This is a genomic window from Streptomyces sp. NPDC029139 (assembly GCF_055564335.1).
Window position 1 is genome coordinate 85,685 of sequence record NZ_JBVHWN010000002.1, and the last position, 110,985, is coordinate 196,669.

General features: G+C 72.1%; 102 protein-coding genes (1 of these 102 running past the window's edge). 41 read left to right on the plus strand and 61 right to left on the minus strand.

What is annotated here, in order from left to right:
• Positions 1-127: 127 nt before the first annotated feature.
• Positions 128-1,183: an aminotransferase class V-fold PLP-dependent enzyme gene (locus tag ACZ4VW_RS04510; protein WP_467958346.1), complete on the minus strand. Its 1,056-nt coding sequence runs from the start codon at positions 1,181-1,183 to the stop codon at positions 128-130.
• Positions 1,184-1,264: 81 nt separating this feature from the next.
• On the minus strand, positions 1,265-1,978 hold the full coding sequence (locus ACZ4VW_RS04515; protein WP_467958348.1) for a DsbA family oxidoreductase: 714 nt from the start codon (positions 1,976-1,978) through the stop codon (positions 1,265-1,267).
• Between the two features lie 311 nt (positions 1,979-2,289).
• On the opposite strand from ACZ4VW_RS04515, the gene helR reads away from it, so the two are divergent.
• Positions 2,290-4,452 carry an RNA polymerase recycling motor ATPase HelR gene (gene helR / locus ACZ4VW_RS04520; RefSeq protein ID WP_467959551.1) on the plus strand — a complete coding sequence of 721 codons (2,163 nt, stop codon included), beginning with the start codon at positions 2,290-2,292 and terminating at the stop codon, positions 4,450-4,452.
• On the opposite strand, the gene ACZ4VW_RS04525 is transcribed toward helR, so the two are convergent.
• Positions 4,439-5,386, minus strand: coding sequence for an AraC family transcriptional regulator (locus tag ACZ4VW_RS04525; RefSeq protein WP_467958350.1), 948 nt, complete (start codon positions 5,384-5,386; stop codon positions 4,439-4,441). The genes helR and ACZ4VW_RS04525 overlap by 14 nt on opposite strands.
• Before the next feature lie 86 nt (positions 5,387-5,472).
• Between ACZ4VW_RS04525 and ACZ4VW_RS04530 the strand changes: the two genes are divergently transcribed.
• Positions 5,473-6,495 (plus strand): zinc-dependent alcohol dehydrogenase family protein, encoded by a 1,023-nt coding sequence (locus tag ACZ4VW_RS04530; protein ID WP_467958352.1) that lies wholly within the window; start codon positions 5,473-5,475, stop codon positions 6,493-6,495.
• Between the two features lie 62 nt (positions 6,496-6,557).
• Here the strand turns inward: ACZ4VW_RS04530 and ACZ4VW_RS04535 are convergent, their stop codons facing one another.
• Positions 6,558-8,054: an aldehyde dehydrogenase (NADP(+)) gene (locus ACZ4VW_RS04535; RefSeq protein WP_467958354.1), complete on the minus strand. Its 1,497-nt coding sequence runs from the start codon at positions 8,052-8,054 to the stop codon at positions 6,558-6,560.
• A 118-nt stretch (positions 8,055-8,172) separates the two neighbouring features.
• Between ACZ4VW_RS04535 and ACZ4VW_RS04540 the strand changes: the two genes are divergently transcribed.
• Positions 8,173-8,943, plus strand: coding sequence for an IclR family transcriptional regulator (locus ACZ4VW_RS04540; RefSeq protein ID WP_215072285.1), 771 nt, complete (start codon positions 8,173-8,175; stop codon positions 8,941-8,943).
• 107 nt (positions 8,944-9,050) lie between these two features.
• Here the strand turns inward: ACZ4VW_RS04540 and ACZ4VW_RS04545 are convergent, their stop codons facing one another.
• On the minus strand, positions 9,051-9,548 hold the full coding sequence (locus ACZ4VW_RS04545; protein WP_467958357.1) for a cupin domain-containing protein: 498 nt from the start codon (positions 9,546-9,548) through the stop codon (positions 9,051-9,053).
• 162 nt (positions 9,549-9,710) lie between these two features.
• Between ACZ4VW_RS04545 and ACZ4VW_RS04550 the strand changes: the two genes are divergently transcribed.
• The 4 genes from ACZ4VW_RS04550 (at position 9,711) to ACZ4VW_RS04565 (ending at position 14,261) form a co-directional block, all read left to right on the plus strand.
• Entirely contained in the window at positions 9,711-10,757 is a 1,047-nt protein-coding gene (locus tag ACZ4VW_RS04550; RefSeq protein WP_467958359.1) for a hypothetical protein, read from the plus strand.
• The gene (locus ACZ4VW_RS04555; RefSeq protein WP_467958361.1) at positions 10,754-12,049 is read left to right on the plus strand and encodes a sensor histidine kinase; all 1,296 of its coding nucleotides are present in this window, start codon (positions 10,754-10,756) and stop codon (positions 12,047-12,049) included. The genes ACZ4VW_RS04550 and ACZ4VW_RS04555 overlap by 4 nt, the downstream gene beginning before the upstream one ends.
• A complete protein-coding gene (locus ACZ4VW_RS04560; protein ID WP_467959553.1) occupies positions 12,049-12,696 on the plus strand; it encodes a response regulator transcription factor in 648 nt (215 codons plus the stop codon). The genes ACZ4VW_RS04555 and ACZ4VW_RS04560 overlap by 1 nt, the downstream gene beginning before the upstream one ends.
• 116 nt (positions 12,697-12,812) lie before the next feature.
• The gene (locus ACZ4VW_RS04565) at positions 12,813-14,261 is read left to right on the plus strand and encodes a peptidoglycan D,D-transpeptidase FtsI family protein (protein WP_467958363.1); all 1,449 of its coding nucleotides are present in this window, start codon (positions 12,813-12,815) and stop codon (positions 14,259-14,261) included.
• A gap of 55 nt (positions 14,262-14,316) precedes the next feature.
• Here ACZ4VW_RS04565 and ACZ4VW_RS04570 read toward each other — a convergent pair whose 3' ends face one another.
• The gene (locus tag ACZ4VW_RS04570) at positions 14,317-14,877 is read right to left on the minus strand and encodes a GNAT family N-acetyltransferase (RefSeq protein WP_467958364.1); all 561 of its coding nucleotides are present in this window, start codon (positions 14,875-14,877) and stop codon (positions 14,317-14,319) included.
• 68 nt (positions 14,878-14,945) lie between these two features.
• On the opposite strand from ACZ4VW_RS04570, the gene ACZ4VW_RS04575 reads away from it, so the two are divergent.
• The 3 genes from ACZ4VW_RS04575 to ACZ4VW_RS04585 all read left to right on the plus strand — a co-directional run bounded on the left by ACZ4VW_RS04575 (position 14,946) and on the right by ACZ4VW_RS04585 (position 17,713).
• Positions 14,946-15,335 carry a hypothetical protein gene (locus ACZ4VW_RS04575; RefSeq protein ID WP_467959555.1) on the plus strand — a complete coding sequence of 130 codons (390 nt, stop codon included), beginning with the start codon at positions 14,946-14,948 and terminating at the stop codon, positions 15,333-15,335.
• Positions 15,332-16,027 (plus strand): hypothetical protein, encoded by a 696-nt coding sequence (locus tag ACZ4VW_RS04580; protein WP_467958366.1) that lies wholly within the window; start codon positions 15,332-15,334, stop codon positions 16,025-16,027. The genes ACZ4VW_RS04575 and ACZ4VW_RS04580 overlap by 4 nt, the downstream gene beginning before the upstream one ends.
• Before the next feature lie 459 nt (positions 16,028-16,486).
• Positions 16,487-17,713 (plus strand): MFS transporter, encoded by a 1,227-nt coding sequence (locus ACZ4VW_RS04585; RefSeq protein ID WP_467958368.1) that lies wholly within the window; start codon positions 16,487-16,489, stop codon positions 17,711-17,713.
• 94 nt (positions 17,714-17,807) lie between these two features.
• Here ACZ4VW_RS04585 and ACZ4VW_RS04590 read toward each other — a convergent pair whose 3' ends face one another.
• Both ACZ4VW_RS04590 and ACZ4VW_RS04595 read right to left on the minus strand, forming a co-directional pair.
• On the minus strand, positions 17,808-18,938 hold the full coding sequence (locus tag ACZ4VW_RS04590; protein WP_467958370.1) for a hypothetical protein: 1,131 nt from the start codon (positions 18,936-18,938) through the stop codon (positions 17,808-17,810).
• Entirely contained in the window at positions 18,935-19,897 is a 963-nt protein-coding gene (locus ACZ4VW_RS04595; protein ID WP_467958372.1) for a 5-dehydro-4-deoxyglucarate dehydratase, read from the minus strand. The genes ACZ4VW_RS04590 and ACZ4VW_RS04595 overlap by 4 nt, the downstream gene beginning before the upstream one ends.
• Positions 19,898-20,091: 194 nt before the next feature.
• Here ACZ4VW_RS04595 and ACZ4VW_RS04600 point away from each other — a divergent pair, with 194 nt between their 5' ends.
• The 5 genes from ACZ4VW_RS04600 to ACZ4VW_RS04620 all read left to right on the plus strand — a co-directional run bounded on the left by ACZ4VW_RS04600 (position 20,092) and on the right by ACZ4VW_RS04620 (position 23,323).
• The gene (locus ACZ4VW_RS04600; RefSeq protein WP_467958374.1) at positions 20,092-20,901 is read left to right on the plus strand and encodes an NAD-dependent epimerase/dehydratase family protein; all 810 of its coding nucleotides are present in this window, start codon (positions 20,092-20,094) and stop codon (positions 20,899-20,901) included.
• A 74-nt stretch (positions 20,902-20,975) separates the two neighbouring features.
• Positions 20,976-21,473 carry a DUF2975 domain-containing protein gene (locus ACZ4VW_RS04605; protein ID WP_467958376.1) on the plus strand — a complete coding sequence of 166 codons (498 nt, stop codon included), beginning with the start codon at positions 20,976-20,978 and terminating at the stop codon, positions 21,471-21,473.
• Positions 21,473-21,694 (plus strand): helix-turn-helix domain-containing protein, encoded by a 222-nt coding sequence (locus ACZ4VW_RS04610; protein ID WP_467958378.1) that lies wholly within the window; start codon positions 21,473-21,475, stop codon positions 21,692-21,694. The genes ACZ4VW_RS04605 and ACZ4VW_RS04610 overlap by 1 nt, the downstream gene beginning before the upstream one ends.
• 132 nt (positions 21,695-21,826) lie before the next feature.
• Complete coding sequence (locus tag ACZ4VW_RS04615; RefSeq protein ID WP_467958380.1) at positions 21,827-22,057, plus strand: hypothetical protein; 231 nt, start codon at positions 21,827-21,829, stop codon at positions 22,055-22,057.
• 45 nt (positions 22,058-22,102) lie between these two features.
• Positions 22,103-23,323 (plus strand): TerD family protein, encoded by a 1,221-nt coding sequence (locus tag ACZ4VW_RS04620; RefSeq protein ID WP_467958382.1) that lies wholly within the window; start codon positions 22,103-22,105, stop codon positions 23,321-23,323.
• A gap of 52 nt (positions 23,324-23,375) precedes the next feature.
• Here the strand turns inward: ACZ4VW_RS04620 and ACZ4VW_RS04625 are convergent, their stop codons facing one another.
• Positions 23,376-24,950 carry a TROVE domain-containing protein gene (locus ACZ4VW_RS04625; protein ID WP_467958384.1) on the minus strand — a complete coding sequence of 525 codons (1,575 nt, stop codon included), beginning with the start codon at positions 24,948-24,950 and terminating at the stop codon, positions 23,376-23,378.
• A 354-nt stretch (positions 24,951-25,304) separates the two neighbouring features.
• Positions 25,305-26,723 (minus strand): alkaline phosphatase PhoX, encoded by a 1,419-nt coding sequence (locus ACZ4VW_RS04630; RefSeq protein WP_467958386.1) that lies wholly within the window; start codon positions 26,721-26,723, stop codon positions 25,305-25,307.
• A gap of 90 nt (positions 26,724-26,813) precedes the next feature.
• Here ACZ4VW_RS04630 and ACZ4VW_RS04635 point away from each other — a divergent pair, with 90 nt between their 5' ends.
• Entirely contained in the window at positions 26,814-27,581 is a 768-nt protein-coding gene (locus ACZ4VW_RS04635; RefSeq protein ID WP_467958388.1) for an SDR family NAD(P)-dependent oxidoreductase, read from the plus strand.
• A gap of 80 nt (positions 27,582-27,661) precedes the next feature.
• Here the strand turns inward: ACZ4VW_RS04635 and ACZ4VW_RS04640 are convergent, their stop codons facing one another.
• Positions 27,662-29,119, minus strand: coding sequence for a hypothetical protein (locus tag ACZ4VW_RS04640; protein WP_467958390.1), 1,458 nt, complete (start codon positions 29,117-29,119; stop codon positions 27,662-27,664).
• Between the two features lie 194 nt (positions 29,120-29,313).
• Between ACZ4VW_RS04640 and ACZ4VW_RS04645 the strand changes: the two genes are divergently transcribed.
• The 3 genes from ACZ4VW_RS04645 to dapA all read left to right on the plus strand — a co-directional run bounded on the left by ACZ4VW_RS04645 (position 29,314) and on the right by dapA (position 32,848).
• Complete coding sequence (locus ACZ4VW_RS04645) at positions 29,314-31,161, plus strand: endonuclease/exonuclease/phosphatase family protein (protein ID WP_467958392.1); 1,848 nt, start codon at positions 29,314-29,316, stop codon at positions 31,159-31,161.
• A gap of 123 nt (positions 31,162-31,284) precedes the next feature.
• The gene (locus tag ACZ4VW_RS04650; RefSeq protein WP_467958394.1) at positions 31,285-31,728 is read left to right on the plus strand and encodes a GNAT family N-acetyltransferase; all 444 of its coding nucleotides are present in this window, start codon (positions 31,285-31,287) and stop codon (positions 31,726-31,728) included.
• 241 nt (positions 31,729-31,969) lie between these two features.
• Positions 31,970-32,848, plus strand: a complete 879-nt coding sequence (dapA, locus tag ACZ4VW_RS04655; protein WP_467958396.1) for a 4-hydroxy-tetrahydrodipicolinate synthase — start codon at positions 31,970-31,972, stop codon at positions 32,846-32,848.
• Here the strand turns inward: dapA and ACZ4VW_RS04660 are convergent.
• From ACZ4VW_RS04660 to ACZ4VW_RS04675, 4 genes are all read right to left on the minus strand, one after another.
• Positions 32,833-33,051 (minus strand): hypothetical protein, encoded by a 219-nt coding sequence (locus ACZ4VW_RS04660; RefSeq protein ID WP_467958398.1) that lies wholly within the window; start codon positions 33,049-33,051, stop codon positions 32,833-32,835. The two genes, dapA and ACZ4VW_RS04660, sit on opposite strands and share 16 nt — an antisense overlap.
• 74 nt (positions 33,052-33,125) lie before the next feature.
• A complete protein-coding gene (gene dapD / locus ACZ4VW_RS04665) occupies positions 33,126-34,109 on the minus strand; it encodes a 2,3,4,5-tetrahydropyridine-2,6-dicarboxylate N-succinyltransferase (protein ID WP_467958400.1) in 984 nt (327 codons plus the stop codon).
• Positions 34,110-34,152: 43 nt separating this feature from the next.
• Entirely contained in the window at positions 34,153-34,773 is a 621-nt protein-coding gene (locus ACZ4VW_RS04670) for a TetR/AcrR family transcriptional regulator (RefSeq protein ID WP_467958402.1), read from the minus strand.
• A complete protein-coding gene (locus ACZ4VW_RS04675; protein ID WP_467958404.1) occupies positions 34,773-35,093 on the minus strand; it encodes a DMT family transporter in 321 nt (106 codons plus the stop codon). The genes ACZ4VW_RS04670 and ACZ4VW_RS04675 overlap by 1 nt, the downstream gene beginning before the upstream one ends.
• A 63-nt stretch (positions 35,094-35,156) precedes the next feature.
• Here ACZ4VW_RS04675 and ACZ4VW_RS04680 point away from each other — a divergent pair, with 63 nt between their 5' ends.
• Positions 35,157-36,242: a DUF7847 domain-containing protein gene (locus tag ACZ4VW_RS04680; RefSeq protein ID WP_467958406.1), complete on the plus strand. Its 1,086-nt coding sequence runs from the start codon at positions 35,157-35,159 to the stop codon at positions 36,240-36,242.
• Here the strand turns inward: ACZ4VW_RS04680 and ACZ4VW_RS04685 are convergent.
• The 10 genes from ACZ4VW_RS04685 to ACZ4VW_RS04730 form a co-directional block, all read right to left on the minus strand.
• Positions 36,232-36,597 (minus strand): VOC family protein, encoded by a 366-nt coding sequence (locus ACZ4VW_RS04685; RefSeq protein WP_467958408.1) that lies wholly within the window; start codon positions 36,595-36,597, stop codon positions 36,232-36,234. The genes ACZ4VW_RS04680 and ACZ4VW_RS04685 overlap by 11 nt on opposite strands.
• 48 nt (positions 36,598-36,645) lie before the next feature.
• Complete coding sequence (locus ACZ4VW_RS04690; RefSeq protein WP_046907888.1) at positions 36,646-36,984, minus strand: metal-sulfur cluster assembly factor; 339 nt, start codon at positions 36,982-36,984, stop codon at positions 36,646-36,648.
• Positions 36,981-37,442 carry a Fe-S cluster assembly sulfur transfer protein SufU gene (gene sufU, locus ACZ4VW_RS04695; protein ID WP_467958411.1) on the minus strand — a complete coding sequence of 154 codons (462 nt, stop codon included), beginning with the start codon at positions 37,440-37,442 and terminating at the stop codon, positions 36,981-36,983. Before sufU ends, ACZ4VW_RS04690 begins: the two co-directional genes overlap by 4 nt.
• 8 nt (positions 37,443-37,450) lie before the next feature.
• Positions 37,451-38,719, minus strand: a complete 1,269-nt coding sequence (locus ACZ4VW_RS04700; RefSeq protein WP_467958413.1) for a cysteine desulfurase — start codon at positions 38,717-38,719, stop codon at positions 37,451-37,453.
• A complete protein-coding gene (gene sufC / locus ACZ4VW_RS04705) occupies positions 38,716-39,483 on the minus strand; it encodes a Fe-S cluster assembly ATPase SufC (protein WP_467958415.1) in 768 nt (255 codons plus the stop codon). Before sufC ends, ACZ4VW_RS04700 begins: the two co-directional genes overlap by 4 nt.
• 7 nt (positions 39,484-39,490) lie before the next feature.
• Positions 39,491-39,808: a bifunctional 3-phenylpropionate/cinnamic acid dioxygenase ferredoxin subunit gene (locus ACZ4VW_RS04710; RefSeq protein WP_467958417.1), complete on the minus strand. Its 318-nt coding sequence runs from the start codon at positions 39,806-39,808 to the stop codon at positions 39,491-39,493.
• A complete protein-coding gene (gene sufD / locus ACZ4VW_RS04715) occupies positions 39,808-40,989 on the minus strand; it encodes a Fe-S cluster assembly protein SufD (protein ID WP_467958419.1) in 1,182 nt (393 codons plus the stop codon). Before sufD ends, ACZ4VW_RS04710 begins: the two co-directional genes overlap by 1 nt.
• A gap of 108 nt (positions 40,990-41,097) precedes the next feature.
• Positions 41,098-42,513, minus strand: a complete 1,416-nt coding sequence (gene sufB / locus ACZ4VW_RS04720; protein ID WP_158986169.1) for a Fe-S cluster assembly protein SufB — start codon at positions 42,511-42,513, stop codon at positions 41,098-41,100.
• A complete protein-coding gene (locus ACZ4VW_RS04725) occupies positions 42,510-43,238 on the minus strand; it encodes a helix-turn-helix transcriptional regulator (protein WP_467958422.1) in 729 nt (242 codons plus the stop codon). The genes sufB and ACZ4VW_RS04725 overlap by 4 nt, the downstream gene beginning before the upstream one ends.
• A 103-nt stretch (positions 43,239-43,341) precedes the next feature.
• Positions 43,342-44,115, minus strand: a complete 774-nt coding sequence (locus tag ACZ4VW_RS04730; RefSeq protein WP_467958424.1) for a DUF72 domain-containing protein — start codon at positions 44,113-44,115, stop codon at positions 43,342-43,344.
• A gap of 110 nt (positions 44,116-44,225) precedes the next feature.
• Between ACZ4VW_RS04730 and ACZ4VW_RS04735 the strand changes: the two genes are divergently transcribed.
• The 3 genes from ACZ4VW_RS04735 (at position 44,226) to ACZ4VW_RS04745 (ending at position 46,969) form a co-directional block, all read left to right on the plus strand.
• A complete protein-coding gene (locus ACZ4VW_RS04735) occupies positions 44,226-45,161 on the plus strand; it encodes an ABC transporter ATP-binding protein (protein ID WP_467958426.1) in 936 nt (311 codons plus the stop codon).
• On the plus strand, positions 45,158-45,925 hold the full coding sequence (locus ACZ4VW_RS04740; protein WP_467958428.1) for an ABC transporter permease: 768 nt from the start codon (positions 45,158-45,160) through the stop codon (positions 45,923-45,925). Before ACZ4VW_RS04735 ends, ACZ4VW_RS04740 begins: the two co-directional genes overlap by 4 nt.
• 84 nt (positions 45,926-46,009) lie before the next feature.
• Entirely contained in the window at positions 46,010-46,969 is a 960-nt protein-coding gene (locus ACZ4VW_RS04745) for a COX15/CtaA family protein (protein WP_467958431.1), read from the plus strand.
• A 39-nt stretch (positions 46,970-47,008) separates the two neighbouring features.
• Here ACZ4VW_RS04745 and ACZ4VW_RS04750 read toward each other — a convergent pair whose 3' ends face one another.
• From ACZ4VW_RS04750 to ACZ4VW_RS04760, 3 genes are all read right to left on the minus strand, one after another.
• Positions 47,009-48,100: an amidohydrolase family protein gene (locus ACZ4VW_RS04750; RefSeq protein ID WP_467958433.1), complete on the minus strand. Its 1,092-nt coding sequence runs from the start codon at positions 48,098-48,100 to the stop codon at positions 47,009-47,011.
• Between the two features lie 74 nt (positions 48,101-48,174).
• Positions 48,175-48,507, minus strand: coding sequence for a hypothetical protein (locus ACZ4VW_RS04755; protein WP_467958435.1), 333 nt, complete (start codon positions 48,505-48,507; stop codon positions 48,175-48,177).
• 115 nt (positions 48,508-48,622) lie between these two features.
• Complete coding sequence (locus ACZ4VW_RS04760) at positions 48,623-49,570, minus strand: heme o synthase (protein ID WP_355111365.1); 948 nt, start codon at positions 49,568-49,570, stop codon at positions 48,623-48,625.
• 316 nt (positions 49,571-49,886) lie between these two features.
• Between ACZ4VW_RS04760 and tkt the strand changes: the two genes are divergently transcribed.
• Genes tkt through pgl form a run of 5 tightly spaced genes read left to right on the plus strand, consistent with a single transcriptional unit; the run spans position 49,887 to position 56,497 of the window.
• Complete coding sequence (gene tkt / locus ACZ4VW_RS04765) at positions 49,887-51,974, plus strand: transketolase (RefSeq protein ID WP_467958437.1); 2,088 nt, start codon at positions 49,887-49,889, stop codon at positions 51,972-51,974.
• 32 nt (positions 51,975-52,006) lie between these two features.
• Positions 52,007-53,125: a transaldolase gene (tal, locus tag ACZ4VW_RS04770; protein ID WP_467958439.1), complete on the plus strand. Its 1,119-nt coding sequence runs from the start codon at positions 52,007-52,009 to the stop codon at positions 53,123-53,125.
• A gap of 5 nt (positions 53,126-53,130) precedes the next feature.
• Positions 53,131-54,663, plus strand: coding sequence for a glucose-6-phosphate dehydrogenase (gene zwf, locus ACZ4VW_RS04775; RefSeq protein ID WP_467958441.1), 1,533 nt, complete (start codon positions 53,131-53,133; stop codon positions 54,661-54,663).
• Complete coding sequence (gene opcA, locus ACZ4VW_RS04780; RefSeq protein ID WP_467958443.1) at positions 54,660-55,718, plus strand: glucose-6-phosphate dehydrogenase assembly protein OpcA; 1,059 nt, start codon at positions 54,660-54,662, stop codon at positions 55,716-55,718. The genes zwf and opcA overlap by 4 nt, the downstream gene beginning before the upstream one ends.
• Entirely contained in the window at positions 55,715-56,497 is a 783-nt protein-coding gene (gene pgl / locus ACZ4VW_RS04785) for a 6-phosphogluconolactonase (RefSeq protein ID WP_467958445.1), read from the plus strand. Before opcA ends, pgl begins: the two co-directional genes overlap by 4 nt.
• Positions 56,498-56,519: 22 nt before the next feature.
• Here the strand turns inward: pgl and ACZ4VW_RS04790 are convergent, their stop codons facing one another.
• The 15 genes from ACZ4VW_RS04790 to ACZ4VW_RS04860 form a co-directional block, all read right to left on the minus strand.
• On the minus strand, positions 56,520-58,082 hold the full coding sequence (locus tag ACZ4VW_RS04790) for a PH domain-containing protein (RefSeq protein ID WP_467958447.1): 1,563 nt from the start codon (positions 58,080-58,082) through the stop codon (positions 56,520-56,522).
• A complete protein-coding gene (locus tag ACZ4VW_RS04795; RefSeq protein ID WP_467958449.1) occupies positions 58,079-58,591 on the minus strand; it encodes a PH domain-containing protein in 513 nt (170 codons plus the stop codon). The genes ACZ4VW_RS04790 and ACZ4VW_RS04795 overlap by 4 nt, the downstream gene beginning before the upstream one ends.
• A 6-nt stretch (positions 58,592-58,597) precedes the next feature.
• Positions 58,598-60,259 (minus strand): glucose-6-phosphate isomerase, encoded by a 1,662-nt coding sequence (gene pgi, locus ACZ4VW_RS04800; protein ID WP_467958451.1) that lies wholly within the window; start codon positions 60,257-60,259, stop codon positions 58,598-58,600.
• 305 nt (positions 60,260-60,564) lie between these two features.
• Entirely contained in the window at positions 60,565-60,900 is a 336-nt protein-coding gene (locus tag ACZ4VW_RS04805; protein ID WP_003976875.1) for an RNA polymerase-binding protein RbpA, read from the minus strand.
• A gap of 77 nt (positions 60,901-60,977) precedes the next feature.
• A complete protein-coding gene (gene secG, locus ACZ4VW_RS04810) occupies positions 60,978-61,208 on the minus strand; it encodes a preprotein translocase subunit SecG (RefSeq protein WP_467958453.1) in 231 nt (76 codons plus the stop codon).
• A 112-nt stretch (positions 61,209-61,320) separates the two neighbouring features.
• Positions 61,321-62,097 (minus strand): triose-phosphate isomerase, encoded by a 777-nt coding sequence (tpiA, locus tag ACZ4VW_RS04815; RefSeq protein WP_467958455.1) that lies wholly within the window; start codon positions 62,095-62,097, stop codon positions 61,321-61,323.
• A gap of 6 nt (positions 62,098-62,103) precedes the next feature.
• Positions 62,104-63,315 (minus strand): phosphoglycerate kinase, encoded by a 1,212-nt coding sequence (locus ACZ4VW_RS04820; RefSeq protein ID WP_467958456.1) that lies wholly within the window; start codon positions 63,313-63,315, stop codon positions 62,104-62,106.
• Between the two features lie 109 nt (positions 63,316-63,424).
• On the minus strand, positions 63,425-64,435 hold the full coding sequence (gene gap / locus ACZ4VW_RS04825; protein WP_355111344.1) for a type I glyceraldehyde-3-phosphate dehydrogenase: 1,011 nt from the start codon (positions 64,433-64,435) through the stop codon (positions 63,425-63,427).
• 222 nt (positions 64,436-64,657) lie between these two features.
• The gene (locus tag ACZ4VW_RS04830; RefSeq protein WP_467958458.1) at positions 64,658-67,615 is read right to left on the minus strand and encodes a M14 family metallopeptidase; all 2,958 of its coding nucleotides are present in this window, start codon (positions 67,613-67,615) and stop codon (positions 64,658-64,660) included.
• 150 nt (positions 67,616-67,765) lie between these two features.
• A complete protein-coding gene (gene whiA, locus ACZ4VW_RS04835) occupies positions 67,766-68,755 on the minus strand; it encodes a DNA-binding protein WhiA (RefSeq protein WP_467958459.1) in 990 nt (329 codons plus the stop codon).
• The gene (locus tag ACZ4VW_RS04840; RefSeq protein ID WP_467958461.1) at positions 68,746-69,798 is read right to left on the minus strand and encodes a gluconeogenesis factor YvcK family protein; all 1,053 of its coding nucleotides are present in this window, start codon (positions 69,796-69,798) and stop codon (positions 68,746-68,748) included. The genes whiA and ACZ4VW_RS04840 overlap by 10 nt, the downstream gene beginning before the upstream one ends.
• Complete coding sequence (rapZ, locus tag ACZ4VW_RS04845) at positions 69,795-70,769, minus strand: RNase adapter RapZ (protein ID WP_467958463.1); 975 nt, start codon at positions 70,767-70,769, stop codon at positions 69,795-69,797. The genes ACZ4VW_RS04840 and rapZ overlap by 4 nt, the downstream gene beginning before the upstream one ends.
• A complete protein-coding gene (uvrC, locus tag ACZ4VW_RS04850) occupies positions 70,766-72,886 on the minus strand; it encodes an excinuclease ABC subunit UvrC (RefSeq protein WP_467958465.1) in 2,121 nt (706 codons plus the stop codon). The genes rapZ and uvrC overlap by 4 nt, the downstream gene beginning before the upstream one ends.
• Positions 72,887-73,076: 190 nt before the next feature.
• Complete coding sequence (locus tag ACZ4VW_RS04855) at positions 73,077-73,892, minus strand: hypothetical protein (RefSeq protein WP_467959557.1); 816 nt, start codon at positions 73,890-73,892, stop codon at positions 73,077-73,079.
• 5 nt (positions 73,893-73,897) lie between these two features.
• Positions 73,898-74,485 carry a papain-like cysteine protease family protein gene (locus ACZ4VW_RS04860; protein WP_467958467.1) on the minus strand — a complete coding sequence of 196 codons (588 nt, stop codon included), beginning with the start codon at positions 74,483-74,485 and terminating at the stop codon, positions 73,898-73,900.
• A gap of 237 nt (positions 74,486-74,722) precedes the next feature.
• On the opposite strand from ACZ4VW_RS04860, the gene ACZ4VW_RS04865 reads away from it, so the two are divergent.
• Positions 74,723-75,652: a hypothetical protein gene (locus ACZ4VW_RS04865; protein WP_467958469.1), complete on the plus strand. Its 930-nt coding sequence runs from the start codon at positions 74,723-74,725 to the stop codon at positions 75,650-75,652.
• A gap of 161 nt (positions 75,653-75,813) precedes the next feature.
• On the opposite strand, the gene ACZ4VW_RS04870 is transcribed toward ACZ4VW_RS04865, so the two are convergent.
• The gene (locus tag ACZ4VW_RS04870) at positions 75,814-76,239 is read right to left on the minus strand and encodes a Rieske (2Fe-2S) protein (protein WP_467958471.1); all 426 of its coding nucleotides are present in this window, start codon (positions 76,237-76,239) and stop codon (positions 75,814-75,816) included.
• Positions 76,240-76,355: 116 nt separating this feature from the next.
• Here ACZ4VW_RS04870 and ACZ4VW_RS04875 point away from each other — a divergent pair, with 116 nt between their 5' ends.
• On the plus strand, positions 76,356-77,264 hold the full coding sequence (locus tag ACZ4VW_RS04875) for a carbohydrate kinase family protein (RefSeq protein ID WP_467958473.1): 909 nt from the start codon (positions 76,356-76,358) through the stop codon (positions 77,262-77,264).
• 107 nt (positions 77,265-77,371) lie between these two features.
• On the opposite strand, the gene uvrA is transcribed toward ACZ4VW_RS04875, so the two are convergent.
• Entirely contained in the window at positions 77,372-80,356 is a 2,985-nt protein-coding gene (uvrA, locus tag ACZ4VW_RS04880; RefSeq protein ID WP_467958475.1) for an excinuclease ABC subunit UvrA, read from the minus strand.
• A gap of 198 nt (positions 80,357-80,554) precedes the next feature.
• Here uvrA and ACZ4VW_RS04885 point away from each other — a divergent pair, with 198 nt between their 5' ends.
• From ACZ4VW_RS04885 to ACZ4VW_RS04895, 3 genes are all read left to right on the plus strand, one after another.
• Positions 80,555-81,256, plus strand: coding sequence for a maleylpyruvate isomerase family mycothiol-dependent enzyme (locus tag ACZ4VW_RS04885; RefSeq protein WP_467958477.1), 702 nt, complete (start codon positions 80,555-80,557; stop codon positions 81,254-81,256).
• 9 nt (positions 81,257-81,265) lie between these two features.
• Complete coding sequence (locus ACZ4VW_RS04890; protein WP_467958479.1) at positions 81,266-81,922, plus strand: MBL fold metallo-hydrolase; 657 nt, start codon at positions 81,266-81,268, stop codon at positions 81,920-81,922.
• 331 nt (positions 81,923-82,253) lie between these two features.
• A complete protein-coding gene (locus ACZ4VW_RS04895; protein ID WP_467959559.1) occupies positions 82,254-83,549 on the plus strand; it encodes an MFS transporter in 1,296 nt (431 codons plus the stop codon).
• 108 nt (positions 83,550-83,657) lie between these two features.
• Here the strand turns inward: ACZ4VW_RS04895 and ACZ4VW_RS04900 are convergent, their stop codons facing one another.
• From ACZ4VW_RS04900 to ACZ4VW_RS04920, 5 genes are all read right to left on the minus strand, one after another.
• Positions 83,658-84,683, minus strand: coding sequence for a TerC/Alx family metal homeostasis membrane protein (locus tag ACZ4VW_RS04900; protein WP_467958481.1), 1,026 nt, complete (start codon positions 84,681-84,683; stop codon positions 83,658-83,660).
• Between the two features lie 232 nt (positions 84,684-84,915).
• A complete protein-coding gene (locus ACZ4VW_RS04905) occupies positions 84,916-86,889 on the minus strand; it encodes a TerD family protein (protein ID WP_467958483.1) in 1,974 nt (657 codons plus the stop codon).
• Between the two features lie 152 nt (positions 86,890-87,041).
• Positions 87,042-87,620, minus strand: coding sequence for a TerD family protein (locus tag ACZ4VW_RS04910; protein WP_467958485.1), 579 nt, complete (start codon positions 87,618-87,620; stop codon positions 87,042-87,044).
• A gap of 151 nt (positions 87,621-87,771) precedes the next feature.
• Complete coding sequence (gene uvrB, locus ACZ4VW_RS04915; protein ID WP_467958486.1) at positions 87,772-89,907, minus strand: excinuclease ABC subunit UvrB; 2,136 nt, start codon at positions 89,905-89,907, stop codon at positions 87,772-87,774.
• Positions 89,908-89,978: 71 nt separating this feature from the next.
• Positions 89,979-90,884: an MHYT domain-containing protein gene (locus ACZ4VW_RS04920; RefSeq protein ID WP_467958488.1), complete on the minus strand. Its 906-nt coding sequence runs from the start codon at positions 90,882-90,884 to the stop codon at positions 89,979-89,981.
• Between the two features lie 233 nt (positions 90,885-91,117).
• Between ACZ4VW_RS04920 and ACZ4VW_RS04925 the strand changes: the two genes are divergently transcribed.
• Both ACZ4VW_RS04925 and ACZ4VW_RS04930 read left to right on the plus strand, forming a co-directional pair.
• The gene (locus ACZ4VW_RS04925; RefSeq protein ID WP_467958490.1) at positions 91,118-91,651 is read left to right on the plus strand and encodes a methylated-DNA--[protein]-cysteine S-methyltransferase; all 534 of its coding nucleotides are present in this window, start codon (positions 91,118-91,120) and stop codon (positions 91,649-91,651) included.
• Positions 91,652-91,728: 77 nt separating this feature from the next.
• A complete protein-coding gene (locus tag ACZ4VW_RS04930) occupies positions 91,729-93,021 on the plus strand; it encodes an MFS transporter (protein ID WP_467958492.1) in 1,293 nt (430 codons plus the stop codon).
• Between the two features lie 101 nt (positions 93,022-93,122).
• Here ACZ4VW_RS04930 and ACZ4VW_RS04935 read toward each other — a convergent pair whose 3' ends face one another.
• The 4 genes from ACZ4VW_RS04935 to ACZ4VW_RS04950 all read right to left on the minus strand — a co-directional run bounded on the left by ACZ4VW_RS04935 (position 93,123) and on the right by ACZ4VW_RS04950 (position 97,279).
• On the minus strand, positions 93,123-94,085 hold the full coding sequence (locus ACZ4VW_RS04935) for a TolB-like translocation protein (protein ID WP_467958494.1): 963 nt from the start codon (positions 94,083-94,085) through the stop codon (positions 93,123-93,125).
• Positions 94,082-95,380, minus strand: coding sequence for an MFS transporter (locus ACZ4VW_RS04940; RefSeq protein WP_467958496.1), 1,299 nt, complete (start codon positions 95,378-95,380; stop codon positions 94,082-94,084). The genes ACZ4VW_RS04935 and ACZ4VW_RS04940 overlap by 4 nt, the downstream gene beginning before the upstream one ends.
• Entirely contained in the window at positions 95,380-96,711 is a 1,332-nt protein-coding gene (locus ACZ4VW_RS04945) for a discoidin domain-containing protein (protein ID WP_467958498.1), read from the minus strand. The genes ACZ4VW_RS04940 and ACZ4VW_RS04945 overlap by 1 nt, the downstream gene beginning before the upstream one ends.
• A gap of 211 nt (positions 96,712-96,922) precedes the next feature.
• Positions 96,923-97,279, minus strand: coding sequence for a cupin domain-containing protein (locus ACZ4VW_RS04950; RefSeq protein ID WP_467958500.1), 357 nt, complete (start codon positions 97,277-97,279; stop codon positions 96,923-96,925).
• A 548-nt stretch (positions 97,280-97,827) separates the two neighbouring features.
• On the opposite strand from ACZ4VW_RS04950, the gene ACZ4VW_RS04955 reads away from it, so the two are divergent.
• Genes ACZ4VW_RS04955 through ACZ4VW_RS04970 form a run of 4 tightly spaced genes read left to right on the plus strand, consistent with a single transcriptional unit; the run spans position 97,828 to position 101,710 of the window.
• The gene (locus tag ACZ4VW_RS04955; RefSeq protein ID WP_467958502.1) at positions 97,828-98,670 is read left to right on the plus strand and encodes a hypothetical protein; all 843 of its coding nucleotides are present in this window, start codon (positions 97,828-97,830) and stop codon (positions 98,668-98,670) included.
• The gene (locus ACZ4VW_RS04960) at positions 98,654-99,808 is read left to right on the plus strand and encodes a hypothetical protein (RefSeq protein WP_467958504.1); all 1,155 of its coding nucleotides are present in this window, start codon (positions 98,654-98,656) and stop codon (positions 99,806-99,808) included. The genes ACZ4VW_RS04955 and ACZ4VW_RS04960 overlap by 17 nt, the downstream gene beginning before the upstream one ends.
• Positions 99,809-99,857: 49 nt before the next feature.
• Positions 99,858-100,772, plus strand: a complete 915-nt coding sequence (locus ACZ4VW_RS04965; protein WP_467958506.1) for a pseudouridine-5'-phosphate glycosidase — start codon at positions 99,858-99,860, stop codon at positions 100,770-100,772.
• Complete coding sequence (locus ACZ4VW_RS04970) at positions 100,769-101,710, plus strand: carbohydrate kinase family protein (protein WP_467958508.1); 942 nt, start codon at positions 100,769-100,771, stop codon at positions 101,708-101,710. Before ACZ4VW_RS04965 ends, ACZ4VW_RS04970 begins: the two co-directional genes overlap by 4 nt.
• A 326-nt stretch (positions 101,711-102,036) precedes the next feature.
• Here ACZ4VW_RS04970 and ACZ4VW_RS04975 read toward each other — a convergent pair whose 3' ends face one another.
• The 3 genes from ACZ4VW_RS04975 to ACZ4VW_RS04985 all read right to left on the minus strand — a co-directional run bounded on the left by ACZ4VW_RS04975 (position 102,037) and on the right by ACZ4VW_RS04985 (position 103,972).
• The gene (locus ACZ4VW_RS04975) at positions 102,037-102,675 is read right to left on the minus strand and encodes a nucleoside/nucleotide kinase family protein (protein ID WP_467958510.1); all 639 of its coding nucleotides are present in this window, start codon (positions 102,673-102,675) and stop codon (positions 102,037-102,039) included.
• A gap of 41 nt (positions 102,676-102,716) precedes the next feature.
• Complete coding sequence (locus ACZ4VW_RS04980; protein ID WP_467959561.1) at positions 102,717-103,121, minus strand: cupin domain-containing protein; 405 nt, start codon at positions 103,119-103,121, stop codon at positions 102,717-102,719.
• Between the two features lie 197 nt (positions 103,122-103,318).
• Positions 103,319-103,972, minus strand: a complete 654-nt coding sequence (locus ACZ4VW_RS04985; protein WP_467958512.1) for a winged helix-turn-helix transcriptional regulator — start codon at positions 103,970-103,972, stop codon at positions 103,319-103,321.
• Between the two features lie 84 nt (positions 103,973-104,056).
• Between ACZ4VW_RS04985 and ACZ4VW_RS04990 the strand changes: the two genes are divergently transcribed.
• Entirely contained in the window at positions 104,057-105,268 is a 1,212-nt protein-coding gene (locus ACZ4VW_RS04990; protein WP_467958514.1) for a pyridoxal phosphate-dependent aminotransferase, read from the plus strand.
• A gap of 361 nt (positions 105,269-105,629) precedes the next feature.
• Here the strand turns inward: ACZ4VW_RS04990 and ACZ4VW_RS04995 are convergent, their stop codons facing one another.
• Entirely contained in the window at positions 105,630-106,364 is a 735-nt protein-coding gene (locus ACZ4VW_RS04995; protein WP_467958516.1) for a DUF7873 family protein, read from the minus strand.
• A 106-nt stretch (positions 106,365-106,470) separates the two neighbouring features.
• Here ACZ4VW_RS04995 and ACZ4VW_RS05000 point away from each other — a divergent pair, with 106 nt between their 5' ends.
• Entirely contained in the window at positions 106,471-107,130 is a 660-nt protein-coding gene (locus ACZ4VW_RS05000) for a DUF2293 domain-containing protein (RefSeq protein WP_467958518.1), read from the plus strand.
• A 15-nt stretch (positions 107,131-107,145) separates the two neighbouring features.
• Here the strand turns inward: ACZ4VW_RS05000 and ACZ4VW_RS05005 are convergent, their stop codons facing one another.
• From ACZ4VW_RS05005 to ACZ4VW_RS05015, 3 genes are all read right to left on the minus strand, one after another.
• Positions 107,146-107,934 (minus strand): chaplin, encoded by a 789-nt coding sequence (locus ACZ4VW_RS05005; RefSeq protein ID WP_467958520.1) that lies wholly within the window; start codon positions 107,932-107,934, stop codon positions 107,146-107,148.
• A 285-nt stretch (positions 107,935-108,219) separates the two neighbouring features.
• Positions 108,220-109,494, minus strand: a complete 1,275-nt coding sequence (locus tag ACZ4VW_RS05010; protein WP_467958522.1) for an SWIM zinc finger family protein — start codon at positions 109,492-109,494, stop codon at positions 108,220-108,222.
• Positions 109,491-110,985 carry the 3' portion of a DEAD/DEAH box helicase gene (locus ACZ4VW_RS05015; RefSeq protein WP_467958524.1) on the minus strand. 1,406 nt of this gene lie beyond the right edge of the window, so the window shows 1,495 of its 2,901 coding nt (coding positions 1,407-2,901); its start codon lies off the right edge, out of view; it ends in the stop codon at positions 109,491-109,493. Before ACZ4VW_RS05015 ends, ACZ4VW_RS05010 begins: the two co-directional genes overlap by 4 nt.

A 110,985-nucleotide genomic window follows, 5' to 3' on the forward strand; every position in this document is an offset into this window, starting at 1 on the left:
GGGGTTGGGGGCGTGGTGGGGGGGGGGGTTGGGGGGGTGTTGGGTGGCGTTCCCCCCCCCCCCCCCCCCCCCCCCCCCCCCCCCCCCCCCCCCCCCCACCGGCCGGGACGTGAGGCCCCCGGAGCCGTCAGCCGGCCAGGACCTCCAGGGCGCGGTCCACGTCCGCCGCGCTGTTGTAGAGGTGGAAGGACGCCCGCAGGTTGCCCGCGCGGGCGGACAGCACCACGCCGGCCTCGCGCAGTGCGGCCTGACGGTCGCCGAGACCCGGCACGCCGACGACTCCGGAGACGTCCCGCACCGGCTCGTGCCCCAGGTCGGCGACGCCCGCCCGGAAGCGCGCCGCGAGGGCCTTGTTGTGGGCCTCGATCCGCTCGATGCCGATCTCCTCGAGGAGCGTCAGCGAGCGGGCGGCCCCGTGGTACGACAGGAAGGCCGGCGGCTCGTCGAACCGCCGTGCCGAGCGGGCCAGTTCGCGCACGGGTCCGTAGCTGTTGACCCACAGCTCCTCGCCCGTCACCCAGCCGGCGTGGATCGGGACCAGGGAGTCCTGCGCCTCCTCGGTGACGGTGAGGAAGGACGCCCCGCGCGGGCAGAGCAGGAACTTGTAGCCGCCGGCCACGGTGTAGTCCCACTCCCCCGCCCGCAGCGGCAGCCAACCCGCCGACTGCGTGGCGTCGAGGAGCGTGCGGGCGCCGTGCGCGGCGGCGGCGTCCCGTACCGCCGGGAAGTCGGCCGTCCGGCCGTCGGCGGACTGCACGGCGGAGAAGGCGACGAGGGCGGTCTCCGGGCCGATGGACTCCGCGAGCCGCTCCAGCGGGACGAAGCGTGTCTTGAGATCGCCGCGGACCGTGAACGGTGTGATGACGGAGCTGAAGTCACCCTCGGGGAAAAGGATCTCGGAACCCGCCGGCATCGACTGCGCGATCATCCCGACGTGCACGGAGACCGAGCTGCCGACGGCGACCCGGTCCGGGTGGACGGACATGAGCCGGGCGTAGGTGGCGCGGGCCTCGTCGACGGTCTCGAAGCTGCCCGCGCCCTCCGGCCGCCCGTCGGCGGTCTCCTCGGCGAGGAGGGTGATCGCCTCGATCGTGCGGCGCGGCAGCAGGGCGCAGGCGGAGGTGTTCAGATACGTCTGCTTCGGCGCGAACTCGGCGCCGCCGAGGGGGTCCATGGCATCCATGGCCCCAGCCTGGGCTCCCCCCGACCGCACGTCAACGACGCATGATCGACGGGACCGGTCCACGGGAGCCCGGAAGGACGCTCACGCCCGGGGCGGTTCCGGGACCTCGCACCCGTCGGCGTCGCAGGCGGCCGCGTCCCCGCCGACCGGCTGCAGTGCCCGGCCCTGCCACGCCTGCTCCAGCGCCTGGGTGAAGACCTCGGCGGGCTGCCCTCCGGAGATGCCGTAGCGGCGGTCGAGAACGAAGAACGGCACGCCGTTCGCGCCGAGTTCGGCGGCCTCGCGCTCGTCCGCCCGTACCGCCTCGGCGTACGCGTTCTTGTCGGCGAGGACGGAGCGGACCTCGGTCTCGTCCAGGCCGGCCTCGACGCCGAGCCGCACCAGGGTCTCGGCGTCGAAGACGGAGCGCTCCTCGGCGAAGTTGGCGCGGTAGGCGAGGTCGAGCAGTTCGTTCTGGCGGCCGCGGTCCTTGGCCAGGTGGAGAAGGCGGTGGATGTCGAAGGTGTTGCCGTGGTCGCGGCCCTCGGTGCGGTAACCGAGGCCCTCGGAGTGCGCGTTGGAGGCGACGTGGGCCTCCATCGCGCGGGCCTCCTCCAGCGTCCGGCCGTACTTCTTCGCCAGCATGTCGATCACGGGAGCCGTGTCGCCCTTGGGCCGGTTCGGGTCGAGCTCGAAGGAACGGTGCACCACCTCGATCTCGTCGCGGTGGGCGAAGGCCGCGAGCCCCTTCTCGAAGCGGGCCTTGCCGATGTAGCACCAGGGGCAGGCGATGTCGCTCCAGATCTCGACGCGCATGTTCTCTGCTTCTCTCCGGGGTCGTGGGATCTACCGTGGCCGCAACGCGGCGGGGTGCCCGATTCATTCCGTACGGGGCCGCGGTGTGAGGCGGAGCACGAGGGGTGCCGGAGGAGACGCGGAACGGGGTGCCGGAGGAGACGCGGCACGGGGGCGCCGGGGGGGCAAAAAAGAAGGGCAAAGGAGCGTCCGCTTCCCTTGCCACTCTTAACTTATAGCGCACCGGGGGGCTTGCGGCAAGGCCCCCGTGGTGCCGCAGAATCACTGGCCTCACGCCAGAACCCCGGACATCGGAGATCCACCACGTGCATGTGAACGACCTGCCCACCAGCGCGTTCGACCTCCCGGACCGGCTCTCCGCCAAGTCCGACCCCACTCTGATCGGCCGCGACGAGCAGCACTTCGCGGCCGTCGCGGAGAGCCTCGAGCAGACGATCGCCGAACTGTCCGGCCGCCTCGACGCCCTGCGCAGGGCGCCCGGCGGTCTCGGCCGGGAGGCGATGGAGCGCGACGTGGAGATCCACCGGCTCACCGGTCGGCTGCGTACCCTGCGCCGCTTCGGTCTGGACCTGTGCCTCGGGCACGTCGTGCACGCGGACGACCCGGAGCCCGTGTACATCGGGCGGCTCGGCCTCACCGACAGCACGGGGCGTCGGCTGCTGCTCGACTGGCGTTCCCCCGCGGCCGAGCCGTTCTTCGCGGCGACCCACGCCCACCCGATGGGCCTGGCGAGCCGCCGCCGGTACCGCTGGACCCGCGGCCGGATCAGCGACTACTGGGACGAGGTGTTCACCGCCGACGGGCTGGAGCGGCACGCCGCGCTCGACGACCAGTCCGCGTTCATCGCGAGCCTGGGCGGCAACCGCTCGGAGCGGATGCGTGACGTCCTCTCCACCATCCAGGCCGACCAGGACGCCATCATCCGGGCGGGATCCCGCGGCGCGCTCGTCGTCGACGGCGGCCCGGGTACGGGAAAGACCGTCGTCGCCCTGCACCGCTCCGCCTACCTCCTGCACTCCGACCCCCGCCTCGGTCACCGTCGGGGCGGCGTCCTCTTCGTCGGTCCGCACCGGCCGTACCTCGACTACGTCGCCGACGTGCTGCCGAGCCTCGGGGAGGAGGGCGTGCAGACCTGCCTCCTGCGGGACCTGGTCGCCGAGGGGGCCGAGGCGGTGGTCGAGAGCGACCCGGACGTGGCCCGGCTGAAGTCCTCCGTGGGCATGGTGCGGGCGATCGAGAAGGCGGTCGCGTTCTACGAGACGCCGCCCACCGAGGCGATGACGGTCACGACCCCGTGGACCGATGTCCGGCTGAGCGCCGGCGACTGGGCCGAGGCGTTCAAGGCGCCGGAGCCGGGTACGCCGCACAACGAGGCGCGCGAGCAGATCCGGGAGGAACTGTTCACGATCGTGCGGGACCAGCACGACGAGGACGTCCCCGAGGACCAGCTCCGGAGGGTGCTGCTGCGGGACGAGGAGCTGAACGGCGCCCTGAACGGCGCGTGGCCGCTGCTCGAGGCGGCCGACCTCGTCGGGGACCTGTGGTCCGTGCCCGCCTACCTGCGGATGTGCGCCCCCTGGCTGAGCCCCGAGGAGGTACGGAAGCTGCGGCGCTCGGACGCCCGGGCGTGGACGGTCTCCGACCTGCCGCTCCTGGACGCGGCCCGGCAGCGGCTCGGCGATCCGGAGGCGTCCTCGCGCAGGCGGCGGCGCGACGCCTCCGTCGCCGCGGAGCGCGCGCGGATGGCCGACGTCATCGCCGACGTGCTCGCGGCGGATGCCGACGGTGAGGGGGCGGTGACGATGCTGCGCGGGCGGGACCTCCAGGACAGCCTGATCGACGAGAGCGCGCTGCCCGGTGCCGAGCCGGATCTGCTCGCCGGACCGTTCGCGCACATCGTGGTGGACGAGGCCCAGGAGCTGACCGACGCGGAGTGGCAGATGCTGCTGCTGCGCTGCCCGTCCCGGAGCTTCACCATCGTCGGGGACCGTGCGCAGGCCCGGCAGGGGTTCACGGAGTCGTGGCGGGAGCGGCTGGAGCGGATCGGGCTCGACCGGATCGAGATGGCCGCGCTGAGCATCAACTACCGCACGCCGGACGAGGTCATGGCGGAGGCCGAGCCGGTCATCCGGGCCGCGCTCCCGGACGCCAACGTGCCGACGTCCGTCCGCAGCAGCGGCATCCCGGTCGTCCACGGGGCGGTCGCGGATCTGGACGCGATCCTCGGGGACTGGCTCGCCGAGCACGACGACGGGATCGCCTGCGTCATCGGCAGCGGCGGCACCGGCGCCGGCCGGGAGCGGGAGACGGACCGCGTCCGGTCGCTGACTCCGGGGCTGTCGAAGGGGCTGGAGTTCGATCTGGTCGTCCTCGTCGACCCCGAGTCGTTCGGTGAGGGGATCGAGGGAGCGGTCGACCGGTATGTCGCGATGACCCGGGCGACCCAGCGGCTCGTCGTTCTCACGAGCTCCTGACCTCGGCCGCAGGGGCGGGGCCGGCGCCCCTGCGGTACCGCCCCGGCGCCATGCCGTACTCCCGCTTGAACGCCTTGGCGAAGGCGAACTCCGAGGTGTAGCCCATGCGTTGGGCCACCGCGCGCAGAGGCGCGTCGTCCGCGCGGAGCAGCCGGCCCGCCGTGGTCATGCGCCACCACGTCAGGTACGCCAGGGGCGGCCGGCCCACCAGCGCGGTGAACCGGCGGGCGAAGGCCGCGCGGGAGAGGCCGCCCTCCGCCCCCAGCTCCTCCACCGTCCAGGCCCGGGCCGGGTCCGCGTGGATGGCGCGGAGGGCCGCGGTGACGGCCGGGTCGCTCAGGGCCGCGGACCAGCCGGACGTGCGGTCGGGGCGCTCGGTCAGCCACCAGGTGCGCAGCATCAGCACGAGGAGGGTGTCGAGGAGGGCGGGCACGAGCGCGTCCGATCCCGGTTGCGGGTCGGCGAGTTCGGCGCCGAGCAGGTCGACGCCGGCGCGCAGCCGGGTGGGGGCGCCGGCCCGGGCGGGGATGTGCACGTACGGCGGCAGCTCGGTGAAGAGGGGGTGGGCCCGCGCCCTGCTCACCTGGTACGCCCCGCACACCAGCAGGGTCTCGTCGGGGCGGGCGGGGCCGCGGGCCGGCGGGGTGGGCCAGGATCCGTCGGGGGTCCGCACGGCGTCGACGAGCGGGACGTCGGGGTGGGCGGCGAGCCCGTGGCCGCTGCCGTGCGCCAGCAGCACCACGTCCCCGGGGCGCAGTTCGACGGGTCCTCCGTCGCCCGGCGGGATGAGCCAGGCCGTGCCCTGGACCAGCCCGTGGAACCCGGCCCCCTCGCCCGGCGGGAAGCGAAGGCCCCACGCGCCGGAGTCGACCGTCCGGGAGGAGTGCGGTCGTCCGGTGCGCATCGCCATGACGGCATCACTCAGTACGTCCATGGCCGCACGGTACCGCGAGACGACCGGACATGGGCGGGAGGTCCTGGGACATGGAACGTCTCGGGGCCGCTGCCTACGGTCGAGACATGACACATCGACAGATGAACGCACAGGTGAATCGGCAGACGACACGCGCGGTGCTGTTCCACGCACTCGGAGGCCCCGAGGTGCTGACCGTGGAGGAGGTTCCGCTTCCCGCGCCCGGCCCCGGCGAGGTGCTCTTCCGGGTCGAGGCGATCGGTCTCAACCGGGCCGAGGCGCTGTTCCGCGCGGGGACCTACTACTACCCGGCCACGCTTCCCGGCTCCCGGCTCGGGTACGAGGCGGCGGGGGTGGTGGAGGCGGTCGGCGCGGGTGTCACCGCGTACGCCGTCGGGGATCCCGTCATGGCGGCCGCCAACTTCGACTTCGGGGTGCACGGCGTGTACGCGGAACGCGTGGTGCTGCCGGAGGAGTACGTGGTGCCCCGGCCCGAGGGCGTGGACGCGACGACCGCGGCCGCCTCGTGGCTGACGTACTCGACCGCGTACGGCGGCATGGTGGAGGCGGGCGGGCTGCGGCCCGGCGACCCCGTGGTGATCACGGGGGCGTCCAGCGGTGTCGGGACGGCCGCGATCCAGGTGGCTCTGAGGGTCGGCGCGGTGCCGATCGCCACGACGCGCGGCGAGGAGAAGCGGCGGCGACTGCTCGACCTGGGCGCGGCGCGGGTGATCGTCACCGACGACGAGGACCTGGTGAAGGAGGTGAGGCGGTTCACCGGCGGGCTCGGCGCGCGGGTGGCCTTCGACGCCGTGGGCGGCCCGGGCTTCGCCGAGCTGGGCGGCGCGCTGGAGACGGGGGGCACGGCGGTGCTGTACGGCTGGCTGGACCACCGTCCGGCGGCCGTGCCGATGAACTGGCCGCTCACCGTGCGCGGGTACGCCAACGGCGCGGTGGTGGGCACGGCGGACGGACGGCGGCGGATGGCCGGGTTCATCGGTTCCGGTCTGCGGGACGGCTCGCTGGCGCCGGTGATCGCCGAGACCTTCGAGGGTCTGGAGCGGATCACCGACGCCCACCGGTTGATGGAGTCCAACGCGCACACCGGGAAGATCGTGGTGCGGGTGTGAGCCTCCGGGGGTGTCCTGTCGATCAGCCCGGCACGATCGGCGAGGCACCCCCTGGTGCCGGGTCAGCGGCGGGGCAGGCCCAGCGGGTTGTCGTCCCGGAGCTCCGGGGGGAGCAGGTGGCCGGGCGTCGACTGGTAGGTGACCGGGCGCAGCCAGCGCTCGATCGCGGTGGCGCCGACCGAGGTGGAGGTGGAGGTGGTGGCCGGGTAGGGCCCGCCGTGGTGCTGGGCGCCGGCCACCGCCACGCCGGTCGGCCAGCCGTTGACGAGTACGCGTCCTGCCAGCGGGGTCAGCTCGGCGAGCAGGGAGGCCGCGTCGGGGTCCTCCTGCGCCATCTGAAGGGTGGCGGTGAGGTTGCCGGGGAGCCGGGAGAGGACGGCGCTGATCTGCTCCCGGGAGTCGTAGCGGGCGACGACGGTCACCGGGCCGAAGCACTCCTCCAGGAGCACGTCGTGCCCGCCCTCGTCGAGCAGGGCGTCCGCGTCCACGGTGAGGAAGCCCGCGTTGACGGTGTGCGGCCCGCCGGGGCCGGGCTTGACCGGCGCGGTGACGCCGGGGAGTTCGGCGCGCTCGGCGGTGCCGGTGAGGAACGAGCCCAGCATCCGGTGGTCGAGCATCACGCCGGGTTCGCTCTCGCTGACGGCGTCCGTCACGGCGGACACGAAGCGGTCGCCCGGCTCGCCCGTGGGCGCCAGCACGAAGCCGGGCTTGGTGCAGAACTGGCCCTGGCCCATGGTCATGGAGGCCGCGAGCCCCGCCCCGAGCTCGCCGGCCCGCTCCTGCGCGGCCGCTTCGGTGATCACGACCGGGTTGAGGGAGCCGAGTTCGCCGTGGAAGGGGATGGGGACGGGGCGGGCCGCCGCCGCGTCGAAGAGCGCCCGCCCGCCCCGGACGGAACCGGTGAAGCCGGCCGCCGCGATCAGCGGGTGCCGGACGAGCTCGACGCCCGCGTCGAAGCCGTGGATCAGGACGACCACGTCCTCGGGGAGCCCGGCCTTGACCGCGGCGCGGCGCAGCAGGGAGGCGCAGAGTTCGGAGGTGGCCGGGTGGTCGGGGTGGGCCTTGACCACGACGGGGCAGCCCGCCGCGAGCGCGCTGGCGGTGTCTCCGCCGGGGACGGAGAAGGCGAGCGGGAAGTTGCTGGCCGCGTAGACGGCGACGACGCCGAGCGGGATCTTCCAGCGGCGCAGGTCGGGCCTGGGCGGGACGGTCGTGGGGTCGGGCAGGTCGATCCGGATGTCGAGGAAGGAGCCCTCGTCGACCACGTCGGCGAAGGACCGCAACTGGGCGGTGGTGCGCGCGAGTTCTCCCGTCAGCCGGACCGGCCCGAGGGCGGTCTCGGCGTCGGCCGCCTCGACGACGTGCGCACCGGCCTCGTCCAGGAGGTCGGCCGCGGTACGGAGCAGGGCGGCCCGCGCCGTACGGTCGGCGAGCGCCTCGCGGGTCGCGGCCGCGGCGCGGACGGCGCGGTCGACCTCCTCGGCTGTGGCCTCCACCGCAACCTGTTCCCGCGGCTTCCCCGTCCGGGGGTCCACACTCCACACTGGTTCCGCTGCCACGGCCACGCCCCTCTTCACGCTCTGTTCGCTATTCTGAACAGGGTTCCTGTAGATGAACAGGACTCTATTGACGGGCGTGCCCTCTCCACAAGAGGCACCGACGAGAGGGGCGAGGGCCATGTCGACTGCCGACACGGGCGGGGCGCAGGTCAAGTCCGCTGTACGCACGGTGGAACTGCTCGAGTACTTCGCCGGGCGCCCCGGGATGCACTCGCTCGCCGCCGTCCAGGAGGCGGTGGGCTACCCCAAGTCCAGTCTGTACATGCTGCTGCGCACCCTGGTCGAGCTGGGCTGGGTGGAGACGGACGCGACGGGCACGCGGTACGGCATCGGGGTGCGGGCCCTGCTGGTCGGCACCTCGTACATCGACGGGGACGAGGTCGTGGCGGCCGCCCGGCCGACCCTGGACCGGCTCTCCGACGACACCACGGAGACCATCCACCTGGCGCGGCTCGACGGGACCAACGTGGTCTATCTGGCGACCCGTCAGTCCCAGCACTATCTGCGGCCGTTCACCCGGGTCGGACGCCGGCTGCCCGCGCACTCGACCTCGCTCGGCAAGGCGTTGCTGGCCACCCACAGCGACGAGCAGGTCCGCAAGCTGCTCCCGGAGACGCTGCCGGCGCTGACCGAACACACCCTCACCGACCGCGAGAAGCTCATCGAGGAGCTGCACCTCATCCGCGAGCAGGGGTACGCGGTGGACCGCGAGGAGAACACGCTCGGGCTGCGCTGCTTCGGCATCGCGATCCCCTACCGGACCCCGGCGCGGGACGCGATCAGCTGCTCGGTGCCGGTCGCGCGGCTCACCCCGGGACACGAGCAGATGATCAAGGACGCCCTCTTCGACGCCCGCGACCGGCTGACCCTGGCGACCCGCCGCCTCTGAGAGACCGGCAGCCGCCGCCTCCGCGTCGGGCACCTGGCGCCACCGTGCCCCCGGCGCGCGGCGCTCGGCGCTCGGCGCTCGGCGCTCGGCGCTCGGCCGCGATCCGCTCAGCGGCGGTCCGCCAGGGCGCGCTGCCACACCGGGCTGTCGACGTAGTGGTTGTCGTACCGCTCGGAGGACTCCTTGATCTCCTCGAAGCTCGCCTCGCCGCGCATCACGCGGCCGAGCAGCCGCAGGTAATCGAACCGGGCCATGCCCGGCGTGAAGACGAACAGGACGTCGGCCTCGGCGCCCGGCGCAGCGGCGAAGGCATGGGGGGTGTGCGGCGGCACGAGCAGGAAGTCTCCCTGCTCCAGGACGGTGAGCTCCTCGCCCAGGAGCACCTGGAGCGAGCCGCCGAGCACGTAGAACATCTCCGACGCCCTGGTGTGGAAATGGGCCGGGGCGCCGACGGCACCCTTCGCGAAGGTCGAACGGTAGGTGGTGAGCTGCCCGCCGGTGGTGTCGGAGTCGGCGAGGAGCGTCATCACGCTGCTCGGGTCGGCGGTGGTCTCGGCGGTGGCGGCGCGGGTGAGGAGCGGGGCGAAGGGCTGCGTCGTGTTCATGAAGATCACTTTATGGCGGGTGGTGACCCGGCGAAGGGTGCATTCACGGCCGGAAAAGATGGGTCAATCCGGGGAGGCTGAGGGCTGTCTCCCCCGTGCGGCGGAGACGGTCCGCCGGTGGGAACGACGTGGCGGGAGGGGCCCGCACGGGAGCGTGGGGCCATGAAGCCGACCGCTCCTGCCGATCCCCCTCCCGCGCCGCTCCCCGACCCCGCGCCGCTTCCCGACCCCGCGCCGCTTCCCGACCCCGCGCCGTCCGGGCGGCCCGGTCCCGCCCGCCGGGTCCTGCGCGCCGTCGCCGTCGTGGCCTGCCTCCCCTACATCGTGCTCAAGACCGTCTGGGTCGCGGGCGGCGAGATCGGCATCCCGGCCGGCAGCGTGCTCCTGGAGAACCGCACGACGGTGGCGACCGCCAACGTGGTCTCCCTCGTCGCGGACGTCCTGGTCGTGGTCCTGGCCCTGCTCCTCACCCAGCCCTGGGGGCTGCGGGTGCGGGCCTGGCTGCTCGCCCTCCCGATGTGGGGCGCGACGGGGCTGCTCGCCCCGATCATGGTCGGCTTCCCGGCGCAGCTCGCCGTCTCGCTCCTCCGCGGCCCCGACCCGGAGGCCCCGCCCCGCGAACCGTTCCTGGACGAGTGGGTCTTCGGCGTCGTCTACGGCGGATTCATCGCCCAGGGCCTCGCGCTCGGCACCCTCTTCGTCCTCTACACCCGTGACCGCTGGGGCCACCTCTGGCGCGGCACCCTCGGCGAACTCCCCGCCCGCTTCGGCGGATCGGGCGTACGGGTCCTCGCCGTGGCCGGGGCACTGACCGCCCTCCTCCCGGCCGCGTCCCGGCTGCTGTGGGCCACGGGCGTGACCCGCGGCCTCCCGCCCGCCCGGATCGCCCCACGTGACGGCGACTTCTACGTCCTGGAAGGCATGCGGCTGCTCTTCCTGGTCGTCGCGGTGGTGTCCGTCCTCGCCCTGGCCTTCCGGTGGGGCCGGTCGGCGCGGCTGCGCACGGTCCTCGGTCTCGGCTGGGTCGGCTCGGGCGGGGCCGGCTGCTGGGGGGCCTACCTGATGCTGGTCACGCTGCTGCCGGAGACCGATCCCGCCGAAGGCGTCACGGGTCCGATGCGGCTGACCTACGCTGGCGAGATGATCACGGGGTTCCTGCTGGCCGGCTGCCTGGCCGTCTTCCTCCGGCGCCGGAGCGCGAGCGCGTGACCCGGCGCTGGGGCAGTGCGCTGTTCGGGCATCGGGCGAGGCTCCGCTGGATCCATCTGATCCTGGGGGGCGCCCTGTTCATGCCGTACTGGCTGGTCGGCACCGTGGCCACGGGATGGCTCCTCGGCGGGCGGTCGATGTTCGAGGCGAGCCTGGCCCTGCAGTTCGGGGCGTACGGGATCGGCCTGCCGCTCGCCGCGGTCACCGCGCTCTTCCCGCTGACCCGGCCGATGTCGGTGGCGGCGGTGCGGGCCCTGTGCGGGATCCGGGCGGACCGGCTCGCGGACGGCCCGGCCCGGGGCCGGAGCGCCACCGCGCGGACGGCCGGCTGGTACACCCTCCATGTGGGCATCGGGGCGCTGGTCAGCGGGGCGACGCTGGCGCTGCCGCCGTTCGCGGTCACGGTGATGGCGCTGTCGTTCTCGTCCGGCCTGCGGGCCTCGCGGCCGGTCTCGTACTGGGGTCTGGACCGGCCGTGGCTGCAGTGGTGCGGACTCCCGGCCGGGCTGCTGATGCTCCTCGCGCTCGCCTCCGTCGCGGCGGTGGCCGGGGAGTTCCTGGCCCGGCAGGCGCCGAGACTGCTCGGGCCGAGCCCGGCGGACCGGCTGGCGGCGGCCGAGCGGCGCGCCGCCGAGCTGGCCGTGCGGAACCGGCTCGCCCGTGAACTGCACGACTCGGTCGGGCACGCGCTGAGCGCGGTGACGCTCCAGGCGAGCGCGGCACGGCGGGTCCTGGACACCGATGTGGAGTTCGTACGGGAGGCGCTGGCCGCGATCGAGGAGACCACGCGGCGCACCGTCGGCGAGCTGGACTCGGTCCTCGGCCTGCTGCGTCAGGGCGCGGACGACGGGGAGTTGCCGGGGCTGCCGCTCGACGCGCTGGACGCGCTGGTGAGGGGCGCGGGTCCGCGGGTGGAGCTGTCGGTGACCGGAGACCTGGACCGGGTGCCGGACGCCGTGGCGCGGGAGGCGTACCGGATCGTCCAGGAGGGCCTGACGAACGCGGCCCGGTACGCCGGCGGCGAGCGCGTGTCCGCGCGGCTCGCCCTGCACGACGACGAGCTGGAGATCACGATGGAGAACCCCTTGCCCGCCCGCGCGCCGGTGGCCCGCCCCGACGGCGGCCGCGGCCTCCTCGGCATAGCGGAGCGCGCCCGCCTCCTGGGCGGCACGTCGCAGGCGGGCCCGGTGGCCGGTGCGTGGCGCCTGGCGGTCCGGCTGCCGCTGGGAGCGCGGCGGGAACCGCTCGGAGCGGGGCGGGAGCCCGGTCGCGGAGAGGCGGATGCCCGGTGATCAGGATCGTGCTCGCGGACGACGAGCGGATGGTGCGTACGGCCCTGCGGGTGATTCTCGACGCGGAGCCCGACCTGGAGGTCGTGGGCGAGGCGTCGACGGGCGCCGAGGCGGTGTCGGTGGTGCGGGAGCGGCGGCCCGACGTGGTGCTGATGGACGTGCGGATGCCGGAGATCGACGGGATCCGGGCGACGGAGCAGATCCTGGCGGGAATGACGGAGCCGCCGCGGATCGTGGTGGTGACGACCTTCGAGAACGACGCGTACGTGTACGACGCGCTGCGGGTGGGCGCGGCCGGGTTCCTGCTGAAGCGGGCGGCGGCCGAGGAGCTGGTGGACGCGGTCCGGCTGGTCGCGCGCAGCGACTCGCTGCTCTATCCGGCGGCGGTACGGGGGCTCGCCGCCGAGCACGCCCGCCGCCGTCCCCCGGCGGCGCCGCCCTGGGTGGCCCGGCTCACCGAGCGGGAGGCGGAGGTGCTGCGCCTGGTGGCGACGGGCCTGACGAACGCCGAGATCGCCGGCCGGATGGGCGTGGGCCCGGCGACGGTGAAGACCCATGTGGCGGCGGTCCTGGCGAAGACGGGCGCGCGGGACCGCACGCAGGCGGTGATCCTGGCGTACGAGTCGGGGTTCGTCGGAGCGCGGTGAGCCGGCGGGCGCGCTCGGGTCTCCGGCCCGGCCACCGCCCGGGCCGGATGAAGGTTCCCTGAGAAAAGGGACACATCAGGAACGACCGGCCGCCTTCCGCTCGTCCCGCATATGGGATGAACAAGACGATCAGGCGCGCCTCGGTCTTCTCGCTGCTCCTGGTGCTCGCCCTGCTGGGGCGGGCGACCTGGGTGCAGGCGTACGAAGCCAAGGCCCTCGCGGACGACAAGAAGAACCGGCGGAACGTCATGGCGCAGTACGCGCAGCCGCTCGGGAACATCATCGTGGCCGGCTCGCCGGTCACCGGATCGAAGAGGACGGAGGGCAGCGACCTCGCGTACAAGCGCGGCTACACCGAAGGCGAGCTCTACGCGGCCGTCACCGGCTACAGCTCACAAGCCTACGGCGCCACGCAGCTGGAGGGCATCTACTCCGATGTCCTGGACGGCACCGACACCCGGCTGAAGAACCCGCTGGACGCCCTCACCGGCAAGCAGCAGGAGCCCGGTGACGTGGTCACGACGATCGATCCGGCGGTGCAGAAGGCCGCGTACAAGGCGCTCGGCGACAAGAAGGGGGCGGCCGTCGCCATCGATCCGAAGACCGGGCGGATCCTGGGCATGGTCTCCACCCCGTCGTACGACCCGTCGAGGATCGCCGGCCTGACCGACGGCTCCGCCTGGCGGGAGCTGACCACGGACGAGGACAAGCCGCTGGTCAACCGGGCGCTGCGGCAGCCGCTGCCGCCCGGTTCCACCTTCAAGCTGGTCGTCGCGGCGGCCGCGCTGGAGAACGGGCTGTACGACTCCGTGGACACCCCGACGAACAGCCCGAATCCATACAAGCTACCCCATTCCACCCGCTATCTGGAGAACGAGAACCCCTCCGCCCCCTGTGAGAACGCCACCCTCCGCACCGCGCTCCAGTACTCCTGCAACAACGTCTTCGCCAAGATCGCCGTCGATCTCGGTCAGGACGAGGTGAAGGCGATGGCGGAGAAGTTCGGCTTCAATGACGACGAGCGCGACGTGCCCGTGCGCGCCTACGCGAGCGTGTATCCGTCCGGCATGGACAAGGCGCAGACCGCGCTCACCGGTATCGGCCAGTTCGATGTCACGGCGACGCCGCTCCAGATGGCCATGGTGTCCGCGGCGATCGCCAACGACGGTCTCCTGGCTGCCCCGCACATGGTGTCGAAGGTCGTCGACTCCGACGGGGACGCCCTGGAGTCCTTCGAGGACGGGGACACCCGGCGGATCGTTTCCTCCTCGACAGCGGAGCAGCTGCGCAGCGCGATGGTGACCGTGGTCGACAAGGGCACCGGGACGAACGCGGCCGTCGACGGCGCCGAGGTCGGCGGCAAGACCGGGACCGCCCAGCACGGCGAGAACAACAGCAAGACCCCGTACGCCTGGTTCACGTCCTACGCGAAGGACGCGACGAGCGGGAAGGAGGTCGCGGTCGCCGTCCTGATCGAGGACTCCGGCGCGGCGCGCTCGGAGGTCAGCGGCAACGGGCTCGCGGCGCCGGTGGCGCAGAAGATGATGAAGGCGGCGCTGAGGTGACCTGCCGTCGCGACGACGGGTCGTGGCGGGCGGTCGTGACCGCCGGCCGTCGTGGCTACCGCTCCAGGGACCTGGCCATGAAGAGCGCGGTCTCGCCCTCGGACTCGGTGCCGGTGTAGAGCGTGGTGTCCAGACCGCAGAGGCGGAAGCCCATGCGCCGGTAGGCCCGTACCGCCGGGACGTTGACGCTGGTGACCTCCAGCCAGGCGGTACGGGCTCCGCGCTCGCGGCCGTACGCGAGGGCGCGGCGCATCAGCTCGCCGCCGATGCCCCGGCCGCGGTGGGCGGGGGCGACGGTGACCTGGTGGACGACGAGGCGCCGGTTCCACTCCTCGACGGCGACGGCGATGTACCCGGTGACGGTCCCGTCCGTGCCGACGGCCACGATCTCGTGCACGTCCGCCGCCGGACCGTCGTCCTCCGCGTCGTCCGCGTCGTCCGCGTCGTCCGCGGGGAAGACCTTGACCAGCGGCGGGTCGACGGCGACGAGCCGCATCCCGAACCCGAGGTCACCGCGAGCGACTTCGTAGACGTGGTCCGTCGTGAAGGAGTCGTCGAGCGCGGCGACGGCCGATTGGTCGGCGGGCCCCGCGACACGGTATGCAAGGTCACTCATGCACCGAGCATAGTTTCGACCCGCGGAGGACCGCCGTGCGCCTGCCCCGTTCCCTTTCCGGCTGGACCATGGCCGTCTTCGGGCTGCTCGCCGCCGCGTTGGGGGTGGTGGGGCTGGTGTCGCCCGCCGCCATGCTCACCGTCATGGGCTTCGAACCCATACCCGGTGCGAGCCGTGCGGACGGGGACCACACCCTTGTCTTTCTGACCGCTTCTTCCATGGCCGCGCTCAATATGGGCGTCTACTACGTCCTGGCCTCACTCGCGGACTGGAAGCCCTTCTTCCGCTGGACGGTCCCGTTCCGTCTCCTCACCTGTGCCGTCTTCACCCTCGCCGTCGTCACCGGCCGCGCGCCGGCCGGCTTCCTCGGAGTGGGCCTGTGGGAGGGCCTGGGCGCGGCGGCGACGGGGGTTGCGCTGCGGTACGAGAACCGTGTCCGGAAGAACGCCGTCGCATGACCGTCCGCCCTTCCGACGACCTGACCACGACCTTCGCCCGCCTCGGCGGGGAGGAGGACGAGCGCGTCTGGAGCGAGCTGTGGGACGACCTGTGCCACCAGGGTTCCGTCTACGACGACAGCTTCTCCGCCCTGCCGTATCTGACGGCGATCGCGACGGGCCGGGCGCCCGGGAAGCCGGTGGACGCCGTGCTGATGGCGGGCCTGATCGCCTCGGCGGCGGACGAGGAACGCACCGCACGGTACGCGGGGGAGTTCGCCGCCCTTCTCCCCGTCGCCCGCCACCTGCTCGGCGCCTCGACGGACGACCGGCCCGCCTTCGTGTACCTGCTCCAGTGCGTCCTGGCCTTCGAGGGCGAGCGGGTGTGGAGCGCCACGCGGCTGGAGGGGCTGATGGAGGGCGAGTACGAGGTGGAGTGCCCGGACTGCACCTCGGCACTCTTCATCGCCTTCGGCGAGCACGGCACCTTCGCCTCGGCGGGCGACTACGTGACGGCGGACCCGCCGAGGGCGGAGCTGCTGCCGACGGCCCCGCCCGATCTCGGCCCGCTCCCCGCACGCCTGCGCCGACTGGCCCTGGAAGCGGGCCACGAGGACGTGGCACGGGGGCTGACGTACCTCTTCGGCCGCGCCGCGTGCCCGGACTGCGGGGCCGAGTTCAGGGTCTCCGAGCGGGTCGAGACGTACTACTGAGATGAACGACCCCCTCGCGGGACGCGGCACCGTCGACCGGGCGGCCCGGCGACGACACGCCTGCGGGTCGGCCGAGGCCGTCCCCGGCCTGCGGCGATTCCCCGACGCCGACGACCGGCCCGGCGAGGAGGCGGGCGCCGCCGGCAGCGAAGGGGCGTGCCGGGCGTCGCGGGCCAGGCGGGACTTCCGGACCCGGCCTAGGCCGTGTCCCGGAAAGTAGCGCCGTCTGCCCGCAGGGCAGGGCCCGCGGCGTCCGGTGCGTGCGATCGCAAGGCGGAGGGCCGCCCTCGTACTGGGCGTACTCGGGCGATCCGACAACGCAGCGTGGGGGCACCTCCCGTGCCCGAAGGGCTACGGGGGAGGGCGTGCCGGGCGTCGCGGGCCAGGCGGGACTTTCCGGACCCGGGCTAGGGCATCTGCCCGATCCGGTCGCGCCGCCTCAGGCGTCAGGCTGCGGGCATGAAGAGGTGGACGGCCGGTCTCTATCTGACCGGGGTGCTGGTGTCGGGCTTCGGCACGACGGCGATGTGGCTGGCGTCGGGGATCTGGGTCAAGTCCCTGACCGGCTCGGACAGTCTGGCGGCGCTGACCGTGTTCGCCCTCTGGGCGCCGGCGCTCGCCGGCCCGCTGCTCGGCACGGTCGCGGACCGGCTGCGGCGACGGCCGCTGATGGTGTGGTCGAACGTGGCGATGGCGGCCCTGCTGCCCACCCTTCTGTGGGTGGACACGGCGGACCGGGTGTGGCTGCTGTTCGCCGTGCTCGTGCTGTACGGGATCCAGGGCACCGTCCACGAGGCGGCGGAGGTCGCGCTGGCCGCGAGCGCGCTCGACAGGCGGCTGCTCGGGGACTTCAACGGGCTGCGGATGACGGTGAACGAGAGCGTGAAGCTCGTCGCCCCGCTCGCCGCGGCCGGTCTCTTCGCCCGGTACGGCGGCGGGCCGGTGGCACTCCTCGACGCGGCGACGTTCGCGCTGGCCGCGGGGGTGTTCGCGCTGATGCGGGTACGGGAGGAGAGACCGGCGCGCCCGGTGACCGCGCACTGGGCGCGCGGTACGGCGGAGGGCCTGCGGACGATCCGGGCCTCCCCGGTGCTGCGCCCCCTCGTCCTGGCCGGCGCGTACACGATGCTGCTCGCCGGGGTGAACGGCGCGGCGGTCCACGCCGTCGTGGACCGGGGACTCGGCCACTCCCCCGCCTACGCGGGCGTGCTGTACGCCGTGCAGGGCGCGGGCTCGGTCGCCGCGGGTCTGGCGGCCGGACCGCTGCTGCGTCGTGTGCCCGCACGGCTGTTGTCCGCCGCCGGACTGGCCCTGTTCGCTGTCGGAGCGGGCGCTCGCGCGGTCCCGCACGACGGGGTGGCGCTGGTGGCGAGCGCGGTGATCGGCGTGGGCCTGCCCTGCGTCCTGATCGCCGCCATGACGGCGGTGCAGCGGGAGACCCCCGGGGCGGCCGTGGGCCGTGCGGCGGCGACGGCCCACACCCTGGTCTTCGTCCCGAACGCGCTCGCTCTGGCGGCGGGCGCGGGTCTGGTCGCCGTCCTGGACCTCCGACTGCTGCTCCCCCTCCTCACGGTCGCGGGCCTGGCCGGAGCGATCGCCCTGACCACGCCCGGGAGGAGGGCGGGACGGCGCCGTCCGCGTCGAGGCGATCCGGCACCGTCCGCCGGGCACGAGCGCACCCGGTGAGGTCTCCTCGTGCGCACCACCCGGCCCCCGTTCCGGCCGGGGGCCCGCCCTCGTCCCGGCCCCGACCCGTCCCAGCCCGGCCCGGCCCCTCGTCTCAGCCGAGCGCCCGCAGAGCCTCCCGGACGGCGGCCAGGTCGGTGTCCGAGGCCAGGCCGGCGTGGTAGAGGCGGAGCTCGGTGGCTCCCTCCGAGGCCGCCCGCTTCGCGTCCTCGACCAGGGTGGACGGAGAGCCGCCCATGCCCGTCACCACGGGGAAGTTGGCCGCCAGGACGGTGTCCGGGGCCGCGTGGGCCGCGAAGGGGGTCACCAGGGCGGCCGGGGTGACCACGCCGTCCGCCAGGGCGAGCACGTGCGCCGGGTCGGTGCCGACGTTGGCGCCGCAGCGGTGCGGGTGCGGGTCGGCGTGGAGCAGGACGCGGAAGCCGGGCGGGGCGGCCGCCCGGACCGCGGCCACGGCCGCCTCCTGGAGGGCCCGGGCGCATCGGAGCCGCCAGGCCAGGGCGGGGCCGTCGAAGGCGCCGAGGCCGCCCGCCGCGCCACCCGCCCACACCGGTTCGAGGGCGCCCCGCACGGCCGCCGCCAGCGCGTCGGGGTCGACGCCCTCCTCCCCGTACCCCTCCCGGCAGGAGGGGCAGAAGCAGAGGGACATCAGGTACTGCTCCCGGTCGCCGAGCGCGACCCCCGCGGTCTTGTCGTGCGCGTGCAGGTGGGCGAAGCCGTACCAGCCGCAGGACTCCAGCTCGGTGCCCGCCGCGCCGGGCCGTACCGCCGCCTCCACCGCCAGGTCCACCAGGTGGGCGCGGACCTCCGGCCGGACGATGCACGGCGCCCAGGGGTAGCGGTCGCCGTAGGCGTTGACGACCGAGGTGTCGGGACGCTCCGCGCCCATACGGGAGTTGTGGGCGAGGACCACCCAGCTGTGCACCTCCAGGCCCGCGCCCGCGAGCGCGTCCGCCGCCTCCCCGTACGCGTCCCCGGCGGCCCACTCCCCCGCCTCGTACGGCCGCAGCGCGCGCCCCGCCCAGCGGTCCGGGTCCGGCGGGTAGAGCACGGCGGCGTGCTCGGCGGTGACGATCCGGTGCCCCGGGTGACGGGGCGTCAGGGCGCGGGTGGAGTGGTACGCGGAGGCGAGGGTGACCTGCGCGACGCCCAGGCCGGCGAGGAGGCCGGGCGCCGCCGGGTCGCCGACGACGTCCCACGGATAGACGAAGGTCCCGGCCCTCACGCGTCGCCCTCCCGGCTCGCGAGCAGCGCCCGGCCGCGCTCGATGATCCCGGCGAGCTCCTTCAGGTGCTCGGGCGCGGGCTCGCTCAGCGGCGGTCGCACCTCGCCGACGTCCAGGCCCCCCATGCGGACGGCCGCCTTGACGAGCGAGACGGCGTAGCCGCGCCCCTTCGCGCGCAGTTCGACGAGGGGGCGGTAGAAGCCGTCGACGAGCAGGTTCGCGGTGGTGTCGTCCCCGGTGGCGAGGGCCCGGTGGAAGGCGAGGGCGATGTCGGGGGCGAAGCAGAAGACGGCGGAGGAGTAGAGGGTGACGCCGATGCCGCGGTAGGCGAGCCCGGTGAGTTCGGCGGTCGGCAGGCCGTTGAAGTAGAGCAGGTCGAGGCCCTCGGCGCGGACGGCGCTGACGATCCGCTGCATCAGGTCGAGGTCGCCGAGGCCGTCCTTGAGGCCGATGATCCCCTCGGCGCGGGCCAGGGCCACGGCCGTCTCGGGGGTGAGGATCGCGTTGTCGCGCTGGTAGACGATGACGTCGAGCGAGGTGGCGGCGGCGAGGTCGGTGTAGTGGCGCAGCAGGCCCGCCTGGTCGGCGACGACGAGGTACGGCGGCATGGCGAGGAGCCCGTCGGCGCCGGCCTCCTCGGCGAGCCGGGCGTACCGGATCGCGAGGGCGGTGCCGTAGCCCGCGCCGGCGACGACGGGGACCCGGCCGGCGGACTCCTCGACGGCGGCGGCGACACAGGCCCTGAACTCCTCCGGGGTGAGCGCGTGGAACTCGCCGGTGCCGCAGCACGCGAAGACGGCGGCGGCGCCCGCCTCGATGCCGTCCCGTACGTGCGCGCGGAAGGTGTCGAGGTCGACGGCGCCGTCCGGTCCGAAGGCGGTGACGGGGAAGAACAGCAGGCCGTCGAGCCGGTCGACGAGCGGGGCGACGGGCGAGTCGGCGGTCGGGGCTGAGGTCACGGGCGCTCCCTGAGAAGTCCGTCGTGCACAGTTCTGATTGTTGTCCATATTCTTGAACAGCTTCACGCTAGAGCAGCGCCAAAGCGCCGGTCAAGGCGCAAACCCGCTTCCTCGCGCGGTCTTGACGGTCCATGAGACCGCTCCCTACCTTGTCCATGGTTGTGAATGTGATCCACGGACGGAGACTGACGTACATGCCCACACCTCGCACCGTCCTGCTCACCGGCGCCGCCGGCGGCGTCGGCACCCTGATGCGCGAGCTGCTGCCCGCGTACGGATACGAGCTCCGGCTGCTCGACCTGGCCCCCGTCGAAGGCGCGCCCGACGCGATCATCGCCGACCTGACCGACCGCGAGGCGCTGCGCGAGGCCGTCCGGGGGGTCGACGCGATCATCCATCTCGCGGGCATCTCCCTGGAGTCGACGTTCGAGAAGATCCTCGCCGCGAACATCACCGGCCTGCACCACCTCTACGAGGCCGCGCGCGAGGAGGGCGTGGGCCGCATCGTCTTCGCGTCCAGCAACCACGCCGTCGGCTTCACCCCCCGCCCGCGCGGGGACGAGCCGGTGATCCCCGTCGACACCCCGCACCGGCCGGACACCCTCTACGGGCTGTCCAAGTGCTTCGGCGAGGACCTCGCCCAGTTCTACTGGGACCTGCACGGCATGGAGACCGTCTCCGTGCGGATCGGATCGTGCTTCCCCGAGCCGACCTCGGTCCGGATGCTCTCGATGTGGCTGAGCCCGGACGACTGCGCACGCCTCCTGCACGCGGCGCTCACCGCCGAGAACGTGGGCCACACCGTGGTGTACGGATCGTCCGCCAACACCCGCCTGTGGTGGGACCTCTCCTCGGCCCGTGCCCTCGGCTACGAGCCGCAGGACGACTCGGAGCCGTTCGCGGAGCGGATCATCGCCGAGCAGGGTCTCCCGGCGGACGACGATCCGGCGGACGCGTACCTGGGCGGCCACTTCTGCGTCGACCCGCCGCGCTGGCCGTACTGACGGGCCCATCCCTCCCTTGCGCGAGCTATCGAGAATCGATAGATTTCCATCGTGGCTCGATCGAGGGAGAGATCATGGGAAAGCTGACCGTGCAGGCTTTGCGTGCCGTGCTCGTCGTGTTGCTGGGTGGCTCGCTGTTCGTCCAGACGGTGATGGTGCCGCTGCTCGCCTCGGACCTGGACGGGCTCGACCCGGACTACGCGTACCTGCGCGCCCCGTTCCTGGCGATCGTGGTCCTGGGCGTCGTGGCGGTGCAGGTCGTCCTGGTCTGCGTGTGGCGGCTGGTGACGATGGTCCGGCGCGGCACGGTCTTCTCCCCGGCGGCCTTCCGGTACGTCCATGTCGTGATCGGCGCGATCGTGGCCGCCGCCCTGCTGGTCTTCGCGCTCGGGGTCGTCCTGGCCCCGGGCGAGGCCGTCGCGCCGGGTGTGGTCCTGCTGCTGGGCGGGCTCGGCCTGGCGATCCTGGGGGTCGCGCTCATCGTGCTCGTGCTGCGGATGCTGCTCGCCCAAGCCGTCGCGACCGACGTCGAGGCGGCGCAGATGCGGGCCGAGCTGAAGGAAGTGATCTGATGGCGATCGCCGTCGACATCGACGTGATGCTGGCGCGGCGGAAGATGTCCGTGGGGGAACTCGCGGAACGCGTCGGGATCACCCCCGCCAACCTGGCCGTCCTCAAGAACGGCCGCGCCAAGGCGGTACGGTTCGCGACGCTCGCCGCGCTCTGCGAGGTGCTCGAATGCCAGCCGGGAGACCTGCTGCGGTTCGAGCCCGGGGACGCCCGGGACGAGTGAGGGGCACGCGGGCCCCGGCGGACCGCTACGGCGGCGGCCGGACCGCTACGGCAGCGGCGCCCGGACCGCCACCGGGGCCGCCGGCCGGATATTCATATGACGAGCCCCCGCCGTGGCGGCAGGATGCCCGTCATGCCACAGCCTCATGGATTCAGCTTCCAGCAGCGCGCCGACGGTTCGGTCGTCCTCACCCACCGCGGACGCGCCGCGGGGACCCTGCGCGGGGGACGCGCGGAGAAGTTCCTGGCGGAGGTGGGCTCGGGGGACGCGCAGCTCGTCATGGCGCGATGGACGGGCGCGTACAAGTTCGGCAACGAGCGCGTGGCCCGCAACCACCCCCGTCACCGGAGTGGCCGAAGGTAGCGAAGGTAAGGGAACGGCAAAGCGGTCTCGCTCGTTACCCCTGGCATGACCGCTATGACCCCCGGCTCGAACATCCCTCTCTCCGCCGCGCGCGTGGCGGTGGACGTGGCCGCCCCGGTGCGGCTCGACGTCTCGGGCCTCCTGCTCAGCGCCGACGGCAAGGTGCGCTCGGACGCCGACTTCATCTTCTACAACCAGCCGTCCGGCCCCGGTGTGACGTACCGCTCCGGCGGCGGCACCGCACCCGACGCCATCGTGGTGGACACCGGCGCGGTGCCGTCCGGCATCGAGAAGATCGTCGTCACCGCGAGCCCCGACGCGGCGGGCCAGACGTTCCAGGGCGTCGAACCGACGGCGACGATCCGCAACGCCGACGACGGCAGCGTCCTCGCCACCTTCACTCCCCCGCAGCTCGGTACGGAGACGGCGCTGGTGGTCGTGGAGATCTACCTCCGCAACGGAGCCTGGAAGGCGCGGGCCGTGGGCCAGGGGTACGCCGACGGGCTGGCCGGTATCGCCACCGACTTCGGCGTCTCGGTGGACGAGGAGCCGGCGGCGGCCGCTCCGGCCGCCGCGCCCGTGGCGCCCGCGGCAGCCGCCCCCGCCGACCCGCGGATCGCCGCCCCGGTGCCTCCCGCGCCGTCCGCGCCGCCCGCTCCCGCGGCCGCCGCCGCCCCGGTCTCCACGGGGAAGATCAACCTGGACAAGGGCCGGGTCAACCTCCAGAAGAACCAGACCGTGTCCCTGGTCAAGGGCGGCCGCCCGCTGCTCTCCCAGGTCAAGATGGGCCTCGGCTGGGAGCCCGCGTACCGCGGCAAGGACATCGACCTCGACGCCTCGGTCATCGCGTACGGCCCGCAGCGCAACCACCTGGACAGCTGCTACTTCGGCAAGCTCTCCATCCTGAACGGCTCCGTCAAGCACTCCGGTGACAACCTGACCGGGGAGGGCGCGGGCGACGACGAGGTGATCGTGGTCGACCTCGGCCGTCTCCCCGCCGACGCCACGGGCCTGGTCTTCACGGTCAACTCCTTCTCGGGCCAGAAGTTCACCGAGGTCGCCAAGGCGTACTGCCGGCTGATGGACGCGGCGACCGGTGAGGAGCTGGTCCGCTTCGACCTGACCACGGCCGAGCCCCAGACGGGCGTGATGATGGCCAAGCTCATCAAGCAGTTCTCCGGCGAGTGGGAGATGACGGCGATGGGCGAGTTCGTGAAGTCCCGCACGGTCCGGGGCATGGTGAAGCCGGCCGCCCAGGCCCTCTGATCCGCCGTACCGCGTACGGAAAGGGCCCGCCGGTCGCCCGGCGGGCCCTTCCTCACGCCCAGGGCCAGTCGGCTTTCCGGCCGGCTTCCAGCAGGGACACCATCCGGAACGCCGCGTCGGTCAGGCCGCCGAAGGTGTGGCGCCGGCCGGAGCCGGACGGGGCGTGGCCGACCCGGTGGCCCGCCAGGTTCCAGGTGTAGACCGGGACATGGTCCGGCACCTGCGCGGTCGGGTCCCCGCGGCGGCTGTGCGCCGCCTGCTCGTCGGTGACGATCAGGACCCGGTCGTGCCCCTTGTAGTGCGTGCGCACGGCCTCGGTGGTGTTCGTGCCGCCGAGATCCCCGAAGCGGTCGAGGACCTTCAGCACGGACTCGCCTCCGCGGTACGCGACCGGCGCGCTGCTCGTGCCGAACTGCACCAGGTCCGCGTCGGCGGCCCGCAGCGCCAGGGCGGTGCCGAACACGGCGGCCGCGTCGGCCCGGTTGAGCTCCGAGCGGTCGGAGAGCCGCGACCACATCGAACCCGAGCGGTCGACCAGGATCAGCGTGCGGCCGGGCAGCGCGGGCACGTTCGCCAGCGAGTGGCCGAGCGCCTTCTCCAGCGGGTACGCCCAGCGCAGCGACGGCGCGTGCCGGTACGCGGCGAGATAGCGGAACGGGAACTGGCGCGCGCCGGCGACGACCTCGGGGTCCGAGATCTTCGCCGCCACCCGGGCCGCGACCTCGTCGGAGACTCCGGCCTGGTCGAAGTTGCGCAGGTTCCGCATCAGCGCCATGGCACCCATGGACGGGACGACGGCCTCCCAGGCCGCCGCGTCCATCGGCCCCTGCAGCCAGCCCGCGAGCGCCTCCCACGTCATGCCCGCCTCGGCCAGTCGCCGGGCCCCGTCGGCTGAGGTGACCACGGCGCGCCGCTCGTCGACGGGGAGTTCCATCAGGGCCCGGTGGGCGACGAGGGTGCGGCTGGACTCGGGCGGCACCGCGGAGTCCGGGTGGTGGCGGCGGTCGAGCGCGTACCGGAACAGCTCGCCCTGCCACGCCTTCGCGGGGTCGGGGGTGGCGTGCACCAGGTTGAGGACGTCGCCGAAGCGGTAGCCCTTGGAGTCGGTGTCGTACTTCAGCAGGGACTTCGCGGAGTACAGCCGGCGTACGGCGTCGGCGATGCCACGCTTGACGGGCTTGGGGATGTTCCGCCCATAGGTGGAGGTCCAGTAGCCGAGCAGTTCGCCGGGCTCGTCCGCGCGGAGCAGGACGGAGTCGACGACCCGCCGGTTGGAGGGGCCGCTCTCGACGCCCGCGTCGAGGCGCGCCTTGACGTACTCGGCGGCGCCGACGAGGGAGGCGGTGCGCAGGTGGGCGTCGCGGCGCAGCCAGCCGAGCAGTCCGGCGGTCCACTCCGGGTCCTGGACGGCGAGCTTCCGCACGAGGGCGGCGTAGCGGTCGTCGCGCTCCTCGCCGCTCTCGTAGAAGGTCTTCTGCGTGACGAAGTTGGCGATCGCGAGCAGGAAGAGCTCGGATTTCGGCTCGCGCAGGACTCCTGCGCCGCCCTGGTGGGTACGGGCGGCGACCGTGGAGATCACGGGCGAGGTCGTGCGGACTCGGACGCCGCGGAGGTTGAAGCGTGCCATGTGAATTCCCCCGAATTCATGCGTGCGGGGAAGACACAGAAGTCCGGACGACGAGGGTGTCCGAGATCAGGAGTCGGCGGCGGTCCATATGACAGCTGCTCTCACCGATTGAGCTACACGTCCCGGGGACGTGACGGGACTCGAACCCGCAACCCGCTGTGCCCGATGAAGTATCCGTCGCCTGCGCACCGGGCACCCTCGTGTCCATGCTGTGCCTCCCGAGATCAAAGGGGCGGCGGCGTGATTTCGTGGAAGAAGGAGCCGCAGCCGGCGCACCGGGAGGTGCATGAGGACGACCTTAGGCGGGCGGCACGCCCACCCGCCAAGGGTTTTCGAGCGCCTTCACGGGCGGGGTCAGCGGCGGGGCTGGCGGCGCCAGGGGCCGGTGATGGCGAGCAGGATGCCCGGCTCCTGGACGCAGGCGAAGAGGGTGTCGCCGTCGGGCGAGAAGACGACGCCGGCGAACTCGCTGTCGTTCAGGTCGTTACGGGCGATGGGGTAGGTCCGGCCGCGCTCGGTGGCGCCGAAGAGGTGCGAGACTCCCTCGCCGTCCTCGGCGATGACGAGGCCGCCGTACGGGGAGACGGTGATGTTGTCCGGGCCGTCGTAGGCGCCGTCCTCGTCCGGGGCGGGGTTGACGCCCAGCAGGACCTTCAGGGTGAGGGTGCGGCGCTTGGGCTCGTAGAACCAGACCTGGCCGTCGTGCGCGGCGCCGGGGCTCTCCTCGCGGGCGTACGAGGAGACGATGTAGGCGCCCCCGTCACCCCACCACATGCCCTCCAGCTTGCGGCCGCGGGTGACCTCGCCGGGGCCGAACTGCTCGCGGACCGAGACCTCCCGGGCGTCGCGGTCGGGGACGTCCACCCAGTCCACGCCGTAGACCGTGCCGATCCTCGTGGCGCGGGAGAGGTCGTCGACGAACCGGCCGCCCGAGTCGATGCAGCGGGGCGCCTGGAGGACTCCGGCGTCGTCGGCGAGGGTGCGGAGCCTGCCGCGGCCGTGCTGGAAGCCGGCCGGGGGCACCCAGCGGAAGAAGAGGCCGTTGGGCGCGGAGTCGTCCTCGGTGAGGTAGGCGTGGCCCCGCTTCGGGTCGATGACGACGGCCTCGTGGTCGTAGCGGCCGAACGCCTTGATGGGCCGGGGGTCGCGGTTGGCGCGGCGGTCGTACGGGTCGACCTCGAAGACGTAGCCGTGGTCCTTGGTCATGCCGTTCTCGCCGGCGAGGTCGGAGTTCTCCTCGCAGGTGAGCCACGTGCCCCACGGGGTGCGGCCGCCCGCGCAGTTGGTGGAGGTGCCGGCGATGCCCACCCATTCGGCGACGGTGCCGCCCCGGTGCACCTCGACGACCGTGCAGCCGCCGGACGCGGCGGGGTCGTAGACGAGCCCTTCGGTGAGCGGGACCGGGTGCCGCCACTTCGAGCGGGGGCCCTTGAGCTCGTGGTTGTTCACCAGGAGCGTGGTGCCACGGGGGCCGGCGAAGGTGCCCGAGCCGTCGTGCTTCTGCGGCGTGAACTCGCCGGACTCCAGCCGGGTGACGCCGCTGTGGGTGAGGACGCGGTACGAGAACCCGGCGGGGAGGGCGAGGAGGCCCGCGGGGTCCTCGACGAGGGGACCGTAGCCGAGCTGGTGCCCGTGTCCGTGCGCCTGGCCCTCCGGGTCCTCCGCGGCCAGCGCCTCGGGCGCGGTGGCCAGCGCCCCGACGGCTCCCGTGAGGGCGAGCCCGACGCCCGTCGCGGCGGACTGCTTGGCGAACTCTCTGCGGTCGAGGGGCATGGCGTGGTCGTCTCCCTGTTCGTCGCCCGGTGTCGGGGCACACGGTCCCGCCCACGTATAAACGGAGGTTGAACAGAGAGGCGTCCTTCCATGAACCTGCTTCCTTCCGGCCGGCGCGTGCTCGTCAGCGGCGCGTCCCGGGGTCTCGGCCGCGCCGTGGCGCGGGCGTTCGCCGCCAACGGCGACCGGGTCGCCGTCCACTACGGCACCCGCGCCGACGAGGCCCGCGAGACGCTGGACTCGCTCGAGGGCGAGGGCCACGTCCTGACGGGCGGCGACCTCGCTGACCCGGCGGGCGCGGCGGGGGTCGCGGAGGCCGCCGCGGAGGGGCTCGGCGGGATCGACGTGCTGGTGAACAACGCGGCGGTGAATGTACGGCACCCCCTGGCGGAGACGCCGTACGAGGAGTGGGTCGCCGTCTGGCAGCGTCATGTGGCCGTGAACCTGCTGGCCACGGCGAACCTGAGCCATCTGGCGGCGCGGCGCATGATCGACCAGGGTGGCGGCGGGAGGATCGTCAACATCGGCTCGCGGGGCGCGTTCCGCGGCGAACCGGACCATCCGGCCTACGGTGCGACGAAGGCGGCCGTCCACGCGCTGGGCCAGTCCCTGGCGGTCTCCCTGGCACCGTACGGTATCGGCGTGGCCTCCGTCGCCCCGGGCTTCTTCGCCACGGAACGCGTGGCGCCGCGCCTCTCGGGCCCCGAGGGCGACGCCATCCGCTCCCAGAGCCCGTTCCACCGCGTGGCAGCCCCCGAGGAGATCGCGAACGCGGTCCTCTGGCTCGCCTCCCCCGAGGCGGAGTGGTCCTCGGGCACGATCCTCGACCTCAACGGCGCGTCACACCTCCGCACCTGACGCTTCGTGCACCCGTAGGCGGCGGGCCGGAGCCTTTCGCCCCGGCCCAGGGCTCGGGGGCGCAGCCCCTCGGCGATCCCCTACGCCCCCGACCGCGACCTCGCCTTGAACGCCGCCTTGCGGGCGTCCTTCGCCGCGCTCTTCTCGGGGTGGAGGCGGCCCATCGCCTCCAGGACCTCCGCCGTCGCCGGGTGCTCCACCCGCCATGCCGCGTCGAAGAAGCCGCTGTGGCGGCCCGTCAGGCCCTCGATCAGCTCCCGGAGCTCCTCCAGGTCGCCCTCCGCGTCCAGCTGCGCCGCGATCGTGTCGATCGCCAGCCAGAAGATCATCGACTCCGGCGGCGCGGGAATGTCCGTCGCGCCCCGCTCCGCCAGCCAGACCCGGGCGAGCCCGCCCAGTTCGGCGTCGTCCAGCACCTCGCGTACCGCCGGCTCCGCCGCCACACCCACCAGCGAGAGCGCCTGCTGGCAGTGCAGCCGCCGCAGCGGCGAGCCGGTGTCCGCGCCCCGCGCCGCGCCCAGCAGCTCGCGTGCGGCGGTCAGCTCGTCCCGCCCGGCCAGCCAGGTCACCGTCTCGGCGCGCGCCGCGGCCTCGGGGTAGGACGCCAGACCGTCGAGGAGCACGTCCGCTCCCTTGTCCGCCAGTTCGCCGACGGCCGGCGCGTCCACGCCCGCCTCCAGCATCCGGGCACGTACGCCGTAGAGCCCGAGCGGCGTCAGCCGGACCATGCCGTACCGGGTCACGTCCTCCTCGTCGACCGGCGAAGCGGGCTCCTCGGCCCCCTCGCTCTCCTCCGAGTCCACCATCAGCGCCTCGTCGACCGGCTGGTACTCGACGAGCCCGATCGGTTCGAGCAGCCGGAACTGGTCGTCGAGGCGCATCATCGCCTCGGAGACCTGCTCCAGCACGTCGTCGGTCGGCTCCCCCATGTCGTCCGGGACGATCATCGACGCGGCCAGCGCCGGCAGCGGCACCGCGCCCTCTCCCGGCGCGCCCTCGCTCACCGTCAGCAGGTAGAGGTTGCCGAGCACGCCCTCCAGGAACTCCGCCTCCTCCTCGGGATTCCAGTCGAGGCGCTCGAAGTCGATCTCGCCGTCCTCGCCGATGACCTCGGCCAGGTCGTCGAGCACCGGCGCCGTCGCGTCGGCGAACACCACGTCCAGGGCGTCGAGCCAGACGCCGAGGATGTCGAGGGGCGCCCCACCCGTGAGCACGGCGAGGTTCTCGCCCGTGGTCACCGTGCCCGGGGTGTCCTCGTCGCCGTCCTCGACGTCCACCAGTCCGGTGTCGACGGCCAGCCGCCACGCCTCGCTCGCGTACGCCGCACCGTCCTCGTCGTCGGCCAGCCCCAACACCTCGGCCGCTGCCGGGAGTCGGTCGTCGTCGAGCTCTCCGCCCGGGCCGACCGGCGTCTCGGGCCCGGCCCAGCGGGCGAGTCGGGCCGCGCGGGCCAGAAGGGGGGCGGCCAGGGCGGCCCGCGCCAGCTCCGCGTCCGAGTGCAGCTGAACGGGGGGCAGGGTGGGGCGGGCCGGTGCCATCTAGGTCTTCTCCTCGAAGGGCGCGTCGGGTCGAACGGCATTCAGCGTAGACGCATTTCGGGGGCGGGCTTCCGGTTCACGGAGCCGTCAGCCTTCGTACACCCGTCGACCCTTGACAAGGCACCCGCTCACCCAAGAGATTGACGCGCGTAGATACATTCGACCGATTCTCCAAGCGCCTCCGGAGCTCCTTGATGCCTTCCTCCATACCGAGATCCGCGGCCATGGCCGCCGTCGTGTCGGCCGCCCTCGCGGCCGGACTCCTCGCGGGCTCGACCGCCTCGGCGGACACCTCGGCGGAGACCGCCGCCGGCGTCCGTGTCCACGACATCCAGGGCACCACCCGTGTCTCGCCCCTCGTCGGGCAGCAGGTCACCGGCGTCACGGGCATCGTGACCGGTGTCCGGACGTACGGCTCGCGCGGATTCTGGATCCAGGACCCGCAGGCCGACGACAACCCGGCCACCAGCGAGGGCCTGTTCGTCTTCACCAGCTCCGTCCCGACCGTCGCAGTCGGCGACGCGGTCAGCGTGAACGGCACCGTCGGCGAGTACGTCCCCGGTGGCCTGAACTCCGGCAACCAGTCGCTGACCCAGATCTCCAGGCCGACCGTCACCGTGGTCTCGAAGGGCAACGCGCTCCCGGCCCCGGTGACCGTCTCGGCCTTCTCGGTCCCCGACGCGTACGCCCCCGAGGGCGACCCGGCGGCCGCCGGCTCGATCAACGGCCTCCCCCTGGACCCGGAGTCGTACGCCCTGGACTACTACGAGTCGCTGGAGGGCACCAACGTCCGCGTCGGCACCTCGCGCGTGGTGGGCGCCACCGACCCCTACAACGAGCTGTGGGTCACGGTGAAGCCCTGGGAGAACCGCACCGGGCGGGGCGGCACGGTCTACGGCTCGTACACCTCGCAGAACACCGGCCGGCTGCAGATCCAGTCGCTGACCCCCGTCGCCCAGCAGCCGTTCCCCAAGGCGAACGTCGGCGACGTGCTCTCCGGCACGACCGAGGGCCCGCTGGACTTCAACCAGTTCGGCGGCTACACGCTGACGGCGCGCACCCTCGGCACGGTCGTGGACCGCGGCCTGGAGCGCGAGACGACGGACCGGCAGCACAAGAACGAGCTGGCGGTCGCGACGTACAACGTCGAGAACCTCGACCCGTCCGACCCGCAGGAGAAGTTCGACGCGCTGGCCGCGGCCGTGGTGGACAACCTCGCCTCGCCCGACATCGTCGCCCTGGAGGAGATCCAGGACAACAACGGCGCCAAGAACGACGGTACGGTCGCCGCCGACCAGACGCTGAAGAAGTTCACGGACGCGATCGCGGCCGCGGGCGGCCCGGCGTACGAGTGGCGCTCGGTCGACCCGGTGAACAACAAGGACGGCGGCGAGCCCGGCGGCAACATCCGCCAGGTCTTCCTCTTCAACCCGGAGCGGGTCTCCTTCACCGACCGCGTGGGCGGCGACGCGGCGACCGCGACGGGCGTGGTGCGCGGCGAGGACGGCGGCCCGGCGCTGACGCACTCCCCGGGCCGGATCGACCCGGCGAACGCGGCCTGGGAGAACAGCCGCAAGCCGCTGGCGGGCGAGTTCACCTTCCGCGGCCGCACGGTCTTCGTGATCGCCAACCACTTCGGCTCCAAGGGCGGCGACGAGTCCCTGACCTCGCACCACCAGCCGCCGGTCCGTTCCTCCGAGGCGAAGCGCCTCCTCCAGGCGCAGGCCGTCAACACCTTCGTCAAGGACGTCCTCGCGATCGAGAAGAACGCCGACGTCCTGGTCGTCGGTGACATCAACGACTTCGAGTTCTCGGAGACGACGCGGGCGCTGACGGACGGCGGGGCGCTCTACCCGGCCGTGAAGTCGCTGCCGCGCAGCGAGCGCTACTCGTACGTCTTCCAGGGCAACAGCCAGGTTCTCGACCAGATCCTGACGAGCCCGGGAATCCGTCACTTCGAGTACGACAGCGTCCACATCAACGCGGAGTTCGCGGACCAGGACAGCGACCACGACCCGCAGGTGCTGCGCTTCCGCCCGTAGTACCGCTCGGGCGGCCTCGGCCGCTCACCGCACGCCCGCGCAGGCCCGCGCGGGCGTGCGCAGGGTGCCTGGACGAGGCCGGGCAACGGGCGGGACGCGGCTGCCCGTGCGAGACTCCCCGCCGTGATCCTTCGTCCCGCCGGCCGTGCCGAACTCCCCGCCGTCCTCGCCCTGCTCACCGACGAGGAGAAGGTCGTGGACCCCACCTCGGTCGTCGTCACCGCGGCGTACGAGCGGGCCTTCGCGGACATCGACGGCGATCCGCGCAACGAGTTGCTGGTGCTCGTCGACGGGGAGCTGGTCGTGGGGTGCCTGCAAGCGACGTACATCCCCGGCCTGGGCAAGGGCGGGGCCGAACGCGCCCTCATCGAGGCGGTGCGGATCCGGGCGGACCGGCGCGGCGGCGGGCTCGGGCGCGAGCTCATGCAGGGGGCGGTGGAGCGGGCGCGCGCACGGGGCTGCGCGCTCGTCCAGTTGACCAGTTCCAAGCGGCGGACCGACGCCCACCGCTTCTACGCCTCGCTGGGCTTCGCGCGCAGCCACGACGGGTTCAAGCTCGCGCTCTGACGAGCCGACGGCCTCGGCGGAGGGCACGTGGGCCGCCCTGCCCGAGCAGATGGCCCCCGCCGTCGACGAGCAGCTTCGTCATGTGGGTGACGGCAGCCTTGGAGACGGCGTACGGAACGGAGCTGTCGCCGGGGCGGACGCCGCCTGCGAGGAGAGACCGGCCCACACTTCAGTGCTGCTTACCCCTCACCCCAAGCAGAACTAAGTGGACCTTCACCATCCGGGCCCGCAGACTTTCCCGATGAGCACTGCACGCCCCTTCGGCCGGGCCCTCTGCGCGATGATCACCCCCTTCACCGCCACCGGCGGACTCGACCTCGACGCGGCCCGCGTGCACGCCGCCCACCTGGTGGCCGAGGGCTGCGACGGCCTCGTCCTCAACGGCACCACCGGCGAGTCGCCGACCACCACCGACTCCGAGAAGTCCGCCCTGATCGAGGCGGTCCGCGAGGCCGTCGGGCCGGGCCCCTCCGTCCTCGCGGGCGTCGGCACCTCCGACACCCGGCACACGATCGCGCTGGCCCGGCAGGCCGAGGAGGCCGGCGCCGACGGACTCCTGGTCGTCACCCCGTACTACAGCAGGCCCCCGCAGGCCGCCGTCGAGGCCCACTTCCTGCGGGTGGCCGACGCGACCGGCCTGCCGGTGATGCTGTACGACATCCCGGGCCGCACCGGCACCCGCGTCGAGCCGGAGACGATGCTGCGGCTCGCCGCGCACCCCCGGATCGTCGCGGTCAAGGACTGTGCCTACGACCTGCTCGGCTCCGCCAAGGTGATCGCCCGCACCTCTCTCGCGTACTACTCCGGCTGCGAGGAGATGAACCTGCCGCTGTACGCCGTGGGCGGCGCCGGTTTCGTCAGCACGGTGGCGAACGTGGTCCCTCGTCGGATGCGCGCCGTCCTCGACGCCTTCGACGCCGGGGACACGGCCGGCGCGGCCCGGCTCAACGCGCTCACGCTGCCGCTCGCCGAGCTGATGATGGCCTCCGGCCTGCCGGGCACGGTGACGGCGAAGGCGCTCCTCGGCGACTACGTACGGGAACCGCTGCAGCCCGCCGACCGGGAGGCGGTCGACGGGCTGCGGGCGGCGTACGAGGATCTGGTTCAGTCGAACACATAGGTGGTGCCCAGCAGCGCCGCGTGCTCGAGGACGTCCTCCAGCGGGTCGTCGATCTGACCGGTGTGGAGGATGAGGGTGGGCCCGTTCGTGACGACCGGACCGTGGTAGGTCCGGGTGTGCGTCTCGTCGGCGGAGGCTGCCGCGGCCGGCAGGAGCACCGCCGCCGCGGTCAGCGCTCCGACGATGGTGGGCCTCGTCCTCATATCGACTCCTCGCCTTGTCTGTTCGTGTGCTTTGCGTCGACGTGCTAACGCAGCGTCACACGATCAGGTCACGCTCAGTTGTGGCTGTGGAGGATCTCGTTGAGCCCGCCCCACACCGCGTTGTTCGGGCGGGCCTCGACGGCGCCGGTGACCGAGTTGCGGCGGAAGAGGATGTGGGAGGCTCCGGAGAGCTCCCTGGCCTTGACGACCTCACCGTCGGGCATCGTGACGCGCGTGCCGGCGGTGACGTACAGACCGGCCTCGACGACGCACTCGTCACCGAGCGCGATGCCGACGCCCGCCTCGGCGCCGATGAGGCAGCGCTCGCCGATGGAGATGATCACGTTGCCGCCGCCGGAGAGGGTGCCCATGGTGGAGGCGCCGCCGCCGATGTCGGAGCCGTCGCCGACGACGACACCGGCGGAGATGCGGCCCTCGACCATCGAGGTGCCGAGGGTTCCGGCGTTGAAGTTGACGAAGCCCTCGTGCATGACGGTCGTGCCGGCGGCGAGGTGCGCGCCGAGCCGGACGCGGTCGGCGTCGGCGATCCGGACGCCGGCGGGGGCGACGTAGTCGGTCATCCGCGGGAACTTGTCGATCGAGGTGACCTGGAGGTGCAGGCCCTCGGCGCGCGCGTTGAGGCGCACCTTCTCGACGTCGTCGACGGCGACGGGGCCGAGCGAGGTCCAGGCGACGTTGGCGAGCACGCCGAACATGCCGTCGAGGCTGAGACCGTGCGGCTTGACCAGCCGGTGGCTGAGCAGGTGCAGGCGGAGGTAGGCGTCGTGGGCGTCGAGCGGCTTGTCGTCCAGGGACGAGAGGACGGTGCGGACGGCGACCACCTCGACGCCACGGCGGGCGTCCACGCCGAGGGCCTTGGCGGCGCCCTCACCGAGGGCGTCGCGGGCGGCGTCGGGGGTGAGCCGCTCGGTCCCGGCGGGGCCGGGCGCCTCGGCGAGCTCGGGGGCGGGGAACCAGGTGTCGAGAACGGTGCCGTCAGCGGCGATGGTGGCGAGGCCGGCGGCGACGGCGCCGGTGGTGCGAGGAGCAGTGGTCATGCGGAAAACCTAACGTTCGGGGCCCCGTACGGGCCAACCGGTCTCAGGTGCCGGTCGGGTCACCTGGCGAATCCGACGAGGTCGCGGGGGCCGGGTTCGGCGGTTCTGTCGGGGCGAGGAGGCGGGCCAGCATCTCGCGGGCGTACGCCGGGTCGTACGCGGCGCCCGTCAGGAGCACCCGCAGACAGATCCCGTCCATGAGGGCGACGACGGCCCGTGCGGTCGCCGGGTCCGTCCGCCGGGACAGGGCCTCGGTGACGGCGTCCGTCCACTCGGCGGCGACCGGCCGCAGCGCGGGGCGGCGCAGGGCGGCGAGGTAGAGCTCGTACTCGCGCTCGGTCCCGGTCCGCTCGCCGCCGATCCACTCCCCCAGGAGCCGGGCGAGGTCCGCGGCGAGGTCGGTCCCGGGGTCGGTCCCCAGGTCGGTGGGCCCGCCTCGCTCGCGCAGCGCGCGGCCGAATCCCGCGTCGGCCCGGCGGAGCGCGGCCACGACCAGTTCGTCGAGGGAGGCGAAGTGGTAGGTCGTGGAGCCGAGCGGGACGTCGGCCTCCGCGGCGACCGTACGGTGGCTCAGTCCGGCGATCCCCCGCGCACCGATCACCCGCAGCGCGGCGTCGGCGATCCGCTGCCGTCGCTCGGGGTCGTGGCGGCGGGGGCGGGCCATCAGTGGGCTCCCCCCATGTTGAGGACGAGGACGCCGGCGATGATCAAGACCACCCCGGCGACCTTGGCGAGGCTGAGGGTCTCGTTCATGAAGAGGATGCCGATGACGGCGACGGCCGCGGTGCCCACCCCGGACCAGATCGCGTACGCGGTGCCGACCTGGAGGGTCTTGAGCGCCTGGGCGAGCAGCGCGAAGGCGATCACATAGCCGGCGCCCGTGACGACGGAGGGCCAGAGCTTCGAGAAGCCGTCGCTGTACTTCATGGAGACCGTCGCGATGATCTCCGCCGTGATGGCCCCCGCCAGCAGTCCGTATCCCATGGTGAGGACTGTACCCAGGGATATGTACGGGCGTACGCAACGGCTGACGCTACGGTGTCCCGCATGACGTATCCCTCGGGGCCGTACGGCTACGGCTACGCTCCCCCGCCCCCTCCGCCGAAGCCCGGCGTGATACCCCTGGCACCGATGGGTCTCAGCCAGATCCTCACCGGTGCCTTCGCCACGATCGGCCGCTACTGGAAGCCGCTGTTCGGCGTCGCCGCGGTCGCGTACGGCGCGGTCATGCTGCTGTTCGCGGCGGCCGCCGGTCTCGCGTACGCGGCGGTCGCCGACCATGTGCCCCGGGTCTTCGACCTGCCGAGCGGGCAGGACCCCAGCTGGGAGGACGGCCGGCCGCTGCTGATCGCCTTCGGCTGCGTGTGGCTGATCGCCGTGATCGGGATGCTGGTCGCGAGCGCCGTCGTGTACGCGGCCTGCCCGGCCGTCCTCCAGGAGGCGGTCCTCGGCCGCCGGACCACGTTCGGCGCGATCTGGCGCCGCGCCTGGTCGGCAATGCCCGCGGTGGTGGGCACGGTCTTCCTGACCACGCTGATCCTGGCGGTCCCCCTCGGCCTGTTCGTGCTGTCCATGGTCGGCTTCATGATCGCCCTCTTCGAGGCCCTGTCGAACGCCAGTACCGGTTCGGGCTCGGCGGAGGTGTCGCCGGGCCTGGCCGTGGTCGCCCTCCTCGTCGCCCTGGCCACCATGCCGGTGGCCACCTGGATCTGGGTGAAGCTCAGCCTGGCACCGTCGGCGGTCGTGTTCGAAGGCCAGGGCGCGACGGCCTCGATGCGCCGCTCCAGCCGGCTGGTCCGCGGCTCCTGGTGGCGGATCTTCGGTGCGCTGCTGGTCGCGGGCCTGCTGGCCGGGATGGTGAACTGGGCGATGCAGCAGGTCTTCGGCGTGCTGCTCTCGGTACCCGCCTCGTTCACGGACCCGGCCGGCATGGAGACTCCGGGCGACGTCCTGCTCGCCCTCGTACCGATCCTGGCCGTCGCCGTGATCGGCTCGATGCTGGCGCAGGTCGTCTGTTCGGTCTTCCCGCCGCTGGTGACCGGTCTGGTCTACGTCGACCAGCGCATCCGCAAGGAGAACCTCGCCCCGGCGCTCGTCGAGGCGGCGGCGGAGGCGCCCCCGTTCACTCGGTGAGGGAGCGCTTCGGGCGCAGCACGCAGAACTCGTTGCCCTCGGGGTCGGCGAGGACGACCCAGGTCACGTCCTCGCCCTGGCCGACGTCGACCCGCCGGGCCCCGAGGCCGATGATCCGCCGGACCTCCGCCTCCTGGTCGTCCGGCGAGAGGTCGAGATGGAGCCGGTTCTTGACGCTCTTGGACTCGGACACCGGCAGGAAGCACATGCCGGGCCAGGCGTGCTCGTCGGCTCCGATGACGATCTCGTCCTCGGCCTCGAAGAGGATCTTCCAGTCCAGGACCTGTGCCCAGAACCGGGCCTGGGCCGGGAGGTCGTGGCAGTCGACGGCGAGGTGGTACATGCGAACGGCCATGCCCGCCAGTGTGCCTGGCGGGCATGGCCGTTCAGAAGCGCGAAACGGTCAGACGTTGAATCCGAGCGCGCGCAGCTGCTCGCGTCCGTCGTCCGTGATCTTGTCCGGGCCCCACGGCGGCATCCAGACCCAGTTGATCTTCAGCTCGTTGACGATGCCGTCGGTGGCGGCCTTCGCCTGGTCCTCGATCACATCGGTCAGCGGGCAGGCCGCGGACGTCAGGGTCATGTCCAGCGTCGCGACGTTGGAGTCGTCGATGTGGATGCCGTAGATCAGACCGAGGTTGACCACGTCGATGCCCAGCTCGGGGTCGACGACGTCGTACAGCGCCTCGCGGACTTCTTCTTCGGAGGCCGGCTTCATCGTGGCCTCGGCGTTCTCGGTCATGCCGACTTCCTTTCCGCGTCACCCAGAGCCTGGGCCGTCGCGTCCTTCCACGCCATCCAGCTGAGCAGCGCGCACTTCACCCGGGCCGGGTACTTGGAGACACCGGCGAACGCGACGGCGTCCTCCAGGATCTCCTCCATCGCGTCGTCCGGCTCGAGCTGGCCCTTGGACTGCATCAGCTCCAGGAACGTGCCCTGGATCTTCTGCGCCTCGGCCAGCTCCTTGCCGACGAGCAGCTCGTTCAGGACCGAGGCCGAAGCCTGGCTGATCGAGCAGCCCTGCCCCTCGTACGAGACGTCCGCGATCCGCGATCCGTCGTACTTCACACGGAGCGTGATCTCGTCGCCGCACGTCGGGTTGACGTGGTGCACCTCGGCGTCGCCGTCCCGAAGACCGCGCCCGTGCGGGTGCTTGTAATGGTCCAGGATGACGTCCTGGTACATCGAATCGAGCTTCACGAGATCCCCTAGCCGAAGAAGTTCCGTACGTGCTCCAGACCATCGACCAGGGCGTCTACCTCGGCCGGGGTGGAGTACAGATAGAACGACGCTCGCGTGGTCGCAGGAATTCCGTACCGCAGGCAGACCGGCCGCGCGCAGTGGTGGCCGACCCGGACGGCGATGCCCTGCTCGTCGAGCACCTGGCCCACGTCGTGCGGGTGGATGTCGCCGAGCACGAAGGAGATCGCCGCGCCGCGGTCCTCGGCCGTGGTCGGGCCGATGATCCGCAGGTCCGGCACCTCCTGGAGGCGGCGGACGGCGTACTCGGTGATCGCGTGCTCGTGGCGCGCGATGTTCTCCATGCCGATCGCCGAGAGGTAGTCCACGGCCGCGCCGAGGCCGACGGCCTGCGCGATCGGGGGCGTACCCGCCTCGAACTTGTGCGGGGCCGGCGCGTACGTCGAGGAGTGCATCGACACGGTCTCGATCATCTCGCCGCCGCCGAGGAACGGAGGCAGGTCCTCCAGGAGCTCCTGCCGTCCCCAGAGCACGCCGATGCCGGTCGGGCCGACCATCTTGTGGCCGGTGAAGGCCACGAAGTCGGCCTGCAGCGCCTGCACGTCGAGCACCATGTGCGGGGCGGCCTGCGAGGCGTCGATGCAGACGAGCGCACCGACCTCCTGGGCGCGGCGGATGATCGTCTCGACCGGGTTGACCGTGCCCAGCAGGTTCGAGACCAGCGTGAAGGAGACGATCTTGGTCTTCTCGGTGATGACCTCTTCGATGTTCGACAGGTCGAGACGACCGTCATCGGTGAGGCCGAACCACTTCAGCTTCGCGCCGGTGCGCTGCGAGAGCAGCTGCCACGGCACGATGTTGGAGTGGTGCTCCATCTCCGTGATGGCGATCTCGGTCTCGTGGTCCACGCGGTAGGGCTCGTCGGCCCAGCCCAGCATGTTGGCCACGAGGTTGAGCGACTCGGAGGCGTTCTTGGTGAAGATCACCTCGTCGCGGCTCGGCGCGTTGATGAACGCCGCGACCTTGTCACGGGCGCCCTCGTACAGCGCCGTCGCCTCCTCGGCGACCGTGTAGACGCCGCGGTGGACATTGGCGTTGTGACGCTCGTAGTACGTGTTGAGCGCGTCGAGCACCTGGCGCGGCTTCTGCGAGGTCGCCGCGGAGTCCAGGTACACGATCTTCTTGCCGTCGTGGACCACGCGATCCAGGAGCGGGAAGTCCTTGCGGATCGCCTCGGTGTCGAGGAGGCCGGAGAGCCCCTGATGGGCAGATGTCACGCGGATGCGCCACCCTTCGTGCTGTAGGCCTCGTAACCCTCGTTCTCCAGCTTGTCGGCGAGCTCGGCGCCGCCGGACTCGACGATGCGGCCGCCGGAGAAGACGTGCACGAAGTCGGGCTTGATGTAGCGGAGGATCCGCGTGTAGTGCGTGATCAGCAGGGTGCCGACCTCACCGGTCTCACGGACGCGGTTGACGCCCTCGGACACGACGCGCAGGGCGTCGACGTCCAGGCCGGAGTCGGTCTCGTCGAGGATCGCGATCTTCGGCTTGAGAAGCTCCAGCTGCAGGATCTCGTGGCGCTTCTTCTCACCGCCGGAGAAGCCCTCGTTGACGTTGCGCTCGGCGAAGGCCGGGTCCATCTGGAGCTTCTCCATGGCCTCCTTGACCTCCTTCACCCAGGTACGCAGCTTGGGGGCCTCGCCGCGGACGGCGGTGGCGGAGGTGCGCAGGAAGTTGGAGACCGAGACGCCGGGGACCTCGACCGGGTACTGCATGGCCAGGAAGACGCCGGCGCGGGCGCGCTCGTCGACCGACATCTCCAGGACGTCCTCGCCGTCCAGGGTCACGGTGCCACCGGTGATCGTGTACTTCGGGTGGCCCGCGAGGGAGTACGCCAGGGTCGACTTGCCGGAGCCGTTGGGGCCCATGATGGCGTGGGTCTCGCCCTGCTTCACGGTCAGGTCGACGCCCTTGAGGATCTCACGGGGGCCGTTCTCGGCCTCGACGGAGACGTGCAGGTCGCGGATTTCAAGCGTTGCCATGGGTGACTCAGGACTCCTGGGTGACGGAGACGAGCACATCGTCCCCTTCGATCTTTACGGGGTATACGGGGACGGGGCGCGTCGCGGGAAGGCCGGACGGCTTACCGGTGCGGAGGTCGAAGCTGGAGCCGTGCAGCCAGCACTCGATGGCGCAGTCCTCGACCTCGCCCTCCGAGAGGGAGACGTTCGCGTGCGAGCAGATGTCGTTGATCGCGAACACCTCGCCCTCGGTGCGCACGACCGACACCGGCGTGCCGTCGACCTCGACCCGCTTCGGGGTGTCGGCCTCCAGCTCGCTCAGTGCGCAGACTCGGACGAAGGACATCAGACGGAAGCCTCCAGCTCGGCCTCGATCTTGGCGATGAGGCGCTCCTCGACGTCCGGCAGACCGATCTGCTGGACCAGCTCGGCGAAGAAGCCGCGGACGACGAGGCGGCGGGCCTCGTACTCCGGGATGCCGCGAGCCATCAGGTAGAAGAGCTGCTCGTCGTCGAAGCGGCCGGTGGCCGAGGCGTGACCGGCGCCGGCGATCTCACCGGTCTCGATCTCCAGGTTCGGCACGGAGTCGACGCGGGCGCCGTCCGTCAGGACCAGGTTCCGGTTGAGCTCGTACGTGTCCGTGCCCTCGGCGGCGGCCTGGATGAGGACGTCACCGATCCAGACGGCGTGCGCGTCCTGGCCCTGCAGCGCGCCCTTGTAGGCCACGTTGGACTTGCAGTGCGGGGTGTTGTGGTCGACCAGGAGGCGGTGCTCCTGGTGCTGACCGGCGTCGGTGAAGTACAGACCGAACAGCTCGGCCTCGCCGCCGGGGGCCGCGTACCGCACCCGCGGGTGGATCCGGACGACGTCGCCGCCGAAGGTGACCACGACGGACTTGAAGGAGGCGTCACGGCCGACCAGCGCGTTCTGCTGGGCGACGTGCACGGCCTTCTCGTCCCAGTCCTGGACGGAGACGACGGTGAGCTTGGCGCCGTCGCCGAGGAGGAAGTCGACGTTGGCCGCGAGCACCGCGTCGCCGGTGTGGTCGATGACCACGACGGCCTCGGCGAAGGCACCGAGCTCGATCACCTGGTGGCCGAAGGCGACCCCGCCCTGGCCGTGCACCGCGATGCGGATCGGCTCGGTGAGGACGGCCTCCTTGGCGACGGTGACGACCGAGGCCTTCTCGAAGGACGAGTACGCCTGGGCGGCGACGCGGTCGACGGGCGTGCCCGCCTTGCCGAGGCGCGCGTCGTCACGGCCGACGGTCTCCACGGTGACGCCCTCGGGGGCCTCGATCTCGACCTTGACGCCCTCGCCGGACGCGACGGCGGTGCCGTCGTGCAGACCGCGCAGGCGGTCCAGCGGCGTGAACCGCCACTCCTCCTCACGACCGTGCGGGACGGGGAAGTCCGCGACGTCGAAGGACGGGGGCGCGCTCATGCGCGTGGCGACGGTGGACTCGGCGGCCACCGCGATCGAGCCGGCGGTGGTGGAGCCCGCCGGGATGTTCTGAGCCTCAGCCATGGCTGTCGGTGTGCTCACTTTCTGCGTTCGGTGCGTGCGCTGCGGGACGACTCGCGGGGGCCCGACGGGCGGGCCTCCGCGAGGGTGGTGACCAGGCGGCCGGGCTCGCTAGCCCACCGCGCCTTCCATCTGCAGCTCGATCAGCCGGTTGAGCTCGAGGGCGTACTCCATCGGCAGCTCCTTGGCGATGGGCTCGACGAAGCCGCGCACGATCATCGCCATGGCCTCGAACTCGGTCAGACCGCGGCTCATCAGGTAGAAGAGCTGGTCCTCGGAGACCTTGGAGACGGTGGCCTCGTGACCCATGGAGACGTCGTCCTCGCGGACGTCGACGTACGGGTACGTGTCCGAGCGGGAGATCGTGTCGACGAGCAGCGCGTCGCAGAGCACGTTCGACTTGGACCCGGGCGCGCCCTCGCCGATCTCGATGAGACCGCGGTAGGAGGTGCGGCCGCCGCCTCGCGCCACCGACTTGGAGACGATGTTGGAGGAGGTGTTCGGGGCCATGTGGACCATCTTGGCGCCGGCGTCCTGGTGCTGGCCCTCGCCGGCGAAGGCGATGGACAGGGTCTCGCCCTTGGCGTGCTCGCCCATCAGGTAGACGGCCGGGTACTTCATGGTGACCTTGGAGCCGATGTTGCCGTCGACCCACTCCATGGTCGCGCCCTCGTAGGCCACGGCACGCTTGGTGACCAGGTTGTAGACGTTGTTCGACCAGTTCTGGATCGTCGTGTAGCGGCAGCGGCCGCCCTTCTTCACGATGATCTCGACGACCGCGGAGTGCAGCGAGTCGGAGGAGTAGATCGGGGCGGTGCAGCCCTCGACGTAGTGGACGTAGGCGTCCTCGTCGACGATGATCAGCGTCCGCTCGAACTGGCCCATGTTCTCCGTGTTGATACGGAAGTAGGCCTGCAGCGGGATCTCGACGTGCACGCCCTTCGGCACGTAGATGAACGATCCGCCGGACCACACGGCCGTGTTCAGCGAGGCGAACTTGTTGTCGCCGACCGGGATGACCGTGCCGAAGTACTCGCGGAAGAGCTCCTCGTGCTCCTTCAGCGCGGTGTCGGTGTCGACGAAGATGACGCCCTGCTCCTCCAGGTCCTCACGGATCTGGTGGTAGACGACCTCGGACTCGTACTGGGCCGCGACACCGGCGACGAGGCGCTGCTTCTCCGCCTCGGGGATGCCGAGCTTGTCGTACGTGTTCTTGATGTCCTCGGGCAGTTCCTCCCACGAAGCGGCCTGCTTCTCGGTGGAGCGCACGAAGTACTTGATGTTGTCGAAGTCGATGCCCGACAGGTCGGAGCCCCAGCTCGGCATGGGCTTCTTGTCGAAGAGGCGCAGACCCTTCAGCCGCAGCTTGAGCATCCACTCCGGCTCGTTCTTCTTCTCGGAGATGTCGCGGACGACGGCCTCGGAGAGACCGCGCTTGGCGGTGGCACCGGCCGCGTCCGAGTCGGCCCAGCCGTACTCGTACCGACCCAGGCCCTCGAGCTCGGGGTGGCTGATCTCGGTGGTCATGCGGGGTTCCTCCCGGCCGTGCTTGCGGATGCTTCTGATGGGGTGGTCTGTGGGGCGCTGTGCGGGATGAACGTGGTGCAGACGCCGTCACCATGCGCGATGGTGGCCAGACGCTGGACGTGCGTTCCCAGGAGGCGGGAGAAGATCTCCGTCTCCGCCTCGCACAGCTGGGGGTACTGCTCGGCGACGTGGGCGACCGGGCAGTGGTGCTGGCAGAGCTGCTGGCCGACCGGCGCGTTCCGCGCAGTGGCAGCGTACCCGTCGGCACTGAGGGCCTTGGCAAGCGCCTCGGTGCGCTGGTCGGGGTCCGCCGATTCGACGGCCTCGCGGTACGTCTCCGCCTGGGCCTCCAGCCGGTCGCGGGCGAAGGCGGCGACGGCCGCCTCGCCCCCGGCGTTCTTCTCGATCCAGCGCAGCGCGTCCACGGCCAGCGAGTCGTACGACTGGTCGAAGGCGTCCCGGCCGCAGTCGGTCAGCGCGAAGACCTTCGCGGGGCGACCACGGGTACGGGCGCCGTACACGCGCTTCTCGCGGGCCTCCACGACGTTCTCGGCGACGAGCGAGTCGAGATGCCTGCGCACGGCCGCCTGGGTGAGGCGGAGCCGCTGCGCGAGATCGGCGACCGTCGACGGACCGTGGTCCAGGATGGACCGCGCGACCCGGTTGCGCGTGGATCGCTCACCGGTCGCGAGTTCCTCCACAGGAGCCGCGTCGACGTTTTTCACAACGCCATTGTTGCGTAATTCCTTCGGGAGTGACAAGCGACGCCCGTGGCGGGCGCGGTGCCGTGCATCACGCAGGTAAGGCTTACCTGACCTGGGAAAACGATCACTCCCCCGCGCTCCCGGCCCCCGCCGGAGGCACCGCCGACCGGCCCGCGGCGACCACCGCACGGGAGAACGAGACCGCGTTCCGGACGGCCGCGCCCCCCGGATCGTTGTTGAGGAACACGTACACGTCCGCCGCGTCCGGCCAGGTCGCGGCGAGCCGGTCCGCCCAGGTCGCGAGCGCCTGGGGCCCATAGGCCGGCCAGGGTTTCGCCCGCCCCTCGTGCAGCCGCACATAGCCCCAGTCCGCCGTGCGCCACAGCGGTGTCACCGGCCGCGACTCCCGGTCCGCCCAGCACAGGGCGGCGCCCCGGGCCGCCAGGAGCGACGCGATCTCCTCCGTCCACCACGAGTCGTGCCGCGGTTCGACCGCGACCCGCACCCGGCGGGGAAAGCATGCGAGCACGGCGTCCAGCAGTCCGGCGTCGGCGCGGAGCGTGGGCGGCAGCTGGAGGAGGACGGGCCCGAGACGGTCACCGAGCGCCTCGGCGCGGCCCATCAGCCGCTCGACGGGCTCCTCGGGATCCTTCAGCCTCTTGACGTGGGTGAGGAAGCGGCTGGCCTTCACCGCCATCACGAACCCGTCGGGCGTGCGATCCCGCCACTCGGCGAAGGTGCGGCGCTCGGGCAGCCGGTAGAAGGCGTTGTTGTTCTCCACGGTGACGAACCGGCGGGCGTACTCCTCCAGCCAGAGCCGCTGGGGCACGCCCTCGGGATAGAGGACTCCGCGCCAGTCCCGGTACTGCCACCCGGAGGTGCCGACGAACACGGGCATACCCCGCGCCTTCCCCGTACGGGGCGGCTCACCCGGGCCGGGACCGGGCAGGTCGGTGCCGGTCCAGGGCCCCGGACAGCTCCGCCGAACGGGGACCTAGACTTCCCGGCATGCGAAACGAGTCCGTCGACACCGCCGTCCGGGTACGCGGCCTGGTCAAGCGGTACGGGACCAAGACCGCCGTCGACGGCCTGGACCTCGACGTGCGGGCGGGCACCGTGACCGCCGTCCTCGGCCCCAACGGGGCCGGGAAGACCACCACGATCGAGACCTGCGAGGGCTACCGGAAGGCGGACGCCGGCACCGTCCACGTCCTCGGCCTCGACCCGGTCGCCGACGCGGCCGCCCTGCGCCCGCGGATCGGCGTGATGCTCCAGTCGGGCGGCGTCTACTCCGGCGCCCGCGCCGACGAGATGCTCCGCCACATGGCGAAGCTCCACGCCCATCCCCTGGACGTGGACGCCCTGATCGAGCGCCTCGGGCTCGCCTCCTGCGGCCGGACCACCTACCGCCGGCTCTCCGGCGGCCAGCAGCAGCGCCTCGCGCTCGCCATGGCCGTCGTCGGCCGCCCCGAGCTGGTCTTCCTCGACGAGCCCACCGCCGGACTCGACCCGCAGGCCCGTCACGCCACCTGGGACCTCGTCCGCGAGCTGCGCGCCGACGGCGCCACCGTGGTCCTCACCACGCACTTCATGAACGAGGCCGAGGAGCTGGCGGACGACGTCGCCATCGTCGACGGCGGCCGGGTCGTCACGCAGGGCAGCCCCGAGGAGCTGTGCCGCGGCGGCGCCGAGAACACCCTGCGCTTCACCGGCCGCCCCGGGCTCGACATCGGCTCCCTGCTGAAGGCCCTGCCCGACGGCACGGCGGCCGCGGAGCTGACCCCGGGCGCGTACCGCATCAGCGGCGAGGTGGACCCGCAGCTGCTCGCCACCGTCACCAGCTGGTGCGCCCAGCACGGCGTGATGCCCTCCGGCATCTCGGTGGAGCGCCACACCCTCGAAGACGTCTTTCTTCAGCTGACCGGCAAGGAGCTGCGCGCATGAGCACCGGTACGTACGCGCCGAAGCCGGGAGCCGCCCCCGTCGGCCGGATGATCGCGGCACAGACGGCGCTGGAGACGAAGATGCTGCTGCGCAACGGCGAGCAGCTGCTCCTCACGGTGATCATCCCGTCCCTGCTCCTGGTGCTCTTCTCCACCGTCGACATCGTCGACACGGGCTCCGACAAGGCCGTCGACTTCCTCGCCCCCGGCGTCCTCGCGCTCGCCGTCCTGTCCACCGCCTTCACCGGCCAGGCCATCGCGACCGGCTTCGAGCGCCGTTACGGGGTGCTCAAGCGGCTCGGCGCCTCACCGCTCCCCCGCTGGGCGCTGATGACCGCCAAGACGCTGTCCGTGCTGGTCACCGAGGTGCTCCAGGTCGCGCTCCTGACCGCGATCGCGTTGGGGCTCGGCTGGTCCCCGCGGGGCGGCGTCGCCTCGGTGGCGCTCCTGCTGATCCTCGGCACGGCCGCCTTCTCGGGCCTCGGCCTGCTGATGGCCGGCACACTGCGAGCGGAGGCCACGCTGGCGGCCGCGAACCTGGTCTTCCTGCTGCTCCTGGTCGGCGGCGGAGTGATCGTGCCCCTGGAGAAGTTCCCGGACGCGGCGCGCCCGGTGCTCGAGCTGCTGCCGATCTCGGCGCTCTCGGACGGCCTGCGGGACGTGCTGCAGGGCGGCGCCGGGATGCCGTGGGGCCAGGCGCTGGTCCTCGCCGTGTGGGCGGTGCTCGGGCTCGGCGCCGCGGCGAGGTTCTTCCGCTGGGAGTAGTCGGAGGGTGACGTTCAGGGACATTCCTCCGCGTACCCACCCCCTCGTGAAAGCGCGCACAAGCCCCGTCCTACGATAGAGCGCGTGCTGACCCCCCTCGCCTTCATCGCCCGGCGCTGGACCCCGTCCCCCCGGACGCTCCGGCGCGCCGCGCTCTCCGCCGTCGTGATGAGCGTGCTCATCATCGTCACGGGAGGCGCGGTCCGGCTGACCGGCTCAGGTCTCGGCTGCGACACCTGGCCCAAGTGCACCGACGACAGCCTCATCGTGACGCCCGAGCAGGGCTACCGCGGCGTCATCGAGTTCGGCAACCGGCTGCTGACGTACGTCCTGTCGGCCGCGGTCGGCTGGGCCATCGTCGCCGCCCGCTCCACCAAGCCGTGGCGGCGCGGCCTGACCCGGCTCGGCTGGGCGCAGTTCTGGATCGTCGCGAGCAACGCGGTCCTCGGCGGCATCACCGTGTGGATGGGCCTGAACCCGTGGACGGTCGCCGGCCACTTCCTCGCCGCCACCACGCTCCTGACCGTCGCCGTGATCACCTGGCAGCGGACCCGCGAGGGCGACACGCCGCCCCGGCCGCGGGTGCCGGGCCCGGTGCGCAAGCTCTCCTGGGCGATCATCGCGGCCTCGGCGCTCGTGATCGTCCTCGGCACCGGCGTCACCGGCTCGGGCAAGCACGCCGGCGACAGCAGCGACGTCCCGCGGATGCCGTGGGACTGGACCGCCGCCGCCCATCTGCACGCCATCGCCGCCTGGGTCGTCTGCGCGCTCGCGCTCGCGATGTGGCTGGTGCTGCGGGTGGTGGACGCCCCCGACGACACCCGCGCCCGCGCCCGGGACCTGCTGATCGTGCTGCTCGCACAGGGCGGGATCGGCTACCTCCAGTACTTCACCGGAGTGCCCGAGATTCTGGTCGGCGCGCACATGCTCGGCTCCGCGCTGATGTGGATCGCCGTGCTGCGCCTCGCCCTGAGCCTGCGCGAGCGCCCGGTGGCGACGCCCGCGGTCCCGGCCCCGAGCGACGCGGCCCTGGCCACGGCGTAACGGCACCGGCGTAGCGGCACCGGCCGGCCGGCCCGAAGGTCAGGCCAGCCCGTACACCCGGCGCGCGTTGCCCGACGCGATCATCGTCGCGACGCGCTGCGCGTCGTGCAGGGACCAGGCCCCGTCGCCGACCCATTCGCCCAGCACCCGGCTCACCGCGCCCCGGAAGACGCTCGCCGCGACGACGTGCAGCTCGGGCAGGGCGTGGGCGCCGCTGGAGAAGAGCAGCTTGCCGAAGGGGGCGAGCTCCAGGAGTTCGGCGAGGACCGCCGCCGCGCGGGTACCGGTCCTGCCGAGGACGGAGCCGAGGTCGGCGTACACATGCGGGAAGGCCCCCGTCAGCTGGGCCGTCCGCCGGTGGTGCGGGTATCCGTGCAGGAGCACCAGCGCGGTGCCGAGTCCGCTGGTGGACGCGGCGAAGCCGGCGAGCGTGTCCGGGTCCTCGCTGCCCACGTGCAGCTGGAGCGGGCGCCCGGAGGCGACGGCGATCCACAGGAGATGGCGCAGCAGGACGGGGTCGGTGAGCCGGCCGCCGGCTCCGCGGCGGGCCAGCCAGCGGCCGGCGGCGCCGCGCACCTCGCCGGGGCCCGGCGGTTCTGGCGCGTGCGCGAGCCCGCGGGAGACCCCCGCCACGGAGGTGAAGGCGACGGCGGTCGCGGCGGCGCCGTGGACGGCCTCCGCGAGGTTGGCGAGGAGCCCCTCGACCGTTCCCGAGGTGTCGGCGACCTGCTCGGCGAGCGGTTCGAGCCGGACGATCTCGTGGGCGTCGGCGGCGCCGGCGGAGGCGATCTCGGCGGGGCCCGTCAGGTCGCCGGGGAGGCCGGTGTCCACGAGGTAGGTGGAGATCCCCGAGGCCCGCAGCAGTCTGCGGCCGGACTCCAGGACGCCCAGCTCCCGGCGGCGGGCGAGATAGCGGGCCGGCGGGCAGTGCGGTTCCAGGCCGAGCAGCGGCGGGCACCAGCGGCGTACCGCGAAGCCCGTCTGGGTGTCGAAGAAGGTCGTGCCCGGCGCGGGCTGCGCGGCCCCCGCTCCGACGGGCCTGCCGAGGTGGGCCTCGAAGGTGCCGAGGCCGAGCTCCGTGCGGAGCACCCCGTGGCAGTACTGGTCCACCAGGCTCGGGGTCTCGATCATTCGGGGGGCTCCCTGCGTGGACGTGCTTCCACCCGTCCTAACGGGTGAGCCCCACCCGAGGTTGTTGCCTCGCCTCAGCCGTTCGACGGGCCGCCGACCTGGATCCCGGCCATGCGGGTCCACTCGTACGGGCCGGTGACGACCTTCGCGGCGAACTCGCCGTCGAACTCGTCGTGGAGGGTCAGCCCCGCCTTCTCGGCGGCCTGCTTGGCGGCGGCGTACGAGGGGGCCACCAGGTCGCCCCAGCCGCCGTCCTCGCCGACGAGCACGATGCGGGTGCCCATCTGGCCGGTGTAGGCGAGCTGCCCCTCGGCGCCGCCGTGCTTCTTGGAGAACGCCTGGATCTGCCGGGCGAGCTTGGCCGCCTTGCGCTCCGTCTTGGTGTCCGCCTGCGTGGTGTCTGCCATGAGAAGGATGCTACCCAGCGGTAGATCCACTGGCGACGGCCGGGGCGTGTGGGCTGTCCCACGCGCCCCGGCCGTCGTCCGGGTGTGTTGCCGCTGTCCTGCCGCTGTCCGTGTACTAGCGGAGGAAGGGGTCGACCGCGACCGCCACGAAGAGCAGCGACACATAGGTGATCGACCAGTGGAAGAGGCGCATCTCCTTGAGCTTCGCGCCGGTCGCGCCGTTCTTCGCCCGGTTGAGCAGCGCGTGCGCCTCCCAGAGCCACCAGCCGCCGGTGAGCAGCGCCACGGCCGTGTAGAACCAGCCGGTGTAGCCGAGCGGCGTCAGCAGCAGCGAGACGGCGACCATGACCCAGCTGTACGCGACGATCTGCCGGGCCACGACCTTGTTGGAGGCGAGGACCGGGAGCATGGGCACGCCGGCGCGGGCGTAGTCGTCCTTCACCTTCATCGACAGCGGCCAGTAGTGCGGCGGCGTCCAGAAGAAGATGACGAGGAAGAGGATGATCGCGGCCCACGACATCGAGTTGGTGACGGCGGACCAGCCGATCAGCACCGGCAGACAGCCGGCGATGCCGCCCCAGACGATGTTCTGCGCGGTGCGCCGCTTCAGGATCATCGTGTAGACCACGACGTAGAAGAGGAGCGCGCCGAGCGAGAGGGCGGCGGAGAGCCAGTTGACCAGGAGGCCGAACCAGAGCGTGGAGACCACGGCGAGGGTGAGGCCGAAGACCAGGCCCTCGCGCGGGGTGAGGACGCCGGTGACCAGCGGACGCTGGGAGGTGCGGTCCATCAGGGCGTCGATGTCGCGGTCGATGTACATGTTCAGCGCGTTCGCGCCGCCCGCCGACAGGTAGCCGCCGAAGCAGGTGGCCAGGACCAGCCACAGGTTCGGCACGCCCTGCTCGGCGAGGAACATCACCGGAACGGTGGTGATGAGCAGAAGCTCGATGATCCGCGGCTTGGTCAGCGCCACGAATGCCTTGACGCGGGCCCCGAACGGCCGATGGCCCCCCGGGCTGGGAGTCAAGACGACCCCTGCGGGTCGGGACTCGACGGCCGTCACGCACACCCCTGACAGAGAAATCCCAGCAAGCTCCCCGGATGAAGACGGGGTGAAGACTTGCGCGTACCACGCCACTCTAGACGTTGCCCATAGCGCGATCTTCGCGGGGGTGGGGTCGTGTTGAGGGGGTGTGTCCCAAGGCGTGGACAGGGCTCGGGAGGCGAAGTGACGGACTCGCCCGCACTCTTGATGTGTCCGCTCATTTGAGGGGCCGATTATCGAAAAGAGGGGGTTGTGTCGGGGGTAGGCTCGACACCGCCGGTACACCCTCAGTCACCGGCTTTCCAGTACATGTGGAGAGGAGCCCTGACTCAGGGTGAGCACTAAGCCGACCACCACAGACCTCGAGTGGACCGAATTGGACCAGCGGGCCGTGGACACCGCCCGCATCCTGGCCGCGGACGCCGTACAGAAGGTCGGCAACGGCCATCCCGGTACGGCCATGAGCCTGGCACCCGCCGCGTACACCCTCTTCCAGAAGGTGATGCGGCACGACCCGGCACAGCCGGACTGGGTCGGGCGCGACCGTTTCGTGCTCTCGGCCGGCCACTCGTCCCTCACGCTCTACACCCAGCTGTACCTGGGTGGCTTCGGGCTCGAGCTGGACGATCTGAAGGCCTTCCGCACCTGGGGCTCGAAGACCCCGGGCCACCCCGAGTACGGACACACCGCCGGTGTGGAGACGACGACCGGCCCGCTGGGCCAGGGCGTCGCCAACGCCGTGGGCATGGCGATGGCCGCCCGCTACGAGCGCGGTCTGTTCGACCCGGAGGCGGCCCCCGGCACCTCCCCGTTCGACCACCACGTCTACGTGATCGCCGGTGACGGCTGCCTCCAGGAGGGCATCTCCGCCGAGGCGTCCTCGCTGGCCGGTCACCAGAAGCTGGGCAACCTGATCCTGCTGTGGGACGACAACCACATCTCGATCGAGGGCGACACCGAGACCGCCGTGTCCGAGGACACGATGAAGCGGTACGAGGCCTACGGCTGGCACGTCCAGCGGGTCGAGCCGCAGGCGAACGGCGACCTGGACCCGGCCGCCCTGTTCGCGGCGATCAAGGCCGCCGAGGCCGAGACCGAGCGTCCGTCGTTCATCGCGATGCGCTCGATCATCGCCTGGCCCGCCCCGAACGCGCAGAACACCGAGGCCGCGCACGGCTCGGCGCTCGGCGACGAGGAGATCGCGGCCACCAAGCGCGTCCTCGGCTTCGACCCGGAGCAGACCTTCGAGGTCACCGACGAGGTCATCGGTCACACCCGCGCCCTGGGCGACCGCGGCCGTGAGGCCCGCGCCGCCTGGGAGAAGTCCCTCGCCGAGTGGCGTACGGCCAACCCGGAGCGGGCCGCGGAGTTCGACCGCATCCAGGCGAACGAGCTGCCCGAGGGCTGGGAGTCGAAGATCCCGGTGTTCGAGGCGGGCAAGGGTGTCGCCACCCGCGCCGCGTCCGGCAAGGTCCTGCAGTCGCTCGGCTCGGTCCTCCCGGAGCTGTGGGGCGGCTCGGCCGACCTCGCCGGCTCGAACAACACGACGATCGACAAGACCTCGTCGTTCCTGCCCGAGGGCAACCCGCTGCCGGAGGCCGACCCGTACGGCCGCACGATCCACTTCGGCATCCGCGAGCACTCCATGGCCGCGGAGATGAACGGCATCGCGCTGCACGGCAACACCCGTATCTACGGCGGCACCTTCCTGGTGTTCTCCGACTACATGCGCAACGCCGTCCGTCTGTCGGCCCTGATGCACCTGCCGGTGACGTACGTCTGGACCCACGACTCGATCGGTCTGGGCGAGGACGGTCCGACCCACCAGCCGGTGGAGCACCTGGCGTCGCTGCGCGCGATCCCGGGTCTGAACGTCGTCCGCCCGGCGGACGCCAACGAGACCGCCATCGCCTGGCGCGAGATCGTCAAGCGTCACACCCGCGAGTTCGGGAAGGGCGCCCCGCACGGTCTGGCCCTCACCCGTCAGGGTGTGCCGACGTACGCGCCGAACGAGGACACCGCCAAGGGCGGGTACGTGCTCTTCGAGGCCGACGGTGGCGAGCCGCAGGTCGTGCTGATCGGCACGGGCTCCGAGGTGCACCTGGCCGTGGAGGCCCGGGAGCAGCTCCAGGCGGCCGGTGTCCCGACGCGCGTGGTCTCGATGCCGTCCGTCGAGTGGTTCGAGGAGCAGGACCAGGGGTACAAGGACTCGGTCCTGCCGCCGTCCGTGAGGGCGCGCGTCGCGGTCGAGGCGGGTGTCGGTCTGACCTGGCACAAGTACGTCGGCGACGCCGGCCGGATCGTCTCGCTGGAGCACTTCGGTGCCTCGGCCGACGCCAAGGTCCTCTTCCGCGAGTTCGGCTTCACGCCCGAGGCCATCGCCGCCGCGGCCCGGGAATCTCTCGCCGCCGCCGCGCGCTGACGCCCATAGACACGACTTTTGGAGAACCTCTCATGACAGACGCTCTCAAGCGCCTCTCCGACGAAGGCGTCGCGATCTGGCTGGACGACCTCTCGCGTCAGCGGATCACATCCGGCAACCTGGCCGAGCTGATCGACCAGCAGCACGTGGTCGGTGTCACCACCAACCCGTCCATCTTCCAGAAGGCGATCTCGGAGGGCCACGGTTACGACCAGCAGCTCGCCGACCTCGCCGCCCGCAAGGTCACCGTGGAAGAAGCCATCCGCATGATCACGACGGCGGACGTGAGGGACGCCGCCGACATCCTGCGCCCGGTCTTCGACGCGACCGACGGTCAGGACGGCCGGGTCTCCATCGAGGTGGACCCGCGCCTGGCCCACGACACGGCGGCGACCATCGCCGAGGCCAAGCAGCTGGCCTGGCTGGTGGACCGCCCCAACACGCTCATCAAGATCCCGGCCACCCAGGCGGGTCTGCCGGCGATCACCGAGGTCATCGGCCTCGGCATCAGCGTCAATGTGACGCTGATCTTCTCGCTGGAGCGCTACCGCGCGGTCATGGACGCCTACCTGGCGGGCCTGGAGAAGGCGAAGGAGCGCGGCCTGGACCTCTCCAAGATCCACTCCGTTGCCTCCTTCTTCGTCTCCCGCGTGGACTCGGAGATCGACAAGCGCCTGAACGCCATCGGCACGGACGAGGCCAAGTCCCTCAAGGGCAAGGCCGCGCTCGCCAACGCGCGTCTGGCCTACGAGGCGTACGAGGAGGTCTTCTCCTCGGAGCGCTGGGCGGCTCTGGACCGGGCGCAGGCCAACAAGCAGCGTCCGCTGTGGGCCTCGACCGGTGTGAAGGACCCGGCGTACAAGGACACCCTCTACGTCGTCGACCTGGTCGCCCCGGGCACGGTCAACACCATGCCCGAGGCCACCCTGGAGGCCACCGCCGACCACGGCGAGGTCGCCGGTGACACCGTGCGCGGCACCTACGAGCAGTCCCGCGCCGAACTGGCCGCCGTCGAGAAGCTCGGCATCGCGTACGACGACGTGGTGCAGCTGCTCGAGGACGAGGGCGTCGAGAAGTTCGAGGCGTCCTGGAACGACCTGCTCAAGTCGACCGAGGCGGAGCTGCAGCGCCTCGCACCTTCGGAGGCGTAAGCACCTTGAGCGCAGTCCACGGAGCCAACCCGCTCCGTGACGCCGCAGACCGACGGCTCCCGCGTATCGCGGGGCCGTCGGGTCTGGTGATCTTCGGCGTCACGGGCGATTTGTCCCGTAAGAAGCTGATGCCTGCCGTCTACGACCTGGCCAATCGCGGTCTTCTGCCGCCGGGCTTCTCGCTCATCGGCTTCGCCCGCCGCGAGTGGCAGGACGAGGACTTCGCGCAGGAGGTCTACGAGGCCGTCAAGCAGCACGCCCGTACGCCGTTCCGCGAGGAGGTGTGGCAGCAGCTGATCCAGGGGATGCGTTTCGTCCAGGGCGACTTCGACGACGACGACGCCTTCGACCAGCTGAAGACCACCGTCGAGGAGCTGGACAAGGCGCAGGGCACCGGCGGTAACTTCGCCTTCTACCTGTCCGTGCCGCCGAAGTTCTTCCCCAAGGTCGTCCAGCAGCTGAAGAAGCACGGTCTGGCCGACCAGAAGAACGGCTCCTGGCGCCGCGCGGTCATCGAGAAGCCCTTCGGGCACGACCTGGCCTCCGCCAAGGAGCTCAACGAGGTCGTCCACGAGGTCTTCCCGCCCGACGAGGTCTTCCGGATCGACCACTACCTCGGCAAGGAGACCGTCCAGAACATCCTGGCGCTCCGCTTCGCCAACACCCTCTTCGAGCCGATCTGGAACCGGTCGTACGTCGACCACGTGCAGATCACCATGGCCGAGGACATCGGCATCGGCGGCCGCGCCGGCTATTACGACGGCATCGGCGCCGCCCGTGACGTCATCCAGAACCACCTCCTCCAGCTGCTCGCGCTGACCGCGATGGAGGAGCCCGGCTCCTTCGACGCGGACGCGCTCGCGGCCGAGAAGACCAAGGTGCTCGGCGCGGTGAAGCTGCCGAAGGACCTGGGTTCCTCGACCGTGCGCGCCCAGTACGCCGCCGGATGGCAGGGCGGCGCCAAGGCCGTCGGCTATCTGCAGGAGGACGGGATCGACCCCAAGTCGAAGACCGACACCTACGCGGCCATCAAGCTGGAGATCGACAACCGCCGCTGGGCGGGCGTCCCGTTCTACCTCCGCACCGGCAAGCGCCTCGGCCGCCGCGTCACCGAGATCGCGGTCGTCTTCCAGCGCGCCCCGCACTCCCCCTTCGACCACACGGCGACCGAGGAACTCGGCCGCAACGCCATCGTGATCCGCGTCCAGCCGGACGAGGGCGTGACGGTGCGGTTCGGCTCCAAGGTGCCGGGCACGCAGATGGAGATCCGGGACGTGTCGATGGACTTCGCCTACGGCGAGTCCTTCACGGAGTCCAGCCCGGAGGCGTACGAGCGGCTCATCCTCGATGTGCTGCTCGGCGACTCGAACCTCTTCCCGCGGGTCGAGGAGGTCGAGCTGTCCTGGAAGATCCTCGACCCGATCGAGCAGTACTGGGACAAGCACGGCAAGCCCGCCCAGTACCAGGCGGGCACGTGGGGTCCGGTCGAGGCGGACGAGATGCTCGCACGAGACGGACGGAGCTGGCGCCGGCCATGAAGACCGACCTGACGGACACCACGTCCAGCAAGATCAACAAGGCGCTGGTGCTCGGGCGGCGGGCCATCGGCACACCTGCCGTCGGCATGGTGCTCACCCTCGTCATCGTCACCGACGAGGAGAACGCCTACGACGCGCTCAAGGCGGCCAACGACGCGTCCCGCGAGCACCCCTCGCGGACGCTGGTGGTCATCAAGCGGGCCGCGCGCTCGCCGCGTGACCGCGCGAAGGCGCGACTCGACGCCGAGGTCCGCCTCGGCGCCGACGCCAGCACCGGCGAAACGGTTGTCCTCCGGCTGTACGGCGAGGTCGCGGACCACGCCCAGTCGGTGGTCCTCCCGCTGCTCCTGCCGGACGCGCCCGTCGTCGTCTGGTGGCCGGTCAACGCACCGGCCGACCTGGCGAACGACCCGCTGGGCGCGCTCGCCCAGCGCCGGGTGACCGACACGTACGCCGCCGAGCAGCCGATCCACGAGCTGACCGGCCGGGCGGCCACCTACTCCCCGGGCGACACGGACCTGGCCTGGTCCCGGATCACCCCGTGGCGTTCGATGCTGGCCGCCGCGCTCGACCAGGTCGTGTGCGAGGTCACCTCGGCCGAGGTCGAGGGCGAGGAGTTCAACCCGAGCGTCGAGCTGCTGGCCATGTGGCTGGCGGACCGGCTGAAGGTACCGGTCCGGCGCGCCACCTCGGCGGGCCCCGGGCTCACGTCCGTACGGATGGAGTCCACCTGCGGGCCGATCGTGCTCGACCGGCCGGACGGATCGCTGGCGACGCTCTCCATCCAGGGCCAGCCGGACCGTGCCGTGGCGCTCAAGCGCCGCGAGACGTCCGATCTGATCGCGGAGGAGCTGCGCCGGCTCGACCCGGACGACACCTACGCCTCGGCGTTGCGGTACGGGCTCGACCGGCTCGACGAGAAGGCGGCGGTGACCGCCCCCGATCCCGTCGGGGAGACCCCGGTGGCGGCGGCTCCGGCGGCCGATCCCGCTCCCTCGTCCGTGAAGGAGCCGGCCGCCAGGAAGACCGCGGCCAAGAAGGCGGCGGCCAAGTGAGCGCTCCGCAGCTCGTCGTGCACCGCGACAAGGAGCTGATGGCCCAGGCCGCGGCCGCCCGGCTGATCACGCGGATCGTGGACGCCCAGGCCGCGCGCGGCTCGGCGTCCGTGGTCCTCACGGGCGGCCGCAACGGCAACGGACTGCTCGCGGCGCTGCGTTCGGCCCCCGCCCGGGACGCGATCGACTGGTCACGGCTCGATCTGTGGTGGGGCGACGAGCGGTTCCTGCCCGACGGCGACCCGGAGCGCAATGTCACCCAGGCCCGTGAGGCGCTGCTCGACAGCGTCCCGCTGGACCCTGCGAGGGTGCACGCGATGCCGGCCGCGGACGGACCGCACGGCGGTGACGTCGAGGCGGCAGCCGCCGCGTACGCGGCCGAACTGGCCGCGGCAGCCCGTCCCGAGGACCATGGGGCGGTGCCGACGTTCGACGTGCTGATGCTGGGTGTCGGGCCCGACACCCATGTGGCCTCGTTGTTCCCGGAGCTCCCGGCGGTCCGCGAGACCGAGCGCACGGTGGTGGGCGTGCACGGTGCGCCGAAGCCGCCGCCGGTCCGGATCTCGCTGACGCTGCCGGCGATCCGTGCCGCGCGCGAGGTGTGGCTGCTCGCGGCGGGCGAGGACAAGGCGAAGGCGGCGGCGATCGCACTGTCGGGCGCGGGCGAGGTCCAGGCCCCGGCCGCGGGTGCCTACGGCCGTTCCCGCACGCTGTGGCTGCTCGACGCGGCGGCCGCCTCGGAGCTGCCGCGCGACCTGTATCCGCCGGCTTCGCCCTGACGGACGGTCACTCGGGCCCGGTTCACCGCACGGTGGACCGGGCCTGTCGCGTTTCCGGTACGGACTCCAGGAAGGGTGCGAGGAGGTCGGGCACCGCTTCGGCGGCGAAGGCCAGGCCCTCGTTCTCGCCGGCGTCGTGGACGGCGTACGCGCCCTCGCCCGCCGCGGTCGTCGCGGTCAGGGTCAGCAGGCCGGCCCGGCGCTGGGCGTAGGACTGCTTGACGGTCCATCCGATGACGCCGCCCCGCTGGAGGGCGACCGTGGACCGGCGGATCGTGCCGGAACGGGCCACCAGATAGCCGCCGGTGATGCCGTGCCCGAGATTGCGGTAGGCGTCGAGGGCGAGCAGCACGGCGAGCGGGGTCAGGACGAGGGCGCAGCCGGCCGCGACGTACAGCAGGACCGGGGTGAGGAGGGCTCCGAGGACGGCGAGGGCCACGACCGGGGCGAGCACGGCCGCGAGGGCCCAGCGCAGGCGCCGGGTGCGGGCGGCGCGGGGGTGGACGGTCAGCCGAGCGCTCGTGGGCGGCTCGGGCTCGCGCAGGACCTGGGCGGCGAGCCGGTCGGCGAACGGGCGGGGCGCGGGCGGCAGCAGCGTCTTGTGGTCGGTGCGCTCGTCCTCGCCGCGCTCGACGAGTCCCGTCGCCACGGCGTCGACGCGGGCGGCCCCGCACATCCGCACGCCCAGCGGCTCGACCAGCTCGACACCGCGCAGGCGTCGTTCCTCGATGGAGATCGAGCGGGCGGTGAGCAGTCCGCGGCGAACCCGCAGGGTGCCGCCGGGCTCGCGCTCCAGGCGGTAGTTCCACCACATCTCGACCCAGAGGCCGAGGGCGGCGACGGTACCGACGAGGACGGCGAGCAGGACGAGCGTGAGGATCATCGAGACGAGGGAGGTGTCCTGGAAGCGGTCCCCTATCCAGTCGACGACCTCGGCCTGGGCCCCGAACCACTCGCTGACCTGCAGCACGGCACCGGCCGCCGCGCCGCCGAGCAGCGGGGCGACGAAGGAGACCGGGGCGTAGCGGATCCAGCGGGGGTCGAGCGCGGCCAGGGAACCGTCGTGGGTCGTGTCCCCGGCCGTGGAGGCGGTGCGGGCGAGGAGTTCGCGGCGGAGGCGTTCGCCCTCGGCCCGGGTGACCGGGTCGAGTTCGAGGGTGGACTCGCCGCCGCTGCTCTCCCCGGTCCCGATGCGGACCTTGACGAGGCCGAGGACGCGCTGGAGCGGGTTGGCCGTCAGGTCGACGCTGCGGATGCGCTCGCGGGCCAGGGAGCGGCGCTTGACCAGGAGGAGCCCGGTGTGGAGTTCGACCCTCCCTCCGCCTTCGGCCGGGGGCGCCCCGGTCTCGCTCCGCTCGGCACCGACGCGGTAGCGGGTGCGGCGCCAGCGGACGTAGTCGGCGGCCGAGCCGCCGCCGACGAGGAGGACGGCCCCGGCGAGGATCCAGCCGATGGCCTGCCGGGCGGGCATGGCGCCGGTGAGGCCGAAGAAGGTGGGCAGTGCGGCGCCACCGGCGACGCCCGCGAGGACGGCGGCGGTGACCAGGACCGTACGCCGGTCGAGGCGCCGCCAGTCCTCGGTCATGTCGCGTCCCCGGACGTCGCCCCGGTGATGGCCGTCAGGCGCTCGGCGAGGTCGGCGGCGAGGCCGTGGTCGAGCCCCTCGATCCGGATGGCGCCCTTGGAGGAGGCGGTGGTGACGGTCACGGTGGCGAGCCCGAAGACCTGCTCCAGCGGCCCCCGTACGGTGTCGACGGTCTGGATCCTGGACATCGGAGCGATCCGCCACTCCTGCCAGAAGGCCCCCGTACGGACGTAGACGGCGTCCTCGGTGACCTCCCAGCGGTGCACCCTGAACCACCAGGCGGGGAGGAACGCGGTGCCTGCCAGCCCGACGACCGCCACGGCCCCGGCGGCGAGCAGCAGCCAGAACCGGGCGGGCGCGATGAACGCGCCGAGCACCGCGAGGACGGCCGCGGGTACGGCGGTGGTCAGCAGCAGCTGCGTCCGCCACCAGCCGACGGCCCGGCCGTCCAGCGTGTTGCGCGGCGGCCGCAGCCGGACCTCGCCCGTCACCGCGTTCTCCCCCGCCATCGGTCCCTACCGTCCGCGCAGCGAGCGGTAGGTGGCGACGAGCTCTGCGGTGGAGCCGTCGAGCTCGTCACCGCCCTCTCCGCGGGTCAGCACCGGCTCGATCTTCTTGGCGAGGACCTTGCCGAGTTCCACGCCCCACTGGTCGAAGGAGTCGATGTTCCAGATCGCGCCCTGGACGAACACCTTGTGCTCGTAGAGCGCGACGAGCTGGCCGAGGACCGAGGGCGTGAGCTCCTTGGCGAGGAGGGTGGTCGTGGGGTGGTTGCCCCGGAAGGTCTTGTGCGGGACGAGCTCCTCGGGCACGCCCTCGGCCCGTACCTCCTCGGGCGTCTTGCCGAAGGCCAGTGCCTGGGTCTGGGCGAAGAAGTTCGCCATCAGCAGGTCGTGCTGGGCGACGAGGCCGGGGAGCAGGTCGGCGACGGGCTCGGCGAAGCCGATGAAGTCGGCCGGGATGACCTTGGTGCCCTGGTGGATCAACTGGTAATAGGCGTGCTGCCCGTTGGTGCCGGGCGTGCCCCAGACGACCGGTCCGGTCTGCCAGTCGACGGGGTTGCCGTCGCGGTCGACGGACTTGCCGTTGGACTCCATGTCGAGCTGCTGGAGGTAGGCGGTGAACTTCGACAGGTAGTGCGAGTACGGCAGGACGGCGTGCGACTGGGCGTCGAAGAACGCGCCGTACCAGACACCGAGGAGGCCGAGGAGCAGCGGCGCGTTCTCCTCGGCGGGTGCGGTGCGGAAGTGCTCGTCGACGAGGTGGAAGCCGTCGAGCATCTCGCGGAAGCGGTCCGGGCCGATGGCGATCATCAGGGAGAGGCCGATGGCGGAGTCGTACGAGTAGCGGCCGCCGACCCAGTCCCAGAACTCGAACATGTTGGCCGTGTCGATGCCGAAGTCCTCGACCTTCGCGGCGTTGGTCGACAGGGCAACGAAGTGCCGGGCGACGGCGCCCTGGTCGGCGCGCAGCCCGGTGAGGAGCCAGTCGCGCGCGGAGGTGGCGTTGGTGATCGTCTCGATGGTGGTGAAGGTCTTCGAGGCGACGATGAAGAGCGTCTCGGCCGGGTCGAGGTCGTGGATCGCCTCGTGGAGGTCGGCGCCGTCGACGTTGGAGACGAAACGGAACGTCACATTCCGCTGGGTGTAGGAGCGCAGGACCTCGTAGGCCATCGCGGGCCCGAGGTCGGAGCCGCCGATGCCGATGTTGACGATGTTCTTGACCGGCTTGCCGGTGTGGCCGGTCCACTCGCCGGCGCGGACCTTGTCCGCGAAGGCGGCCATCTTGTCGAGCACGGCGTGCACGCCCGGGACGACGTTCTCGCCGTCGACCTCGATCACGGCATCGCGCGGGGCGCGCAGCGCGGTGTGCAGGACCGCCCGGTCCTCGGTGGTGTTGATCTTCTCCCCGCGGAACATGGCGTCGCGCAGCTCGGCCACGCCGGTCGCGGCGGCCAGCTCGCGCAGCAGCGCGAGCGTCTCGTCGGTCACCAGGTGCTTGGAGTAGTCCAGATAGAGGTCGCCGACCCGCAGGGCGTATGCGGTGCCCCGGTTCGGATCGGCGGCGAACAGCTCGCGCAGGGTGGTCTCCCCCAGCTGTTCGCGGTGCTTGCCGAGGGCGGCCCATTCGGGCAGCTGGTTGAGCCTCATCGAGCCTTCGGTCTTCATCTCGGACATCGCCTACTTCTTCTCTTCCTGCCTGCTTGCCCCGCTGCTCCTCCAACCTAATTGATCGCTGCGCCGGAGCATGCTTTCCGGCCCGTGCGACTGGCCGGGGCAGAGTGATCACCTCTGACCAACTGGTCCTTCACGGTGGGGGATTTCCCGCGTCGCGAGCGCACGACGGCCGCCTGCGCGACGGCCCTGGCGACCCTGCTCGACTCCTCGCTCCGAGCACCGCGCACGGGCTGGCGCACGCGAACGGGCCCTGCCCGCGAATCGCTTCGCGGGCAGGGCCCGTTCGTCACACCGTCACACCACGCTCAGATCTCGCCGCGCAGTTTGGCGAGCGCCTCGGCGAGGATCGCCTCGCCGTCCGCGTCGCTGCGCCGCTCGCGCACGTACGCGAGGTGCGTCTTGTACGGCTCCGTGCGCGGCGGGTCCGGCGGGTTGTCCCGGTCCTGACCGGCCGGGAAGCCGCAGCGCGGGCAGTCCCACGTCTCCGGAACCTGTGCGTCACTGGCGAAGCTCGGCTGCGTCTCGTGCCCGTTCGAGCACCAGAAGGAGATGCGGAGGCGCGGCGCCGACTCGCCCCGCTCGGCCTCCCCCATCGGCCCCGCTCCGACCCGGCTTCCCCGGATCGCGTTGCCACTTGCCACGGTCGTAACTCCCTGCGTGATGGTGCTCGAAGATGCCCCAGTCTACGTAAGGCCCAACGCGCGTCCAGTGATTGGAGTTACACGTCCAACTTCATCAGAAGCGCAAGTACGACAATGCACGCGAACCACATCAGACCGACCACGATGGTGATGCGGTCCAGGTTGCGCTCGGCGACCGAGGAGCCACCGACGGACGACTGCATACCGCCACCGAACATGTCGGAGAGGCCGCCGCCCTTCCCCTTGTGCATCAGCACCAGCAGCATCAGCAGCGCGCTGAAGACGATCAGGGCGATCGAGAACCCCATAACCACGGCTGGACCAACTTCCTCGGACTTATACGGACGGGGGTCGGGCAGGTCCTGCCCGACCCCCGCAAGGGTACGACGGATCGTCGCTACCGCCTACTCACCGATCACATCACTGGTCGCGGAAGCGAACGATCTTGACGAACTCGTCGGCGTCCAGCGCGGCGCCGCCGACCAGGGCACCGTCGACGTCGGGCTGCGCCATGATCGCGGCGACGTTGCCGGCCTTGACCGAGCCGCCGTACTGGATGCGGACCTTGTCGGCCAGCTCCTGCGAGTAGAGCTCCGCGAGCCGGCCGCGGATCGCCCCGCAGACCTCCTGCGCGTCCTCGGGGGTGGCGACCTCGCCGGTGCCGATGGCCCACACCGGCTCGTAGGCGATCACGATGGACTCGGCCTGCTCGGCCGGGATGTCCTTCAGGCCGCCGTCGAGCTGGTTCAGGGTGTACTGGACCTGCTCGCCGGCCTTGCGGATGTCCAGGCCCTCGCCGACACAGAGGATCGGGGTCACGCCGTGCTTGAACGCGGCCTTCACCTTGGCGTTGCAGATCTCGTCCGTCTCGGCGTGGTACTGCCGGCGCTCGGAGTGGCCGACGGCCACGTAGGCGCACTTGAACTTGGCCAGCATCGAGCCCGAGATCTCACCGGTGTAGGCACCGGAGTCGTGCGCCGAGAGGTCCTGGGCGCCGTACTTGATCTTCAGCTTGTCGCCGTCGACCAGGGTCTGGACGGACCGCAGGTCGGTGAAGGGGACCAGGACCGCGACCTCACAGGCGTCGTAGTCCTTGTCGGTCAGCGCGAAGGCGAGCTTCTGGACGTGGGCGATGGCCTCGAGGTGGTTGAGGTTCATCTTCCAGTTGCCCGCCATCAGCGGGGTGCGGGTGCTCATTAAGGGTCAGTCCTCCAGTGCGGCGAGGCCGGGGAGCGTCTTGCCCTCGAGGTACTCGAGGGAGGCGCCGCCGCCGGTCGAAATGTGGCCGAAGGCATTCTCGTCGAAGCCCAGGGTGCGGACCGCGGCGGCACTGTCGCCGCCGCCGACCACGGTGAAGCCGGGGCTGTCGAGCAGGGCCTGCGCGATGGCCTTGGTTCCGCCGGCGTAGTCGGGGTGCTCGAAGACGCCCAGCGGGCCGTTCCAGAACACGGTCTCGGCGTCGGCGAGCTTCGACGCGTACAGCTCACGCGTCTTGGGGCCGATGTCCAGGCCCTCCTTCGTCGACGGGATGCTGTCGGCGTCGACGGTGTCGAAGGTGGCCGGGGCCTTGGTCTTCAGGTCCGGGAACTCCGTGGAGACGAGCACGTCGACCGGGAGGACGAGCTCGACACCGTTCTTCTCGGCGCGCTCCATGTACTCCGTGACCTTCGGCAGCTGGTCCTCCTGGAGGAGCGAGATGCCGACCTCGTGGCCCTTGGCCTTGAGGAAGGTGTACGCCATGCCGCCGCCGATCAGGAGGCGGTCGGCCTTGCCGAGCAGCTCGTCGATGACGGCGAGCTTGTCGGAGACCTTGGCGCCGCCCAGGACGACCACGTACGGACGCTTGACCTCGTCGGTCAGCTTCTTCAGGACGCCGACCTCGGTGGCGATGAGGTGGCCGGCGGCGTGCGGCAGGCGGGCCGGGAGGTCGAAGACCGAGGCGTGCTTGCGGTGCACGGCGCCGAAGCCGTCGCCGACGTAGAGGTCGGCGAGAGCGGCGAGCTGGTCCGCGAAGGCGCCGCGCTCGGCGTCGTCCTTGGAGGTCTCGCCGGCGTTGAAGCGGAGGTTCTCGATGACGGCCACGCGGCCGTCGGTGAGGCCCTCGACGGTCGACGTGGCCGACTCGCCGACGGTGTCGGTCGCGAAGGCCACGTCGGCACCGAGCAGTTCACCGAGGCGCGCGGCGGCCGGGGCGAGGGAGAAGGCCGGGTCCGGGGCGCCCTTCGGGCGGCCCAGGTGCGAGGCGACGACGACGCGGGCGCCGGCGTCCGCCAGTGCCTCGACCGTGGGAACGACGGCGCGGATACGGCCGTCGTCGGTGATGGTGGTGCCGTCCAGCGGCACGTTCAGGTCGGCGCGGACGAATACCCGCTTGCCGGCGACGCCTTCGGCGAGAAGCTCGTCGATGGTCTTCATCTTCTACTGACTCCTTGGTACGCGGTGAAGCACACGAGACAGGGCTCGTACAGCGCATCATCGCGCTGTCCGAGCCCTGTGCTCACATCGAGGTGCCGGTTCCGGAGGCTCAGAGCTGGTTGCCGACGAAGACCGTGAGGTCGACGAGGCGGTTGGAGTAGCCCCACTCGTTGTCGTACCAGCCGAGGATCTTCACCGAGTTGCCCTCCTGGACCATGGTCAGGGAGGAGTCGAAGGTGCAGGAGGCCGGGTCGCTGACGATGTCCGAGGAGACGATCGGGTCCTCGGTGTAGAAGAGGATGCCCTTCAGGTCGCCGTCGTCGGCGGCCTTCTTGAACGCGGCGTTGACCTCGTCCTTGGTGACCTCGCGCTGCAGCGTGACGACCAGGTCGGTGGCCGAGCCGGTCGGGACCGGGACGCGCATGGCGATGCCGTCCAGCTTGCCCTTGAGCTGCGGGAGGACCAGGGCGGTCGCCTTCGCGGCACCGGTGGTGGTCGGGATGATGTTCTCCGCGGCGGCGCGGGCGCGACGCAGGTCGGAGTGCGGGAAGTCCAGGATGCGCTGGTCGTTGGTGTACGCGTGGACCGTCGTCATCAGGCCCTTGACGATGCCGAAGTTCTCGTCGAGGACCTTGGCCATCGGCGCCACGCAGTTGGTGGTGCAGGAGGCGTTGGAGATGACGTGGTGGTTGGCCGCGTCGTACTTGTCCTGGTTGACGCCCATGACGATGGTGATGTCCTCGTCCTTGGCCGGAGCCGAGATGAGGACCTTCTTCGCGCCACCCGCGATGTGCTTCTCGGCGTCCGCCTTCTTGGTGAAGATGCCGGTCGACTCGATGACGATGTCGACGCCCAGCTCGCCCCAGGGGATGTCGGCCGGGTTGCGCTCGGAGAGCACCTTGATGGTGTGGCCGTCGACGGTGATGGTGTCGGCGGTGTGGGTGACCTCGGCCTTGAGGCGCCCCAGGATCGTGTCGTACTTCAGCAGGTGAGCAGTGGTCGCGGTGTCACCCAGGTCGTTGACAGCCACGATCTCGATGTCGGCACCCTGCTCAAGGAGCGCGCGGAAGTAGTTGCGACCGATGCGGCCAAAGCCGTTGATGCCTACGCGGATCGTCACGAACCGATCTCCTCGTTAGGTACGCCGGTTTCGACGCCGGCGAGATTCTTTTAGGGATGTCCCCGACCGCTTACGACCCTACCTCTCCCATCGGCTCAGAGTGACATCGTGTGCAGCCGTAAGACCGATAAATGCGCCGTGGCCCGTTGCTACCGACGGGTTCGAGCCACGGTGTACCTTTCGCCCCGATCACTGACTGTGATCAAAAGGGCGGGTGTCCGCTCAGCCGTGCACCGTACGGAGCGCCTTCCGGACGAGGGCGCTCCGCTCCGCCTCGGTGCGCACGTGCTCCAGGCCGAAACCGAGGAGCACGGTGTCACGCGTCGTGACGGCGGCCTGCGAGTGGAAGAGCCCCGGGGAGCGCGCCCAGTCGCTGCCGTTGCCCGGGCTGCCGGCCGGCGGACCCGCTACGGACCAGTCGCCCAGGGCGGTCTCGAACCCCTCGTTCCGGCCCGGTGTGCCGCCGACGACGAGCGCGGTGTCGTCGACGAAGGCGCCCATCTCGCCGGTGCCGGGGTCGGTGATGTACGAGATCGACAGCTCGACCCGCTTGCCCGCGTACGCGCTCAGGTCGATCGACGCCTGGCGCCAGCCGTTGGAGGGTCCGGTGAAGGCGTTCCAGGAGCCGGTGGTGCCGGTGGTGGCGCAGCTGTCCTCGCCGACGGTCAGGTAGCGGGCGAGGAAGGGGTGGCCGCGGACGTAGTAGCCCGCGCCGCAGTCGGCCGGGGCGGCGGTGGAGGTGCCGCCGTTGGCGTCGGGCAGCGTGGTCCAGTCGTCCTGGCCGACGGTGTGGGCCTCGACGACGAGGTTGTCGTAGCCGGGCTCCGTGTCGTGGCTGACCTGGAACCGCAGGCTCGGCCCGGCGGCGGCGTCGACACCGGTCAGGTCGACGGTGCGGCTGAGGCGGGTCCAGGTGTTGTCGGTGTGGCGGGCGGCCGCGAAGTGGCTGCCTCCGTAGGGCTCGAAGGGGGTACGGACGCCCGGGTAGTCACCCGCGGGCGCGCTGCCGCGGAACTGCGGGAACCGCCGCGGATCGAGCGTGTCCGAGGTGACGGTGTACGCGCCGGCGTTGTCCAGCGGGTTGTCCGCCGTGCCGCCCAGGCCCGCCGTGCGGCCCGCGAATCCGCCGGAACCGGCGAAGGCGGGCGGTGACTGGAGCCCGGTCCGGTGGTAGGCGCCGAGGAAGTACTGGGCGAAGTCGTTGGACGTCGCCCGGCCGATGTCGACGAGGCCGCCCGCCTTCTCCCCGGCGTTGATCAGCTTGCCGCCCTCGTTGAGGTAGTCCCGCACGGCCAGCGTGACGGGCCCGGAGGGCTGCTCGGCGCCGGTGTACCAGACGACCGTACGGAAGTGACTCAGCACGCCGAGGGCGTCCGGGACCCCCTGCGTGGCGACGTCCCAGACCGCGGCCGCGCGGCCGCTGCCGGCGAGCGCCCGCACATAGGCGGCGGCGTGCCGCGCCGCGGTGGTGCCGCCCTCCTCGGCGAGGACGAGCACGTCGCCGCGGGGCCGGTCGGCCACGGTGTAGGTGAAGGGGGTGGACGAGGTCGCCCCGCCCTCGTGGGTACGGGCGGTGAACCACACCTCGACGGTGTCGCCCGGTGCGGCGCCCTCGACCTCGGCCCGGTAGTGGTCGAAGAAGAGGTTGTCCTCGCCGCCGTAGGTCTCGCCGCCCTGCCATGCCTCCAGGCGCTCGGTCTGCGTCCGGCCACCGTTGATCCGGTACCTGAGCTCCTTGCCGCGCAGCGACTTCCGGGCGGTCACGGAGACCTGCTGGCCGCCGCCGCGGGCGTAGGAGGTGGTGAAGGTGTCCGGGGTGAAGTCGGGCGCGTCGAGGCCGGTGACGGAGACGGGCCGGTCCGGGTGGAGGGCGGACTCGGCGACGGCGAGCGCGAACGGGATGTTCTTGGCGAACTCCGCCTGGATCAGCTTCTCGTCGTCGGGGAAGGTGAAGACGGAGGCGCAGTCGCCGGGCTCCCAGGCGTCGTTCGGATCGATCCGGGAGACGGTGGCGCAGGTCGACATCTCCGGGGTGAACATCTGCATCCCGTTGACGTTGGCGGCGTGTCCGTCCGCCTCGCCGTTGGTCGTGTAGAGCTCGGAGGAGACCTGCGGCCGGTAGCCGGGCACGGCGGACTTCTGCGGGGTGCCCGCGAGCGACCGGAGCGCCACGTCGTCGGGGGTGTCGGTGGCGACCTGCCAGCCGACGCCGTAGAGCAGCAGCTGGGCGGCGGAGTGGTAGTTGATGCCGTACTGGAAGCCGATGCGCTTCTGGAAGGCGTGGAGGGCCCTGGTCTCGGGCTCGGACATCGGGCCCGTGCCGCGATAGGTCTCGTCGGCCGGGTCGGGCGACGAGCCCTCGTTGTCGTAACCCCACTTGTAGGCGAAGTTGCGGTTGAGGTCGACGCCGTCGCCGGGCTCGACCCGCCCGTCGCCGTTGTTGTCGCGGAGGTTCTTGCGCCACTGGCGGTTGGCGGGGTCGGCGTGGGTGAAGTCGTAGCCGTCGGGGTTGGCGGAGAGCACGAACCACAGCTCGGTGGAGTCGACGATCTTCGTGATCCGCCGGTCCGTGCCGTAACCGTCGAGGTAGTGGTGGAGCAGCCGCCTCGTCATCTCGGGGGTGATCCACTCGCGGGCGTGCTGGTTGGACAGGTAGAGCGCGGCGGGGCGGCTGCCGTCCCGCGCCTTCCTGGCGCCCTTGGTGACCTTGACGGCGAGGATGTCCTGGCCCTTCACGGTCTTGCCGATGGAGACGACCTTCGTGAGGTCCGGGTGGGCCTGGGAGGTGGCCAGGATCTCCTGCTTGAGCCCGCCGCTGCCGCCGTACGGCCGGAAGACGCCGTCCCCGGCTCCGGCGACCCGCTTCTCGGCCTGGGGGGAAAGGGTGTGCTTCGCGAGTTCGACGCCCTTGCCGCGCAGCTGCCCGGCCTGCTTGTCCGTGAGGTACAGCTCGAGCGTGGCGGAGCCCTCGTCGGGCACCTGCTCGGTCAGCTCGTGGCCGTCGGTGCCGGCTTCGAGAAGGAGCGGCACCTGTTCCTTGCCGACCTCGGCGCGCCATACGGAGAGGGCGTCGCCGCCATCGCTCCCGTTCCGGGGTTCCGCTCCGGCGACGGGTGCCGCCGCCAGGCCCGCGATCAGCAGTGAAGCCGCGGCGAGGATCGATCTCGCTCTGCGTCTCATAAGCCCCCCTTGCTGTTGTCTGCCACGAAAGTGAACAGACGCCAGGCTCATGATCATTCATGATCATGTCAAGGGTGCCCCTCCGGCCGAACGAGTGCTGCCGGTGCCTCAGAAAGGCACCGGCAGCGGGAAGTTGGCGAGAGGCGCGGGTCAGCCGACGAGGCTGTCGTCCAGCTCTTCGCTGAGACTCGACTCCGTGCCGGGGATGCCCAGGTCCTGCGCCCGCTTGTCGGCCATGGCCAGCAGCCGTCGGATCCGGCCGGCGACGGCGTCCTTGGTCAGCGGCGGGTCGGCGAGCGCGCCGAGCTCCTCCAGGGATGCCTGCTTGTGCTCCATGCGGAGCCGGCCCGCGGCGGCGAGGTGCTCGGGCACCTCCTCACCGAGGATCTCCAGGGCGCGCTGCACCCGGGCTCCGGCCGCCACGGCCGCGCGCGCCGAGCGGCGCAGGTTGGCGTCGTCGAAGTTCGCCAGCCGGTTCGCGGTGGCGCGGACCTCGCGGCGCATCCGCCGCTCCTCCCAGGCCAGCACCGACTCGTGCGCGCCCAGCCGGGTCAGCAGGGCGCCGATGGCGTCACCGTCCCGGACGACCACACGGTCCACGCCCCGTACCTCACGGGCCTTCGCGGCGATGCTCAGCCGGCGCGCCGCACCCACCAGGGCGAGGGCGGCCTCCGGGCCGGGGCAGGTCACCTCCAGGGAGGAGGAGCGCCCGGGCTCGGTCAGCGAGCCGTGGGCCAGGAAGGCGCCCCGCCAGGCCGCCTCGGCGTCGCAGGTGGCACCCGAGACGACCTGCGGGGGCAGCCCGCGGATCGGGCGTCCCCGGCCGTCGACCAGACCGGTCTGCCGGGCCAGCTGGTCGCCGCCCGCCACCACCCGTACGACGAAGCGCGAGCCGCGCCGCAGACCACCGGGGGCCATCACGATCAGCTCCGAGCTGTGCCCGAAGATCTCCAGGATGTCCCGCTTGAGCCGGCGGGCCGCCATCGCGGTGTCCAGCTCCGCCTCGATCACGATCCGCCCGCTCACCAGGTGCAGACCGCCGGCGAACCGCAGGATCGACGAGACCTCTGCCTTCCTGCAGCAGGTCCGGGTGACGGGAAGCCGGGAGATCTCGTCCTTCACCGCTGCCGTCATCGCCATGGGCCGATCCTTCCATGCATCCGAAAAATACGGTCGTACGCGGCGGCCAACAGCTCCGGGTCGTGCCGCGGTTGCCCTCCCCCATGACCTTCGGCATGGGAGGGACCCCCAGCACGGGCCACCGGCGCCAGCTCGACCGCGGCGCCGAGCCGCTTGGCGGCGTCGGAGAGAGACTCGCGGTCGGGCACGGCGGCCTCGTCGGCCAGCACCACGTCCAGGGCGAGTTTAGGGGCGTGTCGTCCCAAAACCTCCAAATGACGCTGCGGAGAGAACCCCTCGGTTTCTCCGGGCTGCGGCGCGAGGTTGAGGGAGAGCACCTTGCGGGCCTTGGTCTCGGTCAGCGCGTCGAGCAGCTCGGGGACCAGCAGGTGCGGGATCACCGAGGAGAACCAGGAGCCGGGCCCCAGCACCACCCAGTCGGCGTCGCGGACCGCGGCGACGGCCTCGGGCACGGCGGGCGGGTCGTGCGGCACGAGGTGGACGGACTGCACCTCACCGGGCGTGAGCGCCACCGTGGCCTGGCCACGGACCGTGTCCACGTCGTCCGGGCGCGCCGGGTCGTGCCCCCGCACCAGGGCCTGGAGCTCCAGCGGCACGGCGGACATCGGCAGCACCCGGCCGTGCGCCCCGAGCAGCTTGCCGACCAGGTCCAGGGCGAGGACGTGGTCGCCGAGCTGCTCCCAGAGGGCGACGATCAGCAGGTTGCCGACGGCATGCTCGTGCAGGTCGCCCTTGGACTGGAAGCGGTGCTGGATGACCCGGGCCCAGGTCTGGCCCCAGTCGTCGTCCCCGCAGAGCGCGGCGAGCGCCTTGCGCAGGTCACCGGGCGGCAGGACGCCCAGCTCCTCCCGGAGCCGGCCGCTGGAGCCGCCGTCGTCGGCGACGGTGACGACGGCGGTGAGGTCACCGGTGATGCGGCGCAGGGCGGCGAGGGAGGCCGACAGACCCATGCCCCCGCCGAGTGCGACGACCTTGGGCTGGGCGCCGCGTCGGCGGAGCGTACGCACCGAGAGGGTGGACGTACGCCGGCGGTACGGCTTCACTCGCGCCCCATGTCCCGGTGGACGACGACGGTCTCGACCCCTTCCGAGGCGAGGCGGGCGGCGAGCTTCTCGGACGTGGCGACGGAGCGGTGCTTGCCGCCCGTGCAGCCGACGGCGATGGTCACGTACCGCTTGCCCTCGCGGCGGTAGCCCGCGGCGATCAGCTGGAGCAGCTCGGTGTAGCGGTCGAGGAACTCCTTGGCCCCGGGCTGGTTGAAGACATAGGCAGACACCTCCTCGTTGAGGCCGGTGAAGGGGCGCAGCTCGGGGACCCAGTGCGGGTTGGGCAGGAAGCGCATGTCGACGACGAGGTCGGCGTCGACGGGCAGCCCGTACTTGAATCCGAACGACATGACCGTCGCCCGCAGCTCCGGCTCCTCGTCCCCGGCGAACTGGGCGTCCATCTTGGCGCGCAGCTCGTGGACGTTGAGGCTGGAGGTGTCGATCACCAGGTCGGCGTCGCCGCGCAGCTCGCGCAGCAGGTCCCGCTCGGCTGCGATGCCGTCGGTGATGCGGCCGTCCCCCTGCAGCGGGTGCGGCCGGCGGACCGACTCGAACCGCCTGACCAGGGCCTCGTCGGAGGACTCCAGGAAAACGATCCGGCGGGTGACCTGCTGGGCGTCGAGGGCGGCGAGGGACTCCCGCAGGGCGTCGAAGAACTGGCGGCCTCGGACGTCGACGACGACGGCGATCCGGGCCACGTTGCCCTGGGAGCGGGCGCCGAGGTCCACCATGGTGGGGATCAGCGCGGGCGGCAGATTGTCGACGACGAACCAGCCGAGGTCCTCCAGGCACTTCGCCGCGGTGGACCGGCCGGCGCCGGACATGCCGGAGATGATCACCAGCTCGGGGATGGCCGCCGCGTCGGCGGCCTCACCGGCCTCCTTCGTGCCCGTACTCACGTGTCCTGCTCCGTCTTCTCGGTGCTTCTCTTGCTCATCGTGCCGGTCGTCCCGGTCGTGCGCGGTCATGCGGTGGTGCCCCCGTCGTCTTCCATGATCTCTCCTGTCGCCGTGTTCACGGCGGGTGCGGCCGGGGCCGCCTGCGCGAGGGCCACCGCCACGGCCTCGGCCGTCTTGCGCCCCATGCCGGGGACCTCGCAGATCTGCTCGATTGTCGCCTGTCGCAGCCGTTTCACCGAGCCGAAATGCTTGATGAGCGCCTGCTTACGGGTGTCGCCGAGCCCGGGGATCGCGTCCAGCGGGCTTGTCCTGATGCGCTTGTTCCGCTTCGAGCGCTGGTAGCGGATGGCGAAGTCGTGAGCCGTGTCACGTACCCGCTGGAGGAGGTACAGACCCTCGCTGGAGCGGGGCAGCACCACGGGATCGTCGTCGCCGGGCAGCCAGACCTCCTCCAGGCGCTTGGCGAGGCCGCAGACGGCGATGTCGTCGATGCCGAGCTCGTCCAGGGCGCGCCGGGCGGCGGCGACCTGGGGCTGCCCGCCGTCGACGACGACGAGCTGGGGCGGGTAGGCGAAGCGCTTGGGGCGGCCGTCGTCGACGGGGACCTCCCCGGAGCCGGTGATCAGCTCCCCCGAGCCGGTGGCCGGCCCCCCGGAGCCGGTGATCAGCTCCCCGGGAGCGGCACCGGCCCCTCCGGGGACGGCGGGTCCGGAGCCGTTCACCGCGTCCATCGCGTCGCCCGCGGCGTCCACGGCCACGCCCTCCTGGTCCCACTCCCCCGTCCGCTCCTTCTCGGCGAGGTAGCGCTTGAAGCGGCGGCTGATCACCTCGTGCATCGAGCGGACATCGTCCTGGCCCTCGAAGCCCTTGATCTGGAAGCGGCGGTACTCGCTCTTGCGGGGCAGCCCGTCCTCGAAGACGACCATGGAGGCCACGACGTCCTCGCCCTGGAGGTGGGAGATGTCGAAACACTCGATCCGCAGCGGCGCGGAGTCCAGGTCGAGGGCCTCGGCGATCTCCTCCAGCGCCCGCGAGCGGGTGGTGAGGTCGCTCGCGCGCTTGGTCTTGTGCAGCACGAGCGCCTGCTGCGCGTTGCGCGCGACGGTCTCCATCAGGTCCTTCTTGTCACCGCGCTGCGGGACGCGCAGGGAGACCTGGGAGCCCCGGCGGCCGCTCAGCCACTGGGTGACGGCGTCGGCGTCCTCGGGGACGGCCGGGACGAGGACCTCCTTGGGGACGGCGTCGCCGCTCTCCTCCCCGTACAGCTGCTGCAGCGCGTGCTCGACGAGGTCGGCCGTGGAGACGGCCTCGACCTTGTCGGTGACCCAGCCGCGCTGGCCGCGCACGCGGCCGCCGCGGACGTGGAAGATCTGGACGGCGGCCTCCAGCTCGTCCTCGGCGAGCGCGATCAGGTCGGCGTCGGTGGCGTCGGCGAGGACGACGGCGTTCTTCTCCATCGCGCGCCGGAGCGCCTCTATGTCGTCGCGGAGCCGTGCCGCCTTCTCGTACTCCATCTCCTCGGCCGCCGCCATCATCTGCTTCTCCAGGCGGCGGATGTACGTGCCGGTGCGGCCGGCCATGAAGTCGCAGAACTCGTCGGCCAGTTCGCGGTGCTCGTCGGGGCTGACCCGGCCCACGCACGGGGCGGAGCACTTGCCGATGTAGCCGAGGAGGCAGGGGCGGCCGGCGGAGGCGGCGTTGCGGAAGACGCCGGCGGAGCACGTGCGGACCGGGAAGACGCGGAGCATCAGGTCGACGGTCTCGCGGATGGCCCACGCGTGGGCGTACGGCCCGAAGTAGCGCACGCCCTTCTTCTTGTGGCCGCGCATGACCTGGACGCGCGGGAAATCCTCGTTCAGGGTGACCGCGAGATAGGGATAGCTCTTGTCGTCGCGGTACTTGACGTTGAACCGGGGGTCGTACTCCTTGATCCAGGAGTACTCCAGCTGCAGCGCCTCGACCTCGGTCGAGACGACGGTCCACTCCACGGAGGCGGCGGTGGTGACCATCGTGGCCGTGCGCGGGTGCAGGCTCGCCAGCGGCTGGAAGTAGTTGGCCAGCCGCTGGCGCAGGGACTTCGCCTTCCCGACGTAGATCACCCGGCGGTGCTCGTCGCGGAATTTGTAGACCCCCGGAGTGTCGGGGATCTGTCCCGGCTTGGGACGGTAGCTGGAGGGGTCGGCCATGTTCCCCACCCTACTGGCGGTGACCGACACTCCGACCGGCCGCGCGCGTTGGCCGGGACGGCTGACGGGCGGCGGAAGCGGGGCGCGCGGGCGGGGGCGCGGCTGACAGGACGGTCGGCGGGGGCGGCGAGGGGGTGAGGCGGCCGGAGCCCCTGGCTCGCGGGGTCCGGCCACCCTCCGATACCGGCCGTCAGGCCGTGGGCTGCCCGGCCGGCGCGCTGCGGCGGCGGCGCCACGCGGCGGTCCCGATCAGGGCGAGGGCGAGGGCCGCGCCCGCCGCCGCCGTGGCCGAGGCGGCCGTGACCAGGGATTCCTCCGCCGCGGTGGCGGACGGCCCGGCGTACCCGCCGGCCGCGCCCTTCCTCGCGTAGACCGAGCCGGGGAGCTTGTCCCCGTACGCCTTCACGACCCGCTCCCGGTACGCGGCCAGGGTCGTCCCGTTCCTTCCCACGGCCCGCTCGGCGTCCTCGTCCAGCGGGAGGACCTTCGCGTCCCTGTGGACGTACCAGGCGTCGATCTGCGGTTCGCGGAACACCACCCCGCCCGGCAGCGCCCGTGCGCCCTGCGCGGCGTAACGGGTCTCGTCGTCGCCGGTGGCGATGTTGACCACCTGCCAGCCGCCGTCCGCCCGGCGCACCGTCCACAGCGAGGCCGTCCGCCCGTCCGAGGCGACCGCCTTGCTCGCGTGGAACTCGACCCGGGCGACCGGTGCGCCCGCCCTCCCCGCGACGAAGTCCGGGGACAGGATCCGTACGGGGACGGACGCGCCCTCGATGCGGGGCGCGGCCGCCGAGCGGGCCAGGGCGCCGTCCCGGGAGAAGAACCGGGAGAGGGTGTCCAGGGTCCCGGGGGCGGACGCCGCCTTCTCGGGGCTCGCCGCGTGCGGCGGTGCGCCGCCGGCGGAGGCGGCGGTGGCGGTGGTCGCGTCGGCCGGCATCGCGCCGAGGACGACGAGTGCGGCGGCGGACAGGAACCCGGCGCTGATGGCACGTACGCGTGCGCGCATCGTACTCACGCCCCTATCCGGTAGAGCGAGTGCGTCCAGGAGAAGGAGCCGTTGCCGACGTACCAGGCGTGGGAGGCCCAGTTGTAGCGGTCGCTGGAGGGCCAGGGGTCGCCCCAGTAGACCCAGCTGTTCGCGTCGTCGTACCCGTAGATCACATGCATGTGCCCACCCCCGCTGGACCACTGGATCCGCGTCTCGATCGGGCGGTCGGCGTTGATCTCGGTCTGCACGGTCGGGTAGCGCAGCCAGCCGTTGACGTACGAGCCGGGGCTGACGCCCGCCCAGCGCAGGCCGGTCTGGACGTTGCCGAGCGTGGCCTGGTTGTTGGGGCAGTCGTAGCCCTGCTGGCGGTTGAAGGCGGCGTTGCAGAACTGGTTCTGGGTGTAGGAGCGGCCGAACCAGGTCGCGATGGTGTTGCCGCCGGCGGCCCAGCACCAGTTGGTCTTCTGTTGCGCCTGCATGGTGATGTTCAGTCGCTTGTACGCGAGGGCGGAGGCGTCCTCGCTCGTCGGCGCGGCGGACGCCGACGTCATGGGGAGCAGGAAGAGGGCGGCAGCGGCGAGTGCCGCCAGGGACAGCTTTCTACTGCGCATCGCGTTCCTCCCGAAGCGGGGGGTGTGGGGATGTGGGGAGTGGAGGAGCGCGTCCGGACGCTGTCGAGGAGCATCGAGCGTTGTCCGGAACGGGTCAACACGCTTCAATGCGGGGTGACGGCCGGCTGTGAACGATGTGCCCCCCGAGGTGAACACGCGCCGTCCGTCACCTGCGGGCCCGCCGTCGGCGGGACGGCGCCCCGTCCCTTCGTCGTGAACATTCACTGAGGAGTCCCCGTGGGGCACACCGAGGCCGATCTGGCGCAGTTGCTGCACACCGGACCGTTCCATCTGGCGCTGCGCACGGCGCTCGCCGTGCGCGGTCTGCCGCTCCAGCGGGTGCAGCACCATCTCGCCCACCGGGGCATCAAGGTGGGCGTCACGAGCCTCAGTTACTGGCAGCAGGGCGCCCGTCGGCCGCAACGGCCCGAGTCGATGAAGGCCGTGCGCGCCCTGGAGGAGGTCCTTCAGCTGCCGGGGGACTCGCTGATCCGGCTTCTCGTGGAGGGCGCGGGGGCGCGGGGTGACGTGGAGCGGCCGGCGGGCCGCTCGTACCGCTCGCTGGTGGAGGCGTCGGGTGTGGTGGAGGAGCTGCTCGCCGAGCTGGAGTCGCCGGTGGACGGCGGGCTGCACACGGTCGGCCACCACGAGCGGGTGCGGATCGGCCCCGGGCGGGAGCTGGTGGGGCGCGATTCCCAGCACGTGGTGCGGGCGCACCGGGACGGGACCGACCGCTATCTCGCGATCCACCACGGCGATCCCGGCTGCGACCCTTCCCGGGTGGAGGTGCGTGCCCTCGACAACTGCCGTCCGGGGCGGGTGCGATGGCACCGCGAGACGGGCGTGCTCGTCGCGGAGCTGCTGTTCGACGCGCGGCTGCGGGCCGGGGAGACGTACCTCTTCGGGTACGGCTTCGAGGACGGGACGGGCGGCCCCAGCGGGGAGTACGTCCGGGGGTTCAGCTTCGCCGGCGGGCAGTACGTGCTTCAGGTGCGGTTCGACGAGGCGGCCCTGCCGGTGCGGTGCCGGCGCTTCACGCAGTCCTCGGCCGGTGCGCCACGCGGCGGCCGCTCGGATCTGACGCTGAGCGGGCGGCACCGCACGGTGCACCTGGTGGAGCAGGGGGTACGGCCGGGGATCCTGGGGATCGACTGGGACTGGGCGTAGCGGGCCGGCGCCCTGGAGCCGAGGGGCATGGGGCCCGAGGGCCGAGGGGCATGGGGCCCGGGGCCGAGGGGCCCGGGGGGGCCGGGGGCCTGGGGCCGGCTCTCACAGGCCGGCGCTTCGGGGCTCGGGGTGGTCGGGGGCCTCGGGGTGCCCGCGGGCCTTTACGCCTCCGGGCCCGCGACCAGCTTTCCGCCCTCGACCCGGACCGGGACCTCGGGAAGTGGAACCGTCGCCGGGCCCTGGAGTGCCTTGCCGGTGGTCACGTCGAAGCGGCTGCCGTGGCAGGGGCAGTTGCCCTCGTTGTTCTCGATCTTGTCGAGGACGCAGCCGGCGTGGGTGCACTGGGCGCTGAACGCCTTGTACTGGCCCGCGGCGGGGCAGCTCACCAGGACCCGCTGCTCGCGGTAGAGCTTGGAGCCGCCGACCGGAACCTCCTCGGGCGCGCCGAGGGTGACGGGTGCGGTCGGCGTGGGGACCTGGGCGTGTCCGAGCTTGGACTCCGTGGAGCAGGCCGCGACACCCAGCCCGGCGGCCCCGGCGAGCGCGGCGCCCTTCAGTACGGTGCGGCGGGTGGACTGGCCGGACATGAGCGCTCCACGGTGGGATCGGGGCAAGAGGTGACCGAACCGACGATACCGGCGGGCTCCGGGCCGCCTTCGCGGGGGCTGTCGTGGCCGCTCGGGCATGGGTTACGTTCACGGGCGTGATCGTCGTCGCCGGTGAGTCCCTGATCGATCTGGTCCCGGAGGGGCCCGCCGCCACTCCCCTGTCCCCGCTGACGCCCCGGCCGGGCGGCGGCCCGTACAACACGGCCGTGGCGCTCGGCCGGCTGGGCGCCGAGGCGGCGTTCTGCTCACGGGTCTCCACGGACGCCTTCGGGGAGGTCCTGGTGTCCGGGCTGCGGGCGGCGGGGGTCTCGGACCGGCTCGTCCAGCGCGGCCCGGAGCCGACGACCCTGGCGGTCGCCTCGGTGGGCGCGGACGGTTCGGCGAAGTACGGCTTCTACGTCGAGGGCACGGCCGACCGGCTCTTCACCCTGCCGGAGCGGCTGCCGGAGGGGGTGCGGGCGGTGGCGTTCGGCACCTGCTCGCTGGCTCTGGAGCCGGGCGCCGGGGCGTACGAGGCGCTGCTGCGGCGCGAGGCGGAGCGCGGCGCACTCACGCTGCTGGATCCCAACATCCGGCCGGGTTTGATCCCGGACGCCGCCGCCTATCGCGAGCGCTTCGCGGGCTGGCTGCCGTACGTCTCGATCCTGAAGCTCTCGGAGGAGGACGCCGCCTGGCTGGGCGGCTCCCCGGCCGCGTGGCTGGAGCGCGGACCGTCGGCGGTGGTGCTGACCCGTGGCGGTGCGGGGCTGACGGTCTTCACCCCGTCGTGCGAGGTGGCCGTGGAGGCGGTGCGCGTGGAGGTGGTGGACACGATCGGCGCGGGCGACACGGTGAACGCGGCGCTGCTGCACGGCCTCGGCGACCGTCCGGTGGGGGCGCTGGACGCCGGCGCCTGGTCCGCCCTGCTGTCGTACGCGGCGGAAGCGGCGGCCCTGACCTGCACCCGTCCGGGCGCGGAGCCTCCGTACGCGGACGAGCTGAGGGCGAGCGGATGGACCGTCTGACGGCCTGACGGCATCCGGCACCCCCGGAGGGGGGTCCGGTCACGGAGAGGGTCCGGTCACGGAGAGGCGGGACGGCCGCCGAAGCGGCAGCCGTCCCCGCCTCGTGGTCACGCCTTGCGTGCCCTCGCGGCCGTCTTCTTGGCGGGCGCCTTCTTGGCCGGGGCCGTCGCGGCGGCCTTCTTCGCGGGGGCCCGCTTCCCGGAGCCGGACGCCTTGCGCGCCGCCGGCACGCTCGCGTCGCTGATCCGGTCCGCGCCCAGGATCTCGCGGAGGAACTTGCCGGTGTGGCTCGCCGGAACGGAGGCGACCTCCTCCGGCGTGCCCTCGGCGACGACCAGTCCGCCGCCGCTGCCGCCCTCCGGGCCCATGTCGATGACCCAGTCGGCGGTCTTGATGACATCGAGGTTGTGCTCGATGACGATCACCGAGTTGCCCTTGTCGACCAGGCCGGACAGGACCTTGATCAGCTTCGAGATGTCCTCGAAGTGCAGACCCGTGGTCGGCTCGTCCAGGACGTAGACCGTGCGGCCCGTCGACCGCTTCTGCAGCTCGGAGGCGAGCTTCACGCGCTGCGCCTCACCGCCCGAGAGCGTCGGCGCGGACTGGCCGAGCCGGACGTACCCGAGACCGACCTCGTTGAGCGTGCGCAGGTGGCGCGCGATCGTCGGGACGGCCTCGAAGAAGTCCAGGGCCTCCTCGATCGGCATGTCCAGGACCTCGGCGATGGACTTGCCCTTGTAGTGGACCTCCAGGGTCTCCCGGTTGTACCGGGCGCCGTGGCAGACCTCGCACGGGACGTAGACGTCCGGGAGGAAGTTCATCTCGATCTTGATCGTGCCGTCGCCGGAGCAGTTCTCGCAGCGGCCGCCCTTGACGTTGAAGGAGAACCGGCCCGGCAGATAGCCGCGGACCTTGGCCTCCATCGTCTCGGCGAAGAGCTTGCGGACGTGGTCGAAGACGCCGGTGTACGTCGCCGGGTTCGACCGCGGGGTGCGGCCGATCGGCGACTGGTCCACGTGCACGACCTTGTCGACGAGGTCGTCGCCGTCCACGCGCGTGTGCCGCCCGGGCACCGACTTGGCGCCGTTCAGCTCGCGCGCCAGGTGGGTGTAGAGGATGTCGTTGACCAGCGTCGACTTGCCGGAGCCGGAGACGCCGGTGACGGCCGTGAGGACGCCCAGCGGGAAGGAGACGTCGATGTCCCGCAGGTTGTTCTCCCGGGCGCCGTGCACGGTGAGCCGGCGTGAGGGGTCGACCGGGCGCCGGATGTCCGGTGTCCCGATGGCCCTGCGCCCCGAGAGGTACTGCCCGGTCATCGACTCCTTGTTGGAGAGCAGCTCGGCGAGGGGTCCGGAGTGGACGACCTTGCCGCCGTGCTCGCCGGCGCCGGGGCCGATGTCGACGACCCAGTCGGCGACCTTGATGGTGTCCTCGTCGTGCTCGACGACGATCAGGGTGTTGCCCATGTCCCGCAGCCGGACCAGGGTCTCGATGAGGCGGTGGTTGTCGCGCTGATGCAGACCGATGGACGGCTCGTCCAGGACGTACAGCACGCCGACCAGACCGGAGCCGATCTGCGTGGCGAGCCGGATGCGCTGGGCCTCGCCGCCGGAGAGCGTACCGGCGGCGCGGTTGAGCGAGAGGTAGTCGAGGCCGACGTCGACGAGGAAGCGCAGCCGCTCGTTGACCTCCTTCAGGACCCGCTCGGCGATCTTCTTGTCCCGGGCGTTGAGCTTCAGTCGGCCGAGGAAGTCCGCGCACTCGCTGATCGACATCGCGGAGACCTCGGCGATCGACCGCTCCATGACGGTGACGGCGAGGACGATCGGCTTGAGGCGGGTGCCCTCACAGGTGGGGCAGGGCACCTCGCGCATGTAGCCCTCGAAGCGCTCACGGCTGGAGTCGCTCTCGGCCTCGCTGTGACGCCGCTTGACGAAGGAGACGGCGCCCTCGAAGGCCGGCGTGGTGTACGCCCGCTCGCGTCCGTACCGGTTCCGGTAGCGGACCTCGACCTGGGTCTTGTGGCCGTACATCAGGGCCTTCTTGGCCCGCGCCGGAAGCCCGGCGTACGGGATGTCCGTACGGAAGCCGAGCGCCTGGGCGAGTCCGCCGATGAGCCGGCCGAAGTACTCCTTGGTGTGTCCGTGCGACCAGGGGTGGATGGCGCCCTCGTCGAGGGACCGGTCCTCGTCCGGGACGATCAGCTCGGGGTCGACCTCCATGCGGGTGCCGATGCCGGTGCAGTCCGGGCAGGCGCCGAAGGGCGAGTTGAAGGAGAAGGAGCGGGGCTCCAGCTCCTCGAAGGAAAGGTCGTCGTACGGGCAGTACAGGTGCTCCGAGTACATCCGCTCGCGCTCGGGGTCGTCCTCGGCGAGGTCGACGAAGTCGAGCACGACCATGCCGCCGGACAGTCCGAGCGCGGTCTCGATCGAGTCGGTGAGCCGGCGCTTGGCGCTGTCCTTCACGGTGAGGCGGTCGACGACCACCTCGATCGTGTGCTTCTCCTGCTTCTTCAGGGTCGGCGGTTCGCTGAGCTGGATCGTCTGCCCGTCCACCCGCGCCCGGCTGTAGCCCTTGGTCTGGAGGTCGGCGAAGAGGTCGACGAACTCGCCCTTGCGCTCGCGCACGAGCGGGGAGAGGACCTGGAAACGGCTGCCCTCGGGCAGCTCCAGGACCCTGTCGACGATGGCCTGGGGCGACTGCCGGGAGATCGGTCGGCGGCACTCGGGACAGTGCGGCTTGCCGATGCGGGCGAAGAGCAGGCGGAGGTAGTCGTAGACCTCCGTGATGGTGCCGACCGTCGAGCGCGGGTTGCGCGAGGTCGACTTCTGGTCGATGGAGACGGCCGGCGAGAGACCCTCGATGAAGTCGACGTCCGGCTTGTCCATCTGGCCGAGGAACTGCCGGGCGTACGACGAGAGCGACTCGACGTACCGGCGCTGCCCCTCCGCGAAGATCGTGTCGAACGCGAGGGAGGACTTGCCCGACCCGGACAGCCCGGTGAAGACGATGAGGGAGTCACGCGGGAGGTCGAGCGAGACGTTCTTGAGATTGTGCTCGCGAGCGCCACGAACGATGAGACGGTCGGCCACGCCGGTCCGCACCTTTCTTGAGAGAGCGGAGGCACAGGAATGCGGGTCGCAGATATGCCTGGGGATGTCTGGATGAACCTGAATACCCAACAACCAAGGATGCCGGATGCTTCCATCGAGCTTATAGCACGCACATTCGATTTCCGGCCGCACGGCACCCACTTCACCCGAACGAGTGGCGGCGCTAGGGTCGGGGCCATGATCGACCATGTGCGTGACCTGGCATCTGTACGTGAAGCGACCGAGCGGCTCCTCGACGCAGCCGCCTCCTGGGACAACGCGGCGGTCGCCCAGCCGTCACGGCTTCCCGGCTGGACCCGTGGACATGTCCTGGCCCACCTCGCCCGCAACGCCGACGCCCTCGTGAACGTCTTCCAGGGCCGGCCCATGTACCCGGACGCCGCGACCCGCGACGCCGACATCGAGCGGGACGCCCCGCGCCCGCTCGCCGTGCACCTCGCCGACGTGCGCGAGAGCGCCGAGCGCTTCCAGGCGGTGACCGCCGAGTTCGCCGACTGGGAGCGGATCGTGGAGCTGCGCAACGGCGTCACGGACCGGGCGGCCCGTGTCCCCTTCCGCCGCTGGGTCGAGGTGGCCCTGCACCATGTCGACCTGGGGGCCGGATACGAGCTGGGGGACCTCCCCGACGAGTTCGTGACCCGGGAGATCGAGTTCCTCGCCGACCGCTGGTCGGGACGCCCGGAGGTCCCGCCGGTGACGCTGCGCCTCGGGTACGACGAGGACGCCCCGGCCTGGCGCACCGGCGGGGACAAGGGGGAACCGGTCGTCCTCGGCGGCACCGGCGCCGAGCTGCTCGGCTGGCTGTCCGGCCGCGGTGACAAGGGCGCCCACCTCGCCGTCCTCGCCGGCGACGGGCTCCCCGACCTCCCCCCGCTATAGGCTGAGCCCATGACGTACAGCGGAACGGTGAAGGTCGGCGGACCGGCCGATGTGCACGAGCTGACGGACCTGATGATCTCGAAGGTCGCGGTCGGCCCGATGGACAACAACGCGTATCTGCTGCGCTGCCGGGCGACCGGTGAGCAGTTGCTGATCGACGCGGCCAACGACGCCGGCACCCTCCTGACGCTGATCGGTGACGACGGCATCGCGTCCGTCGTCACCACCCACCGGCACGGCGACCACTGGCAGGCTCTCGCAGAGGTGGTGGGAGCGACCGGTGCGCGGACGCACGCGGGCGCGTACGACGCCGAGGGCATCCCCGTCCCGACGGACGTGAAGGTCGAGGACGGCGACACGATCACGGTCGGCCGGGTCGAGCTGACCGCCCGCCGGCTGGTCGGGCACACCCCCGGCTCGATCGCCCTGATCTACGACGACCCGCACGGGCACCCGCACGTCTTCACCGGCGACTGCCTCTTCCCCGGCGGCGTGGGCAACACCTGGAAGGACCCGAAGGCCTTCGCGAGCCTGATCCAGGACGTGGAGACCAAGCTCTTCGCGGTCCTGCCGGACGAGAGCTGGGTCTATCCGGGCCACGGCCGGGACACCACGCTCGGTGACGAACGCCCTCATCTGCCCGAGTGGCACGCGCGCGGCTGGTGACGCCCTCGCGGGGGCGCTGACCGGCGGAGGCGCACGGTCGATCACCGTGAGCTTCCGCACGCCCCCGTAACTCCGGGGGAGGCCGGGTAGTTGGCGCGACATGCGCCACAGTCACTCTCCGCGTCCGTCCCCGGATCCGGACTCTCCGCCGGCCCCGGCCTCCACCCCGGCACTGGCCGCTCCGGACACACCGGCCGGTCCCCCGGCCCCGCCCGCTCCGGACGGTCCACACGCTTCGAACGGTCCCGGCGGTCCGGACGCCCCGGACGGCCCGGACGGCCCCGACGCCGTCGGCTCCGCGGGCGGCAAGGCCGCCCCCGCCGCCCCCTCCATGGCGCGGCTCGCCGCCGCCTCGCTCGTCGGCACGGCCATCGAGTTCTTCGACTTCTTCGTCTACGGGACCGCCGCCGCGCTCGTCCTCGGACCGCTCTTCTTCCCCACGTTCTCCCCGCTGGCCGGGACCCTGGCCGCCTTCGGCACCTTCGCCGTCGGTTTCGTCGCCCGGCCGCTCGGCTCCGCGCTCTTCGGCCACATCGGCGACCGGTACGGCCGGCGCCCGGTCATGTTCGCCTCGCTGGTGCTCACGGGCTGCGCGACGGTGGCGGTCGGCCTCGTCCCGACGTACGCGACCCTCGGTATCGCCGCCCCCGCCCTGCTGCTCGTCCTGCGCTTCCTGCAGGGGCTCGGCCTGGGCGGCGAGTGGGGCGGGGCCGTCCTGCTCACCGCCGAGCACGCGCCGGAACGGCGGCGAGGACTGTGGGCGAGCTTCCCGCAGATCGGCCCGCCGGTCGGCTTCCTCCTGGCGAACGGCGTGATGCTGGCTCTGTCGGCGACCCTCACGGACGCCCAGTTCCGCGAGTGGGGCTGGCGCGTGCCGTTCTGGGCGGCCGGGCTGCTCGCGGCGGGCGGGCTGCTGCTGCGTTCCTCGCTGGCCGAGACCCCGCAGTTCGAGGAGCTGAGCGCGAACGGCCGACGGGCGGACGCCCCGCTCGCCGAGGTGGCGCGCGACCACTGGCGGCTGGTCCTGCTCACGGCCGGGGCGCTCGCCGTCGGCTACGCGGTCTTCTACACGGTCTCCACGTGGGCCCTGGCCTACGGCACCGAACGACTGGGGGTCGGCCGTACGACCATGCTGGTCTGCATCATGGCGGCGGTGGCGATCTCGGGGATCGTGACGCCCCCGGCGGCGATGCTGGGCGACCGTTACGGCCGCCGCCCGCTCTGCCTGCTCGGATGCGCGGCCTCGGCGGTGTGGATGTTCCCGATGGTCGCGTTGCTCCACACGGGGCGGCCGCTGCTGATGTTCCTCGGGTTCGTCGGTGCGCTGCTGGCCTTCATCACGATGTTCGCGGTGATCGCCGCGTACCTCCCCGAGCTGTACGAGCCGAGGGTGCGCTGCACGGGCGCGGCGGTCGGCTACAACCTGGCGGGCGTCCTTGGCGGGGCGCTGACGCCGATCGTGGCGACGGCCCTGTCGGGCGGCTCGGGGCCGCCCTGGGGTGTCGCGGCGTATCTGACGGCGGTGGCGCTGCTGAGCCTGGGCTGCTTCGCACTGCTGCCGGAGACCCGGCCGGACCGGGCGGAGGCGCCGGAGCGGGTTCCCGCCGAGGGCGCGTTGCGGAAGTAGCGCCGTCCGACCGCAGGGCGGGCCCCGCGGCGAACGCGACGCGGCCGGTGCGGGCGGTGATGAGCCGCCCGCACCGGCCGCGGTGCGTTCCTACCGTGACGTACGCCGTCAGGCGTCGACGCTGTCCTTCTCGGACTCGCCGGCCTCCGCCGCGGGACGCTCGGCGGCCGCGGACTCCGCGGCCTCGCGCTCGGCCTGCTTCTTGGAGGCGATGAGGCTGGTGATCGTGGTGATGACCAGGACACCGCAGATGACCGCGAGCGAGACGGGGATGGAGATCTCGGGGACGTGCACCCCGGACTCGTGCAGGGCGTGCAGCACCAGCTTCACACCGATGAAGCCGAGGATCACCGACAGGCCGTAGCTGAGGTGGACCAGCTTCTTGAGCAGGCCGCCGATCAGGAAGTACAGCTGACGCAGACCCATCAGGGCGAAGGCGTTGGCGGTGAAGACGATGTACGGGTCCTGGGTCAGGCCGAAGATCGCCGGGATCGAGTCGAGGGCGAAGAGCACGTCGGTGGTGCCGATGGCGAGCATGACGACCATCAGCGGCGTCAGCACCCGCTTGCCGTTGACCTTGATGAAGAGCTTCGTGCCGTGGTACTTGTCCGCGACGCCGAACTTCTTCTCGATGGTCTTGAGGAGACGGTTCTCCTCGAACTCGTCCTCCTCGTCGTCTGAGCGCGCCTCCTGGATGAGCTTCCAGGCGGTGTAGATCAGGAACGCGCCGAAGATGTAGAAGACCCACGAAAAGCTGGCGATGATCGCGGCGCCGGCGGCGATGAAGATCGCGCGCAGGACGAGGGCGATCAGCACACCGATCAGCAGCACGCGCTGCTGGAGGTGGGAGGGCACCGAGAACTTCGCCATGATCAGGACGAAGACGAAGAGGTTGTCGACGCTGAGCGACTTCTCGGTGATGAACCCGGCGAAGAACTCGCCGGACGCCTGGCTGTTGCCGAAGAACAGCAGTCCCAGGCCGAAGAGCACGGCGAGGACGATCCAGACGATCGACCAGGTACCGGCTTCCTTGATCGACACGTCATGGGGCTTGCGCCCGATGAAGAAGTCGATAGCGATCAGGGCGGACAGACCGAGAATGGTCAGCACCCACAGGGTCATTGAAACGTCCACTGCGCCTCCGGCGTCGTACGGCTACTGATCAGCGTCGTCGCTGCCGGAGGTCTCTTCCACCCGGGTCACGCATGTGACGGGTCGGGCCGACGCCCCGGGATCGAACCGCTCTGGGTCCGTCCGTATTGACGGGAACGCCGCACATGGGGAGTACTCCCCTCCGCACCGAGAAGACTACCCGAAAAACCAAGAGAAGGTAAAGGCCAGGGTAAAGAGACCCCAAGTGGGCAGGTCAGCGGCCCCACTGGCGCCGGGCCTCGGCCACCTGGGCGAGGACCTGACGGAGCACCCCGCTGCCCGGCGGGAAGCGGGGCGGCTCGTACGTCCAAGCGTGGCCGACCCACGGATCGGCGAGGTGGTCGTCCGCCACGGGGGTGATCCGCAGCAGCGAACGCCACAGCGGATCGAGCACCGGACCGTACGCGGAGGCGTCCTCGCGGTCCGCGACCATCATGAGGTGCACCCCGACGGCCGGTCCCTCGTCCGCCAGGTAGCGGAGCTGGGTGACCGCCCGGTCGTCGAAACCGTGCGGGAAGTCGTGCACGATCAGCAGCTGCTCGGCGGTGTCCATGCCGGGCGGCAGGGCGTCGGGGGCGCCCGCGCGCAGCGCCATCTGGACCAGGTCCACGCGCTCGGTCAGCCGCGCGAGGACCGCGGAGACCCCGGCCGCCCCGGAGGCCGGCGGCCCGGCCAGGACGCCCGCCTCGACGAGCGGGGCGAGCGCGGCGGCTCCCGAACCCGCCGGGTCGACGACATGGACGGCGATCTCACCGGACGGGTACACGGCGAGGAGCCGGGCCGCGTGGGCGACCGCCGTGTCCATGGCGAGCCGGCGCAGCTCGGCCTCGTCCAGGAGCCCCGCCGCCTCGGAACGCCCCCGGCCGCTGTCCACCCACAGGCCGCGCTCCAGCGGGAGCCGGACCAGCATCGGGATGCGCAGGTCGGTGCGCTCGGGCAGATGGAGGTCGCCCAGGCGCACCGCCATCGGCACCTCCATGGGGACACGGTAGGCCTGCCAGACGGGGTTGTCCCAGCGGGCGAAGGCGGCGGGCAGCGCCGGTTCGACGACCTCGGATTCGGCGGCGAGCTGGGCGAGGTCCCGGTCGAGGGCCTCCTGAGCGCGCGCCGTGAGCTCGTCGTGCTTGGCGCGCGCGGCCTCGCGGGCGGCGTCCCCCGCGCCGCCGATGCGGCTGCGCGGGTCGGAGAGCGCGCGGTCGAGTTCCTGGTCGAGGCGGGATTCGGCGAAGTCGCAGGCGCTGCGGTACGCGGCGGTGCTGCGCGCCAGGTCCTCGAACATGCCCCACACCTGGTTGTAGAGCCGCTCCTCCATGGACCAGCCGCTTGCGTCGCCCGCGACGGGAACGGGAGGCGCCTGCCGCGGCTCGGGGTCGGGGGTCCGGCGACGGGGGTGGGCGTAGCTGATCGGCCCTCCGGTGCCCGCCGCGGGAGCGGGCGGCGGTGTCACCGGCACGGTCGGCGCGGGGTCGGGTCCGGGCGCCGGCTCGGGCGTTCGGGTCGGCTCGGGCGCGCGGGCCGGGTCGGGCGCGCGGGCCGGCTCGGGTCCGGACGCCTGATCGGCGGCGGTCGTCGGCGCCGTGTGGCGCACCCGCTCCGTCTCGGGGACGCGCGGAGGCGGCGAGGAGACCGAGCGCGCCAGCCCGCGGGCCACGGCCTCGAGGATCGACGCGGCCAGGTCGGCGGGGCGCTCGAGACCCTGGTCGCCGAGCATGGCGGCCAGGCCGCCCTCGTATCCCTGGCCCATGGCGCGGACCTTCCAGGCGCCCTGGCGGCGGTACAGCTCCAGGGCGACGACGGCGGACTCCCTGTCGAGTCCGGTGACCGTGTACCCGGCGATCTCGGTGCCGTCGAGGCCCGTGACGGCGACGAAGGGAGCGGGGAGGGCACCGAAGCGGGTCGGGCCGCCGACGCCGACGGGAAGCGCGAGGAGGACAGAGACGCGGTGCACGGCGGCCGGGACCGCTTCCAGGTCGACGGCGAGACGGTGGTCGGCGGCGGCCTGCTGGGAGACCTCGACGCCGGGCAGCGAGGGCGAGCCGGGGTGGGCGATCCACTCGACGCCGGGGACGGTGCCCCGTTCGTCGGCGAGGGTGGCTCCGGCGACGACCGGATGGCCGGCCGAGACCCGGATCTCCAGTCGGGTGTCGGGGAGGGGGTGGTTCTGCCCCCGGACCAGCTCGGCCGTCATCGACTCTGTCCCCTCGGCTTCGTTCCGTGCGCATCGCGGGCGGATCATGGCTGTTTCGTGACTGATTCACGGATGATCCATGGCGGATCATGTGGGACAGCTCCCGGCGGCCTGCTGCCTCCGGGAGCTGTGGGTGCGCCTGCGGTGCCGTCCTACAGCTGCGGCAGGATCGCGGGCATGAGGTCCTGGAACGTCCGGCCGTTGGCCGGGTTGCCCAGGGCGGTCATCTGCCAGCCGGAACCGGCCCGGTGCACCTTCGCCATGATCTGCGCGGTGTACTGGCCGCCGCCGTCCAGGGTGTAGCGCGCGAGCTCCTGGCCGTTGGTCTCGTCGACGATCCGGCAGAACGCGTTCTGCACCTCCTGGAACGTCTGTCCGGTGAAGGAGTTCACCGTGAAGACGATCTGGTCGATGTGGACGGGGACGCGCTGGAGGTCGACCAGGATCGACTCGTCGTCGCCGCCCTGGCCGGCGCCGCCCACCAGGTTGTCACCGGTGTGCCGGACGGAGCCGTCGTCACTGACCAGGTGACGGAAGAAGACCACGTCCACCGGCTGCTTGTCGGCGAAGAGCACCGCGGAGGCGTCGAGATCGACCTCGCGGGTGCGCGAGCCGAACAGGCCACGGCGCGGAGCCGCCTGCCAGCCGAGCCCCATCCGTACCGAGGTGAGCGTGCCCCCGCCCTGCTTCTCCAGGTTGATGGCCTGACCCTTGGTCATGTTGACCGTCACGCGCTGTCCCCTCTCCGTCGTTCCCCGCGGCCGTCTCTGGTGTGCGTGCGGTTGTGCAGCACCCTACGCAGGGGCACCGACAACGCAGCAGACGCGGTCGCGTTTTGTGTCGGTCTTGCAACACACCCGGCGGATCCGGGGACCGCCGCCGTCAGGCGATTCCCGCCTCCTTCATCTGGCGCAACTCCTTCTTCAGCTCTCCCACTTCGTCACGCAGCCGGGCGGCCACCTCGAACTGGAGCTCCGCCGCCGCGGCTCGCATCCGGTCGGTCATCTCCTCGATGATCGCGGCGAGTTCGGTGGCCGGCCGGTCGCCGAGATCGACGGCGCCCGCCTTGCCGGCCTTCCCCTTGCCCTTGGTGGAGTGCGCGGCGAGGGAGGGCACGGGCGCCTTGGCGCCCTTGCCGTCCTTCGCCTGCCGGTAGCCGCTGCCGAGGAGCTGCTCGGTGTCGACCTCCTCGCGCGCGATGGTGGCGACGATGTCGTTGATCTTCTTGCGCAGCGGCTGCGGGTCGATGCCGTGGGCCGTGTTGTACGCGATCTGCTTCTCGCGGCGCCGGTTGGTCTCGTCGATCGCCTTCTCCATCGCGGGCGTGATCGTGTCCGCGTACATGTGGACCTGCCCGGAGACGTTGCGCGCCGCGCGGCCGATCGTCTGGATCAGGGAGGTGCCGGAGCGCAGGAAGCCCTGCTTGTCGGCGTCGAGGATGGCGACGAGGGAGACCTCGGGCAGGTCCAGGCCCTCGCGGAGCAGGTTGATGCCGACCAGGACGTCGTACTCGCCGGCCCGCAGCTCGCGCAGCAGCTCGATCCGGCGCAGGGTGTCGACGTCGCTGTGCAGATAGCGGACCTGGATGCCGAGCTCCAGGAAGTACTCGGTGAGGTCCTCGGCCATCTTCTTCGTGAGCGTGGTGACCAGCACCCGCTCGTCCTTCTCGGTGCGCAGCCGGATCTCGTGGACCAGGTCGTCGATCTGCCCCTCGGTCGGCTTGACGACGACCTGGGGGTCGACGAGGCCGGTGGGGCGGATGATCTGCTCGACGAAACCGTCGCCGCGCGACAGCTCGTACGTGCCGGGGGTGGCGGAGAGGTACACGGTCTGGCCGATCCGCTGCTGGAACTCCTCCCACTTCAGCGGGCGGTTGTCCAGGGCGGAGGGCAGCCGGAAGCCGTGGTCGACCAGGGTCCGCTTGCGGGAGGCGTCACCCTCGTACATCGCGCCGATCTGCGGGACGGTGACGTGCGACTCGTCGATGACGAGGAGGAAGTCCTCGGGGAAGTAGTCGAGGAGCGTGTTGGGGGCGGAGCCGGGCTCGCGGTCGTCGAAGTGCATCGAGTAGTTCTCGATGCCCGAGCAGGAGCCGATCTGGCGCATCATCTCGATGTCGTACGTGGTGCGCATCCGCAGGCGCTGGGACTCCAGCATCTTGCCCTGCTTGTCCAGCTCGGCGAGCCGGCTCTCGAGCTCGCGCTCGATGCCGTTGATCGCCTTCTCCATGCGCTCCGGACCCGCCACGTAGTGGCTGGCGGGGAAGACGTACAGCTCGCGGTCCTCGCTGATGACCTCGCCGGTGAGGGGGTGGAGCGTGGAGAGCGCCTCGATCTCGTCACCGAACATCTCGATGCGGACGGCGAGCTCCTCGTAGACCGGGAAGATCTCGATGGTGTCGCCGCGGACCCGGAAGGTGCCGCGGGCGAAGGCCACGTCGTTACGGGTGTACTGGATGTCGACGAAGCGGCGCAGCAGCTGGTCCCGGTCGATCTCCTCGCCGACCTTGAGCGGGACCATCCGGTCCACGTACTCCTGCGGCGTCCCCAGGCCGTAGATGCAGGAGACGGAGGCGACCACGACGACGTCGCGCCGGGTGAGCAGGGAGTTGGTCGCGGAGTGGCGCAGCCGCTCGACCTCCTCGTTGATCGAGGAGTCCTTCTCGATGTAGGTGTCCGACTGCGGGACGTACGCCTCGGGCTGGTAGTAGTCGTAGTACGAGACGAAGTACTCGACCGCGTTGTTCGGCAGGAGCTCGCGGAACTCGTTCGCCAGCTGGGCGGCCAGCGTCTTGTTCGGCGCCATCACCAGCGTGGGGCGCTGCAGCTTCTCGATCATCCAGGCGGTGGTCGCCGACTTGCCGGTGCCGGTGGCGCCGAGGAGGACGACGTCCTTCTCGCCCGCGCGGATGCGCCGCTCGAGGTCGGCGATGGCCGTGGGCTGGTCGCCGCTGGGCTGGTAGGGACTGACGACCTCGAAAGGCGCCACCGTACGTTCGATCTTGGAAACGGGCCGCATGCAACCACCGTACGACCCCCCACTGACAGACGGGCCGTGAACGGCTCACCGGCCGCCGGGCGGCCCGCCCCTCACCAGTCCTGGGAGCGGTGGCCGCCCCGGCTCGCCGCCCGGCGACCGGCGCGGCCGGAGGGCTGCCGGGCCGACCAGTTCGCGGGCTCGCCGTAGGCGGGGGCCCGGCGCGGCGTGGGGATGCCGGATCGGTGCGTGCTCTGGGCGGCGGGGCGCTGCCAGTCCGGGTCGCCCATCACGAGAAGCGGGTCGAACATGACGACGACGGCGGCCAGCAGGAGGAAGACGGCGGGCCCGATCAGCATGGGCAGGAGCAGCGAGGTGGCGGAGTCGCCGGAGCCGACGGCGGCGGCCCCGTCGCCGTGCAGGTGGACGTTGACGGCCGCCATGGCGGTGTAGTGCATACCACTGACCGCGAGGCCCATCACGAGGCTCGCGCCGAGGCTGGCCAGAAATCCGTGTACGGAGACGGCCGCCCAGAGGGCGGTGGTGGCGGCGACGACGGCGATCACCACGGAGAGGGCGACGGTGAGGGTGTCGTACTCGATGCGCCCCTGGAGGCGCATGCCGGCCATGCCGAGGTAGTGCATGGTGGCGATGCCGAGGCCGGTGATGGTGCCGCCGGTGACCAGGGCGAGCGGGGTCGCCCCGCGGTATCCGACGATGAAGATGCCGATGCCGACCATCACGACGGCGACGCCCAGGCTGGCGAAGGTGAGGGGCCGGTCGTAACTGATGGGTGCCTGGTGCACGGAGAAGCCCATCATCGCGATGAAGTGCATCGTCCAGATGCCCGTGCCTATCGAGGTGGCCCCCAGGGCCAGCCAGCCCGCCTTGAAGGTGTCGCGGTGGCGCAGCGATCTGATGGTGCAGCGAAGGCCCAGGGCGCTGCCGAGGCAGGCCATGAGGTAGGCGGCGACCGGGGTGACGAGACCGTAGCTGAATCCGTCGACCGTGCCCTGCATGAGCGTGTGCCCTCCACCCGTGGTGCAACGTCGTCCGAAAACAGTCGGTACCGCTGAGTAGTCCTGTCGGGCGAGATTATGGCGCGCGGCGGGGCGCACGACCATGCGGTCCGGGATTTGGCCTCGGCGAGACCGAGCCGAGACCGGACCGAGACCGGGCCGCCGCGACGACGGCGATGGCCGCGATGTCGGCGATGGCCGCGATGTCGGTGGGTGGTCGTACCGTGATCTCCATGGACTCCACGGTGGAATGGACGGTCGTGGCGAGCGACATCGGCCCGCTGCTGCTCGCGGCGACCGACCGCGGCCTCGTGAGCGTGGTCTTCCACGCCGACGGGGCGGTACGGGAGGCGGCGCTCGGACGCCTGGCGGAGCGGCTCGGCGCGGAGCCGGTGCGGAGCGACTCGGGCCGTCTCGCCGAGCCGGTGCGTCAGCTCGGTGAGTACTTCGCGGGCGGGCGCCGGGCCTTCGACCTCGCCTTCGACTGGACGCTGACGACCGGGTTCAACCGTCAGGTGCTGCGCGAGCTGGCGGAGGGAGTGCCGTTCGGGACGGTCGTGGGGTACGGGGACCTCGCACGGCGGGTGGGGCAGCCTGGCGCGGCCCAGGCGGTGGGGGCGGCCATGGGCGCCAATCCCCTGCCGGTGGTCGTTCCGTGCCACCGGGTGGTGGAGAGCGACGGCGGGATCGGCGGTTTCGGTGGCGGTCTGCAGACCAAGCGGATCCTCTTGGCGCTGGAGGGCGTGCTGCCCCAGCCGCTCTTCTGAGGGCACTCGGCAGGTGCCCTCGGGGTACGGGCCCGTGGGCGTTCCCATCCGGTGGGACGGCTGGCACACTCACGTAAGTGACCCACACCCCCAGCGCCCCTGACGCCACCGCTCCGGCGGAGATACCCACCGCTGTCACCGCCGGCGAGCTCCCGGCGCTGCGGCGACGCATCCAAGCCGTGCTGATCGTCAGCCAGATCCTCGGTGGGCTCGGTATCGCCATCGGCGTCGCTCTCGCCGCGGTCCTGGCCAAGGACGTCAGCGGTACGGAGGCGCTGTCGGGCCTCGCCTCGACGGCCATGGTCGCCGGTCCCGCGCTGCTCGCCATGCCGCTGGCGTCCCTGATGGGCTCCCGTGGGCGGCGGCCCGGACTCGTGCTCGCCTATCTGCTGGGAGCGCTGGGTGCCGGGGTCGTGGTCCTCGGGGCGGTCGTCGACAGCTTCCCGCTGCTCCTCGCGGGGCTGGTCGGGTTCGGCGCCGGGTCCTCCGCCAACCTCGCCGCCCGGTTCGCGGCCGCGGACCTGGCCGAGCCGGACCGCCGGGGGCGGGCCATCTCCACGGTGGTGTGGGCGACTACGATCGGCGCGGTCCTCGGGCCCAACGTCGCCGCCCCGGCCGGCGCGAGCGTGGCGGGTCTCGGCATCCCGGCGACGGCCGGGCCGTTCGTCTGGGCGGCCGGGGTGTTCCTGCTCTCCGCGGCCGTGGTGGCGCTGCTGCTGCGCCCCGACCCGCTGCTGACGGCCCGTGTCCTGTCGGGCCCCGAGGAGAACCAGGGGGCCGAGGGGCGCTCCCTCCGGGCGGGGATGCGGGCGGTACGGAAGTCCTCCCGCGCCCGTCTCGCCCTGGTGACCGTGGCCGTGTCCCACACCGCGATGGTCTCGATCATGTCGATGACCCCGGTCGCGTTGAGCCATCACGGAGCGGGCATCCAGCTCATCGGGCTGGTCATCAGCGGGCACATCGCCGGCATGTACGCCTTCTCGCCCGTGATGGGCTGGCTGTCGGACCGGCTGGGCCGGCTCTCGGTGATCGGCCTGGCCGTCGGGCTCCTGGCGGTCGCGGCGCTGCTCGCGGGCACGGCGGGGGCGAGCCACGGGCAGACCGCGGCCGGTCTGTTCGTGCTGGGGCTCGGCTGGTCGGCGGGCCTGGTGTCGGGCTCCGCACTGCTGACGGACTCGGTTCCGCAGGCCGCCAGGGCGGCGGTCCAGGGCCTGTCGGACTTCACCATGAACACCGCGGCCGGCGTCGGCGGCCTCGCGGCGGGACTGATCGTCTCCCAGGCGGGCTACGGCTGGCTGAACCTGGTGGGCGCGTGCCTGCTCCTGCCGATGGCCGCGCTGGCGGTGCGGGGATCGCTGCGGCCCGCCTGACCCTCTGCGGTGTCGGCTGTCGGCTGTCGGGTCCGGGCGGAGCAGGGATGTCGGATATTGGATCCGACATCCCTGATCCGATGTCCCATCCCCTGGGCGCCTCAGCGCAGGACCGTCGGTGACGTGGCCCCGCGTGCCAGCAGCCGTGCCTCGCCCGTGCCGTCGGCCGGCACGCCCCACACCGCACCTTCGTGGGCGTACGCGAGGGTCGCGTCGTCCGTCCATACCACCTGGTCGTCGATGCTCCGGCGCTCGGCGACCGGATGCTCGCTCAGGGTCCGCAGATCGAGGACGTGCAGCCGCCAGGGCGCCTTCGGATCGTCGGAGACCTTCTTCTTGAAGGCGATCCGGGTGTTGTCCGGTGACAGGGACGGGCATTCGACGTTCTCCCGCAGTGCCCTCGCGGACCACTTCCTCATGTCGCCCTCGACGAGGTAGGTGCGCCCCTTGGTCGCGACGGTGGCGTAGAAGCGGTTGTCGTCCCGGGCGAAGGTGACGCCCCAGTAGTTGACGTCCGGGGCGTGGTACCGGCGGCCGTGGAGGGTGAGCGGGATCTGCTCCATGTTCTTCACGAGATAGCCGGTGCGCAGGTCGAGGATCGAGGTCCGGGTCGAGAACGCGGAGGCGGCGTACGAGTCGCCCGTGGCGAACAGCGTCCAGGAGAGCATGTGCCCCGAGGCCGAGACGCGGGCGCGGTTGGGGATGCCGGGCAGCGCGATCCGGCGCAGTTCGCCCAGTCGCCGGTCGAGCACGAGCGCGTACGAGCGGGCGGGCACGCCCGGCCGTCGCCGCAGGCACAGCGCGGTGGGGCCGGCGGCGTGGAAGCGGTCGCAGAGCGGCCCGCCGGTCGTACCGGCTTCCGGTGCGTCCACGCTCCGGCGGCCGACGCGCCCGCTCGCGGTGTCGCGGACGTAGAGGTGGCCGGGAGCCGGGTCGAGGACGAGACCCGGGGCGCCTCCCGACGTGACGGTCCGCTCGGCGGCGCGGAGGGTGTAGGCGGTGGCTCCGCCGCCGAGCAGGAGGACGGCGAGGACGAGCACACAGAGGCGCGCACGGGTGGTCATGACGAAGACCCTTCGCGATCTGGATCGACGGCGGAACCGGGAGCGGTGACGGGAGCCGGTGTTTCCGGCAGCAGGCGCCAGGCCCCTCCGAGGGCGGCCGCGAGCCCCGTGAGGGCCAGGACGAGGGCGGCAGTCGGCCCCCACAGCGTCCAGGCCGCGCCGAATCCGGTGGCCGCGACCAGTCGGGCCAGGGCCTGGACGGTCTGCACGAGCGCGAGTCCGCTCGCCCGGCGGCCGGCCGGCAGGAGAGGGCCGGTCAGCGCCATCAGGACCCCGTCGGTGGCGGCGTAGAAGACCCCGAGCATCCCGAGGACGAGCCCGAGGAGGAGCGGCCCGGGGCGGGGGGCGAGCAGCAGGGCGTACGCGAGGAGCAGGGCCCCGTGCCCGTACAGGAAGGGCTTGCGGCGTCCGATCCGGTCGGCGAGCCGTCCGGCGGGGACCGCGAGCAGCAGATAGCCGGCGGCGGCGCCCAGCGGCAGGAACGGGAACCAGGTGACGGCCAGGTCGAGTCGCCGCTGGAGCAGCAGATAGACGAACGCGTCTCCCACGGTGACGGCTCCGAGGAGCGCGGTGGCGCCGAGGATCCGCCGGTACGCGGGAGATCGCAGCGGGGCGAGCAGGGTGCGCGCCCGGGGGCGGGCGCCGTCGCCCGTAGCGGGGCGGGCCGCCTGTCCGCCGGGCACGAGCACCACCAGGAGCAGCACGCCGAGCACTCCGGTGCAGAAGCTCACGACGAACACCGCGTCGTACGCGTCCGCCGTCGCCCACAGCAGCGCGAACGCCGCCAGCGGGCCGAGCAGGGCGCCGGTCGTGTCCATCGCCCTGTGCACGCCGAAGGCGCGGCCCAGGTCCTCCGGTGGGCTGCCGAAGGTGATCAGGGCGTCGCGCGGGGCGGTACGGATGCCTTTGCCGAGCCGGTCGCCCGCGAGCGCCGCCGCGATCCAGCCGGTCGCGGCGCCGGCCAGCAGCAGACCGAGGCGGGAACAGGCGGACAGGGCGTAGCCGATTCCGGCGACGCGTTTGTGGCGGCCGCCGCGGTCGGCCGCGTGTCCGCCGAGGAGCCGTACGAGGGCGGTGGCGCCGTTGAACAGGCCGTCCAGGAAGCCGAACTGGAGCGGTGTGAGGCCGAGTCCGACGACGAGGTACAGGGGCAGCACGGCCGTCACCATCTCCGAGGAGACGTCGGTGACCAGGCTGACCGTGCCGAGCGCGAGGACGGTGCCGGAGACGCGCCGCCGCGTCCCTGAGGAGCGAGGCGGCGGCGCGTCCGGGCGACCGGTGGTCGCCAGGTACATCAGTGGCAGGAGTAGGTCGGGCCGGAGTCCTTGACCTGGCCGTCGGTGGCGACGTACTGCCAGGTGTACGTCGTGTCGGTGAAGTCCAGCTTCAGGACACCGTAGGTGCCGCTGATGCGCTTCTGGCTGTGGGGCTGGACGGTCTCGATCGGGTACGGCTCGGCTCCGCCCATGCCGCCGACGATCTCGACGATGCCGTCGGGGGTGGCACGGCCCGAGGGGTCCTGCGGGGCGAACCGCTCGTAGTGGTGGTCGTGGCCGTTGAGGACGAGGTCGGCCCTGGCCGCGTAGAGGATCTGCCAGACGGGCTTGGAGACGGGGTCGTTGCCGTGGCCGCCGGAGGAGTACAGCGGGTGGTGGAAGTAGGCGGCCACGCAGCCCTTGGTGTTCCGGGCGAGGTCGTCCTTGAGCCACTGGATCTGGGCGGGGTCGTCGAAGGAGTTGGAGTCGAGGGCGACGAAGTGCCAGTTGCCCTCGTCGTAGCTGTAGTACGGCTTGCCCTGGGGGTAGGCGATGGCCCCGAAGTACGCCTTGTAGCCGGCCAGCGGGCCGGCCGGGTCGTAGGTCTCGTGGTTCCCGGGGACGGGACGCGTCCTGTCCTTGAAGGCGCCCCAGGTCTTGTCGTAGTAAGCGCGGAAATCGGAGAGGAGGGCGTCGTCGTACTGGTTGTCGCCCATCGTCAGATAGAACTTCGGGTTGATCCGCTGAGCCTGGGCGGCGGTCCTGGGGTGGGCGCAGGAACTGCTGGAGGCCGTGCACTGGGCGGCGATGTCGCCGGCCGCGACGACGGTGAAGGCGTCGGTGGACGGGGGCCCGGTGTCGACGGTGCCGTAGACCTCTACTTCGTAGAGGGAGTAGCCGTACGAGGTGCCGCGCGCGGTCCCGTAGACGCGCAGGAAGCGGCCTTTGCCGGTGAGTCCGGTCCATTCGTCCGTGCCGCCGTTGCCGGCGGTCTCGGTGGCGAGCCGGGTCCAGGTGGCGTTGTCGGCCGAGATCTCCACGCGGTACGCCTTGGCGTAGGCGACCTCCCAGGAGAGCCGTACGCGCGAGACGGCGGCGGTGGAGCCGAGGTCGACCTTGATCCACTGCGGATCGGAGCCCTCGGCGCTGGCCCAGCGGGTGGCCGGGTCGCCGTCGAACGCCTTGGCGGGGACGAAGGTGGAGTCCTCCACGGAGGAGGAGGTGGCGGGCTTGCCACGGGAGATGAGGGGGTCGGCGGCGGCTCCGGCCCGGCCGGGGTGGGCGAGCAGGAGGCCGCCGACCAGGAGCAGGACGGTGGTGAGAAGGAGGGTCGTGGTGCGGCGTGGTGGGGCGGTGGCGTACAGGCGCATACCTGGACTCCCTGGCCTGAGAGGGGGCGAGAGCTGGGCACTGGCGCGGAGCACCGCACACCGCCCCGCAAGGGGGCAGGGCCGTGCACGGCGGCCGGGTCAGAGCTCTCGCTGAGCGCGTCACGCCTCGGGTCCGGGCGCCGCGCCAAGCCGCTGCCCGGGATGGTAGTTGGTAGGAAAGTTTCCTACCAGACTCCCGACCCGCCTTTTCCTAGAGGCTGATGTGATACGCCTTCCGCAGGGTCTCGTGGACCGTCCAGGTGGTCCGGTCCCCCTCCCGGAGCACGCACGCGTCGCCGGGCCCGATCTCCAGCGTGGCGCCGCCCTCGACGGCGACGGTCGCGCGGCCGCTGACGACGACGAAGAGCTCGTTCGCCTCGGTGTCGGTCACGACTCCGGGCGTGATCTGCCAGAGGCCGCGCACCTGCTTGCCGTCGGCGGACTCCCAGAGGACCTTGCCGGTCACCTCGGGCGTCCCGGAGACGATCTGTTCGGGGTCGAGCGGCTCCGGCTCCAGTTCCGCATCGGGGATGTGGACGGCGAAGGAGGGCTGGTCGTGTGTCGTCATGGGCGGTGACTGTAACGGGGGCCGGAGACCGTTCCACCGCCGGGACAGGTCGGAAGATCGCACTCCGTTTCGCCTCCGACCAGGCAACTTCCGCGTGTTCGGAGACGGCGACGGAATCCGAAGCACCGCTTCGGGGGAGAGTCGGGGAGGTCATGGGCACCGGCGGTGGCGCCGAAGGATCGTAGCGGCTGCCTCGCACGGGCGCCGAGTACCGATTCCGCAGGCGCCGGGGCGCCCGCCCCCCGGTCGGCGTAATCATCTCGTGGTCGACCCCGAGACCGTCGTAGAAGTGACGAATGGACACCTCGGCCCCTTCGGGGGCGGAACCGCTCATAGGCACGCACCACGGAGTACGGCGCGAAGGCGCCGCACGGCCGGAAACCGAGCCGGCGGGACGGGTTGCCGACAGAGGTCGCCGCTGGTCACGAGCGGCGCCTTTGGTGCGCCCAATGTTGGTCGGAGACAATCCGCCGAGCCCCCTGTCAAGCCTGGCGTGCGCGCGTCAAACTCCCCCTGAACTCCTCCCCCACCTCCGACAGGAGAGTGCGATGTCCGCGTCAGCCTTCCTCCCCCGCACCGCCGCCCTGACGACCACGGCCCTCACCGCCGCCGCGCTGCTCGCGACCGCCCTGGCCGCCCCCGCGGCCGTCGCCGCCGGGCCCGTGGCCCCCGGAGCCGACTACAAGGCCGCGTACGACACCCTCGGCCCCCAGCGCCTCACCCCGGCCCAGCGGAGACTCGCCGCCGCCAAGCAGGCGGAGGCCGCCAGAACGTACGACGGTGTGCGCACCCGCGCCCCGCTGGCCGGGTACAAGCTCTCCGGCGGAATCCACCAGTCGCAGAAGACCTCCTACTGGTGCGGCCCGGCCACCCTCGTGATCACCCAGTCCGCGCGCGACGAGGTCGCGGGCCGGTCGCAGCAGGACGCCGCGACCCTGCTCAGAACCACCTCCAACGGGACCGCTTGGTACGGCATCAACATCAACGTCCCCAGCCCCACGGGCTACCCGATGGCCGACGCCCTGAACCACCGCCTCCCGGGCGCCGGTTACGTCCCGAAGGCGCTGCCGTACACCCCGACCGCGACCGACAAGGCGAACTTCAAGCAGCACATCACCCACAACACCGACAACGACTACGCCATAGCGGGCAACGCCTGGGAGGTACCGGGCGGCCCGCACCTCGTCGGCCACCCCAACATCGAGATATTCCACTGGGTCTCGATCGACGGGTACAACACGGACACCGCCGCCGGCCAGGTCAACTACCTGGACCCGGTGGGCGGCGTGAGCACCGGCGTCATCTCCTGGGCGGGCTCCGTCCCCAAGTCGGCGCGCATCTCGTCCGACACCATCACCACCATCATGGGCGGCCGTGGGTACGTCTGGTAGGTCCCCCTCCCCGGCCGGCGCCCGTGCGGTCCTGGTCCTGCTGCTGACGGGCATCCTGGTCGCGGGGTGCTCGTCGGCGCGGCCCGCCCCGGATCCGACTCCTCGCCGGACGTCCGCCCCGGCACCGCGCCCCACCGCGCTCGCCGCCGCCTGCGAGGTGCGCCTGCCGACCGCCTGGAGCTCCGCGCTGGCGGCGGGCGAACTGAGGGTGCCGACCGGCGAACGGGCGGTGCTCACCGACACCGGCCCCGGCTGGACCGCCGTACAGCTCACGGGCGCCGGGCAGCGGCGGGCCGCCCTGGTGCGGGGCACCGGGGCGCCCCGCACCCTGCTCACCCTCGCCGACCCCGTCGAACACCAGCTCCTCGCGGCCGACTTCGACGGCCGGCGGTGGGCGGCGTTCGCGGTCCTGGAGGGTCGCACGCTGGACAGCCCCTGGAGCCTGTACGTCTGGGACGCCACGACGGGCGGCTCCCGGCGGCTCGCCCGCGTGGACAAGCCGGGCCCGCTCCCCCAGCCCGTCGTCCGCGACGGCACGGTCCACTGGGCGCAGGGGGTCGGCGGAGGCAAGGCGACCGTGTACGCGGCCGCGGCCGGCGGCGGCGCCCTCCGTGCCCTGCGCACGGGGGTGATGGACGCGCCCTTCGCCGCGGGCGGACTGCTGGTGTGGCGCGAATCGGCGGGGACGGGGACACGGCTGGCCGCCGTCTCCCGCACCGGCGGGCGGCCCGCCGCGCTGCCCGCGCCCCTGGCCGCGCTGCGGGACATCCGGTCCGTGGTCTCCGACGGCAGGACCTGGGCCTGGGTCGAGGGCGAGACGGAGCCCCGGCTGGTGGTCTGGCGGACCGGGGACGCGCGCCCGACGGCGGTCGTGACGACGTCCCCGGCAATCGACGGCATGGACCAGCTGCGGGTCAGCGGCCGGCTGGTCACCTGGCGCACGCCGGAGACCTCCTACGCCCTGGACCTCGGCTCGGGCTCGTACGCGCGGATCACCCCGGCGTACGGCTACGCGCAGGCCAGGGACGGCGCGCTGGCCGTGGCGTACAGCGTGGGGAACGCCAAGACGTCCGGCTCGCGACCCGTGATCCAGGTGGTGGACGCCGGCAGGCTGCCCGGCCTGCCGCGGTGTGGCTGAGGGACGCCACCGAGGTTTGGAGGGTTCCCGGTTGCGCCAGAGATGGGACATGTCCACACAGGTGTCCGAAGAGGTACGGGAGGCGCTCCGCGAGGGCCGTCCCGTCGTCGCGCTGGAGTCCACGATCATCGCCCACGGTCTGCCGCGCCCGCGGAACCTGGCCGTGGCGCGCGAGCTGGAGGCGCTGGTACGGGACGGCGGGGCGGTGCCCGCCACGATCGCGGTGATCGACGGCACGGCCCATGTCGGGCTCGCTCCCGAGGGGTTGGCCCGGATCGCGGAGGGCCCCACGGTGCGGAAGCTGGGCCACCGCGACCTGGCGCCCGCGCTGGCGACCGGGGCGACGGGGGCGACGACGGTCTCGGCGACGGCCTGGCTGGCGGACTCCGTGGGCATACGGGTCTTCGCCACCGGCGGGCTCGGCGGGGTGCACCGGGAGTGGAGCGAGACGCAGGACGAGTCGGCGGATCTGCGGCTGCTGTCCAGGGTCGGGGTGACGGTGGTGTGCGCGGGGGTCAAGTCGATCCTCGACGTCCCGGCGACCCTGCAGCGCCTGGAGACGCTGGGCGTGACGGTGGTGGGGTACGGGACGGAGCGCTTCCCCGGGTTCTACCTGGCCTCGTCGGGAGAGCCGGTCGACTGGACGCTGCGCACGCCCGAGGAGGTGGCGGGGGTGATACGCGCCCAGGACGACCTGGGCGAGCCGTACGCGGCCCTGATCGTCGCCAACCCGGTGCCGGAGGCGGACCAGTTGGATCCGGGGCTGCACGACCGGGTGCTCGCCCAGGGACTCGCGGCGGCGAAGGAGAAGGGGATCACCGGGCAGGCGGTGACACCGTTCCTGCTGGAGTACCTGACCGTGCACACCGAGGGCGCGTCCCTGGAGGCGAACCTCGCGGCGGTACGGGGCAATGTGCGGCTCGCCGCGCGGATCGCCGCGGCGTACGCCGAAGGGGGCGCGTGAGCGGCCTGCTGGTCGTCGGCGACGTGGTCACCGACGTCGTGGCCCGGCACCGGACCCCACTGGCGCCCGCCACGGACACGGCGGCCGACATCCGTACGCTGCCGGGCGGGGCGGGCGCCAACGCCGCCTGCTGGGCCGCCCGTTCGGGCTGCGACGACGTGCGGCTGCTGGGCCGCGTGGGGGCCGACGCGGTGGGCTGGCACGAGAGGGCTCTGCTCCGGGCGGGTGTGCGGCCGATGCTGGTCGAGGACGCGCACGCACCCACGGCCACGGTGATCGCGCTGGTCGACGCGAGCACCGAGCGGACGTTCCTGACCGACAGCGGGGCGGCGCTGCGCCTCTCCCCCGGCGACTGGGACGACGCGTTCCTCGCCGGCGTGGCCCATCTGCATCTGTCCGGGTATCTCTTCTTCGCCGACACGAGCCGGGCGGCGGCCCTGCGGGCCCTGCGGGGTGCGCGGGAGGCGGGCGTTCCGGTGAGCGTGGACCCGGCCTCGGCGGGGTTCCTGGAGCGGCTCGGCGGGGAGCGGTTCCTGACCGCCGCGCAGGGCGCGCAGGTGCTGTTCCCGAACGCCGACGAGGCCCGCCTGCTGACCGGGGGCGCCGAACCGGCCAAGGCGGCGGAGGTCCTGAGCCGTACGTTCCCGCTGGTCGTGGTCACCCTGGGGTCGGAGGGCGCCCTGATCGCGCAGGAGGGCTCGGTGACGGGCCGGGTCGAGACGCCCAGTGTGCGGGCGGTGGACTCGACGGGGGCGGGCGACGCGTTCGCGGGGGCGTTCCTCGCGGCCCGGCTCGCGGGAGCGGACGCGGGGGCGGCGGCAGCGGCCGGATGCCGGGCGGGCGCGGAGGCGGTGACGGTGGTGGGAGGACGACCCGCCGAATCCGGCGACCGGCCGGGCGCGACCAGGGGGCGGGCCGGAGAGGCCGGGGGTGGGTGAGCGAGTCCGGCGACCGGCCGGGCGCGGCCAGGGGGCGGGCCGGCGGAGGCTCCGGGCCGGGCGAGTTCGGTAGGACGCGCCCTAGGGGCGAGCCCGGCGAGACCGGCAAGACGGCCCCTAGGCCGTGTCCGGAAAGTAGCGCCGTCCGCCCGCAGGGCAGGGCCCGCGGCGTCCGGTGCGTGCGATCGCAAGGCGGAGGGCCGCCCTCGTACTGGGCGTACTGGGGCGATCCGACAACGCGGTGTGGGTGCACCTCCCGTGCCCGAAGGGCTACGGGGGAGGGGGTGCCGGGCGTCGCGGGCCAGGCGGGACTTTCCGGACACGGCCTAGCGAGCCCTGAGGCCGGTCCAGGCCGGATGGCGTGGGTCGTCGGCGCGGACGACGACGTCCGCCGCGTCGGACGGGCCGACCTCGTTCTCGTACCGGTCGAAGGCGGGCAGGGTCCAAAGTTCCTCGGTGCGGCGAGCGAGGGCGCCGGGCGAGAGCCGCAGATGGACGGTCACGTCGAACGGGAACCAGTGCCCGAGCAGGAACGGGCCGTGCACCAGCAGCACGCCTCCGGGCGGCAGTTCCACATAGGGGCTGCGGGTGGCCCGGTCCGTGGCGGGATCCCAGAGGTCGGGCAGCACGCGCCCGCCGCCTCCCGCCTCCAGCGGCCCGAACACCTCGCGCCACAGCGCCCCGGTGTCGTACCAGCCGCTGTAGTACGCGTCGGGGTCCTGCTTCCCGTACTCGAAACGCAGCGACGCGGGCCGGAGGAACCCGCCCGTGCCGACGACGAGTACGGCCCGGCCGCGCAGCCGGAGCGCCTCGGCGACGAGCTCGGCGGTCCGGCCGGTGGGCGCGGCCGGCGCACCGTCGATGCCGACCTTGAGCCAGTCCCCGCCGTCCCCGGGCACGGACCCGTCGACGTGCGCGGCCAGGGCCTCGGACAGCCTCTCCCAGGTGATCGCTTCGAATCGCACGGTCTCGACCTTTTCACAGCCGGGAGCGCGAGCGGACGCGACTAAGGGAGGCGGAACGCGCAGTCCGGCGCCTCCGCCTCTATCGACAGCGGCTCGTCCTCGGGCAGCAGGCAGGTCATGTAGAGCACGACGGGCTCGGCGCCGAGGTTGTGGCCGATGTGCCGGTTCCTTCGGCCCGCGGGCTCGACGAACGCCTCGCCCGCGCGGACCGTCTCGACCGAGCAGTCGTGCAGGACGCGGGTCAGCGTGCCCGCCAGGACGACGGCGATGATCTGGCCCGGGTGATGGTGCCAGCCGGTGGAGTCGCCCGGCGCGAGGGTGACGGTGCGGAAGACGACATCCGTACGGCCCTTGGGCGGCTTGATCCGCAGAGTGCCGCGCGAGGTGCCCTTGGCCAGCACACCCGGCACACCCGGCACGCCCGCCAGGTCCGCGAGGTCCGCCATGTCCGGCCGGTCCGGCCGGTCCGGCCGGTCCGGCCGATCCGGGGAAGTGACGGCGACGGACGGAGTGACGTCCCGGTCGGCGCAGATGTCTATTCCCATGGAGCGGCCCTCCCACTGCCTTGCGCGACCCACCGTTTCAGGCCACCAAACAGCCCTACGCTACTCGTAAGGGGGATGAGCCGGACCGGGATTGACGTTCAGTTCACCGGCAACGGTTCGAGCCGCACCCGCGGTTCACCGGCGAGACGGATGGTTCCCGACACCTCGACCCGCCCGTCCCGAAGCGCCTCGGCGAGGGTCGACTCCCCGCTCGCCAGGGCCCGGCAGGTCGCGGAGTCCGTCCGCAGGTGCGCGTCGGCGGTGTCGGCCGGCGGCCCGTCGCCGTACTCGGGCGGCCCGTCGCCCCCGACCCGCAGATGGAACTCCCCCTCGTCCAGGGTCACCCGCACCACTCCCTCCACCGCGCCCTCCAGGGCGCGCAGCAGTGGGATCGCGAACCAGTGGGCGCGCACGGCGTCGGTCGGCCGCGGCTCGTCCAGGGCGGGCGCCCCCCACTCCGCCAGGGCCCGAAGGACCGGCAGCAGGTCGCGGCCCCGCCGGGTGAGCTCGTACACGTACGCCGACACGGGCGGCGGCATACGGCGGCGCGTGACGAGTTCGGCGGCCTCCATGTCCTTGAGGCGGCCGGCCAGCATGTCCGTACTGACGCCCGGGAGATCGGCGTGCAGATCCGTGTAGCGGCGCGGGCCGGCGAGGAGTTCGCGGACGATCAGCAGCGTCCAGCGGTCGCCGACCGCGTCGAGGGCCCGGGCGGCGGCGCAGAACTGGTCATAGCTTCGACGGCGTGGCATGCGACGCAGTCTAGACAAGTTGTTGGACTTTCCAAGCTCGAACTTGGTAAAACCAAGCATCAATCCTTCTGGGGAGGTCGTCGCATGGAGTTCCGGCAGTCGAGCAAGTTGAGCGAGGTCTGCTACGAGATTCGCGGCCCGGTCATCGAGCACGCCAACGCCCTGGAGGAGGCGGGCCACAGCGTCCTGCGCCTCAACACCGGGAATCCCGCGCTCTTCGGCTTCGAGGCGCCGGAGGAGATCGTCCAGGACATGATCCGGATGCTCCCGAAGGCGCACGGCTACACCGACTCCCGCGGCATCCTCTCCGCCCGCCGCGCCGTCGCCCAGCGGTACCAGGCCATGGGCCTGCCGGATGTCGACGTCGACGACGTCTTCCTCGGCAACGGCGTCTCCGAGCTGGTCTCCATGGCCGTCCAGGCGCTTCTGGAGGACGGGGACGAGATCCTGATCCCCGCCCCCGACTTCCCGCTGTGGACGGCGGTGACCACCCTGGCGGGCGGCAGGGCCGTGCACTATCTGTGCGACGAGTCGGCCGACTGGTACCCGGACCTCGACGACATGGCCGCGAAGATCACCGATCGCACCCGGGCCGTCGTGATCATCAACCCCAACAACCCCACGGGCGCGGTGTACCCGCGTGAGATCGTCGAGGGCATCCTCGACCTCGCCCGCCGGCACGGGCTGATGGTTTTCGCCGACGAGATCTACGACCAGATCGTCTACGACGACGCCGTCCACTACCCGGCCGCCTCCCTCGCCCCCGACCTGGTCGTCCTGACCTTCGGCGGCCTGTCGAAGACCTATCGGGTGGCGGGCTTCCGCTCGGGCTGGCTGGTCGTCAGCGGCCCGCGGCAGCATGCGAAGAACTACCTGGAGGGGCTGACCATGCTCGCCTCCATGCGGCTGTGCCCGAACGCCCCGGCGCAGTACGCCATCCAGGCCGCGCTCGGCGGCCGGCAGTCGATCCACGAGCTCACCGCCCCGGGCGGCAGGCTCCACGAGCAGCGCGACAAGGCGTGGGAGAAGCTGAACGAGATCCCCGGCGTCTCCTGTGTGAAGCCGAAGGGCGCGCTCTACGCCTTCCCGCGCCTGGACCCCAAGGTGCACCGGATCCACGACGACGAGAAGTTCGTGCTCGACCTGCTGCTGCGCGAGAAGATCCAGGTGGTGCAGGGCACCGGCTTCAACTGGCCGCGGCCGGACCACTTCCGCATCCTGACCCTGCCGTACGCCGACGATCTCGACGCCGCGATCAGCCGCATCGGCCGCTTCCTGAGCGGCTACCGGCAATAGGGCCGGAAACGGGAGCGGGTCCGAGGGCGTAGCCTGCCCCCGGACCCTGTGGGTGCCGCTCACATCGCACGCCGGCACGCTTGAGAACCCGGGTCAGTCGTCATTGCGTCGCGTCCTGCCATTGGACCACCGCCGATCGAGCTCGGCGGACCAGATTCGAACTGGCATTTCGACGCACCAGGGCCCGGGCCCGGTCGTCCGGCGATGAGCGGCGGATGCTGAATCTGGAGCAATAGTCTGAGTTTGATCGCGACCCTCGTCAGAAGGGCCGCGGATTCACGACAAGGCTCTGCTTCAGCTTTGCGCTCCTCGCGCACCCCGTGCCGTGTGCTGTGGCCGGGGAGTCTGTGGGTGTCCCCCGCTACCCGAAGAGGTAGCCGAAGACGGCGTCGCCAACGCGCTGGTCGGTGACCTCGGCGCTGTTCGCCTCCTCACGGGCGAACTTCACCGCCTGCTGGAGCTTCTCCACCCGCTCCAGAAGCTCGTTGACCCGCCGGGCGGGCAGGGCGCCGGAGAACTTCACCGTGGTCCAGTAACCGACCGGCACGTCCTCGTAGTACACCTCGACCTGCGCCGGGTGCTTGTCGGTCGCCTCCGCCTTGACGTGGTTGCGCGGCACCTTCTTCGTCCGCACCGTGCGGACGACCTCGGTCTTCCACGCGTCGGTCGACGGATCCTGCGTCCAGGACTCGGCCGCGTCCAGGACGGGCAGCTTGCGGACGAAGGTGTTGATGTCCGTCAGCTGCTTCTCCAGGAAGAGGAGGTACGCGACGGGCACCCGGCTCACCAGTACACGCCCGTCGACGGTGATGTCGGCGCGCGCCTCGCAGTTGGCCCAGTCCTTGGTGGCGGTGACATCGAACAGCCGGGTGAGCGCCCGCGCGGTGTCGCGCAGCACGTCCTCGGCCTTCACCTGCACCAGCGTCGACTCGGGCGGCAGCTGCTCGCCCTCCTCGTCCTTCGGCTGGTACGTACGGGAGATGCCGGCGAGCAGCGCGGGCTTCTGCAGTCCGTGGTGCGCCGCCGTCAGGTCCTGATGCGCCCTGGACTTGACGCCCTTCTCCACTGCGATGATCTGATTGAGTTTCGTTGCCACGCGACGGACCCTAGCCCGGCCCATGCCCATGAATCGAACGATTATTCCGGCCAGTTGGGCACGGTCGGGAGCGACCGGTCGGCCTGGCAGGGGGAATGAGGTCCGTATGCACCTGGTCGCACCCGTCGTCGTCGAACCGCTCCGGCGCCGCCGCTGCTCGGAGTGCCGTCGCGGGCCGTTGGAGCGGATGATCCTCGAGTTCAACGCCCCGGTCTGCCTGGACTGCGCCGACCTCGGCCATCTGGTGTTCCTGCGGCGCGGGAACACCGCCCTCACCCGCCGCGCCCGGGAAGCCAGTTCGCTGTGGGCGGTGGTCGTACGGCACAACCGGCGCCGTACGCGCTACGAGCGTCAGGGGCTGCTCGTCGAGGAAGCCGCGCTCGCCCGGGCGGAGGCGGCCTGTCTGGCGGACGCGGAGGCACGGGCGCGGCGGCGAGCGCGTGACGCGGCGCGCCGCGCGGAGCGGGACGCGGAGGTCACGGCGGCGCTGGAGGCCGAGATCCTGCGGCTGTTTCCGTACTGCCCGCCCGAGCGGGCGGCGGAGATCGCGGCCCACGCCGCGCGGAAGGGCAGCGGCCGGGTGGGACGTACGGCGGCCGGGAGGGCACTGGACCGGGGTGCGGTCACCGCCGCCGTGCGGGCGGCCGTACGTCATGTCGACACCGAGTACGACGCGCTGCTCATGCGGGGCGTACCCCGCCACCAGGCCCGGACGAGGGTGGCACCGGCCATCGAGGCGGTGCTCCGGGCCTGGCGTCGTGCGTGAGGACCCGTGCGGGCCTCAGGCCTGCGCGCCCATGCGGCGGGCGCGGCGGTAGATCAGGGCGCCGCCGAGCAGGAGCGCCGCTCCGGCGGGGGCGGCGTAGCCGACGAAGTCCGAGCCGGTGCTGGCGAGCGCGGCCGAATCGTCCTGCGGGGCGGGCGCCGGGACGTACTCGCCGGGCTCCTCGGCGTCGTCGCCCGGAGCGGGCGACGGGTTGCCGGGCTGCTGCGGCTTCGGCTGCCCACCGGGCGTCTCGGGCCGGCCGGGGCCGTTGACCGCGGTGTTGCCGTAGGCGGGGTTGCCGATGCCGACGACGTTGACCGAGTTGCCGCTGACGTTCACCGGGAGGTCGATCGGCAGCTGGATGCCGTTGCCGGAGATCACGCCCGGCGAACCGACCGCGGCACCCTCGGCGGAGGAGCCGCCGCCGTTGGACGCGTTGCCCCCGCCGTTGTGCCCGCCTGTGTGCCCACCGCTCTGGCCACCGGTGTGCGGCGTGCCCGGCATGTCCTTGTGCCGGCCGCCCCCGCCGCCGTCCGTGTCCGAGCCGTAGCCGTCGGACGCGGTGGTGTTCGCGCAGCGGTTGCCTGTGGCCGGGTTGAGCAGTCCGACGACGTTGACGGTGTTGCCGCAGACGTTGACCGGGACGTGCACCGGCAGCTGAACGGCGTTGCCGGAGATCACGCCCGGCGAACCGACCGCGGCGCCCTGGGCGCCGGAGTCGGCGTGCGCGGCGCCCGCCGAGAGCGCGAGCGCGCCACCCGTGACCATCAGTGTGGCCAGACCACTTCGGCGAATCTGCCTCATGGCTTCCTGCCTTCCGGAGGTTCTCACGGGCATTCGCCCGTACCGCAATTAACGCGATCCGGACCCGGCTGGATCAGGCCACCGGTGGGTTTCACTCCATCGAGTGGGTGTGACCTCGAACATACGGGGAATTACGAGCTCCGCTCATGGGGGGGTTCACGCTCGGCGGGCGTCGACGGCACCGGGCGTCCGGCGCACCCCGGGGCGCCGGAAGGTCCCCCGGGCCGAGCCCGCCCGGCCGGTCTCCCGTCAACTCCGCGACAAGGCATGCCGTCGGCCTGTCCGTCAGCGGCCGAGCAGGTCCGTGAGTGCGCCGACGGGGTCGGCGTCGGGCGTTCCGCGCGGCCACCAGTCCTCGCGGTCGGCGTCCGACTCGTATCCGTACCAGAGCCCGTCGCGTCCGAAGCGGAGCTGGAGCGAGCGCGTCGACAGCCGGTTGCGCCAGGGGCGGAAGGCGGGGAAGTCGGCGGCGAGCAGCGCGGGTCGGGCCCGGTCGAAGGGGCCGGCGGGCGGGTCCCAGGGCTCTTCCAGGACGGTCAGCCCGGCGAGACCGCCCTGCCGCCAGGCGGCGACGGCGCGGGCCAGGTCGGTGGGCGTGCGGTCGAGGGCGTAGGCGAGGTCGCGGTAGAGCGCGCGGGTGGAGGCCGTGAGGCCGGAGCCGGGGTGTGCGGCGGCGAGCCGCACGGCGTCCTGCCAGGGGGTGAGCGCGGCGACGGGGTCGCGCCCGGTGACCAGGAACGTGTGGGCGCGGGCGGCCGCCTCCGTGGCCAGCAGGTCCAGGGCGAGGGGATCCGGGGCGGCGGGGTCCGGCGGGTAGGCGGGGGGCCGGCCGGGCTGCGCCGGGGCGGGGAGCGGCGGGGGAAGCGGCGGCAGGGAGTGGCCGGGGTGCGGGGCGAGGGCGGCGCGTGCCGGGACCGTGGCCATCGGCGGCGCCGACGCCGTCCTCTCGGCGGCGGAACGGGCCGCGTTGCGCTGGGTGAGGGCGGCCAGGATCTCCTGCTCGCCGCGTCCCCGCATGAGGAAGAGGACGAACGGGTCCTCGTCGAGGAGTCGTGCCGACTGGTAGCAGAGGGCGGCGGCGTGCTTGCAGGGGAAACCGTCGTCCGGGCAGGAGCAGTCGGGGACGAGGTCCCCGGGCGCGGGCAGCAGTCCCGTGACGGCCTCGACGGCGTGCGGGACGTCCTTGTCGAGCAGGGCGGCGATGTGGTCGGGCCGCGCGGCGACCTCGTCCAGGAAGCGCTCCCAGCCGTCGTCGCCGAGCGTGCGCAGCCGGATCTCCGTGCGGTACGGCCGGGGGCGGGTGCCGTGGACGTAGGCGACGACCCTGCCGGGGGTGACGGTGATCGCGTCGACGTGACCGCGCCCGGCGTACGCCTTGCCGCGGGCGAGGCGGGCGGCGTCGAGGGCCGTGTCCTCCAGGGCCTCCACCCATGCGTTGCCCCACCAGGTGGCGGCGAAGCGGCCGTCCGGCGCCTCGCGCGGGGCGAGTGCCGGGAACGTACGGCGCCGGTCGTCGTGGCGCGGGCCGGCGAACCGCCCGGCCGGGGGTCGGCGGTTCACGACGGCCTCCTCAGCGAGACGAGGTCCGCCAGCTCGCGGTCGGTGAGTTCGGTCAGCGCGGCCTCTCCGGAGCCGAGGACGGCGTCGGCCAGGGCCCGCTTGGCACGCAGCATCTCGGCGATGCTGTCCTCCACCGTGCCCTCGGCGATCAGCCGGTGGACCTGGACCGGCTGGGTCTGTCCGATGCGGTAGGCCCGGTCGGTGGCCTGCTCCTCGACGGCCGGGTTCCACCAGCGGTCGTAGTGCACGACGTGTCCGGCCCGGGTGAGGTTGAGCCCGGTGCCCGCCGCCTTCAGCGAGAGCAGGAAGACGGGCACCTCGCCGGACTGGAAGCGGTCCACCATCCGCTCCCGCTCGGCCACCGGCGTGCCTCCGTGGAGCAGTTGGGTGGGGATCGCCCGGGCGGCCAGGTGGTCGGCGAGGAGGCGGGCCATGGAGACGTACTGGGTGAAGACGAGCACGGATCCGCCCTCGGAGAGGATCGTGTCGAGAAGTTCGTCGAGCAGGGCCAGCTTGCCCGAGCGGCCGGCGAGCCGTGCCGTGCCGCCGCCCTTGGCGGTCTGTTCCTTGAGGTACTGGGCGGGGTGGTTGCAGATCTGCTTGAGCGAGGTGAGCAGCTTCATGATGAGCCCGCGACGGGCGATGCCCTCGGCCCCCTCGATCTGCGCCATGGTCTCGCGGACCACCGCCTCGTAGAGCGACGCCTGTTCGCGGGTGAGCGCCACGGGGTGGTCGGACTCGGTCTTGGGCGGCAGCTCGGGGACGATGCCCGGGTCGGACTTGCGGCGGCGCAGCAAAAAGGGCCTGACGAGGCGGGCCAGACGCTCGACGGCCTCGTCGTTCTCGATCTCCTCGCTGTTCTCCACGGCGCGGGCGTGGCGCGATCGGAAGGCCTTGAGGGGGCCGAGGAGGCCGGGGGTGGTCCAGTCGAGCAGGGCCCACAGCTCGGAGAGGTTGTTCTCCACGGGGGTGCCGGTGAGCGCGACCCTGGCCGGCGTCGGGATCGTGCGCAGCGCCTTGGCCGTCGCGGAGAAGGGGTTCTTCACGTGCTGGGCCTCGTCGGCGACGACCATGGCCCATTCCTGTGCGGCCAGTTGGGGCGCGCTGGTGCGCAGGGTGCCGTACGTGGTGAGGACGAAGCCGCCGGGGCCGGTGCCGGTGTCGAGGCCGTCCAGGGAACGGTCGGCGCCGTGGAAGCGGCGCACGGGGACGCCGGGGGCGAAGCGCTGGATCTCCCGCTGCCAGTTGCCGAGCAGGGAGGCGGGGCAGACGACCAGGGTCGGCGCGCGGCGGGCGCGACGCAGATGGAGGGCGATGAGGGTGACGGTCTTGCCGAGGCCCATGTCGTCGGCGAGGCAGCCGCCGAGCCCGAGCGAGGTCATCAGGTCCAGCCAGGCCAGGCCACGCAGCTGGTAGTCGCGCAGGGTGGCGTTCAGACCGGCGGGCGCGGTGACCTCCTCGGGACCGGCGACGAGCCGGTCCCGCAGGGTC

What these genes read in the sequence shown, in the direction of transcription:
- secG (WP_467958453.1), bottom strand. Translation starts at nt 61,208, where the DNA reads ATGGGGTTCTCGATCGCCCTGATCGTCTTCAGCGCGCTGCTGATGCTG.
- ACZ4VW_RS04925 (WP_467958490.1), top strand. Translation starts at nt 91,118, where the DNA reads ATGGACTCCACGGTGGAATGGACGGTCGTGGCGAGCGACATCGGCCCG.
- uvrC (WP_467958465.1), bottom strand. Translation starts at nt 72,886, where the DNA reads ATGGCCGACCCCTCCAGCTACCGTCCCAAGCCGGGACAGATCCCCGAC.
- ACZ4VW_RS04680 (WP_467958406.1), top strand. Translation starts at nt 35,157, where the DNA reads ATGACGTATCCCTCGGGGCCGTACGGCTACGGCTACGCTCCCCCGCCC.
- ACZ4VW_RS04870 (WP_467958471.1), bottom strand. Translation starts at nt 76,239, where the DNA reads ATGTCCGGCCAGTCCACCCGCCGCACCGTACTGAAGGGCGCCGCGCTC.
- ACZ4VW_RS04585 (WP_467958368.1), top strand. Translation starts at nt 16,487, where the DNA reads ATGAAGAGGTGGACGGCCGGTCTCTATCTGACCGGGGTGCTGGTGTCG.
- ACZ4VW_RS04710 (WP_467958417.1), bottom strand. Translation starts at nt 39,808, where the DNA reads ATGTCCTTCGTCCGAGTCTGCGCACTGAGCGAGCTGGAGGCCGACACC.
- ACZ4VW_RS04620 (WP_467958382.1), top strand. Translation starts at nt 22,103, where the DNA reads ATGACCGCTATGACCCCCGGCTCGAACATCCCTCTCTCCGCCGCGCGC.
- ACZ4VW_RS04885 (WP_467958477.1), top strand. Translation starts at nt 80,555, where the DNA reads ATGATCGACCATGTGCGTGACCTGGCATCTGTACGTGAAGCGACCGAG.
- ACZ4VW_RS04510 (WP_467958346.1), bottom strand. Translation starts at nt 1,183, where the DNA reads ATGGATGCCATGGACCCCCTCGGCGGCGCCGAGTTCGCGCCGAAGCAG.
- ACZ4VW_RS04580 (WP_467958366.1), top strand. Translation starts at nt 15,332, where the DNA reads ATGACCGTCCGCCCTTCCGACGACCTGACCACGACCTTCGCCCGCCTC.
- ACZ4VW_RS04660 (WP_467958398.1), bottom strand. Translation starts at nt 33,051, where the DNA reads ATGAGGACGAGGCCCACCATCGTCGGAGCGCTGACCGCGGCGGCGGTG.
- ACZ4VW_RS04990 (WP_467958514.1), top strand. Translation starts at nt 104,057, where the DNA reads ATGGAGTTCCGGCAGTCGAGCAAGTTGAGCGAGGTCTGCTACGAGATT.
- ACZ4VW_RS04600 (WP_467958374.1), top strand. Translation starts at nt 20,092, where the DNA reads ATGCCCACACCTCGCACCGTCCTGCTCACCGGCGCCGCCGGCGGCGTC.
- ACZ4VW_RS04630 (WP_467958386.1), bottom strand. Translation starts at nt 26,723, where the DNA reads ATGCCCCTCGACCGCAGAGAGTTCGCCAAGCAGTCCGCCGCGACGGGC.
- opcA (WP_467958443.1), top strand. Translation starts at nt 54,660, where the DNA reads ATGAAGACCGACCTGACGGACACCACGTCCAGCAAGATCAACAAGGCG.
- ACZ4VW_RS04820 (WP_467958456.1), bottom strand. Translation starts at nt 63,315, where the DNA reads ATGAAGACCATCGACGAGCTTCTCGCCGAAGGCGTCGCCGGCAAGCGG.
- ACZ4VW_RS04950 (WP_467958500.1), bottom strand. Translation starts at nt 97,279, where the DNA reads ATGACGACACACGACCAGCCCTCCTTCGCCGTCCACATCCCCGATGCG.
- sufB (WP_158986169.1), bottom strand. Translation starts at nt 42,513, where the DNA reads ATGACCACCGAGATCAGCCACCCCGAGCTCGAGGGCCTGGGTCGGTAC.
- ACZ4VW_RS04685 (WP_467958408.1), bottom strand. Translation starts at nt 36,597, where the DNA reads ATGGCCGTTCGCATGTACCACCTCGCCGTCGACTGCCACGACCTCCCG.
- sufD (WP_467958419.1), bottom strand. Translation starts at nt 40,989, where the DNA reads ATGGCTGAGGCTCAGAACATCCCGGCGGGCTCCACCACCGCCGGCTCG.
- ACZ4VW_RS04545 (WP_467958357.1), bottom strand. Translation starts at nt 9,548, where the DNA reads ATGAACACGACGCAGCCCTTCGCCCCGCTCCTCACCCGCGCCGCCACC.
- ACZ4VW_RS04565 (WP_467958363.1), top strand. Translation starts at nt 12,813, where the DNA reads ATGAACAAGACGATCAGGCGCGCCTCGGTCTTCTCGCTGCTCCTGGTG.
- ACZ4VW_RS04755 (WP_467958435.1), bottom strand. Translation starts at nt 48,507, where the DNA reads ATGGCAGACACCACGCAGGCGGACACCAAGACGGAGCGCAAGGCGGCC.
- ACZ4VW_RS04515 (WP_467958348.1), bottom strand. Translation starts at nt 1,978, where the DNA reads ATGCGCGTCGAGATCTGGAGCGACATCGCCTGCCCCTGGTGCTACATC.
- ACZ4VW_RS04750 (WP_467958433.1), bottom strand. Translation starts at nt 48,100, where the DNA reads ATGATCGAGACCCCGAGCCTGGTGGACCAGTACTGCCACGGGGTGCTC.
- ACZ4VW_RS04895 (WP_467959559.1), top strand. Translation starts at nt 82,254, where the DNA reads ATGGCGCGGCTCGCCGCCGCCTCGCTCGTCGGCACGGCCATCGAGTTC.
- ACZ4VW_RS04605 (WP_467958376.1), top strand. Translation starts at nt 20,976, where the DNA reads ATGGGAAAGCTGACCGTGCAGGCTTTGCGTGCCGTGCTCGTCGTGTTG.
- ACZ4VW_RS04945 (WP_467958498.1), bottom strand. Translation starts at nt 96,711, where the DNA reads ATGCGCCTGTACGCCACCGCCCCACCACGCCGCACCACGACCCTCCTT.
- ACZ4VW_RS04940 (WP_467958496.1), bottom strand. Translation starts at nt 95,380, where the DNA reads ATGTACCTGGCGACCACCGGTCGCCCGGACGCGCCGCCGCCTCGCTCC.
- rapZ (WP_467958463.1), bottom strand. Translation starts at nt 70,769, where the DNA reads ATGACCGCGCACGACCGGGACGACCGGCACGATGAGCAAGAGAAGCAC.
- dapD (WP_467958400.1), bottom strand. Translation starts at nt 34,109, where the DNA reads ATGACCACTGCTCCTCGCACCACCGGCGCCGTCGCCGCCGGCCTCGCC.
- ACZ4VW_RS04935 (WP_467958494.1), bottom strand. Translation starts at nt 94,085, where the DNA reads ATGACCACCCGTGCGCGCCTCTGTGTGCTCGTCCTCGCCGTCCTCCTG.
- ACZ4VW_RS04730 (WP_467958424.1), bottom strand. Translation starts at nt 44,115, where the DNA reads ATGCCCGTGTTCGTCGGCACCTCCGGGTGGCAGTACCGGGACTGGCGC.
- ACZ4VW_RS04610 (WP_467958378.1), top strand. Translation starts at nt 21,473, where the DNA reads ATGGCGATCGCCGTCGACATCGACGTGATGCTGGCGCGGCGGAAGATG.
- ACZ4VW_RS04860 (WP_467958467.1), bottom strand. Translation starts at nt 74,485, where the DNA reads ATGCGCAGTAGAAAGCTGTCCCTGGCGGCACTCGCCGCTGCCGCCCTC.
- ACZ4VW_RS04905 (WP_467958483.1), bottom strand. Translation starts at nt 86,889, where the DNA reads ATGACGGCCGAGCTGGTCCGGGGGCAGAACCACCCCCTCCCCGACACC.
- sufC (WP_467958415.1), bottom strand. Translation starts at nt 39,483, where the DNA reads ATGGCAACGCTTGAAATCCGCGACCTGCACGTCTCCGTCGAGGCCGAG.
- ACZ4VW_RS04645 (WP_467958392.1), top strand. Translation starts at nt 29,314, where the DNA reads ATGCCTTCCTCCATACCGAGATCCGCGGCCATGGCCGCCGTCGTGTCG.
- ACZ4VW_RS04575 (WP_467959555.1), top strand. Translation starts at nt 14,946, where the DNA reads ATGGCCGTCTTCGGGCTGCTCGCCGCCGCGTTGGGGGTGGTGGGGCTG.
- tpiA (WP_467958455.1), bottom strand. Translation starts at nt 62,097, where the DNA reads ATGAGCACCCGCACCCCGCTGATGGCGGGCAACTGGAAGATGAACCTC.
- ACZ4VW_RS05000 (WP_467958518.1), top strand. Translation starts at nt 106,471, where the DNA reads ATGCACCTGGTCGCACCCGTCGTCGTCGAACCGCTCCGGCGCCGCCGC.
- ACZ4VW_RS04795 (WP_467958449.1), bottom strand. Translation starts at nt 58,591, where the DNA reads ATGGCGGGGGAGAACGCGGTGACGGGCGAGGTCCGGCTGCGGCCGCCG.
- ACZ4VW_RS04740 (WP_467958428.1), top strand. Translation starts at nt 45,158, where the DNA reads ATGAGCACCGGTACGTACGCGCCGAAGCCGGGAGCCGCCCCCGTCGGC.
- ACZ4VW_RS04855 (WP_467959557.1), bottom strand. Translation starts at nt 73,892, where the DNA reads ATGCGCGCACGCGTACGTGCCATCAGCGCCGGGTTCCTGTCCGCCGCC.
- ACZ4VW_RS04830 (WP_467958458.1), bottom strand. Translation starts at nt 67,615, where the DNA reads ATGAGACGCAGAGCGAGATCGATCCTCGCCGCGGCTTCACTGCTGATC.
- ACZ4VW_RS04790 (WP_467958447.1), bottom strand. Translation starts at nt 58,082, where the DNA reads ATGACCGAGGACTGGCGGCGCCTCGACCGGCGTACGGTCCTGGTCACC.
- ACZ4VW_RS04980 (WP_467959561.1), bottom strand. Translation starts at nt 103,121, where the DNA reads ATGGCGGACCTCGCGGACCTGGCGGGCGTGCCGGGTGTGCCGGGTGTG.
- whiA (WP_467958459.1), bottom strand. Translation starts at nt 68,755, where the DNA reads ATGGCGATGACGGCAGCGGTGAAGGACGAGATCTCCCGGCTTCCCGTC.
- ACZ4VW_RS04675 (WP_467958404.1), bottom strand. Translation starts at nt 35,093, where the DNA reads ATGGGATACGGACTGCTGGCGGGGGCCATCACGGCGGAGATCATCGCG.
- ACZ4VW_RS04640 (WP_467958390.1), bottom strand. Translation starts at nt 29,119, where the DNA reads ATGGCACCGGCCCGCCCCACCCTGCCCCCCGTTCAGCTGCACTCGGAC.
- pgi (WP_467958451.1), bottom strand. Translation starts at nt 60,259, where the DNA reads ATGTCCGAGATGAAGACCGAAGGCTCGATGAGGCTCAACCAGCTGCCC.
- ACZ4VW_RS04625 (WP_467958384.1), bottom strand. Translation starts at nt 24,950, where the DNA reads ATGGCACGCTTCAACCTCCGCGGCGTCCGAGTCCGCACGACCTCGCCC.
- ACZ4VW_RS04615 (WP_467958380.1), top strand. Translation starts at nt 21,827, where the DNA reads ATGCCACAGCCTCATGGATTCAGCTTCCAGCAGCGCGCCGACGGTTCG.
- ACZ4VW_RS04890 (WP_467958479.1), top strand. Translation starts at nt 81,266, where the DNA reads ATGACGTACAGCGGAACGGTGAAGGTCGGCGGACCGGCCGATGTGCAC.
- ACZ4VW_RS04670 (WP_467958402.1), bottom strand. Translation starts at nt 34,773, where the DNA reads ATGGCCCGCCCCCGCCGCCACGACCCCGAGCGACGGCAGCGGATCGCC.
- tal (WP_467958439.1), top strand. Translation starts at nt 52,007, where the DNA reads ATGACAGACGCTCTCAAGCGCCTCTCCGACGAAGGCGTCGCGATCTGG.
- ACZ4VW_RS04540 (WP_215072285.1), top strand. Translation starts at nt 8,173, where the DNA reads ATGTCGACTGCCGACACGGGCGGGGCGCAGGTCAAGTCCGCTGTACGC.
- ACZ4VW_RS04690 (WP_046907888.1), bottom strand. Translation starts at nt 36,984, where the DNA reads ATGACCGAGAACGCCGAGGCCACGATGAAGCCGGCCTCCGAAGAAGAA.
- ACZ4VW_RS05005 (WP_467958520.1), bottom strand. Translation starts at nt 107,934, where the DNA reads ATGAGGCAGATTCGCCGAAGTGGTCTGGCCACACTGATGGTCACGGGT.
- ACZ4VW_RS04570 (WP_467958364.1), bottom strand. Translation starts at nt 14,877, where the DNA reads ATGAGTGACCTTGCATACCGTGTCGCGGGGCCCGCCGACCAATCGGCC.
- ACZ4VW_RS04525 (WP_467958350.1), bottom strand. Translation starts at nt 5,386, where the DNA reads ATGGACGTACTGAGTGATGCCGTCATGGCGATGCGCACCGGACGACCG.
- ACZ4VW_RS04955 (WP_467958502.1), top strand. Translation starts at nt 97,828, where the DNA reads ATGTCCGCGTCAGCCTTCCTCCCCCGCACCGCCGCCCTGACGACCACG.
- dapA (WP_467958396.1), top strand. Translation starts at nt 31,970, where the DNA reads ATGAGCACTGCACGCCCCTTCGGCCGGGCCCTCTGCGCGATGATCACC.
- ACZ4VW_RS04985 (WP_467958512.1), bottom strand. Translation starts at nt 103,972, where the DNA reads ATGCCACGCCGTCGAAGCTATGACCAGTTCTGCGCCGCCGCCCGGGCC.
- uvrB (WP_467958486.1), bottom strand. Translation starts at nt 89,907, where the DNA reads ATGCGGCCCGTTTCCAAGATCGAACGTACGGTGGCGCCTTTCGAGGTC.
- ACZ4VW_RS04920 (WP_467958488.1), bottom strand. Translation starts at nt 90,884, where the DNA reads ATGCAGGGCACGGTCGACGGATTCAGCTACGGTCTCGTCACCCCGGTC.
- ACZ4VW_RS04735 (WP_467958426.1), top strand. Translation starts at nt 44,226, where the DNA reads ATGCGAAACGAGTCCGTCGACACCGCCGTCCGGGTACGCGGCCTGGTC.
- ACZ4VW_RS04635 (WP_467958388.1), top strand. Translation starts at nt 26,814, where the DNA reads ATGAACCTGCTTCCTTCCGGCCGGCGCGTGCTCGTCAGCGGCGCGTCC.
- ACZ4VW_RS04965 (WP_467958506.1), top strand. Translation starts at nt 99,858, where the DNA reads ATGTCCACACAGGTGTCCGAAGAGGTACGGGAGGCGCTCCGCGAGGGC.
- ACZ4VW_RS04550 (WP_467958359.1), top strand. Translation starts at nt 9,711, where the DNA reads ATGAAGCCGACCGCTCCTGCCGATCCCCCTCCCGCGCCGCTCCCCGAC.
- ACZ4VW_RS04530 (WP_467958352.1), top strand. Translation starts at nt 5,473, where the DNA reads ATGACACATCGACAGATGAACGCACAGGTGAATCGGCAGACGACACGC.